Raw genomic sequence first — 115343 nt, forward strand, 5'->3', positions numbered from 1 at the left:
TTGTCGTCCTGATAAGCTTCCGCGAGCGCCGCCTTGGAGAGATCGGGCTTGCCCTGGTCGTCCTTGGTGATGACGACGATCTTGCGGCCGTCGAGCGTCATGGTGCCCTTGGTGGCGTATTCAAAGCCCATCTGCAGGCCGGTCTCGGTCTGCTTGGCGTAGGCTTCGAGCGGGCCGGTCTTGCCGTAGATCAGCGCGATCTTGAGATCGTCGGCCTGTGCGCAGGTGCTCGCGGCGAAGGCGAGAATGGCTGTTGTTATGATGAGTGAACGACGCACGATGGTCCCTCCTGATTTAACGTTTCTCGGCCATAGCGATTTGCACAACAGTGCGAATATTGCAATTACACCTTACGGCCGCCTTGCGCGGGAGCGCGTGTGACACTGTGTTGATGCGTGCGTGGCGGCTTGCCTCTGCCGAAGAAATCGGCAGCGCCGGACCTTCCGGTGCGCTGATGTCACCTCGGATCGGGCTGAGCATGCTTTGCAAAGCAAGGGTGTGGACGGCGGAGCGGTTACCGCCGATAGCCGCTCGCGCGCGAATAGCCTTGGCGGTTCTGCTGCGTCGGCCGGCTTGCGACGTTCGCCCGGGCCTCGCTGGAGACGGGCGTTGCGAGCTTCAGCTCCTCCAGGAAGATCGGCCGGGCGAAATAATAGCCCTGCGCGTAGCGGATCTTGGTTGCAGCCTGGAGATAGGCGAGCTCCTCGTAGGATTCGATGCCTTCGGCGATCACGGTCATCCCGAGCGCTTCGCTCAAGGATTCGATCGCACGCAGGATGCCCTGGTTGCGCGGGCGCTTGTGAATGTCGGTGATGAAAGAACGGTCGATCTTGATCTCGTCGGCGGTGATGTCGGCGAGCGCAGAGAGCGAGGAATAGCCGGTGCCGAAATCGTCGATCGAGATGCCGACACCGAGCTTGCGGAACATCGGCAGGATTTCGGCCTGGAAATGATTCTTGGCGACGAAGGCGTCTTCCGTCACCTCGATCATGAAACGCTGCGGAAAGCCGGTGTCGTCGAGCGCCTGCGCAAAGCTGCGCATGAATTCGGGGTTGCCGGCCTGCTTGGCCGCGACGTTGATGCTGATGGTCGCTTCCGCGCCAAACGTCTCGTTGATCAGGTCGATCGATTTGACGATTTCGGCGAGCACGAGATGGGTCAGCTCGTCGATCAGCCCGAGTTCGCCGGCAAGATTGATGAACGAGCCGGGTGCCTGGATCACACCTTCGTCGTCGCGCAGCCGCACCAGGGCCTCGATGCCCTTCACGTCCTGCGTGCGGATGTCGACCTTGGACTGGAAGGCGCAGCAGAAGCGCTTCTCCAGGATGGCCTGCCGCAGCGACTGCTCGATCTTCATCCGCGCCAGCGCCTCGCGCTCCATGCTGGAGTCGAAGAAGGCCGCCGATCCCTTGCCGTCATTCTTGATGCGGTACATCGCGATGTCGGCGTTCTGACGCAGCGTCTCGAAGCTGCTTCCGTGATCGGGATAGAGGCTGATGCCGACGGAGGTGGAGGCGAAGACTTCCGAATTGTCGATGAAGAACGGCGCCGTCAGCCGCTCCAGCGTCGACTGCATGAATTCGGCGACTTCCTCCTGGCTCTGGATCGGCGACAGCAGCAGCAGGAATTCGTCGCCGGAGATGCGCGACAGCATGTCCGAATCGCGCAAGTCGCGCCCGAGCCGCTTCGACAGCTCGGCCAGCAGGGCATCGCCGACGGCGTGGCCGTAATAATCGTTGATGTGCTTGAAATTGTCGACGTCGAGAAAGGCGAGCGCAAAGCGCTCGCCGGCGCGACCCTGCGCGAGCAGGCTGGTGGCGCGATGTTCGATCACGCGCCGCGAAGGCAGGCCGGTCAGCTCGTCGAAATACGCCGAGCGGAACAGCTGGTCCTCGAAATTCTTCTGCTCGGTGATGTCGGAGGAGGCCGAGATCAGCAGTTCGCGTCCGTCGAGGCGGATCGGACGATGGGTGGTCAGCAGCACCTGGCGTGTGGCTCCGTCGTGGAGCGCTTCCTCGGCGACGACCAGCTGGCCGGAGCTCAGGGCCCGCTGGCAAGCTTCCCGGCGCGGCGTGAGATTGGGTGAGGGACGGCTGCCGTCCATGCCGAGCTGGGCGGCCGCGACATCGTTGACCAGGAGAAATTCGCCTTGCGCGTCCTGCACGGTCAGGCCGGCAGGCAGCATTCTAACGATTTCCTTGAGGAATCCGAGTTCGGCTTCACTCGCGCCGGAATATTTGTTGTCGTTCATAGAAGTCATGAATCTTGTTGTTTCAGCGCGCATTTGCAATGGCGCGATCTTGCGCAGTTCCCTCTTAAGTTTGGTTAAGGGGTCCGGAGAAATACGGGGGTGTTTTGCGGCGATGCGACGCGCGCAGCCCATCGTCATTAACAGCGGGTCAACGCGCCCAGCGAAACCGCGCGCGATCGGCTTTCGTTTGCGCTGTGTCTAACCGCTTTTGGGGATGCGGCATTGCATGGTGCAATGAAGTCCGGTCCTGAGATAGAAGACCTCGGACTTGCCGTCGAAGGCCGACAGTGCCGACTTCAACAGCTTGGTGCCGAAACCGGGCTCGGAGACCTTGTCCACGCTCGGGCCCTCCGTTTCATCCCAGGTGACGGTCAGACGGTCGTCGCTGACTGTCCATGACACCTGCAGCAATCCGCGCGGCGCGGAGAACGCGCCATATTTGCCTGCGTTGGTGGCGAGCTCGTGAAACATCAATGACAGGGTGACCGCGAGCTTCGGCGGCAGGAACAGCCGGTCGCCGTTGAGGGAGAAGCGGACATGGCCGTAAGGGCCGAGCTCGGAGATCAGGAGGTCGCGAATGTCGCAGCCGGCCTTGTCGATCCGCGAGATCAAATCATCGGTCGCGGCAAGCGACCGCAGCCGCGGATCAATCCGGGCCCAGATTTGCGGCTGATCATGCAGCACCTGATGCAGCACGGCATGCACCGTCGACAGCTTGTTCTTCAGCCGGTGCTGGAGCTCGTCGACCAGCAGCTTGCGGTAGTCTTCTTCCTCGATCAGGCGTCTGGAAATCCGACGCTGCTCGACGAGGAGCGAGCGATAGTGCTCGACGCCCCAGATGGTCAGCGCGCAGACCGCCCAATAGAGCGCCAGCAGGGCAAATCGCGAGGGATCGGCCAAGGCATCGCCGAAATTCACGACCACGCCGAGCACGCCGCCGACCAGCGCCGTGATGACGCCGATGCGGAAGCCGCCGAACGCGGCCGCAAAGAACACGGCCGGGAAATACGGCGTGAAATAGACGTCGGGCCGCATATGGGCGAGAGCCCAGCGCGCCAGGGTCGCAACCAGCAGGCAGGTGACCGCAAACGCAAGGCTCAAGCCGAGCGACGGCGGTGCCGCGCCCCGCCAGCCCTTGCGGAATTCGTCGATCAGCTTCCCCATGCGCAGTCCGGTTGCGATATGCGTGCGACAATCGAGCGGTAGCCGGGAATGTTACGCATGCCGCCGGCGCAAGCAAAGCTTGCCTTGTCGGAAGCCGGCAGGAATAGTGCCTGCTGCGGCGCCGAGTGTCGCGGCGCCGGGATCGATCGGTGTCCGCCATTTGGCTTCAAGAGGTTCGAAAACAGGGACATTCCATGGGCAGGCTGGATGGCAAGGTCGCGGTGATCACGGGCGCGACGAGCGGGATCGGGTTGCGGACTGCGGAAGTCTTCGTTGCCGAAGGTGCCAAAATTGTGATCGCGGGCCGGCGTATACCGGAAGGCGAGGCGCTGGCGAAGCAGCTCGGGGCGGCTTGCGTCTTCCGCCAGACGGATGTGACGGTCGAAGCGCAGATGCAGGCGCTGATCGGGCTCGCGGTGGACAAATTCGGCCGCATCGACTGCCTGTTCAACAATGCTGGCGGCCCGGCGCAGACCGGTGGCGTCGAAGCCCTCGAGGTCGAGCGCTTCGACGCGGCGATGGCGACCTTGGTGCGCAGCGTCATGCTCGGCATGAAGCACGCCGCGCCCCAGATGAAGAAGCAGGGTTTTGGCAGCATCATCAACAACGGCAGCATCGCTGGCCGTCTCGCCGGTTTCTCGTCCTCGATGGTCTATGGTGCGGCCAAAGCGGCGGTGATCCATCTCACCAAATGCGTGGCGATGGAACTCGGCGAGTCCAACGTGCGCGTCAACTCAATCTCGCCCGGCGCCATCGCGACCGGCATTTTCGGCAAGGCGCTCGGGCTTTCGACCGATGCGGCGGAGAAGACGCCGGCGGTAATGCGCGAAGTCTACAAGACCGCGCAGCCGATCCCGCGCGCCGGCCTTCCTGATGACATCGCCCATGCCGCGGTGTTCCTGGCCAGCGACGAATCCAGCTTCATCAACGGACATGACCTCGTCATTGACGGCGCGATGACCGGCGGCCGCAACTGGACTCAGCAGCAGCAGGGCTACGTGGCCCTGCGCAAGGCGTTCGATCAGGGGGCGTAGGCGCTCTCGTGCCCCGGACGCGGTGCGGCGCGAAGTGCCGCACCGCAGAGCCGGGGCCCATCTCTCAGAGCTGAATGTGCCTCAAGATTCTGGGTCCCGGCTCGCGCTTCGCGCGTCCGGGACACGAGAGGCGAGCACTAAACCGCCTTCACCCTTACCCGCAACCCATCCCGCGGCTTCGGGATCGGCCATATCTGCCAGTCCGGCTTGTAGCCTGGCTCCAGCGACACCTCGATGTTCTGCAAGAAGTGCCGCGCGAAGCATTTCGCCTGCATGTAGGCGAAGTGCAGGCCGAGACACATATGCGCGCCGCCCCCGAACGGCACCCAGGCGAAGCGGTGACGGTTGCGTTGCGCCTCCTCGGTGAAGCGAGAAGGATCGAAGCGATCCGGCTCCGGCCAGATGTCCTTCATGTGGTGGGTGTAAAGCGGGTTAACGCCGATCGCTGTACCGGCCGGAATCGTAAAGCCCTTGAAGGTGAAATCGCGCATCGCGCGGCGCGGCATCGAGGGCACCGGCGGCTTGATCCGCAGCGCTTCCTTGAAGGCCATCTCCGACAGCGGCATCTTTTCGAGATCGTCGAAGCTGCTTGGCGCATCGGGGGCGAGCCCCAGCGCCATAATTTCCGCGCGCAGTTTGTCCTGCCAGTCGGGGTTTGCCGCGAGCTCGCCGACGAACGACGTCAGCGACGATGTCAGCGTGTCGTGCGCCGCCATCATCAGGAAGCTCATGTGGTCGATGATGTCCTGTTCCGAGAGCAGCGCGCCGTCCTCGTGGGTTGCGCGGCAGAGCTGCGAGAACAGATCATCGCCGCCGTGGTTGCCGCGTCGCAGCGGAATCTGCTCGCGGAAATAGCCGACGATGCGCTTGCGGCCCCTGACGCCGGCCGCCATCTGCGTGCCGGGCAGTGGCCGGCGGATCGGAGCGACGGCGGCGGCGACCATGTCGACGAAGGCGCGGTTGACCTCGTCGACCTCCGGCCCGATATCGGCGCCGAGAAAGGACGCCGCGGCGAGATCGAGCGTGAGCTGCTTCATCGCCGGATAAAGCTGCATCTCGCCGGGCTTGGCCTTCCACTGCGCGACGCGCGCGGCGATGCCGCGGTCGAGATCGCTCAGATACGACTTCATCGGCCCGGACTTGAACGCGACCGACAGCGCCTTGCGGTGCAGCCGGTGCTCGTCGAAATCCAACAGCATCAGGCCGCGCGGAAATAGCAGGCCAAGCACCTTGTTCCAGCCGTGGGTGGACGAGAACAGCTTTTGCTGGTCGAACAGCACGAGTTCGTTGGCCTCGGGGCCAAGCAGCACGACATTGGTCTCGCCGAAAAAATGTGTGCGATAGACCGGGCCGTATTTGGCGCCGTTCGCCTCAATATGCCCCTTGGGGTCGGCGAGCACCTGAAAGGTCTTGCCGATGATCGGCCAGCCTTCGTCGCCGGGGATGTGTGTCAGCTCGTTGCGCTTGGGCGGAGTGAAGCCGAGCGCAGGGGCGGCCACATTCTGCATCGACATGACGATTGCTCCGGTTGGCTAGACCCGGCCAGCATAGCACAATCCGGCTAGGATGACTCTGCGCTTACCGCTTTGCCGCTTCCTTCTGCAAATCCGGCGCGTTGACGGCCGGAATCGCAACGCGGCCGGCGCCGGTCACCTTCAACGCTTCGGCGGCCTTCTCATTCTGCATGATCTTGGCCATCACGGCCTGTCCCGCTCGTTCGAAGATCGCGCGGTTCTCGATCACGAATTTTTGCGACTTACGCAAGCCGTCGATATAGCCGTTGATCTCCGGCACCACGTAGCGCGCGACAAGGTCCCAGCTCCGGCGCGTGTTCTCCGGATTGGCCCAGTCGTGCACGAAGCCGATGACGGCGCCGACACCGCCGGACACCTGCATCACATTCTTGATCATCTTGACGAGATCGTCGGGCGTGCCGATGACGGAGGCAGCGCCCTCGACGAAGGCGGTCTTGTCCACGGCCTCGTCGGGTGAGGCGAACGCGGTCAGGCCCGGCCGCTGCAGCGTGCCGACGTTATATTCATTGTGCCAGCGCATCAGGCCGGGGCCGGCCTCGCGGCGAGCCTGCTCGCGCGTCTCGGCGACGTGCCAGGTCAGCAACACGCGCCAGTTCGCGCGATCGACTGTGGTGCCGTGCTTCTGGGCGGCATCCTCGGCGAACTGCCATTGCTGCTGCAGCGACATCAAACCCTGCGTCGTCATCGAACCCAGCGAGATGATGCCGATGCCGTATTTGCCGGCGAGCGTCATGCCGGAAGGCGAGATCTGCGAGGCCACCACGAACGGCATCTCCTCCTGCAGCGGCAGGAGCTGCAGCGCGGCGTCGTTCATGGTGAACCAGTCGCTCTTGGCGGTGACACGCTCGCCGTTGAAGAGGCGGCGGATCACCCCTATCGCCTCGTCCTGACGGTCGCGCTGCGTCATCGGATCGATGCCGAGCGTATGTGCGTCGGAGGCGAGCGCGCCGGGCCCGGAGCCGAAAATGGCGCGGCCGCCGGTCATGTGGTCGAGCTGCACCATGCGCTGCGCGACGTTGTAGGGATGGTGATAGGGCAGCGACACCACGCCGGTGCCGAGCTTGATCCGCTTGGTGCGCTCGCCGGCCGCGGCCAAAAACATCTCGGGCGAGGCGATCATTTCCCAGCCGGAAGAGTGATGCTCGCCGCACCAGAACTCGTCATAGCCGAGGCTGTCCAACTGCTCGACCAGGTCGAGATCGCGCCGGAACTGGAGCATCGGATGCTCACCGATCGGGTGATGCGGGGCAAGGAAGGCTCCGAACTTCAGGCGCGCCATGGCGTTCTCTCCGGCTTTGATTTTTTGTTTGTTTGTGGCGCGAAGCTACGTGCTGGAGACAGCGAAGGCAATCGTGCGATGTCCCGCGCGACGGAATGCAGGCATGCGATGGAGCTGCCCCTTCTCCTCTCTCCGGGGAAGAAGTGAGACCTCGCGATTCCTACCTCGGAGGTAATCGCGCGGATGACGCCGATCTGGGAGCATCGACGCGCTGAAATCCGAAGGGCTCGCGCGTCGATGCATCAAACCGTCACAAAGCAGATCGATTCGTCACGCCGCTGGTGGGCGCTGGCGATCGTCGTGGCCGCTCAGTTCATGTTCGGCGTCGATGCCTTCATCGTGAACGTTGCCATCCCCACGATAGCTGTCGATCTGCACGCAACGCCGGCGCAGATCGAATCCGTCGTCGCGATTTACCTGATCGCTTATGCCACGCTGGTCGTCACCGGCGGCCGGCTCGGCGACATCCACGGCACCAAAAACGTCTTTCTGGCCGGCCTGCTCGGCTTCACCCTGACGTCGCTGTGGTGCGGCCTCGCGCTGTCAGGCGCTGAGCTGATCATCGCCCGGCTGGCGCAGGGTGCGACCGCCGCGCTAATGGTGCCGCAGGTGCTGGCGACGCTGCATCTCCTGTTCGCGGATGAACAGCGCAACCGCGCCTTCGCCATCTACGGCATCGTGCTCGGGCTCGCGGGCGCCGCCGGCTTCCTGCTCGGCGGGCTCCTGGTCACGATCGATCTCGCCGGCACCGGCTGGCGCTCGGTGTTCTTCGTCAATGTGCCCTGCGGTCTCGTCATCGCGGCTGCGGCGTGGCGCATCATGCCCTCGGTGCCGCGTCGCGCCGGCACGCGGCTCGATATCACGGGCAGTATCGTTCTGTTCGCTGGATTGCTGTGCCTGATCGGACCGCTGCTGTTCGGCCACGATGTCGGCTGGGCGCCGTGGTTGTGGGCGGTGATGGCGATCGGCGCCGTGATTCTCCTCGCCTTCCCGAAACTGGAGCATGCCGTGGCACGCGCCGGTGGCATGCCGCTGATTGATCTGACCTTGCTGGCGGACGCCGCCTTCCTGCGCGGCCTCGGCGCGGCGTTCTTTTTCTTCTTTGCAAATCTCTCGTTCTACCTGGTCATGACGCTGTTCATGCAGCGGGGACTGAAAATCCCCCCACTCGCGGCCGGCACGGCCTTCATTCCGCTCGCGCTCGCTTTCGTCGTGGCCTCGCGCCACAGCAGCGCACGCGCGCGGCATCGCTACACCAAAGCCTTGATCGAGGGATGCGCGCTTCAGATCGCGGGCCTCGTCGCGCTTGCGCTTGTCGTGCTTTATGACGACACGCCGTCGGCGCTCCTGCTCGCGCTCACCATGATCATCTTCGGCTACGGCCAGGGATTGGTGATGGCGCCGCTCTCGGGCGCGGTGCTTTCGACAGTCAAACCGGTTGCGGCAGGCTCGGCGTCTGGCGTGTACGGCACGACGGCGCAGATCGGAAATGCGGCCGGAGTGGCCGCAATCGGTGCGGTGTTCTTCGCCGTCGAAGCGCTGCAATCAGCGCGCGCAGGATTTCTCGTCTCGCTCGCGCTGTTGGTGACGTTAATCATGATCTGTGCCGCATTCCTGGCGTGGATGCGCCGCGTCTCTGCACGAAGTTGAGGCATTGCGGTTAATACGAGCGGATTTCCGCAGGTTCTCCCGCGATTTAGGAGGTCATCGACAGCACACGGTCTTTTTATTTTGCACTGCAGCAACTATTTGGTTTGGGTGGACGTTGAACGTCGCCTGTCAGGAGCTGCCGTGTCGTTAACCAGAAATATCGATCTCTTGAGACGTCTGCCAAAGCTGGACGGATTGCGCTTCGCCGAGTTCGGCCGGAGCGCCGATACGTCCAGTCCGTTGCAAGAGGTGACGAGCTTCGGCGACAATCCCGGCAATCTGCGCATGTTCTCGTTCGTGCCGGCGCAGTTGCAGAAGCCGCGCGCGCTCGTCGTCGTGCTGCACGGCTGCGGCCAGACGGCGGCAAGCTACGACCTCGGTGCCGGCTGGTCGACGCTCGCCGAGCACTACGGCTTTGCACTGCTGATGCCCGAGCAGCAGCGCGCCAACAACGGCAACACCTGCTTCAACTGGTTCAGTCCGGAGGATACCGCGCGCGATAGCGGCGAGGCGCGTTCGGTTCGCGAGATGATCGCGCACATGACCGAAACGCATCGCCTCGATCCCCGACGCATCTTCATCACGGGCCTGTCCGCCGGCGGCGGCATGACGTCGGTGATGCTCGCGACCTATCCGGAAGTTTTCGCGGCCGGTGCGGTCATCGCGGGACTTCCCTACGGCATCGCGACGAACCTGCGCGAGGCGCTGGACGGCATGTTTCATTCCCCGGCGCGGCCCGCGCGCGAGCTCGGCGATCTGGTCCGGCGGGCCTCCAATCATCGCGGTCCGTGGCCGAAGATGTCGGTTTGGCACGGCAGCGCCGACCGCACCGTCAATCCCGGCAATGCCAACGAGATCGTCAAGCAATGGCTCGACCTGCACGATCTGCCTGAATTGCCGATGGCGGAGACTAATGTCGACGGTTACCCGCGCCAGGCCTGGTGGAACAAGGACGGCGAGACGCTCGTCGAGTCCTACGCTATCACCGAGATGGCGCACGGCACGCCGCTCGGCATCGCCGACAACGATCACCGCTACGGTGTGGAAGGCGCGTTCCTGATCGAGGCCGGCATCTCCTCATCCTACCACATCGCAAAATTCTTCGGCCTGACCGGCTGGATTGCGGATGCCGCGAAGACGGCGGAGGCGAAGCCCGCCGCCCCGTCGAAGCCGCCGCTGACATCCGCGCCGCATCTGGCCCGTTCGATCCGCGCTGCGGTCGCCGAAGAGCCGGCCGAGCCGAAGCGCGAGGAGGTCCGCGGCCTCGATCTCGGCCAGATCATCACGCGCGCGCTCACGGCTGCGGGATTGATGAAATAACTCAGGCGGTCGCGCCGATCCATTCGATCGGCGTCACCGTCACCTCGCCGCCGGCGACCTTGCGCGTCATCTCCTGATAGGCCTTGAAGAAGTCGCGCGATTGCAGCGTTTTTTGCGCGGCATCATCCGCGACGCTGGCGAGATGAAAATAGCTGCCGTCGTCGCGATTTTTGAGGACACGATAGCCGATCCGTCCTTTCAACTCCGGATCGCCGTCGATCGCCTTGATGAAGCGGCCGACCTCCTGGTGCCAGGCCTCCGTCGTGCCGTTCTTGAATTCGTACTGGATCATGAAGTGCTTCATGTGACGCTCCCTGTTCGTCTTGTGCGTCATCATCTGCGCGCTGGTAGCGATCCTGCAAGTATGGACAAAATTGATAGTATGGACTTTTTCGGCGCTGCTCCTATCGTCTTCCCGAAGATGGAGGAGACGACATGGCCAAGGAAAGTGCAAAGCCGAACCCGGCGCGGGCCTGTCCGGTCGCGGCCTTTCAGAAAATGATCAGCGGCAAGTACAAGCTGCGCATCGTCTGGGACCTCAAGGACGGCCCGCGCCGCTATGGCGAGATCAGGAGCGGATTGCTGCGCGGCACGGAAGGCAGCGCCGAGATCACGCCGCGCGTGCTCAGCCGCGAGTTGAAGGCGCTGACCGAAAGCGGCCTGATCGACCGCAAGGATTTTGGCGAGGTGCCGCCGAAGGTCGAGTATCGCCTGACCCGCAAGGGCAAGAGTTTTGTGCCGGTGGTCGCCGCGATCCGCGATTGGGGCGATCGTAACCTCAGTGAGCTCGCAGCGCTGGCAGACGCCGCAGAATAGGCCCTTACATCTCGCCGGTGATGAACGGATTGGTCATCCGCTCCTGGCCGATGCTCGAGCCGGCGCCGTGGCCGCAGATGAAGCCGACATCGTCGCCCAGCGGCAGCAGCTTGGTCTTGATCGAGCCGATCAACGTCGCGTGACTGCCGCCGGGCAAATCGGTGCGTCCGACCGAGCCCGCGAACAGGACGTCGCCGACGTGGGCGAAGCGCATGTCCTTGTTGAAGAACACCACGCTGCCGGGCGAGTGACCGGGGCAATGATAGATGTCGAACTGGAGATCCCCGATCGCCACGCTGTCGCCCTCGTCGAGCCAGCGGTCCGGCTCGAAATTGCGCACCCCGGTCATGCCGAAGCGCGCGCCGCTCTCGACCACGTTGTCGAGCAGGAATTTGTCCGCGACATGCGGGCCCTCGATCGGTACCTTCAGCGCATCGCGCAATTCGGCCGCGCCGCCGACATGGTCGATATGGCCGTGGGTCAGCCAGATCTTCTCCACGGTGACGCCGGTCTGCTTGATGGCGTCCAGGATCTTCGGCACGTCGCCGCCGGGATCGATCACCACGGCCTTCTTGGAAGGCTCGTCCCAGATGATGGTGCAATTCTGCTCGAACAGCGTCACGGGAACGATGATCGCGCCGGCCTTGGCTTGTGTCTCATGTTGCTCGCTCATGGGGCTCACAATGCCGATTTTTGCCATGCCGCCAAGCAAAAGATTCGTGCCCTGGCCGGGGAACAGGGGCAGCTGCCGTCACACGGCGGTCCCAATTCGCCTGCTGTTTTGAACCGGGGCGCTGCTCTCGCGTTCTCCTGCGCGAGACTCAAGATTTCAGGTGGTTTCCCGCATGGCTCAGGGTGGCAGCAATTGGTGGCGCGACGGCATCTTCTATCAGATCTACCCGCGCTCGTTTCAGGACTCCGACGGCGACGGTGTCGGCGATCTCGCCGGAATCCTCCGGCGGCTGCCTTATGTGAAATCGCTCGGCGTCGACGCGATCTGGCTGTCGCCGATCTTCCCCTCGCCGATGGCCGATTTCGGCTACGACATCTGCGACTATACCGGCATCGAGCCGCTGTTCGGCACGATGGAGGACTTTGATGCGGTACTCGCGGCCGCGCATGACAACGGCCTCAAGCTGATCCTCGACCTCGTGCCGAACCACACCTCGGACCAGCATCCCTGGTTCGTCGAGAGCCGGTCCTCGCGCGATAATCCCAAACGCGACTGGTACATCTGGCGTGACCCGGCAGGCGATGGCGGGATGCCGAACAATTGGCTGTCCGAGTTCGGCGGCAGTGCGTGGCAGTTCGACGAGACGACGGGACAATACTATTACCACGCCTTCCTCGCCCAGCAGCCCGACCTCAACTGGCGCAATCCTGACGTCCGCGCGGCGATCTACGAGGTGATGCGGTTCTGGCTCGAGAAGGGCGTCGACGGCTTTCGGGTCGACGTGATCTGGCACCTGATCAAGGACGCCGATTTCCGCGACAATCCGCAGAACCCGCATTATGTCGAAGGCCGGCCGCCGAACGAAAGGATCCTCACGCAATATTCCACCGACCAGCCGGAGGTGCACGACGTCATCGCAGAGATGCGGCGTGTCACCGATGCGCATGATGCGCGCGTGCTGATCGGTGAGATCTATCTGCCGCTGCACCGGCTGATGGCCTATTACGGCAACGACCTCACCGGCGCGCAGATGCCGTTCAATTTCGCGCTGCTCTCGACGTTCTGGAGCGCGCGCTCGATCGAGAAGATCGTCGGGGATTACGAGAAGGCGCTGCCGAAGGGCGCCTGGCCGAACTGGGTGCTCGGCAATCACGATCGCCCGCGCGTCGCAAGCCGCATCGGCGAGGTGCAGGCCCGCGTCGCCGCCATGCTGCTGCTGACCCTGCGCGGCACACCGACGCTCTATTACGGCGACGAGATCGGCATGCATCAGCTCGCGATCGCCCCCGAGGATGTGCGCGACCCCTTCGAGAAGAACGTGCCCGGTATCGGTGTCGGCCGCGACGGCTGCCGCACACCGATGCAGTGGGATTCATCCGGTTTCGCCGGCTTCTCCGACGTCAGGCCGTGGCTGCCGTTGCCGGAGGATCACATCCACGAAAACGTCGTCAATCTCGAAGCCGATTCGCGTTCGATCCTCGCGCTCTACAAGCGCCTGATCGCGTTACGGAAGGCATCTCCGCCGCTGATCGCTGGCGACTATCATCCGATCGCGGCGCAAGGCGATCTGCTGGTCTATCGCCGCGAAGCCGAGGGCAGGGCGGTCATAGTCGTGCTCAATCTCGGCCCTGAGCCGATTGCCGTGACTACCAGCGCGCTAAAGTTTGACAGTGAGATTCTGCTGTCGACGTTTCTGGATCGCGAGGGGGAGAAGCTGGAGGGCGTGCTGGATCTGCGGGGCAATGAGGGTGTGATCATCGCACCGTCCTAACTGTGCGGCGCCCATCTACCCCGGATGTTTAATTCCCCGCGCCGTGTCGTCGATATCGCTCCGCTTCAACAGATAATCCAACCCGCCGACGCGGTACCAGCGATATCCATACGGCTCCAGCACGATGCGGTGCTGGCCGCGTTTGTCGGCGTGGCTGTGGTCTTCCGCAAGCAGATTGATCAGGTGTTCGCCGGCATCATCAGGAAGCGCCACGGAAAATGCGATCTCGCGCGGCTTCTCGTCGAGATTGTGCACGAACAGCACGGAATTGTTGCGCCAGTCATAGCGCATGATGAACACGGCGGGATCGCGCGTCGCAATGATCGCGAAATCGCCCCAGCCGATCTCCGGCACCTCCTTGCGCATGCGGACGATGCGCTCGGTCCAGTTCAGCATCGAGTTGGGATCTCGTCGCTGTTTCGCGACGTTGACATGCGGGTAGCCGTAGGGGCCCTTGTCGATGACGGGGCATGCCGGCTTCTCGCTCTCGGTGAAGCCGCCCTGGGGCTCGGTCGACCATTGCATCGGCGTGCGCGCGCAATTGCGCTCCGGCAATGAAAGATCGTCGCCCATCGCAATCTCGTCGCCATAACGGATCACGGGCGTCCCCGGCAGCGTGCACATCAGGCTGTAGGCGAGCTCGAGCCGCCTGCGGTCGCCGCCGAGCATCGGCGCGAGACGGCGGCGAATGCCGCGGTCGTAGAGCTGCATGTCCTTGTCGGGACCGAAGCGCTTGAACACGATGTCGCGCTGCGCCTTGGTCAGCCGCCCCAAATCGAGCTCGTCGTGATTGCGCAGGAACAGGCCCCATTGCGCCGAGGCCGGCCGCGGCTTGGTTGCCTTCAGCGCCTTCGCCAGCGAACGGGAATCGCCGGAGGCCAGCGCATAGAACAGATGCTGGTTGACGTGGAAGTTGAACATCATGTGCATACGATCGCCATCGCGGCCGAAATATTCCATGTCGGTTTTCGGCAGCACATTGGCTTCGGCGAGGATGATGGCGTCGCCCTGGCGCCATTGCAGGAACTCGCGGAATGCGCGCAGCATGTCGTATTGCTCGACCGGCTTCCTCACCTTTGCGCCCTTGGTCGCGATCACGAAGGGCACCGCGTCCATGCGGAAGCCTGAGACGCCGAGTTGGATCCAGAAGCCCATGATCTTGAGGATCTCGGCCTGCACGTGCGGGTTCGAGGTGTTGAGATCGGGCTGGAAGTCGTAGAAGCGATGAAAGTAATACGCGCCGGCTTCCTTGTCGCGCGTCCATGTCGATTTCTGCACGCCGGGAAACACCATGCCCGTGTTGGCATTTGCGGGCTTCTTGTCGGACCACACGTACCAGTCGCGATAGGGCGAATTCTTGTCGCGCCGGGCTTCCTTGAACCAGTGATGCTGGTCCGAGGTGTGGTTGACCACGAGGTCGATGATGATGCGGATGCCGCGCTGCTTGCAGCCATGGGTGAATTCGACGAAATCGCCCAGCGTGCCGTAACGGGAGTCGACGCTGTAAAAGTCGGCGATGTCGTAGCCGTCGTCGCGGCCAGGCGAGGTCTGGAACGGCATCAGCCAGATCGTGGTGATGCCGAGCCCGTGCAGATAATCGAGCCGACGCAGCAGTCCCTTGAAATCGCCGATGCCGTCGCCGTTGGCATCCATATAGGTGCCGACGGACAGGCAATAGAACACGCCGTTCTTGTACCAGAGATCGTCGATCATGCGCCGCAGCCTCGATGTTCCGCCGAGGTGCGGCGGCTGCGTGATAAGTGTTAAGACGAGGTCAGGTTCCGCCTTTCGCCGGGAACGACATGGGAGGTGGAATCGGCTATCCTTCTCCATGGACCACACCGCCCGCATTGCCCTCGTGCCGCCGCCGGACCGCCGTCAGTCCGAGACGGCGCTGGCGATCGCGCGCGGTACCGCACGGTTGCTGCGCTCGCTCGGCTTCACCTGCATCAGCGAATTGCCGCTGCCGTCGGGCCGGCGCGCCGATCTCGTCGCGCTGAACGAACGCGGCGAGGTCTGGATCGTCGAGATCAAATCGTCAGTGGAGGATCTGCGCGCCGATCAGAAATGGCACGAATACCGCGCCCATTGCGACCGGCTGTTCTTCGCCTTCACGCAGGATTTGCCTTGCGGGATCTTTCCGCAAGACACCGGCCTGATCATCGCTGATGCCTATGGCGCGCACATGCAGTGCGAGGCGCCCGAGCACAAGCTCGCTGCGGCCACGCGCAAGCAGATGACGGTGCGATTTGGCATGGCGGCGGCCTTGCGGATCAACCGGCTGGTCGATCCGCAGGGGCATGCGGATTTTTGGGAGTAGCGGGCTCTCGTGTCCCGGACGCGCTGCAACGCGTTGGCGTTGCTGCGCAGCGCCGGGACCCAGAAGGCAGGCGGGGCTTCTAGCTCTCTAAAAAGAATGAGGCCCCGGCTCAACAGCGCATCACTTCGTGCTGCGCTGCGTCCGGGGCACGGTAGCCGTGAGTATTATCGCGGCGCGCGCTTCGCTAGAATCCGCTGCAACGTGCGCCGGTGCATGTTCAGCCGCCGTGCCGTTTCCGAGACGTTGCGGTTGCACATCTCGTAGATGCGCTGGATGTGTTCCCAGCGCACGCGGTCGGCGGACATCGGGTTCGCCGGCAATTCGGATTTGTCCGAGCCGGTCGACAGCAGCGCGGCGACGACGTCGTCGGCATCCGCGGGCTTGGAGAGATAATCGATCGCGCCCATCTTCACCGCGGTCACGGCGGTGGCGATGTTGCCATAGCCGGTCAGCACGATTGCACGGGCGTCGGGGCGCTTCTTCTTGAGCGCCGAAACCACGTCAAGACCGTTGCCGTCGCCGAGCCGCAGATCCACCACGGCGAATGCGGGAGCCGCCTTGCCGATCTGCGCCAGACCGTCCGAGACAGTGTCGCATGACGTCACCGCAAACCCACGCGTTTCCATGGCGCGCGACAGCCGCTCCAAAAACGGCTTGTCGTCCTCCACGATGAGAAGCGAGCGGTCGGTCTGTTCGTTCAATTCGGCGATGGCGTTCAAGGTTTTGTCCTCTCTCCAGCGCGTCTACATATGGCGTCGCAATCGGGCGGTGCCAAGGCCGCCAATAGTCGATCGGCCGTGCTGTGCGACGCAAGGTCGCGGGCTATCCTATTGTTTCTTCGAAGGTCTCGATAGCCTCAAAACGCTCTCGCGGCCACGTGATCTGGACCACTGCGCCATGGTCCGGAAAGGTTCGGTTGGTAAACGAGACCTTGGCGCCGGTGCGTTCGAGCAAGGTGCGTGCGATGAACACGCCCAATCCCAGCCCGCCGCCTTCATCCCGGGTGCGTCGCCGCGACAAATAAGGCTCGCCGATCCGTTTCAGGATGTCGGGCGGAATACCGGGGCCGTCGTCGGAGATCACGATCTCGATCATGTCGTTGTTCCACCACGCGTTGACCTCGACCGTGGTGCGGGCGAAATCGACCGCGTTCTCGACGATGTTGCCGACGCCGTAGAGGATCGCCGGATTGCGCGAACCGACCGGCTCGGCCACGATGGCGACCGCGATACGCACCTTGATATCGACGCCGAAATCGCGGTGCGGCGCCACCACCTCCTCGATCAGCTCCGACAGCTTCATGCGGTCGAACGGCGCGCCTTCGGCGGAGAGCTGGGTGATCTTGCTCAATATGTCGCGGCAACGCTGCGTCTGCTCGCGCAGTGTCTTCAGGTCGGCGGCAAAATTCGCATCCTTCACCGTCTTCTCCAGCTCGCGCGAGATCAGGAAGATCGTCGCGAGTGGCGTGCCGAGTTCGTGCGCTGCGGCCGCCGCCAGGCCGTCGAGCTGGGTCAGATGCTGCTCGCGCGTCAACACCAGTTCGGTGGCGGCCAGCGCGTCCGCAAGTTTCCGAGCCTCTTCGGTGACCTGGAACGAGTAGAGGCTGGTGACGCCGATCGCGAGCACGATCGAGAGCCAGACGCCGACGAGATAGATCGGCGGCAGCACCAGCGGATCATCGGAATCCCAGGGCAGCGGCAGATGGAAGAAGACCAGGACCGAGGCGCAGGCGACAGCCAGTACGCCGAGGCCGAAGGTGAAGCGGGCCGGCAGCGCGGTGGCCGAGATCAGCACGGGCGCGAGGAACAGGAACGAGAACGGGTTCTGGAGTCCGCCGGTGAAGAATAACAGACCCGCCAGCTCCACGATGTTGAGCGCGAGCAGTCCGGCCGCCTGCATCGGCTCCAGCCGCTGCAGCGGATTGGACACGGTCTGGAGCGCCAGATTGAGCGCCGCCGACAGGGCGATGATACTGACGCAGGGGACGATCTCGACGTCGAATTCCAGCCCTTGCGCCACGATGAAGATCGCAGCGAGCTGGCCGAGCACCGCGAGCCAGCGCAGCCGCAGGATCGTGTCCAGGCGGATATGCCGCTGCGAGGGGCGGAAGTCGGAAGCGGCAATTTCAGTCATGTCGGCCAATTTTGCGGTGCCTTCTCGATCACAAACGCAGAGCTCGCGGAACCACCCGGATTACAAGCCTTGCGCTCTCCGCAGCAATAGCAGAAGAACGCCCAGCATGACCGAGAATGACAAGGCTTCAAGTCGGCCGACTGTCGCGGATCGCAGCTCATCCGCGGCCATCGCGGTCGATCACCTCGTCAAGGTCTACAAGCAGACCCGTGCCGTCGACGATATTTCGTTTTCGCTTCCGCGCGGCAGCATCACCGGCCTTCTGGGCGGCAACGGTGCCGGCAAGACCACGACCATCGCGACGATCATGGGCCTCGTGCTGCCGACCTCCGGCCGTGTGCAGGTGCTCGGGCATCGGATGCCGGAGGAGAGCGCTTCCGTGCTGGGGCGGATGAATTTCGAGAGCCCCTATGTCGACATGCCGATGCGGCTCACGGTGCGTCAGAACCTCACCGTGTTCGGCAGGCTCTATGCGGTGGAGAACCTGGCCGGTCGCATCACTGAGCTCGCCGACGATCTCGATCTCACCGATTTCATCGACCGCGCCAACGGCAAGCTCTCCGCCGGGCAAAAGACCCGCGTCGCGCTCGCCAAGGCGCTGATCAACCATCCCGAGCTGCTGTTGCTGGACGAGCCAACCGCCTCGCTCGATCCTGACACGGCCGATTGGGTCCGGGGTCATCTGGAGCGCTATCGCAAGGCGAACAACGCCACCATCCTCCTGGCCTCACACAACATGCTCGAGGTCGAGCGGCTCTGCGACCGTGTCATCATCATGAAGCGCGGCCGTATCGAGGACGATGATACGCCCGAAGCCATCATGGCCCGCTACAACCGCACCACGCTGGAAGAGGTGTTTCTGGACGTCGCGCGTGGCCGGGTGAACGGCGCGAAGGAGGCGGCGCGATGAGCGAGATTTCCCTCCATCGCGGCATCTCCATGCACCGCATCGGCGCGATGATCCTGCGCTATTGGTATCTCTTGATGTCGTCCTGGCCGCGGCTGCTCGAGCTGCTCTACTGGCCGGCGCTACAAGTGATCACCTGGGGCTTCCTCCAGCTCTACATCGCCCAGAATGCCAATTTCTTCGCGCGTGCCGGCGGCACGCTGATCGGCGCCGTCATCCTCTGGGACATCCTGTTTCGCGGGCAGCTCGGCTTTTCCATCTCGTTCCTGGAAGAGATGTGGGCCCGCAACCTCGGCAATCTCATGATGAGCCCGCTGAAGCCGATCGAGTTTCTGCTGTCGCTGATGATCATGAGCCTGATCCGGCTCGCGATCGGCGTCATCCCGATGACGCTGCTCGCGCTGTTCCTGTTTCACTTCAACGTTTATGCGCTCGGCGTGCCGCTGATCGCGTTCTTCTGCAACCTGATCTTCACGAGCTGGTCGGTTGGCATCTTCGTCTCCGGCCTGGTGCTGCGAAACGGCCTTGGCGCCGAGAGCATCGTCTGGACCTTGATGTTCGCGATCATGCCGCTCGCCTGCGTCTACTATCCCGTCAGCGTGCTGCCGGTCTGGCTGCAATATGTCGCCTGGGCGTTGCCGCCGACCTACGTGTTCGAAGGAATGCGCGCGCTGCTGATCGAAAACACCTTCAGGACCGATCTGATGTTGAGTGCGTTAGCCATCAACGTGGTGCTGCTGGTTGCATCTTTTGGGGCATTCCTTGCCCTTTTGCGCAGCGCCCGAAAGCAGGGTTCGCTGCTGTCGGGCGGCGAGTGACGTCACTTTATCGGTGGATTCAGCATGGTTTGGGCGCGTCGGCCACGTAGATGTACGGAACCATGCATTGACGCAATATTACGCATTCGGCAGTATGCTGCGATGCGAAGAGGAATATAGCGATGCCTATTGGTGAGTTTGGCGGCGCGCCGCCCTTGGCGGCCGAAGGCAGTCCGGTCCTGACGACGCCGATGTACTGGATGTACGAGATGGCGCAGGCCTCTCTCAATCCGGCGCGTGCGGTCACCGACGCGACCAAGCTGCTGTTTCAGAATCCCCTCAATCCATGGGCGCGCACCGAGGTCGGCAAGTCGGTTGCCGCGGCCTGCGAATTGTTCGAACGCACCACGCGCCGCTACGGCAAGCCGGAATGGGGTCTCGACGACACCGAGGTCAACGGCATCCGCGTCCCGGTCGAGGTCCGCCCGGTCTGGGAAAAGCCGTTCTGCCGCCTGCTCTACTTCGATCGCAAGTTCGCGCGTCCCTTGCGCAGCCCGCAGCCGCGCGTGCTGATCGTAGCGCCGATGTCCGGCCACTATGCGACGCTCTTGCGCGGGACGGTCGAGGCGTTCCTGCCGGCGCATGAGGTCTACATCACCGACTGGGCCGACGCCCGCATGGTGCCGCTCAGCGACGGCCGCTTCGATCTTGACGACTACATCGATTACGTCATCGAGATGCTGCATGTCCTCGGCGGCAACACGCATGTGCTGGCCGTGTGCCAGCCTTCCGTTCCCGTCGTCGCCGCCGTCTCGATCATGGAAGCGCGGCGCGATCCTTTCGTGCCGACGTCGATGACGCTGATGGGCGGCCCGATCGACACCCGCCGCAATCCGACCGGCGTGAACAATCTCGCCCAGGAGCGCGGCATCGACTGGTTCCGCAACACCGTCATTACCAAGGTGCCGTTCCCGCATCCGGGCATGATGCGCGACGTCTATCCGGGCTTCCTGCAGCTCAACGGCTTCATCAGCATGAATCTCGACCGGCACATGGACGCCCACAAGCGCCTGTTCGCTAACCTGGTGAAGGGCGACGGCGACCTCGTCGACAAGCATCGCGATTTCTACGACGAATATCTCGCGGTGATGGACCTCTCCGCCGAGTATTACCTGCAGACCGTCGATACCGTGTTCGTGAAGCACTCGCTGCCGAAAGGCGAGATGACCCATCGTGGAACACGCGTCGATCCCTCCAAGGTCACGCGCGTCGCGTTGATGACGGTCGAAGGCGAGAACGACGACATCTCCGGGATCGGTCAGACCGAAGCAACGCACACATTGTGCAGCTCGATCCCCGATGATCGCCGCGTTCATTACGTCCAGAAGGGCGTCGGACATTACGGCGTGTTCAACGGCTCGCGCTTCAAGTCGGAAATCGTGCCGCGCATCCATGACTTCATGGTGTCGGCGGCGAATCCGAGCTCGTTGCAGGCTCTCGCGGCCGAATAAACGCGTTTTTCGGCTTTCCCGTCGAAAATTCAGGCCCTGTCGGAGGTTCCGACGGGGGCACGCAGCCTCCAGATTCGCGGTATTCAGGTAGCTTTCTAGGAGTGAGTCCAACCTCACCTCTTGGGGGTGCCGCATGCGTCCAGCGAGCGCGAAAAAAGCCGGTTCCAACCCCAGTCTGTAGGGTCTCCCGGGCGCCAGACCGCTGTATATTGGGCAAATGATTTGTTTTTGCGCCGAGCGCTTTCCCTGGCGACGGTTATGGCAGAATCCGGGCGCCCTCCTGCCCCCCGGACTGACAGACATGGCCACTCGCGCACTCCTCTATCGGCGGCCCCACGAACCGAAGACTCTCCTGATCACCCATGGGTCGCAATTTTTTGCGATTCGGCTGCGACGACACCGCCGCGCGCGCCGTTACACGCTCAGAATTCATCCGAGCGATCGCGAAGCCATCCTCACCATGCCGCCGCGCGGCACGCTCGCCGAAGCGAAAGACTTTGCGCAGCGGCACGGCGCGTGGATCGCGGCACGCCTCGGCCGTTTGCCGAAGGCCGCGCCGTTCCAGCCTGGCACAGTGATACCGCTTCGGGGCGTGCCCCACCGCATCGTTCATCGCGCCGGCACGCGCGGTACGGTGTGGGCAGAAGTGCGCGACAGCGGTGAACGCATTCTCTGCGTCGCCGGCGGCGCCGAGCATGCCGATCGCCGCGTCAGCGACTTCCTCAAGCGGGAGGCGCGCCGCGATCTTCAGCGCTCGTCGGAAGCCTATGCCGTCGAGCTCGGCGTCAAGGTGAAGCGGCTCTCGATCCGCGATCAATCGAGTCGCTGGGGTTCCTGCACCTCGGCCGGCTCGCTGTCGTTCTCCTGGCGCCTGATCCTGGCGCCGCCCTACGTGCTCGACTATCTCGCCGCGCACGAGGTCGCCCATCTCGTCGAGATGAACCACTCGGCGCGATTCTGGCGCGTGTGCGGAAAGGCTTGCCCGTCGATGGAGCGCGCCAAGAAGTGGCTCGACACGTACGGCAATGATCTGCACCGGTATGGGGTCGAGGATTAGGGCTCGCTGTCAGCGATACGGAAGCTGTCATCGCCCGGCCTCGACCGGGCGATCCAGTATTCCGAGGCAGTTGTTATTGAATCGAGAAGCCGCGGCGTACTGGATTCCCCGCCTGCCGCCTACGCTAAAAGCTTCGGCGCCCCTGGACCTCACCTCGGCGAAGCCTTGGCGTAGCCGGGTCGCGGGGAATGACAGTTGAGAATGCGATGATCTCAGCGCGTTTTAAGCGACTCTCGCCCCACGCAGCGACGGCGCGCGCCGCGCGCTCGATTTTCCCCGCCGCATCAAAGCCTTCGCATCATCCACCGCGCATCGCGCCGGACATGGCCGGCTACTGTGCATGGGGTTGTTTTCGCAGTTTTTGTTTTGAGGTGACAAGGACCTCAGGCCGAGGCTACCGATTGCCGCCGAACAGTCGGTCCATCAGCCAGCCGTCGAGCCCTGCGGCTGCTTCCGGCCGCGCATTGGCGCGCGTGGGGGGCGGGCGATAGCTGCCGTTGCTGGCCGGTGCGGGCGCTGCCGCTGTTGGCGGCGACACCTGCGACGTCGCCTGCGCGAGGTTCGACAAGCCCCAGGTCGCTTGCGAATTCGGCAAGGCTGCCACCGGCACGCCCTCATGCGCCGTCTTCATGAAGCGCGACCAGACTTCCACCGGCAGGCCGCCGCCGGTCGCCTTCTTGGTCGGCGAGTTGTCGTCATTGCCCAGCCATACGCCGGTGACGAGGTTGGCGGTGTAGCCGATGAACCAGGCGTCGCGGTAATCCTGGCTGGTGCCGGTCTTGCCTGCTGCCGGCCAGCCCGGGATTTCTGCTTTCTTGGCGGTGCCGCTGATCAGCGTTTCCCGCATCATCGAGTTCATCATGCCGACATAGCGGGGGTCGATGACCTGACTACGCTCGTCCGTCTGGCGCATGTAGAGCAGCTTGCCACCGAGCGTCCTGATCCGCGTGACGACATGCGGCGTCACCGCCAGGCCGCCATTGGCGAATGGCGCATAGGCGCCGACCAGCTCGACCACCGAGACCTCGGAGGTGCCGAGTGCGATCGAGGCGTTGGGCTCAAGTTTCGAGGAGATGCCGAGCCGGTGCGCGGTGCGCACTACGTTCTTCGGCCCGACCTCGAGGCCGAGGCGGATGGCGACCGTGTTGAGTGACATCGCGAGCGCCTGCGTCAGCGTCACCGCGCCGAAATATTCATGCGTGTAGTTCTCAGGTCTCCAGCCCTTGACCTCGATCGGTGCGTCCTGGCGGACCGTGTCGGGCGTCAGCCCCTGCTCGAGCGCGGTGAGGTACACGAACGGCTTGAACGAGGAGCCCGGCTGCCGCTTGGCGGTGACCGCGCGGTTGTACTGGCTCTCGGAATAGTTCCGCCCGCCAACCATGGCGCGCACGGCGCCGTCAGGCGTCATCGCCACCAGCGCGCCCTGGCTGACATTGAACTTCACGCTCTTGGCCGCGAGCTCGTCGATGATGGCGGCTTCGGCCACGCTCTGAAGCTTTGGGTCGATCGTGGTCTCGACCTTGATGCTCTCGTCGATCTGGCCGACCAGATCGTCCAGCACCTCGCCGATCCAGTCGGCGACGTAATTGACCGTGCCGGCGCCGACCGGCTTCACATTGTAGGAGGGATGGCCGATCGAAGCCTGCGCCTGCGCATCGGTGATGAATTTGGCATCCGCCATCGCCGTGAGCACGATTTTCGCGCGCGCTTCCGCGCCCTCGGGGTTGCGGTTCGGCGCGAGCCGCGATGGCGATTTGACGAGGCCTGCCAGCATCGCGGCTTCCGCGACGGTGACGTTCTTGGCCGACTTGCCGAAATACCGCTGCGCGGCGGCCTCGACGCCATAGGCGCCGGAGCCGAAATAGACGCGGTTGAGATAGAGCTCCAAGATCTCGTTCTTGGAATGCTTGCGCTCCAGCCAGATCGCGAGCTCCGCTTCCTGCAGTTTGCGCTGCATGGTGCGCTCCTGGGTCAGGAACAGGTTTTTCGCCAGTTGCTGCGTCAGCGTCGAGCCGCCCTGCGACACGCCGCGATGCATGACGTTGGTGACGAGCGCGCGCAGGATGCCTACGGGATCAATGCCGAAATGCGAATAGAAGCGGCGGTCCTCGATGGCGATGAACGCCTTGGGCAGATATTGCGGCAGATCCTTCAGCGAGACGTTGGCGCCGGCCATCTCGCCGCGCTGCGCCAGCATGCTGCCGTCGATGCCGACGATCTGGATCGTCGGCGGCCGCTTGGGGATTTCCAGCGACTGGATCGGCGGCAGATGGGCGCCGACATAGATCACGACGCCGACCACGGCGATCGCGCCCCACAGGCCCAGCACCGCGCCCCAATAGACCAGGCGGCCGAGACCAGCGCCGATGCGCGACTTCGATCGCCGCTTGGCACTGCCGCGGCCGGCCGGGGCCTTCCGCTCGCGCGGCGACTCGTCGCCGGTATCGTCGCTCTTGCGCTTGGCGGATGATTTCGTTGATTTCTTCGGCTTGTCATCGCCGCCGGGGACGCGGTCCGCTGCGGTCAGGCGCAGGTCGGCGAGCGCCGCGGGCAAGCCGAACAACGGCTCCTTCCGCCCACCCTTTTTCTTTCCCAACCCCATACGCAAAACGCCCGGTCAGCCCGCCCCGCCGCACGCTAGCGGCCGCTGTTTAAGGCCCGGTTACCCGGACGTTAACGCGCGATTAGGAGGTGCGGCATTCGCCGGCCGCAGTTCCGTTGGTCGGACGGCAGAGCTAGGATCGCCGGCCTGAAACAAGAGGGAGCTCAGATGGGCCACATCGATCCGACCAAGGAGATTTTCGCGCAATTCCGGGACAATGACCGCCCCGGCCCGATCCACATGCTGAACCTGGTGCGCTTGCGCAAAGAGGCGGCCTATCCGGATGGCCGCAAGGCGAGCGGCGCGGAAGCCTATGCGGCCTACGGCCGCGAAAGCGGCCCGGTGTTCGAGCGCCTCGGTGGCCGCATTATCTGGCAAGGCAAATTCGAACTGATGCTGATCGGCCCCGAGGCCGAGCGCTGGGACCATTGCTTCATCGCGGAGTATCCGAGCGTCTCAGCCTTCGTCGAGATGATCCGCGATCCCGTCTACCGCGAAGCGGTGAAGCACAGGCAGGCCGCGGTGGAGGATTCACGGCTCATTCGGCACGCGGTGCTGCCCGTGGGAAAGAATTTTGGCGAGATGCCGACCTGAGTGGCGTGGGCGGACTCCCTTCCCCAGCGTCGTGGCCGGGCTTGGCCCGACCACGACGCCTTACCTGCGTGCTCCAAGAAGGTGGATGGCCGGGAGGTTGAAGCAATTCCAGCCGAGAACTAACCCGCCGGACCCGCATCCTCCAGGATCGGTCCGAACAGTTCCCAGCGCTCGCCGTTGAACTTCATCATCTGAAGCTGCTTGTTGACGCGGTAGTCGGTGGCCGAGGTGTTGGCCTTGATGCCCGGCAGCGCGATGTCGCTGGCGACGTCCTTCAGTGAAGCGGCCTGCTTCATGACGTTCTCGCGCGTCAGATCGTCACCGCACTGCTTCAGCACATGGACCAACAGCTGAGCGGTGCCGTAGCCGTAGGTGTTGAAGTTCGAGTCCTTGTCGCCGTCCGGATAGTACTTGGCCATGAAGTCGAAATACTTCTTCATGCCGGAATCGTCCTTCCATTTCGGGTCGAGCGGTTCCTTGCCGTAGTTGACGCTGATCAGGCCCTTGGCGGCATCGAGGCCGGCCGGCTTCAGCACCGCGCCGACCGAAGTGGCGTTGATGTCGACGATCTGCACCGGATGCCAGCCCATCTCGGCGATCTTCTTGATCGCCTGCGCCGCCTGCTTCGGCGTGGTGGCGCTGAAGAACAGGTCGGCGCCGGCGTCCTTGATCTTGAGGACCTGCGAGTCGACCGTGGGATCGGAAACTTCGTAGGACGCTTCGGTCACGATCATCTTGGCGGCCTTGTCGCCTAGACCGGCCTTGATGCCGTTCAGATAGTCCTTGCCGAGGTCGTCGTTTTGATAGAGCACGCCGATCTTGGCGTTCGGATATTCCTTCAGGATGTACTGTCCGTAAATGCGGCCTTCGACGAAGTAGTTTGGATTGTAGCCCATCGTCCAGGGAAAGTTCTTCGGATCGGTGAACCGCGAGGCGCCGGTCGCCGCGAACAGCTGCGGCACCTTCTTGGAATTGAGATATTTCTGCACGGCTGCGTTCACGGGCGTGCCGATGATCTGGAAGGTCAGGAGCACCTCGTCGCTTTCGACGAGCTTGCGAATCTGCTCCACGGCTTTCGGCGGCGAATAGGCGTCGTCATACTGGATCAGATTGATCTTGCGGCCGTTGATGCCGCCCTGGTCGTTGATCATCTTGAAATAGGCAGCCTGGGTCTTGCCGATCGACGAATAGGCCGACGCCGGTCCCGAAAACGGCATCGTCTGGCCGACCTTGATCTCGGTGTCACTGGCGCCCGGATCATATTTTTTCTGGGCATTGGCCGCAGAGACCGACAGCGCCAAAGTCAGCGCCGTTGCCGTGGCCAGATGCAGAATTCCGTTCCTCATTCGCAATTTCCTCGGTTTGTTATTGCAGGTGATCGATCCTGCTGGATGTCACCGCTGAGGGCGAGTGTGGATGAGGCGTTGCTGCAACGCAAGGTGGGCCGCGCCAGCAGTTCGTAGGGGCGCTAAAGTATGCGCACCACTTTATCTGCGCACTCCGCCCTCCCCCCTTGCGGGGCGCCGCAAGGGGGGAGGGAGCGAGAGAGCGCGTGCTGTCGCCTGAGCGACGAGTCGATCTAACCCGCCGTGCCGTTGTCCTCGATGATCGGTCCGAACAGCTCCCAGCGTTCGCCGTTGAACTTCATCATCTGCATCTGCTTGTTGACGCGGTAGTCGTTCGGCCCGGTGTTGATCTTGATGCCGGGCAGCGCGAAGCTGGGCGTGAAGTCCTTGATGTTGGCGACCTGCCTCATGACGTTCTCGCGTGACAGGTCGTCGCCGCACTGCTTCAGCACTTGCGTCAGTAGTTCGGCCACCGAGTAGGCGTAGGTGTTGACGGTGTTGAGCTTGTCGCCTTCAGGGAAATACTTGTCCATGAAGGCGAAGAATGCCTTCACGCCCGGATCGTCCTTCCACTGCGGATCGCTGGGCTCCTTGCCGTATTGGGTCGAGATGATGCCCTTGGAGATATCGAGGCCGGCCGGCTTCAGCGTCGCCGAGATCGGGCTCGCATTGATGTCGAGAATGTGCACCGGCGTCCAGCCGAGCTCCGCGACCTTCTTGATGGCCTGCGCCGCGAACTTCGGAGTCGAGGCATCGTACAAGAGATCGGCGCCGAGCGATTTCAGCTTGACCACTTGGGAGTCCACGGTCGGGTCGGTCACCTCGTAGGACACCTCGCCGATGATCATGCCGGCGGCCTTGTCACCGAGCCCGCTCTTCAGGCCCGCAAGATAGTCGCGGCCCATGTCGTCGTTCTGGTAGAGCACGCCGATCTTGGCATTCGGATGTTCCTTGAGAATGTACTTTGCGTAGATGCGTCCCTCGGACACGTAGTTGGGATTGTAGGCGATGGTCCAGGGATAGTTCTGGGGATCGTTGAAGCGCGCGGCGCCGGTGGAGGCCAGCAGCTGCGGGATCTTCTTGCCGTTGAGATATTTTTGCACGGCGGCGTTCGCCGCGGTGCCGATGATCTGGAAGGTGAAGAGCACCTCGTCGCCTTCGACGAGCTTGCGCACCTGCTCGACGGTCTTCGGCGGCGAATAGGCGTCGTCATACTGGATCAGATTGATCTTGCGGCCGTTGATGCCGCCCTGATCGTTGATCATCTTGAAATAGGCGGCCTGGGTCTTGCCGATATTGGCGTAGACGGAATAGGCGCCGGAGAACGGCACGGTCTGGCCGATCTTGATTTCGGTATCGGTCGCGCCCGTGTCGTATTTCTTCTGGGCGTGGGCCTGATTTACGAAGGCCTGGCTGACGGAGAACGCGAAGGCGAGCGCGGCCGTGGTCGTTATGAGGGCTCTGCGATTGGTCATATCGGGTCGTTCCTCCTGACGGAATTTTCGGCCGATGGTCTTTTTCCGTTGATTGCAACGGTCGCCATCGCTGCCGAAGATTGTGGAGGAACGTTCGCCGCCGCGCAAGGATCGCGGCGCTGTGCCGAAGCGTCTCAGGCCAGCGGGCTTTAGGCGAGGAACAGCGCCACCAGCGCGATCGCGGCCGGCAGCGCCTGCACCATGAGGATGCGCGTGCTGACGGTCGCCGCGCCATAAGCGCCGGCCAGGATCACGCAGAGCAGGAAGAACGCCTTGATCTGGAACGCGAAAGCCGAATTGCCGTGCACCAGACCCCAGACCAGGCCGGCGGCCAGGAAACCGTTATAGAGCCCCTGGTTCGCAGCCAGCACCTTTGTGATCGCTGCCTTCTCCGGCGTGTTGCGGAAGACCTTCAAGCCTAGCGGCTTGTCCCAGAGAAACATCTCCAAAATCAGGAAGTAAGCGTGCAGTGCGGCAACCAGCGCCACCAGAATATTCGCGATCAGGATCAAGTTGAGCTCCCCCAAGCGTCAGCTTTCGGGTGGACGTTAGCACGGCCGGCGTGGCAAGTGCGATGGCGTGTTTCGATGCAATGGTGCCGCAAATGCCCGCGCGACCGACCACACTGTCTGTAAGCTTCGGCCTCGATCGTCTGGCGACGCCGATCGGGATCGCCCTGCTGGTCACCGACGCCGCGGGCGCCTTGCGCGCGCTCGACTGGGAAGACTACGAGCACCGCATGCGCGACCTGTTGCGCCTGCATTACGGTGCGGTGGAGCTGAGTGACCAGCCTGCGCCGCCGGAGATGCGGACTGCACTGACGGGCTATTTCGAAGGCGATTTCGGCCAGCTCTCAGGCATCGCATGGCGCGTCGCCGGCACGCCGTTCCAGCAGAAGGTCTGGAACGCGCTTGCGAACATTCCTGCCGGCACCACGATGAGTTACGGCGCGCTCGCCGCCGGGATCGACATGCCCAAAGCCATTCGCGCCGTCGGCCATGCCAACGGCTCCAACCCGATCAGCGTTGTGCTGCCGTGTCATCGCCTGATCGGCGCAAATGGTTCGCTGGTGAAGTATGGCGGCGGCCTCGAGCGCAAGCGCTGGCTGCTGCGGCACGAGGGGGTGGAGGTCTGAGAGTGCAACCAAATCCATCAGATTTTCGACGTCATCACTTTCTGCGCGATTTTCCAGGTGCCGTTCACCTTTAAGCATGACAACAGGTCCGTGAAGGAACGCGGCGGAATCTGAAATTTCACCTTCAAGAGCGCGAGCTCCCTTTCAACATCGATTGACAGGATCTGATCATCTCGCTCGAAGCCCTGTTGCTTCGGAGCTTTCATGTTGCGAACCGCTGCCAGCCAGGTCGCAATCGGCGTCACGCCCACGTTGCCGTCCTCGGCGACCTTCGTCACTGAACTCGAGGGGTGAAATATGGATGCAAATTTCTCGGCATCCATTTCATAGGCAGCATCGAAATAGGTCTGCGCAAGGGAGCGCAGGGCGGGAATGTCCATATCCATTTGTCATCCTCAAGGCTTTTACACCGAACTCATTCGTGCGGATCGGCCAACTGCGCCGAGCGTCAACCAACCCTCATGTGCGGAAAAGTACTGCAGTTCGTCTTCTTGCTCGCTCAAGCTACGGCAGGGTAGCTTATGAGACTAGACGTATTGTACGGCATGGGCTTGTGAGCGATATTCATAAATGATGACCAACGAAATGAACGAACTCGCTGCGTTTGCAATCGTGGCCGGTGAACGAAGCTTCACACGCGCTGCGATAAAGCTAGGTGTGTCTCAGTCTGCCTTGAGCCACACAATAAGGAGGCTTGAGCAGCGGCTTGAGCTGCAGCTGCTCGCTCGAACAACCAAGAGCGTTGCGCCGACCGCTGCGGGGGCGGCTCTTCTGGAAGACTTGTCTCCGGCACTTGAGCAAATTCGTCATGCCCTCGACAAAGCCCGAAGCGTTCGACGCCGACCCGAAGGTCGGCTTCGAATCGTAATGTCACGATCAGCTGCCGTGATGGTATTGTTACCGCGGCTCCGAGCTTTCGCTGAGGCCTACCCTGACATCGTTCTGGACGTTGTCACCGTCACTGGCCCCGTGGACCTTGTTGCAGGCGAGTTCGATGCCGGTATTCAGCTTGGCGAGTACATTCAAAAGGACATGATCGCGGTTCGTGTCACGCCCGAATTGCGATTGGCGGTAGTCGGGTCGCCAAGCTATTTCGCTTCACGACACATCCCCAAAAAGCCAAAGGATCTCAACGATCATCGGTGCATTACCCTGCGTCTTGCGGGCGGTCCATATCGATGGGAGTTTGAGCAGGGACGAAAGTCGGTCACGATCAACGTCAGCGGCCCGCTCATCATTGACGATACTCATCTGGTGATTCAGGCGGCGCTCGCTGGAGTTGGTGTCGGGCTCGCCTATGAAGATCAGGTCGCCGAGTATGTTGCGAAGCGCCGCCTTGTTCGCGTGCTGGAGGATTGGACGCCGCCAATTCCCGGCTTCTTCATGTATTACCCCAGTCGTCAGCATCAACCAGTCGCGCTGTCTGCACTGGTGAACGCGCTACGACTCTCTGGACAAAACGCGGCGCGATGATGGAAAGGCTCAGAGTCCGTTTGGGAAAGTCAAGCCGCGGGCTGAGCCGCCTTGTCGCCGGCCATCACGTGGATCAGCGCGCTCTTGATCGCGGCCTGGCGTGTCGGCGCGCTGATCTGCGCGCCCAGGAGGTCGGTGACGTAGAACACGTCGCGGGCACGCTCGCCGAAGGTCGCGACATGGGCAGACGCAATGTTGAGATTGAGCTTCGAGATCGCGGTGGTCAGCTCATAGAGCAGGCCGGGACGGTCGAGGCCTGACATCTCGATCACCGTGTAGCGGTCGGACCATTGGTTGTTGATGGTCACTTCCGGCTCGACCACGAACGGGCGCGCCTTGCTGCGCACGGTGCGCCGCGCCACCACTTCCGGCAGGCGCAGCTTGCCTTCCAGCACGTCCTCGATCATCTCGCCGATGCGGGTCGCGCGGCGTCCCTCGTCCTCGTCACGGTCGTATTCCCGCGAGATCGAGATGGTATCGAGCGCGCGTCCGTCGGTCGTGGTGTAGATCTGGGCATCGACGATGTTGGCGCCGGCCGAGGCGCAGGCGCCGGCGATGATCGAGAGCAGCCAGGGATGGTCGGCGGCGAAGATCGTCAGCTCTGTGACGCCGCGCACCTCGTCGAAGCCGACATTGATCGCGAGCTTGTGGCCGGCCTGCTCGCTGGAGCGGACGAAGCGGGCGTGGCGGATTTTTCGCGGCAGCTCGACCTTGAGCCAATAGGCTGGATAGTGCCGGCCGATATAGGCATCGAGCTCCTCCGCCGGCCACTCGGCAAAGGCCATGCGGAATTCGGCGTAGGCGGCCGAGAGGCGTTTTCCCCGGTCGACTTCCGAGAAGCCGCCCGTCAGCACCGGCTCGGTCTCGTAGTATAGCGAGCGCAGCAGCTGCGCCTTCCAGCCGTTCCACACGCCCGGACCGACGCCGCGGATATCGGCGGTGGTCAGGATCGTCAGCAGCTTCATCTGCTCGACCGACTGCACCACGGCGGCGAAATTCTCGATGGTCTTGCGGTCGGAGAGGTCGCGCGACTGCGCGACCGTCGACATCGTCAGATGCTCCTCGATCAGCCAGGCCACGAGCTCGGTGTCGGCCGCGCTGAAGCCGAGCCGCGGGCACAGCCGTCGCGCCACCTTGGCGCCGGCGATCGAGTGATCCTCGGGCCGACCCTTGGCGATGTCGTGCAGCAGCGTCACGATATAGATCACGGCCCGGTGCTCAGGCCGGATCTTGCGCATCAGGTCGCTTGCAAGCGTGAATTCGTCGAGGCCGCCGCGCTCGATGTCCTGGAGGAAGCCGACGCAGCGGATCAGATGTTCGTCGACGGTGTAGTGATGATACATGTTGAACTGCATCATCGAGACGATCTTGCCGAAGGCGCGGATGAAATGACCGAGCACGCCGGTCTCGTTCATCCGCCGCAGCACGATCTCCGCGTTGTCGGACGTCAGGATCTCCATGAACAGCCGGTTGGCTTCGGGATTCTCGCGCATCTGCGCGTTGATCAGGCCGAGCGAGCGCGTCACGTCGCGCATCGCGTCCGGGTGGAAGGCGAGGTTGTTCTTCTGCGCAAGGCGGAAGATGCGGATCAAATTGACCGGATCGTGCTTGAACACGTCGGGCGCGGCAACGTTGATGCGGTTGTTGTCGACGATGAAGTCGTCGCTGTCAGGCACGCGCCGCTTCACCGGAGTGGGGCGCAGCCGCGCCATCATCCGGCTCAGCACCGGCGCGGGCTTGGCCTGCTGGTCCTCAAGCTTGGCGCAGAGGATGGCGGTGAGGTTGCCGACTTCCTTGGCGACCAGGAAGTAGTGCTTCATGAAGCGTTCGACATCCTGCATGCCGGGATGCGAGGTATAGCCGAGCCGGACCGCGATCTCGCGCTGGAGATCGAACGACAGCCGCTCCTCTGGCCGTCCCGAATAGAAATGCAGGTTGCAGCGTACCGACCAGAGGAAGTCGGCGCAGCGGCGGAAGGTGCGGTATTCCTGCGCGTCGAATACGCCGCGCTCGACCAGCTCGTTGGTGTCGCGCACGCGGTAGACGTATTTGGCGATCCAGAACAGCGTGTGCAGGTCGCGGAGTGCGCCCTTGCCGTCCTTGACGTTGGGCTCGACCAGATAGCGCGACTGGCCGCCGCGGCGATGCCGCTCCTCGCGCTCGGCGAGCTTTGCGGTGACGAATTCGGACGCGGTGCCTTGAACGACTTCCTTGTCGAAGCGGGCGACCAGTTCTTCATAGAGCGGCTTGTCGCCGGTCAGGAAGCGCGTCTCCAGGATCGCGGTGCGGATGGTCATGTCGCCACGCGCCTGCCGGATCGACTCGTCGACCGAGCGCGTGGCGTGACCGACCTTCAGCCCCATGTCCCACAGGCAGTAGAGGATGGCTTCGGCGACCTGCTCGCCCCAGGCTGTCTGCTTGTAGGGCAGGATGAACAAGAGATCGATGTCGGACTCGGGGGCCATCAGGCCGCGGCCATAGCCCCCGGTCGCCACCACTGCCATGCGCTCGGCGCCGCTTGGGATCGGCGAGCGGTAGAGGTGGCGGGTCGCGGCCGAATACAGGATGCGGATGATCTCGTCCTGCACGTGGCACAGCCGCTCGGCGCAGCGCCGGCCGTGCCGGTCCTTCAGCAAGATCGTTTGTGCCGCGGCGCGCGCCGAGATCAGCTCGGCCTTGAGCAGTTGCGCCATGGCCGTGCGGAATGCGTCCTCACGTCCCTGGTGTCTCTCGGCGAGCGCATCGACCGCGGCGGTGATCCGCGCGGTGTCGAAGCGATCGTCCACCTCGGCCTTGTGCTCAGTTGCGACGCTGTCCATGTCTCACCGGATATAAGAGGCCGCAGGCGCTGTCACCCGCCATTCTCTGGCAATAGTCGTTCCATGCTGGAAAGGTACGATTTTGGGCAAAACTGTTCTCGGCCGGCGCACTTTCAAGGGGCGGATTTTCTCGTTGACCTCTAGATATAACTCATTGAAAAACAATGAAGTTTTGGAGGAGGCTGGGCATGACTGGGATTACACGACGCATACTGTTGGCCGGAGCGGTGGCTCTTGCTGTGAGCCCCGCGGCGCGGGCGGCGGATCCGCTCAAGGAAATCCGTATCGACTGGGCGACCTATAATCCCGTGTCGATGGTCCTGAAGCAGAAGGGCCTCCTGGAGAAGGAGTTCGCCAAGGACGGCATCACCGTCACCTGGGTGCAGTCGGCGGGTTCGAACAAGGCGCTCGAATTCCTCAATGCCGGCTCGATCGATTTCGGCTCGACCGCCGGCTCGGCGGCGCTGGTCGCCCGCATCAACGGCAACCCGATCAAATCGATCTACGTCTATTCGCGTCCCGAATGGACGGCGCTGGTGACATCAAAGGATTCCAAGATAGCAACCGTTACGGACCTCAAGGGCAAACGTGTCGCGGTGACGCGCGGTACAGATCCGCACATCTTCCTGGTGCGCGCGCTGCTTGGCGCAGGCCTCACCGAAAAAGACATCACGCCGGTGCTGCTCCAGCATGCTGACGGCAAGACCGCGCTGATCCGCGGCGACGTCGATGCGTGGGCCGGGCTCGATCCGATGATGGCGCAGGCCGAAGTCGAGGAGGGCGCAAAACTGTTCTACCGCAACGCCGACGCCAATACCTGGGGCATCCTCAATGTGCGCGAGCAGTTCTTGAAGGACTATCCGGATGCCGCCCGCCGCGTGCTCGCGGTGTACGAAGAGGCGCGCAAATATTCGCTGGCCAATTACGACGAGCTGAAGAAGACCTTCATCGCCGTGACCAAGCTGCCGGAGCCTGTCGTCGACAAGCAGCTCAAGGAGCGCACCGAGCTCACCCACAGCCGCATCGGCGCGCCGCAGCGCGAGTCGATCCTCGCCGCGGGCCTCGCCCTGCAACAGGCCGGCGTCGTCGACTCCAAGGTCGACGTGAAGGCGACGCTGGACGCGCTGATCGACGACCAGATCCCGCTGCCGACGAATTGAGATGCTCTTTCCCTCCCCCTTGTGGGGAGGGTGCCTCGCGAAGCGAGGCGGGTGAGGGTATCTTTCCTCACGATCGGTATTGCGAGCGGAGAGAACCGCTCATCCGGCACTTCGCGCCACCTTCTCCGGCAAGGAGAGAAGGGAAAAGCAGCGGAGGGCGCGGCAATAGTAGTGTTGCTTTCCCCGACCAGACGCGCTTCCTACGGCCATGATCTCCGACGCGCCAGCCCTGCAACAAACCTCGGAACCGGCCGAGAGCGCCGCCGCGCCGTCGCGCATCTTGCGTTATGCACGGCCGATGCTGGGTGTGTTGTTGCCGCTGATCCTCGCGCTCGGCTGGGAACTTGTGGTCTGGTTTGGCTGGTCCAACGGCCGGCTGGTGCCGCCCCCCTCGCGCGTCTTTGCCACCATCGCTGATCTCGCCCGCTCCGGCGAGCTGATCCGTCACATCGCCGCGACGCTGTGGCGCGTCGGTCTTGGCTTTGCGTTCGGCGTGGTCGCGGGCACGCTGCTCGGGGCTATCTCCGGGTATTGGTCGCTGGCGCGCCGGCTGCTCGATCCGACCGTTCAGGCGCTGCGCGCGATCCCCTCGCTGGCCTGGGTGCCGCTGTTCATCCTTTGGCTCGGCATCTTCGAGACTTCGAAGATCGTGCTGATCGCGGTCGGCGTGTTCTTCCCGGTCTATCTCGGCGTGATGGGCGCGATCCTCATCGTCGATCGAAAAATCGTCGAGGTCGGCCGCACCTTCCGTCTCTCCGGCCCCGCCATGATCCGCCGCATTCTGCTGCCCGCGGTGCTGCCGGCCTATATCGTGTCCTTGCGCGTCGGTCTCGGCCTGGGCTGGATGTTCGTGGTGGCGGCCGAGTTGATCGGCGCCTCCGAAGGCCTCGGCTATCTCCTGCTCGACGGCCAGCAGCTTGGCAAGCCCGCGCAGATCCTCGCCGCCATCGTGATCTTCGCGATCCTCGGCAAGCTCACGGATTGGCTGATCGAGGTCGCGGCCGCGCCCTTCCTGCGCTGGCAGGATGCCTTCGGCCGCACGAAGGGAGCGTAACGCGATGCTGGCGCTCGAACGGGTCAGCAAGACCTATCCCAACGGCGTGCAGGCGCTGGCGCGCTTTTCGGCGGAAATCAAGCAAGGCGAGATCGTCGCCATCATCGGCGGCTCGGGTTGCGGCAAGTCCACGCTGCTGCGCGCCATCGCCGGCCTCGACCGCACGAGTTCCGGTACCGTGACGCTCGACAGCGAGGCGATCGCCTCGCCGCATGCCAAGATCGGCATCATCTTCCAGGAGCCGCGGCTGCTGCCCTGGCTCAGTGTCGCCGACAATATCGGCTTTGGTCTTGCCGATGCGCCCGCGACTGAGCGGCGTGAAAAGGTGGCGCGCGCGCTCGAGCGTGTCGGGCTCGCCGACAAGGCGCAGGCCTGGCCGCGCGAGCTTTCGGGCGGGCAGGCACAGCGTGTCGCGATCGCACGCGCGCTGGTGCCTCAGCCCGAGGTGCTCTTGCTCGACGAGCCGTTCTCGGCGCTCGACGCCTTCACCCGCAGGGATCTCCAGGATCATCTGCTCGATCTTTGGGCCGATACGCGGCCGACGCTCATCCTCGTCACGCATGACGTCGACGAGGCCGTGGTGCTGGCTGACCGCGTGCTGGTGATGCGGCCGCGGCCGGGCCGGCTGTTCGACCAGATCGAGATCAATCTGGGCCGGCCGCGCGACCGCAATTCGCCGCTGTTCGAGAATTTCAAGCGAAGTGTGCTGACGTCACTCGACCGTTCGCTCGACCGGAGTGTGCCCGACCGTGACGCAATGCAGGGTCCCGGTCAGGCCATGTGGTGGTGACAATTCGCCTCCGAGCCGGTACATCGGCAGGCGTATTTTCCGGGAGAGAACAAGATGGACGCCGCAGAACTGCGCCAGATGCAGGCCCCGATCAAGGAACGCTACAAGACCGATCCCAAGACCGCGATGATCACGCTGAAGGCCAAGGGCTCGACGGATGGCGATGGCATCGCCTGCAAGGTCGAGACCGGCCGCGCCATCGCAATGGCCGGCCTGCATCCCGCGACCGGCGGTTCCGGCCTGGAGCTCTGCTCCGGCGACATGCTGCTCGAGGCGCTGGTCGCCTGCGCCGGCGTCACGCTGAAATCGGTCGCGACCGCGGTCGAGATCCCGCTGAAGACCGGCAACGTTTACGCCGAGGGCGATCTCGATTTCCGCGGGACGCTCGGCGTCGACAAGGAGACCCCGGTCGGCTTCGCCGAGATCCGCCTGCGCTTCGAGGTCGACACCGATGCGCCGCAGGACAAGCTCGACCTGCTGCTCAAGCTCACCGAGCGCTATTGCGTGGTCTATCAGACCATCAAGAACGGCCCGAAAGTCTCGGTGTCGATGCAGCGAATGTAATCAACAAGTGTCGTCCTGGCCTTGTGCGCAATTGCGCACAAGGACGGAATGACAGAAAAAAATGTCCCTCGACCTCCACTTCATTCTCTTCCTTCTCCTGCGCATGGCGATCGCGGCGGCGTTCGTCGTGACGGCCTCCGTTATCACCGAGCGCTCGGGCCCGGTGATCGGAGCGCTGGTGGCGACCCTGCCGATCTCGGCCGGTCCCTCCTACGTCTACCTCGCGCTCGACCACGATGCCGCTTTCATCGCGCAGGGCGCGCTGTCGAGCCTGCCGGTCAATGCTGCCACGATCTTCATGTGCCTCATTTATGTCGTGCTGTCGCAACGGCACAGTCTTCTGGTGAGTTGCGGAAGCGCTGTCGCGGTCTGGATCGTGCTGGCCTCGATCATCCGCCAGTTCGACTGGCCGCTCGCCGCCGGGCTCGTCGCCAATCTGATCGCGTTCAGCATCTGCATTCCGCTACTCGCGGGCTATCGCCATGTGAAAATGCCGCTGGTGACGCGCCGCTGGTATGACGTGCCGATGCGCGCTTTGCTGGTTGCGACCCTCGTCGCCATCGTGGTCTCGACGTCGGGCTGGGTCGGCCCCAGGATCAGCGGCATCATCGCGCTGTACCCGGTCGTGTTCTCCAGCATCATGGTGATCCTGCATCCGCGCATCGGGGGGCCGCCGACCGCCGCCGTGCTCGCCAATTCCGCCTGGGGCTTGCTCGGATTCGGCATGGCGATCGCCGTGCTGCACGTCGGCGCCGCCAATTTCGGCTCCGCGATCGGCCTCAGCATGGGGCTCGCCACCTGCGTGGTTTGGAATCTGACGCTGTGGTGGACCGGGCGAAGGAAGCGATTGGCGCACTAGCCTCGTCATTGCGAGGAGCGAAGCGACGAAGCAATCCAGACTGCCGCCACAGAGGGATGCTGGATTGCTCCGCTCCGCTCGCAATGAAGGTTGCGGAAGGACCGTTCGCTACTTCGGCAGTTTCGCTTTCAACGCATACAGCGCATCGAGCGCTTCGCGCGGCGACATCTCGTCCGGGTGCAGGGCCTTCACGGCCTCCATCAGCAGGTCGGCTTCGCTCGGCGGCGCAGCTTCCGCCGCGGCGCGCGAGGGCACCGCGAACAGCGGCAAATCGTCGGCGAGCGCGCGCGCGGTCTGGCCGCGGTCCTGGGCTTCCAGCTTTGCGAGTACCGATTTCGCGCGCGTGATCACGGCGGGCGGCAGGCCAGCCAGCTTCGCCACCTGGATGCCGTAGGAGCGATCGGCCGAGCCCGGCAGCACCTCGTGCAGGAACACGACATTGCCCTGCCACTCCTTCACGCGCACGGTGGCGTTGAACATGCGCGGCAGTCTTGCCGATAGCGCGGTCAGCTCGTGATAATGCGTGGCGAACAGCGTGCGGCAGCGGTTGCTCTCGTGCAGATGCTCGATCGCGGCCCAGGCGATCGAGAGACCGTCGAAGGTCGCTGTACCGCGGCCGATCTCGTCGAGGATCACGAGCGCGCGCTCGCCGGCCTGGTTCAGGATCGCAGCGGTCTCGACCATCTCCACCATGAAGGTGGAACGGCCGCGGGCGAGATCGTCGGCGGCGCCGACGCGGGAGAACAGGCGGTCGATAATGCCGATCCGCGCGCGCGTCGCCGGCACGAAACTTCCGATTTGAGCAAGAAGAGCAATCAACGCGTTCTGGCGCAGGAAGGTCGACTTGCCGGCCATGTTGGGACCGGTGAGCAACCAGAGCTGGCCGGACTTTTGCGCAGGTCCCGGCGACAGGTCGCAGGCATTTGCGATGAACGGCTCGCCATTACGCTTCAGGGCCTGCTCGACCACGGGGTGACGGCCGGCCTCGATCGCAAAGCCGAGAGACGAGTCCACCTCGGGCCGCACATAGTTCTCGTCGATCGCCAGCTTGGCCAGCGACGTCGCGACGTCGAGCAGCGCAAAGGCGTGAGCGGCGGCACGCAGATCCTCGCTGATGTCGAGCGCCTTGGCGCAGAGCTGTTCGAAAATCTCGAGCTCGAGGCCGAGCGCACGATCGCCGGCATTGGCGATCTTGGCTTCGATCTCCCCCAATTCAGAGGTGGTGAAGCGCACCTGGCCCGCCAGTGTCTGGCGGTGGATGAAGGTCGCGTTCAGCGGCGGCGACATCAGCTTGTCGCCGTGCTGCGCGGTCACCTCGACGAAATAGCCGAGCACATTGTTGTGCCGGATCTTCAGGCCCTTGACGCCCGTGCTGTCGGCGTAGCGCGCCTGCATCGAAGCCACCACCAGGCGCGAGGCGTCGCGCAGGTTTCGTGTTTCGTCCAGCGCAGGCTCGTAGCCCTGGCGAACGAAGCCGCCGTCGCGCTTGATCAGCGGCAGTTGATCGTCGAGCGCCTTGGCGAATTCCGCCGCGAGCTCGCGCGATGGCCTTTGCAGCGCCGCCATCACCGCGGCGATCTCCGGCGGCGGCTGATCGAGCTCGCCGAGCCGCGTCAGCACCTGGTCGGCGGCGATGATGCCGTCGCGCAGGCCGGCGAGATCGCGCGGGCCGCCGCGGCCAACCGACAGACGGGCCAGCGCCCGCGACATGTCGGGCGCACCGCGCAGAATGCTGCGGATGTCCTCGCGCGCGGCAGAGTCGGCAACGAAGCTGCCGACCGCATCGAGCCGCCGCGCGATCGCCGCCGCATCGGTCAGCGGCGCGGCCAGCCGCTGCGCCAACAGTCGCGACCCCGCCGAGGTCACCGTGCAGTCGATCGCGTCGAGCAGCGAGCCGCGGCGTTCGCCCGCCAGCGTCCGCGTCAGTTCGAGATTGGCGCGCGTCGCCGGATCGATCGCCATCGTCGCACCCGAGGCCTCGCGCGCGGGCGGCGACAGCGGGGGGTGCTTGCCGACCTGGGTGCGGTCGACATAGGTGACGGCCGCGGCCGCGGCGGTGGCTTCGAGACGCGAGAGCTGCGCCAGTCCGTCCATGGTCGCGACGGCAAAATAATCGCACAGCCGTTTCTCGGCGGTGGCGCCGTCGAAGACGTCACGGGTCAGCGGCGTCACCGCCGGCAGCTCGCGCAGGGTCTGTCCGAGCTCGCTGTCGTTGTAGAGCGCGTCGGTGACGATCACCTCGTTCGGATTGATGCGCGCCAGTGTCGCGGTGAGCTCTCCGCCCGAACACTCCGTCACCATGAATTCGGCGGTCGAGATGTCGATCCAGGCGAGGCCAAAGCGGTCACCGCCCGCCGATGAGCGGGCGCGCGCGAGCGCAATCAGATAGTTATTGGCGCGCGCGTCGAGCAGCGTGTCCTCGGTCAGCGTGCCCGGCGTGACCAGGCGCACCACGCCGCGGCGCACGACGCTCTTGTTGCCGCGCGCCTTGGCGGCGGCGGGATCCTCGGTCTGTTCGCACACCGCCACCCGGTGCCCCGCGATGATCAGCCGGTGCAGATAATCCTCGGAGCGCTCGACCGGCACGCCGCACATCGGGATATCGGCGCCCTGATGCTTGCCGCGCTTGGTCAGCACGATGCCGAGTGTCCTGGAGGCGATCTCGGCGTCCTCGAAGAACAGCTCGTAAAAGTCGCCCATCCGGTAGAACAGCAGCAAGCCCTGATGGGCCGCCTTGATTTCAAGGTATTGTTCCATCATCGGCGTGACGCGCGCGGCAGCTTCCGCCTGCGGCGCGGGCGCTTCGTCGGGGGGCGGTACAGGGATCGGTTGTTGCATTGTCATGGGCGGCGCAACCTACAAAATTTCGCCACGCGCTCCTATCGCTTTGGCCGGCGCGGGGAGGTTTTCCACGTTGTCCGCACCGCGGCATGCGCTGCTGGCGTACGCACCCCTCGGAACACGCGCGTATCAGTCAATTGACCTGCCGCGGGCGCCCTCCTAAAACTCCGTCGACATTGAAGAATTTAGGCCCGATCGCGGCATTCAGGGAGAACAACGATGCGTGACGTCTTTATCTGCGATGCCGTGCGGACCCCGATCGGCCGTTTCGGCGGCTCCCTCGCCAAAGTGCGTGCCGACGACCTTGCGGCTGCCCCGATCAAGGCGCTGATGGCCAAGCACCCCAATCTCGACTGGGCACAGGTTGACGAGGTCTTCTTCGGCTGCGCCAACCAGGCCGGCGAGGACAACCGCAACGTTGCACGCATGGCGCTCCTGCTTGCGGGCCTGCCGGATTCAGTTCCCGGCCAAACCCTGAACCGGCTCTGTGCCTCCGGCCTCGATGCGGTCGGTGCCGCCGGCCGCGCCATCCGTTCCGGCGAGATCGAGCTCGCGATTGCCGGCGGCGTCGAATCCATGACGCGCGCGCCCTTCGTGATGGGCAAAGCGCAGGAAGCCTTCTCGCGCTCTGCCGATATCTTCGACACCACGATCGGTTGGCGCTTCATCAATCCGCTGCTGAAGGCGCAGTATGGCGTCGATGCCATGCCGGAGACCGGCGAGAACGTTGCGGAAGAATTCCAGGTGTCGCGCGCCGATCAGGATGCTTTCGCGATCCGCTCGCAGCAGCGCGCCGGTGCGGCGATTGCCGCCGGCTATTTCGCCGAAGAAATCACCCCGATCACCATTCCCGGCGGCAAGGCCGGCCCCGTTACCGTCGACAAGGACGAGCATCCGCGCCCCGAGACTACGCTCGAAGCCCTCGCCAAGCTGAGGCCGATCGTACGCAATCCCGGCACGGTGACCGCGGGCAATGCCTCCGGCGTCAATGACGGCGCCGCCGCGATGATCTTGGCATCCGAAGCCGCCGTGAAAAAGCATGGCCTGACGCCGCGTGCCCGCATCCTCGGGCTTGCGTCGGCCGGCGTGCCGCCGCGCATCATGGGCATCGGCCCTGTGCCCGCGACCCGCAAGCTGATGGAGCGCCTCGGCAAGAAGATCAGTGATTTCGACCTGATCGAGCTCAACGAAGCCTTCGCCTCGCAGGGCATCGCCTGCATGCGCCAGCTCGGCGTTGCCGACGACGCCGATTTCGTCAATCCGCATGGCGGCGCGATCGCGCTCGGTCATCCCCTCGGCATGAGCGGCGCGCGCCTTGCGCTCACCGCCGTGCACGGCATGGAAAAGCGCGGCGGCAAGCTCGCGCTTGCCACCATGTGCGTCGGCGTCGGCCAGGGTGTGGCTGTCGCGATCGAGAAGTTGAACTAAGCTCTCTTCTCTCTCCCCGCTTTCGGGAGAGAGAAATTTTAGGGATCCGCTTCCATGATCATTGCGGGTGAGCAGGACGTCACGGCCGCGTCCCTGGCGGTGATGGAGCGGACGTCCGATCCGCGGCTGCGCCAGATCATGGTCTCCCTGGTCAAGCATCTGCACGGCTTCGTCCGCGACGTTCGTCTGACCGAGAAGGAATTCCGTGACGCCACGGCTGTTATCGCCGAGCTCGGCAAGCTCTCGACCGACACGCATAATGAGGTCGTGCTGATGGCGGGCTCGCTCGGCGTCTCGCCGCTGGTGTGCCTGCTGAACAATGGCGATCAGGGCAACACGGAAACCGACCAGTCGCTGCTCGGACCGTTCTGGCGGTTGAACTCGCCGCGGATGGAGAATGGCGGATCGATCGTCCGCTCCGAGACGCCGGGCGCGCCGCTGTTCGTCAACGGCCGCGTCGTGGACAAGGACGGCCGTCCCGTCGCCGGCGCCGAGGTCGACGTCTGGCACGCGTCGCCCGTTGGGCTCTATGAAAACCAGGACCCCGAGCAGGCCGACATGAATCTGCGCAAGTTTACGACCGACCAGGACGGAGGCTTCTCTTTCCGCTCCGTGATGATGGTCGGCTATCCCATTCCGACCGATGGCGTGGTCGGCCGTCTCCTGGAGGCGCAGAGCCGGCATCCCTATCGTCCCGCGCACCTGCATGCCCTGGTCTTCAAGCCCGGCTTCGAGGTGCTGATCTCGCAGGTCTACGATCCCGCCGATCCGCATATCGACAGCGACGTGCAGTTCGGCGTGACGAAGGCGCTGATAGGCAAGTTCCTGCGTCATGACGCGCCACACCCGACAGAGCGCGATGTCGCGACGCCCTGGTATTCGCTCGATCATGTCTACCGGCTCGAAGCCGGCGAGGCAGTGCTGCCGCGTCCGCCGATCAAATAGGGCTCAAAGCCGCTTCCCCCAATTAGTTATATCCTATAATGATTGGCGGAAGCGTTGACCGGTCGGACCGAAAAAGGGCCGGGGAGGAGTTTGCCAATGACATTCATCTATCCCGTCGACAGCAACCAGGCGCATCCGCTGCCGCTGTCGCCCGAATACAAGAGCTCGATCAAGCGCGCGCCGAACAAGCCCTTGATCCCGATGCGCCATACGCTGTCGGAGCTGACCGGCCCGGTCTACGGCCATGAGACTGTGCGCGAGGGAGACAGCGACCTCACCACCCAGCACACCGGCGAGCCGCTCGGAGAGCGCATCATCGTGCACGGCCATGTGCGCGACGAGGACGGCCGCGGCGTTCCGAACTCACTGGTCGAGATCTGGCAGGCCAATTCCTGCGGCCGCTACGTTCACGTCCGCGACCAGCATCCGGCCCCGCTCGATCCGAATTTTACGGGCGCCGGCCGCACCGTGAGCGATGCCTCCGGTTATTATCGTTTTGTCACGATCAAGCCTGGCGCGTATCCCTGGGGCAACCACCACAACGCCTGGCGTCCCGCGCACATCCATCTCTCGGTGTTCGGCCATTCCTTCGTCACGCGTCTGGTGACGCAGATGTACTTCCCTGCCGATCCGCTGTTCCCGTTCGATCCGATCTTCAATTCGGTGCCGGACGAGAAGGCGCGGGCGCGGATGGTGTCGTCGTTCGACTTAGAGAATACCCAGCCCGAATGGGCGCTGTGCTACCGCTTTGACATCGTGCTGCGCGGCAAGAACGCCACGCCTATGGAGAACCATTAAGTGCAGGATAATGGGATCACGCCATCGCAGACGGTCGGCCCGTTCTTCAAATATGGCCTGACGCCAAACGGCGACTACGCCTGGAACGATGCGTTCACGAACTCGACGCTGACTCCCGACGTCACCGGCGATCGCGTCCGCATCGAGGGCCGTGTGTTCGACGGCGACGGAGTCGTTGTGCCTGATGCCATGCTGGAGATCTGGCAGGCCGATGCGCAGGGGCGCTTTGCCGATCCGCAGGACAAGCGCGCGCTGCCAAATGCGAGCTTCCGCGGCTTTGCCCGCTGCGGCACCGACAAGGATGGCAACTACGCCTTCGAAACCATCAAGCCAGGCGCGGTGCCCGATCCCGACGGCAAGCCGCAGGCGCCGCATATCCTGCTTGCGGTGTTTGGCCGCGGCATGCTGCGGCATCTCTATACCCGCATCTATTTCGGCGACGAGGCCGGCAACGCCGCCGACCCCGTGCTGGCGCTGGTGCCGGCCGACCGCCGCGCCACGTTGACCGCCGTACGCGAGGCCGGCAAGCCAGTGTACCGGCTCGACCTGCGATTGCAGGGCGACAACGAAACTGTGTTTTTCGACGTGTGACTGAGGTGGCGTCCCGGATCTGCGCTTGCGCCTATCCGGGACGATGGCGGAGGACCGGGCCCAACTTTCGCTGCCCGAAACCGCTCGCTGACGCCGTTTTCCCGTAGTTCTCCGGAGTCCGCGCGATTCAAATTCCGCGCGAAGCAATCCCGTGTTTACCGTAATCCTCTAGGATCCGTTGGATTTGGCGCGGCCCATCGGATTGTTTCATGAAAATTCGCCTTTCGCTTTCTTCCGCAATCATTGCTTTCGGCATCGTCCTCGCCATCGGCTTTACCGCCGTTGTCTCCACCAGCCTCTACGCCCTGCACGAGCTCAAGGTCGGCGGCCCGCTCTATACCGACATCAAGCTCGGCAATGACCTCATCGCGGACATCCTGCCCCCGCCGGAATATGTGATCGAGGCCTATCTCGAGGCTACCCTCGTCATGCGCGAGCCGGACCGGCTGGCGGCGCACGGCGACCGCCTGGTCCAGCTCCGCAAGGATTACGACGAGCGCAAGGCTTTCTGGGTTACCTCCGGCCTCTCGGCCGACCTGAAGACCGCGCTGGTGTCGAAATCCGACGCCGAGGTGCAGAAGTTCTGGAAGCTGTTGTCCGACCAGCTCCTGCCGGCCCTCAAGGCCAAGGACACGGCCGCCTCCGAGCGCGCCTACGCGCAGCTCAAGGATGCCTACACCGCGCATCGCGCCGTCATCGACAGCATTGTCGAGAGTGCCAACAAGCAGAATGCCGAAATGGAGAAGCTGGCCGCGGACCGCGACAGCTCCATGCTTTATATCCTCATGGGCGTTTCCGCCGCCGTTCTGGCATTCATTGCCGCGGGCCTGCTCGGCGTCGCGCTCGGCGTGGTGCGCCCGATCGTGCGCATGACAGGCACGATGCAAAAGCTCGCGACCGGCGATCTCGCCGCCGACATCCCCTTCGCACACCGTCAGGACGAGGTCGGGTCGATGGCGGGCGCCCTGTTGGTGTTCAAGCAGGCGGCAGTCGACAATGCCCGGCTGCGCGAAGAACAGCTGCTGCAGGAGCAGGAGGCGGCGCTGGCCAAGCGTGGTGCCCTGCAACAGATGGCCGATACGGTCGAGCGGGAAACCGGCCGCTCGGTCGATACCGCAAGCGCTGCGACCCAAGGCGTAGAACGGGCGGCCTCCAGCCTGTCCGAGATCGCGCGGTCGTTGTCCACGGAGTCGCAGGCGGTTGCCTCGGCGTCCACCCAGGCCCTGAGCAGCTCGCAAACCGTTTCAGCCGCGGCGGAAGAACTGAGTGCTTCGATCCGTGAGATCGCGACCCAGGTCGCGCGGACCAGCACGGTCACAAAATCGGCGGTCGCCGGTCGTGAACAGGCGCGTTCGACCATCCAGGCGCTGGCCGGTTCGGTCAAGAAAATCGCCGAGGTCTCCGATCTCATCGGCGGCATCGCCGGTCAGACCAACCTCCTGGCACTCAACGCCACGATCGAGGCCGCGCGTGCCGGCGAAGCCGGCCGCGGTTTCGCGGTGGTCGCCGCCGAAGTGAAATCCCTGTCCGACCAGACCGCCAAATCCACCGAGGAGATCACGCGGCTGATTGCCGAGATCCAGGCCTCGACGCAGGCCGCGGTCGATGCCGTCGAAACCATGGGGGGCCACATCCTCGAAATCGACGGAGTTGCCACCTCCGTTGCCGCCGCGATGGAAGAGCAGGACGCCGCGACGCGTGAGATCACGCGCTCGATCTCCGAATCGGCTTCCGCGGCGAAGGAGGTCTCGGCCAAGATCGGCGACGTCAGCCGTGACGCCGCCTCCGTGAACGAGCGCGCCGCCGAGGTCAGACAGGCGATCGCCGGCATGGCGGCCAATCTCGAACAGCTCCGGTCGGTCGTGGTCAGGACCGTGCGCGCCTCGACCGCTGCGGCTTAGGCCGGCATCGGGTTGGCCGCTGGTGCGTGGGGCGTGATCGTGCAGTATGACGCGGGACAGGGGCATCGTGGCTATGACACCTCCACAATTGCCGGCGGTCGTTGAGCCCGCCCGACTGACGGCAGCGCTCCGCAGGAGTGGCGTGCTGGACGCCGGCGCAGTCCGCGAGGTGAAAGTGCTGCATCAGCGCGACACCGTCGTGTCGCACATTATCCGCCTTGGCCTGCGCTATGTGGGGGAATCCGCCGGCGCCCCGCGATCGCTGATCCTGAAGACCGCGCATTCCGACTTCGCAAAGACGCTTGCAAATGGCGGCCGGCACGAAGTGGCCTTCTATACGCAACTCGCGCCAACAGTGCCGGCGGGGCTTGTGCCGCGCTGCTTCGACGGGCATTTCGACGAGGAGAGCGAGACCTGGCATCTCCTGCTCGAAGACCTCACCGACAGCCATGAGATTGCGACGCAATGGCCGCTGCCACCGTCGCGCGATCAGGCGATGGCGATCGTCACGACGCTCGCGCGATGGCACGCGGCCTGGTGGGACCATCCCGGTCTCGGCGAGACCGTCGGCACCTGGGCGAGCGAGGAGGACAGCGCAACTCACATGGAGACCTTCGCCGGCCATTACGATCGCTTCGCGGACCTGCTCGGCGATCGCCTCAGCGAAGAGCGCCGCATCCTCTACCGCCGGCTGATCGATCAGTCGGCCCGGCTATCCCTGCGCTATCATTTGCGACGTCATGTCAGCATCACTCATGGCGATGCCCATATCTGGAATTTCCTGCTGCCGCGCGCCGGCGTCGCCGATACCGTGCGGATCTTCGACTTCGACCTGTGGAACATCAACGTGCCGACCAACGACCTCGCCTACATGATGGCGATGCAATGGTATCCGGAACGCCGGCAGACGCTCGAGCGGGCGCTGCTCAACCGTTACTACGAGACGCTGATCGCGCGCGGCGCCAGCGGCTATACGCGCGGCGCGCTCGATCAGGATTACCGTTGGTCGGTGCTCTGGCACATCACCACGCCGGTCTGGCAATGGAGCATCAACATCCCGCCGGTGATCTGGTGGAACAATCTGGAGCGGGTGATGCTGGCGGTCGAGGATTTAGGGTGCGAGGAGTTTTTGGGGTAGTTGGCGCTGCACGCTCGCCGTCGTCCAAGTTGTGACGCACCCTACTCCATCACCGCATGTTCCGGCCCGGCCGACTGCTTGCGCAGCGTGGCCTTGGACGAGCCGATCATCAGGGCGAGTGGGATGGTGCAGAGGATGAAGATCATCACCAACATGTAGTCGTGCGCGAAGGCGATGATCTGCGCCTGCACGCTGACCATCCTGTCGGCCATGGCGCGGCCGGCGTCGGTGGAGAGATTGATCATGCCGCTGACGTTGGGCATCTGGAGCGCGTGGTTGAACGGGTTGATGTTCTCGGACAGGATCGCATAGGTCTTGCGCGTGCCCTGCGTCAGCTCGGCGACGACGATGGAGATGCCGACCGAGCTCGCGACGTTGCGCAGCAGCGTCAGCATCGAGGTGCCGTCGGTGCGCAAGTGGTTCGGCAGCGTCAGGAACGCCACCGTCGAGAGCGGCACGAAGACGAGGCCGAAGCCAAAGCCCTGGATCACGCTGACGACCACGATTTCCGGCACCTGGGTCTGGTCGGTCCAGCCCGTCATCTGGAACAGCGAGGCCGCCGTCAGCGTCAGGCCGCAGATGATCAGCGTGCGCGCCTCGATCCAGCGCATGATGCGGCCGACCATCATCATGGCGAAGAAAGTGCCGAAGCCGCGGCTTGCGAGCAGGCCGCCCGCGGTCATGATGGGATAACCGATCACGTTCTGCAGGTAGGGCGAAGCCAGCGCCATGGTCGAGTACAGCACGAGGCCCATCACCGTCATGAAGATGCAGCCGGTGAGGAAGTTGCGATCCCTGAACAGCGCGAACTGAATGAAGGGACGCGAGGTCGTGAAGGAGTGGGCGAAGAAGTAATAGAAGGCGACGCCGGAGACGGCGAACTCGGTCACGATCTCGACCGACTCGAACCAGTCGAGCTGCTCGCCGCGATCGAGCGCGAGCTGGAGTGCGCCGATCCCGATCGCCAGCGCGGCAAAGCCGAACCAGTCGAACTTCAGGCTGAGATTCTTATCGGTCTCGTCCATGAAGACGGCGAGCCCGAGCACGGTGATCGCGCCGAACGGCAGGTTGACGAAGAACACCCAGTGCCAGGAATAGCTCTCGGTGAGCCAGGCGCCCAGCGACGGGCCCATGATCGGGCCCATCATCACGCCCATGCCCCAGATCGACATCGCCGTGGCGCGTTCCTGAAGCGTGTAATAGTCGAGCATCACTGACTGCGACAGCGGCACCAGCGCTGCGCCGAATACGCCCTGCAGCAGGCGGAACAGCACCATCTGGTTGATGTCCTGCGCGAGGCCGCACAGCACGGAGGCGAAGGTGAAGCCGGCCGCGCAGGCGATGAAGATGCGCTTGCGGCCAAAGCGGTTGGAGATCCAGCCCACCGGCGCCGTCATGATCGCAGCGGCGACGATGTAGGACGTCAGCACCCAGTTGATCTGGTCCTGCGAGGCCGACAGCGTGCCCTGCATGTAGGGCAGGGCGACATTGGCGATGGTGGTGTCCAGCGCCTGCATGATGGTCGCCGTCATGGCGCAGATCGTCACCATGTTCCGGCGCATGCCGGGGACCATCAGGCTCGCATGGGGGCCGGACATCGGATCGGTCCTTGTCTCAGTCGTTTTCGTGGCCTGCGGTCGCCGCCAGGCCGAGCAGGCCGGCGAGCGAGCGCTGATGGCCGGTGTCGATGGTGGCGTAGACGCTCATGCCCGCCTTCAGCTTCCGCACGTATTTGTCGGTCTCGTCGAAATAGACGCGGATCGGCACGCGTTGCACGACCTTGACGAAATTGCCGGTGGCGTTTTGCGGCGGCAGGATCGCGAACTGCGCGCCGGTGCCGGGCGAGAGCGAGCCGATCTTGCCCTTGAAGACATGGTTCGGGAACGCGTCGACCTCGAGCGTGACCGGTTGCCCTTCGGTGACGTAGGTGAGGTCGCTTTCTTTCGGATTGGCGTCGACCCAGGGGTGGGCGACGTCGATGATAGAGAACACCGGCGTGCCGGCGGTGACGTAGCGGCCGAGCTGGATCTGCTCGACCTGCGTCGCAACGCCGCTCATCGGGGCCCGCACGACGGCGTGGTCGAGATTGCGCTGGGCGTCGTCGAGCTTGGCCTTGGCCTGGGCGTAGGGCGGGAATTGCTCGAGCGGCAGGTCGGGATTGCCGAGCAGCTGGGTCTTCGCATTGGACAACTGCTGCTTGACGAACTGCGTCTGGGCGCCAGCGGTGACCAGCGCATTGGCAGCGTTGTCCAGGTCGAGCTGCGAGCCGAAATTGCTCTTTACCAGTGACTGCTTGCGCTCGACGTCGCGCTGCTTCAGGTCGACGCCCCGCTGCGCCAAATCGAGCATCTGTGCGTATATCTTGATGTTCGCGATGAGATTGTCATAGGTCGTGCGAGACTGGTCGAGCGCGGCCTTTGCCTGATCGACCGCGAGGCGGAACGGCACGGGGTCGATCTCGAACAGCTCGTCGCCCTGCTTGACGACTTGGCCCTCTTTCACGATGACCTTCTCGATCTTGCCGGAAATGTCGGGCGTCACCAGCACCTTCTGGGCACCGACATAGGCGTCGTCGGTGCCGACATAGCGGCCGCCATTGAGATAGAAGGTCAGGCCGGCAATGGCGACGACGGCCGGCAGCACGACCAGAAGCAGGACGCGGCGATAACGGCGCAGGCCGGCGATCAGGCGGCGACGCGGATTGGTGCCGGCTTTCTTGGTGGGCTTGCCGCTGTCGATTTTCTGCTCGGGTTGGAATTTGAGAACCTGATCAGCCATAGCGCTGCTCCTTACGCGCTTGTTCCGCTACCGATGTCTGGATCGCGGTACGCACGTTTTCCTTGATTGTTTCGAGCTGGGTGAGGAGGCGATGGGCGTCCGCCGGAGTGATGCCCTCGAGCGCGTTGGCCGTGAGCTCGGACTTCAGCCCGCTCATCCGTCCGAGCAATTGCCGCCCCGCCTTCTTCAGGTGCAGCCGCTTGACGCGGCGGTCCGAAGGATCGTTGCGGCGTTCGATCCAGTCACTGTCGCAGAGCTTGTCGATCAGGCGTGTCAGCGTGATCGGCTGCACCTCGAGAAGCTCCGCGAGTTCCGACTGCTTCATGCCTTCGCTGCGCTCGACCTTGGCCAGCACCGCCCATTGCGCGCGGGTGATGCCGAAGCGCGAGGCTTCCTTGTCGGCATAGACGCGGAGCAGGCGATAGAGCTCGGCAAGCGTAAACAGGAAGTTCTGGTCCACGGGCCCGCGGCTCATGAGCTTGGTCTCCAATAAGCTTGGAATATAATAAGCAAGCTTATGATTATTTCATGGCGGGATAGCGGGATGCTGTCCCGCAGCAAGAGCATGGCTGATCGCCGCACCGCCGGTCCTGCTTTGGGTTCCCCCTTCGAAATGCTAGAATGCCGGTCCCATGACCCTCGCAAAGCCGGTTTTTCCCGCGCCCGATCACGATCACGGCCGTTGCACCGCGGATGCGCTGGCGCATGCCGAAGCCGTCTGCGAGCAGCGCACGCAGAAATTCACGCCGATCCGCCGCCATGTGCTGGGGGCGCTGCTCTCGAGCCACCGGCCGCTGGGAGCCTATGAAGTGATCGACGAGCTGGCGAAATCGATGCCGCGGCCGGCGCCGATCACGGTCTATCGTGCTCTCGATTTCTTGATGACGAACGGCCTCGTGCACCGCATCGAAAGCCGCAACGCCTATCTCGCCTGCGCCGCCCACGACCATGACGCGACCTCGGCGGTGACGTTCCTGATCTGCGAGCGCTGTGGTCTGGTCGGTGAGATTCCGTCGGCGTCGTTCGCCAAGGACCTCACCGCCGCCGCGCGCAGTTCAGGCTTCGCTCCCAAACTGTCCGTGGTGGAAATCACGGGCGTCTGTGCGCATTGTCAGAAAGCTGCATAAAGCAACAACGGCGCAACGCCGGTTTTTCAGGAAGACATGTCCTCACCACAAGCCCTATCGTCCGCCGGTCGTCCCCTCAGTGCCGGCGCCATCGCTCTGATGCTCATGCTGTGCCTGACCTGGGGGTTCAACCAGATCGCGGTGAAGCTGGTGCTGCCGGACATCCCGCCGATGCTTCAGGCCACGTTCCGCTCGATGGGCGCGCTGCCGGTGCTGTTCATCATCGGCAGCTTGCGCGGCGTTAAATTCTTCGAACGCGACGGCACCTGGAAGCCCGGCGTGATTGCCGGACTGATGTTCGGCATCGAGTTCGTTCTGATCTTTCAGGGCCTGCGCTTCACACCGGCGTCGCGGGCGGTCGTGTTCCTCTACACCGCGCCGTTCTTCGTCGCGCTCGGCTCCTACCAGGTGCTTGGCGAGCGACTTGGCGGTACGCAATGGCTGGGGCTGGCCGTCAGCTTTGCCGGTGTCGCACTCGCGATCGGGGTACCGCAGCCCAACGTCGATTCGCATGTTCTGCTCGGCGACCTCATGATCGTCGGCGGCGCCGCGCTGTGGGCGGCGACCACGCTGGTTGCCAAGGGCACCCGGCTGCGTTTCGCGGCGCCTGAAAAGGCACTCGGCTATCAGGTCGCGACCTCGATCCCGATCCTCGGCACGGCCGCCTGGCTGTTTGAGGAGACCATCCCCCACACCCCGTCGACGCTGTCGCTGGGCCTGATGGCCTTCCAGGCGATCTGGGTGGTGGGAACCACGTTCACGCTTTGGTTCGCGCTGGTGAAGACCTATTCGGCCAGCAAATTGTCGGCTTTTACCTTCATCACCCCTTTGTTTGGCGTGGTGGGTAGCTATTTCATCATGCACGACACCCTGAACCTGACATTCGGGGTGGCAGCGGTCCTTGTAATTGCTGGGCTTTTTCTGGTTAACCGTCCCAGCCAATCCGCTGCGGCGCCGCGCGATGCATTGCTGAACGTCACCAAAACCTGATATTTGGACCCCATGAACAAGCTCGAAACCACCATCGATTCCGACATCGCGGGGCCTGCGCCGCGCCATCACACCACCCAGGTCAAGGTCGGCGACGTTGCCGTCGGCGGCGGTGCGCCGATCGTCGTGCAGTCGATGACCAACACCGACACCGCCGATATCGACGGCACCATCGCCCAGGTCGCAGCGCTCGCGCGCGCGGGCTCCGAAATGGTCCGCATCACCGTGGACCGCGAGGAAGCCGCTGCCGCCGTCCCGCATATCCGCGACGGCCTGCTCAAGCGCGGCATCACCACGCCCTTGATCGGCGACTTTCATTATATCGGCCACAAGCTACTCGCGGCCTATCCGGCCTGCGCCGAGGCGCTCGCCAAATATCGCATCAATCCCGGCAATGTCGGCTTCAAGGACAAGCGCGACACGCAGTTCGCCGACATCATCGAGATCGCCAACAAGAACAGCAAGCCGGTCCGCATCGGCGCCAATTGGGGCTCGCTCGACCAGGAGCTTCTGACCAGGCTGATGGACGAGAACACCGCCTCGGCCAATCCGCGCGATGCGCGCGCGGTGATGCGCGAAGCCATGGTGCAGTCGGCACTGCTCTCGGCGGCGCGCGCCGAAGAGCTTGGCATGCCCAAGGACCGCATCATCCTGTCGGCCAAGGTGTCGGCGGTGCAGGATCTGATCGCGGTCTACGAGGTTCTCGCCAGCCGCTCCGATTACGCCATCCATCTCGGCCTGACCGAAGCCGGCATGGGCACCAAGGGCATTGTCGCCTCATCCGCCGCGCTCGGCATCCTGCTTCAGCAGGGCATCGGCGACACCATCCGCATCTCGCTGACACCGGAGCCCGGCGGCGACCGCACCCGTGAGGTGCAGGTCGGCCAGGAGCTGTTGCAGACCATGGGCTTCCGCACCTTCGTGCCGCTGGTTGCGGCATGTCCCGGCTGCGGCCGCACCACCTCGACCACGTTCCAGGAACTGGCCAGCTCGATCCAGGGTTTCATCCGCGACGAGATGCCGACCTGGAAAACCAAATATCCCGGCGTGGAAGAACTCAACGTCGCGGTGATGGGCTGCATCGTCAACGGCCCCGGCGAATCCAAGCACGCCAATATCGGCATCTCGCTGCCGGGCACGGGCGAAGCGCCGGCTGCCCCCGTGTTCGTCGACGGCAAGAAGTTCCGGACCCTGCGCGGCCCGACCATCTCCACCGACTTCAAGGCGCTCGTGATCGACTACATCGAGCAGCGCTATGGTCAGGGCGCCAAGGTGCCGGTGACCGCGGCGGAGTAGGCGTCTTTCCAAAGTTGGAATCGTAGGGCGGGTTAGCAATGCGTAACCCGCCTTATTTTTTGTGGGTGCGAATTGGCGGGTTACGCTTCGCTAACCCGCCCTACATTGCTACGATGTTCCCAATCAAGAATGATCGGGAGGCACACCATGAGCTCACTCGCCGGCAAGCAGGGCCCGCGCTATCGCCACACGGCCGAGGACGGCGCGCCGTACGAAACCATCGCGGTCGAAAAGCTCACCCCGATCATCGGTGCGGAAATATCCGGCGTCGACATCGGCAAGCTGGTCTCGGACGATGCCCGCTCCAACCGGCAGATGGACGAGATTCAGCGCGCGCTCGCCGAAAACCTCGTCATCTTCTTCCGCGACCAGCGCATCACGCCGCAGCAGCATCTCGCCTTCGGCCGCAAGTTCGGCGAACTGCATTTCCATCCTGCCGCGCCGCATGAGGATGAAGACCCGGCGCTGATGAAGATCTACGCGGATGCGAACTCGCCGCGCGCCAACGGCGAAGGCTGGCATTCCGACGTGTCCTGCGACCTCGAACCGCCGATGGGCTCGATCCTCTACATCAAGCAGTGCCCGCCGCGCGGCGGCGACACGCTGTTCGCGAACATGTACGCTGCGTACGAGGCGCTGTCGGACCGCATGAAGGCCTATCTCGACGGCCTGACCGCGCTGCACGACGGCGAGCCGATCTATCGTGGGCTCTATGCCAATTACGGCGTGGCTGACCGTCCGTCCTATCCGAACGCCGAGCACCCTGTGTTGCGCACGCATCCGGTCACGGGCAGGAAGGCGCTCTACGTCAATCGCGGCTTCACCCGCCACATCAACGGCATCCCGCGCGACGAGAGCGACGCGATGCTCGCCTATCTCTACCAGCACGCCGAGAACCCGCTGTTCCAGTGCCGCTTCCGCTGGACCGAGAACGCCATCGCGTTCTGGGACAACCGCTGCGCCCAGCACCGCGCGATGTGGGACTACTGGCCGCACACGCGCTCCGGCACGCGCGTGACGGTGAAGGGCGAGCGGCCGGTTTAATCCGCCTACGCACTGCGTTCCGCGTTGACGTCTTCCCGCGTCCGCGCCAATCTTGCCAAAACAAAGACGTCGGGAGGATCAGCCATGCTCCGCGCCGAGGACAACAAATTCCTGACCGAGTCGGGCCCCGGCACGGGAATGGGCGAGCTGTTGCGGCGGTTCTGGATTCCCGTGGCTCTCTCCGAAGAACTTTCCGAGCCGGACGGCGAGCCGAAGAAGATCATCGTGCTCGGCGAAGAGTTGCTCGCGTTCCGTGACTCGCGCGGCGTTGTCGGAATCATCGACCAGTACTGTCCGCATCGCGGCGCCAATCTCTGGCTTGGGCGCAATGAGGAATGCGGCATTCGCTGCGTCTATCACGGCTGGAAGTTCGACACCGACGGCCGATGCGTCGACATGCCGACCTCCTATCCCGACATCAACGCCAAAGACCTCATCCGGATCAAATCCTATCCGGTGCGCGAATGGGGCGAGATGATCTGGGCCTATATGGGCCCGGCCGAGGTCATGCCCGAATTGCCAGATCTCGAAATGGCGCTGCTGCCGGCCTCGCACCGCTATGTCAGCAAGAAATGGCAGGACTGCAACTGGGTGCAAGCGCTGGAAGGCTCGATCGACACCGCGCATTTCACTTTCGCCCATCTCTCCTTCGACAAGGAGGTGAACGAGATTCTGGACATCAAGAAGCATTTTGTGAATCCGATCGCGCGGATGTCGAGCGACCACATGCGTTGGATCGCAGAGGATCCGCGCCCTGTGATCAAGATCCAGCCGCACGACGCGGGATTGACGATTGCCGGTGGGCGTCTCACCGGCGGCGACAGCATCTACTGGCGCATCGCGCAATTCCTGATGCCGTTCCACGCCTATGCGCCGAGCGCGATGCCGGGCGAGAACATTTTTGGCCAGACCTTCGTGCCCGTCACCGACACCAATTGCTGGATCTACACCTATGCCTGGAATCCGGAGCGGCCGCTGGCGCAAGCCGAGCGTGATGCCTTCGACCGCGGCAATGGCGTGATCGCGGAGGTCGACGACAATTACGTGCCGTTGCGCCACAAGGGCAACGACTATTTGATCGACCGCAAACTCCAGAAGACCAGGAGCTACACCGGCATCAAGGGCGTCTCCGAACAGGACGCCGCCGTGCAGGACAGCCAGGGCCCGATCGCCGGCCGCACCCGCGAGCATCTCGGCCCGACCGATCTCGGTATCATGCATTTCCGGAAAGTCGTGATGGAGCTGGCGCGGGCGCTTCAGCAGGGCGAGCCGCCATCGCAGGCTGCGCATCAGGATCGCTACGCCGTGCGCTCGGGCGCCTGCGTCACCAGCAGGGCCAAGGACTTGCCCGCCGTGATGATGGAACGCTTTGGTGACGTCGCGGGATTCGTCGGCCGTCCCAGGATTGCGGCTGCGGAGTAAGGCTTGAGGCATTCGCGCAGCATCATCGCACGCCTCGTCTTGCCGCTCGTCGCGTCGATCTTGCTATCGTTGGCGCCTGCTGACGCCGGTCATGCTGCTATCACGAGAAAAAATGCGAAGCCCAAGCCGCCGCAATCACCGGCCAAATGCGAGGTGCCGAAATTCAGGATCGTCGTGGATGTCGGGCACACGCCGGACTCCTACGGCGCGTTGAGCGCGCGCAATGATCCGGAGTTCGGCTTCAACTTCCGGCTTGCGAGGCTCATCACGGCGAAGCTCAAGTCTGGAGGCTTCGCCGCAGCCCGCCTGCTCGTCACGGATGGCAAGGCACGGCCGAGCCTGTTCAAGCGGGTCAGTGCCGCGAATGACGGTCGGGCCGATCTCTTCCTGTCGATCCACCATGATTCGGTGCCGGACAAGCTGCTCGAGAGCTGGGAGTTCGACGGCGCGCACAGCTATTTCAGCGATCGTTTTTCGGGCCACTCTCTATTCGTGTCGCAGCGGAACCCGCACTTCGCCGCCAGCCTGATGCTGGCCCGGATGATCGGCAGGCAGCTGAAAGAGCAGGATCTGCACTATGCCAGCCAATACACTCTGCCGGTGATGGGCCGCTACCGGCGCCAATTGCTCGACAAGGATGTCGGCGTCTACCGCTATGACGGGCTCGTCGTGCTCTCGCAAACCCGCAGCGCCGCCGTGCTGCTCGAGGCTGGCTCGATCATCAACCGCGACGAGGAAATGGCGATGAATTCGCCGGGGCGGCAGGAGATGATTGCGGGCGCCGTGGCGGTGGCGATCAGGGAGTTCTGCGAGAGGCGGTGATTGCTCGCGCAATGACGAGAATCTATAGCGGCCCTCCCCGATACTCCCGGTTCGCCAAACTCGCCTCCTCCAGATCCAGATCCCGCTCGATCCGCCGGCGCGTCTCGTCGGTGATCTGGCCGTCGCGCAGCAGGTCGTGGATGAATTTCCGCTCGGCCTCGATCAGGTCACGCGTCAGGGCGGTGCCGGCGGCCGAAACGTCGTGGTGGGTGGGATCGAGCGAGTCCGGTAGCTGGTTGACGCGAATCTCGTGGCGTGCGCGCAGCAGCCGCATCACCTCGTCCGTGACTTCCTTCTCCTCGGTCAGCACGTCGAGCGACTTCAGGGCGGCATCGAGAGCCTGGCGGCGTGCCGCGATCTCGGCCTCGTGCTCGGCGACATGCTCGTTGCGACCGGCTTCCGCGACGCCGAGCCAGCGCACCACCGGTGGCAGTGTGAGGCCGACTCCGATCAGCGTGACGAAAATGACGGCGAAGGCGACGAACAGGATCAGGTCGCGATACGGAAAGGCCTCGCCGCCCGGCAACGTGAAAGGCAGCGCCAGCGCAGCCGCCAGCGACACGGCGCCGCGCACGCCGGTGAACGCGAGCACGAACGGCCATTGCCATGGCGGTGAGGGATCGCGGGCGCGCAGCGACTTGCTGAACATCCGCGGCAGATAGGTCGCGGGATAGAGCCAGGCGAAGCGCGCGCCCACGACGACCACCAGGACCACGGCGGTTGCGATCATGATGTCGTCGAGCGGAAACGCCTTCGATTTCTCATAGAGCGCGCGCATCTGGAATCCGGTGAGCAGGAACAGCAAGCCCTCGATCAAATAGATCACGAGGTCCCAGAAGAAGATGCCTTGCAGACGCGTCGATGCCGAGATCAGCAGCGGCCCGTTCCAGCTCACATGGAGGCCGCAGGCGACGGTGGCGATCACGCCGGAGCCGCCGACGTGCTCGGGCAGCCAATAGGAGACGAAGGGCGTGATCAGCGACAGCGTCAGCTCGACCTGCGGATCCCTGGACCATTTGCGCAAGCGCAGGGACAGCCAGCCGACGCCGATGCCGAAGGCGATCTCGCTGGCGACGATGAGCAAGAACTCACCGGCTGCCAGAGGCAGCGAGAAATGCCCGACCATGATCGCGGCGAGCGCGAAACGATAGAGGGTCAGCGCGGTAGCGTCGTTGGCGAGCCCTTCGCCTTCGAGGATGACCAGGAGCCGGCGCGGCATGTGCAGCCGGCGCGCGATCGCGAGCGGTGCCACCACGTCGGGCGGCGCGACAATGGCGCCGAGCAGGAAGCCGATGGCCCAGGGCAGGCCAATCACATAATGCGTGGCGGCCGCCACCAGCGCCGCGGTGAAGATCACCGCACCGACCGCGAGCAGCACGATCGGGCGTAAATTGTTCCTGAACTCGCGCCAGCTCATGGCGACGCTGGCCGAGTAGATCAGCGGCGGCAGCACCATCAGCAGTACCAGTTCCGGCGGCAGTTCGACCGGCGGCATGCCCGGCACGAAGGCGAGACCGATACCGGAGAGCATCAGCAGAATGGCAGGCGCGATGTTGAAGCGGCGCGCGACAAGCGCAGTGCCCGCCAACACGGCAAGCAGGATGAGAAAGGTCTGAAATTTCGCTTCGATCATGGCCTGTCTTGGCCGGAAGCAACCGCAAGGTCAATGCGGCGCGGCTCAGGCCAGCCGCTCAGCCACCATGCGGCCGATGCGCGCGAACACGGCTTCGAACTGCGCAGCGTTGGGCGTGCCGCCCTGGGTGTAGGCCGCGATCAGGATCGGTGCATCGGGCTTCGTATCGGGCTTGGGCCAGACCACCGCGATATCGCCAGAGGCGTCCTTGCCGTTGTTGCCGGTCTTGTCGCCGATCTTCCAGTTTGCGGGGAGCCCGCCACGCAGCCGGTTCGCGCCGGTCTTGCAGCCCACCATCCATTCCATGAGTTGAGCACGCGAGGCCGGCGACAGCGCCGCGCCCGTCACCAGCCGCCGCAGATTGCCCGCCATCGCCGCCGGGGTCGTGGTGTCGCGGGGATCGCCGGGCGGTGAGCGGTTGAGCTCGGGCTCATTGTGGTCCAGTCGCGAGGTGTTATCGCCGAGCGACCGCCAGAAGGCGGTGAGCGCGGCGGGACCGCCGATCCGCGCGAGCAGCAAATTGGCGCAGGTGTTGTCGCTGAGCTCGACGATCGCCTTGCACATCTCGGTGACCGACATTGCGCCGGCGGCAAGATTTTGCCTGGCGACCGGTGCGTACTCCAGCAGGTCGGCCTTGCCGTACGGAATCATGGCCGCGAGCTGATCCTCGCCACGATCGACCCGCGCCAGTACGCAAGCCGCGAGTGAAGCCTTGAATGTCGAGCACATGACGAACCGTACGTCGGCGCGCCATGCGAGCTTTGCGCCGGTCGCGAGGTTCTCCGCATAGACCCCGATCCGGCCGCCACTCTCGCGCTCATACGTTTCGAGCTCAGGCTGCGCGTCCGCGGCGAGCGCGGGAGAGGTGGCCATCCAGCACAGCGAGGCGAGCAGCGAACGGCGGTCGAGAAGCATCGGGGACTTTCAGGCGAGACGGAGGAGGCAGCGGCGAGCCGGAGGGAAGCCCCTCACTCCCGCAGGTCATACCGATACGACTTCGACACGATCTGCCAGCCGTCGGCGAGCTTCATCGCCACCAGATAGTCGGTGAAAAAACGCGGCGGCAACTGGCACCGGACCTTGATGAAGGCGGTCTTGTCGTCCGAACGGTCGATGGTGATGATGAAATCCTCGCGCGGCTTGCCTTCGGCCTTGCCGGAGGGGCGCTTGCGCACGCGGTCGAGCCAGTCCGGCACGGTCAGCACCTGCAGCTCGCCCTTCTCGACCCAGCGCAAATCGGCGGAGGGGTGGAAGATGGCGCCGAGTTTTTCGGCATCGCCCTCGTAAAGTCCATCGAAATAGGATTGCACGACGGCTTCGACGCTCGCGCGGTTCTGGCTCATGGGTCATCCCTTTGAATGATGGCTCGGGGCGAACTTAGTCGTACTCATCAAAATGCGCTATGGGAGTGCGTACCATTTGCGCGAGGACACTGTGATGACCGGATCAGAGAATTCGAACGCTCGTATCCTGATCGGCGAATGCTACTGCCGCGCCGTGCGCTATGAGGTGGCGGACGCATTCTCCTATGCGATGAACTGCCACTGCTCGAATTGCCGCCGCACCACCGGCGCCGCCTTCAAGCCGTTTGCCGGAATAACCCAGGACAAGCTGCGCATCGCCCATGGTGAAGATCAGCGCCTCATATTCGGCGACGAGACCACCCATGACGCCCACTGCGCCCGCTGTGGCTCGCTGCTTTATTCCCGGGTGCGCGAGGGAAAATGGGTCCATGTCGCCATGGGAACCCTGATCGATGCCCCCTCGATCCGACCGAGCGTCCACATTTTCGTGGGCTCGAAGGCGCCCTGGCACGAGATTACGGACAATCTGCCGCAATATCAGGGCCACGTGGGGGATGCCTGAGGGAACCTGCTGCGCGCCTATTTCTCGGCGAACCGCGACCGGACTGGCGCGACAAAATGGGGTCTTTCGGCCTGCCGCCGGCGCCACCTCCATCACAAGCGCCCGCGGCGGACCCTGCTAAAGCCATCCCAAAGGGGCTCGAACTGCCCTGAACCCGGAAGTCGTGTCATGCGCAAATCGCTCAGACTTTGCCCACTTCTCCTCGCGGTCGCGCTGCTATTTGGCGCCGGGCCCGCTTTGGCCGGGAAGCGCGTCGCGCTGGTGATCGCCAACTCGGCCTATCAGCACGCGCCGTCGCTTACGAACCCTGTCAATGACGGTTCGGTGATGGTCAGGACACTGAAAGAGGCCGGCTTCGACATCGTCGATTCCCGGCACGATCTGACGGCGCTGGACACCCGGCGCGTGCTTCGCGAATTCGCCGACCGGACCCGCGATGCCGACATCGCCGTGGTCTGCTATGCCGGCCACGGCATCGAAGTCGAAGGCTCGAACTATCTGATCCCTGTCGATGCCAAGCTGGAGCGTGACACCGACATCTTTGACGAGGCGCTCTCCCTCGACCGCGTCCTGGTCGCGGTCGAACCGGCCAAGCAGCTTCGACTGGTGATCCTGGACGCCTGCCGTGACAATCCGTTCGGCAAGACCATGAAGCGCACGGTCGCCTCGCGCGGCATCGGCCGCGGCCTCGCCCAGGTCGAGCCGACCAGCCCCAACACGCTGATCGCCTATTCGGCCAAGGCCGGCTTCACGGCTCAGGACGGCGATGGCGCCAACAGCCCCTTTACCATGGCGCTGTCGAAGCATCTGACGACACGGGGCCTCGACATTCGCCGCGCCTTCGGCTTCGTGCGTGACGACGTGCTCAAGTCGACCGGCAACAAGCAAGAGCCGTTCGTCTATGGCTCGCTCGGCGGCGAGGACGTGCCGCTGGTGCCGGTCAAGGTCGCCGCTGCGGCTCCGGCAGCGCCTGCGCTGAATCCGCAGGCCGACATCCGCCGCGATTACGAGCTCGCGCTGCAGGTCGGCAACAGGCCGGCGTGGGATGCCTTCCTCGCCCAGCATCCCGATGGTTTCTATTCGAGCCTCGCCAAGCTTCAGCTCGAAAAAATCGGCGCCGAGCAGGCTCATGCGGCGGCCACCGAGAAGGCGAAGCAGGCCGAGGCCGAGCGCGATCGCCTTGCTGCTGTCGGTGCGCAGAAGGATGCGCAGGCCAAGGCAGCCGCCGACGCGAAGGCCGCGGAGCAAGTGCAGCTTTCCGCGCAGAAGGTCAAGGAGCAGGCGCAGCAGCAGGCGGCCGCTGCCGAGCAGCAACGCGTCAATCTCGCCGCCACGGCGCCAAGTGCTGCGCCCGCCAGCACGGCGAGCCCTGCCGGCACCAACGTCGCGTCGCTGACGCCGGCCACTGCGCCGGCCGATCTCAGCCGCTCGGTGCAGACCGAGCTCGGCCGCGTCGGCTGCTTCTCCGGTGCTGCCGACGGCAACTGGACGACGTCCGCGCAGCGGTCGTTGTCGCAGTTCAACCGCTATGCCGGCACCAAGCTCGACGTGAAGGTGGCGAGCATCGATGCACTCGACACGGTCAAGTCAAAACAGTCGCGCGTCTGTCCGCGGGTTTGCGAGCACGGCTTCAAGGCCGACGGCGACAAGTGCACCAGGATCGTCTGCCGTGACGGCTATGCGCTGAACGACGACAATGAATGCGAGAAGAAGCGTGCCGCAAAGCCCACGGCTTCCAAGCCCGCGACCTCGCGACGCGACGACGGCGAAGACCGTCCGGTGCGGCAGCGTCGTCAGGCAGGCGGCGCAGGTGCCGGTGCGGCGGGCGGCTTTGGTGGCGCTGCCGGCATTGCGTCTGCGGCCGGCGCCGGCCGCGCCGCAGGTGGCGGACAGCTATTCTGCAATAACGGCGGCTGTCGTGCGGTCAACCGCGGCTGCCATCTCGAATATCGCGGCGGCGGCGGCCCCGGCAACGATGCAAATGTCGAGGTGTGTAACTGACACTACCGGGTCGTCCGGGCTTTCGCCGGGACGACGGGATCAAGTCGCGATTGCACTCGCCGCGATGTTCACCGTCAGCGCCAGCAAGGCCGTGTTGTAGATGAATGACACGATGCCATGCGCGGTGGCGGTGCGGCGGATGGTCTTGTCGGTGATGCCGACGTCGGAGACCTGCGCGGTCATGCCGATCACGAACGAGAAATAGACGAAGTCCCAATAGTCAGCATGGTCTTCCTTGTCGCCGCTTGGAAACTGAAGGCCGCCCGGCGTGGCGTGACGATAATAGTCGTGCGCGTAATGCAGCGCGAAAGTCGTGTGCACGGCGGCCCAGGACAGCGCGATGGTGGTGATCGCGATGGTCAGCTCCGCGGCGCCCCGGTGGACGCCGAGTTCGGCGACAATGGCTGCGATGCTGGCGAAGGCACCGGTCGCCGTTACCAGCAGGATCACGAAGCGGCCGTCGTCCTGCATCGCAGCGGCGCGGCGGATGTGCTGGTGGTCGTTGCACAGCATCATCGCGTAGACCAGCACCAGATAGATTGCGATCAGCGCATCCCAGCCAAGCACAAGCCGCGTCGTCAGCCGGTACGAACCCGGTATGAGCAGGCAGACGAGGATACCGACGGCAAGCGATATGAACGTTCGCGGCCGCGCATACACCAGGCGCACCGGCCTCGACATTTTGCGGAAGCGAGCGAGGGCAAGATCTTCCTTGCTGCCGCTCGCCATAGCGCTATCAGCTCTTCCGTTCGGCGACGAACCGCGCAGCCGCTTGCAGCACGGCGGCCCGATCGCCGAAGATCGACACGGCGCTGTCGGCCCGCGCGAGCAGGTCGCGGACGCGCTGCTTGGCGCCTTCGAGGCCGAGTTGCGTGACGAAGGTGGTCTTGCCCATCGCTGCGTCCTGGCCCGAGGGCTTGCCGAGCGCAGCCGCGTCGCCTTCGACGTCGAGCAGGTCGTCGGCGATCTGGAAAGCCTCGCCGAGTGCGCGACCGTAATCGTCGAGCGCCTGGTATTCCTTTTGCGAGGCCTGGCCGAGGATCGCCCCGGCGATGCAGCCGTAACGCAGCAGCGCACCGGTCTTCATCTGCTGAAGACGCGCCACGTCTACCGGCTCGCGGTCGCCAAAGCGGCCTTCGCCGGCGAGATCGAGGATCTGGCCGCCGACCATGCCGCCGATGCCGGCGCAGCGCGCCAGCGCGCGCGTCAGCAGGAGCCGCACATTGGCATCCCGATGAATCTCGTCGCGGGTGATGATGTCGAAGGCGAGCGTCAGGAGGCCGTCGCCGGCGAGGATCGCGGTGGCGTCGTCGGTCTTCTTGTGCAGGGTCGGGCGGCCGCGGCGCAGGTCCGAATTGTCCATCGCCGGAAGATCGTCATGGATCAGCGAATAGCAGTGGATGCATTCAAGCGCCGCACCAGCGAGCAGCGCGGCTTCGCGGGGCACGCCGAACACGGCGGCGCTCTCGACCACCAGGAACGGCCGCAGGCGCTTGCCGCCGTTGAGGCTCGAATAGCGCATTGCGTCCATCAGTCGCTTGGGCCGGGCGATCTCATCGGGCAGGATATCGTCCGCCAACAGGCGCCCGAGCAGCGCCTCGGTGTCATCAGCGGTCTTGTCCAGACGTTTGGCGAAATCGGACGGGGACGTGCCGGTCATCAAGAAGGGCTCCAGAACTAAAATTCGGCGGGACAATCCTTTATGCGCCCGCCTCAGTCAATCGTTTGGAAGGCCTAAAAAGTGCTGGAAAACGCCCGAATTATCACAGACTTAATGCCGGGCCCGTGGCCGCGTTACGTTCTGCGCCGGAAAGGTTGATTTGCGCGTCGTCAAAACCGTTCTCCTGGTGCTCGTGGTCGCGGCTCTCGCGCCCTATGTGATCGCGTCGTTCTACCGCATTGGCCATCCCGTTTCGACGCTGATGGCATGGCGCTCGCTCCGGGCCGCGCCGATGCAGCGGGAGTGGATCGATCTGGCGGCGATGTCGCCCTCACTGCCGCGCTCGGTGGTGGCGGCCGAGGACGCCCATTTCTGCAAGCATCACGGCATCGACTGGGGCGCGCTGCGTGAGGCCATCGACGACGCGCAGGAGGACGGCACCCCGTTCCGGGGCGCTTCCACCATCACCCAGCAGGTGGCGAAAAACCTGTTCCTCTGGCAGGGGCGCGATTTTGTCCGCAAGGCGCTGGAATTCCCGCTGGCGCTGTGGATCGACTTGGTCCTGCCCAAGGCGCGGATCCTGGAGATCTACCTCAACATCGCCGAACTGGGACCGCGGGGCCAGTTTGGGGTGGAGGCGGCCAGCGCCTATGCCTTCGGCAAGTCAGCCGCCAGTCTTTCCCCCAGGGAGGCCGCCCTTTTGGCCTCAACCCTGCCGAATCCGGTCAAACGCAGCGCCAGGACGCCGGGACCGGGCGTCCGGCGGCTGGCCGGGACCTATGTTGCGCGGGCGCAGGCCAGCTCGCTTTCGACCTGCTGGCGGGAAAATCGCTGATTTCGGGTCCTTTTCGGGCGCATTTTCCGTCCCAGAACCCTAGATTTAAGCCCGGCCTTCCTCTATAAGCCCGGCCTTGACCGGCATTCAGCTCGCCTCGGTTTGCGGGTGCTGAGCCGTCCCCTCGCGGACGATGCCCCGAAACACCAATCCCTAGAGGATATTGAAATGGCCGTTCCGAGAAGAAAAACCTCGCCGTCGCGTCGTGGCATGCGCCGCTCGGCAGACGCCATCAAAAAGCCGACCTATGTGGAAGACAAGGACTCCGGCGAGCTCCGTCGTCCGCATCATCTCGACCTCAAGACCGGCATGTACAAGGGCCGTCAGGTCCTGAAGAAGAAAGAGTCCTGAATTCAGGACCTTTCCCCAGGCAGGATGATTTCGCCTGCCTGATTTCGGCCAACCCATGAGATATGACAGTGACGGCGGCGGAGCGAATGCTTCGCCGCCGCATTGTCCTGTCTGGATATCTTGATCGAGAAGGCATTCGCCGATGGTCGGTTTCCCGCTGCTTCTGATCCCGCTCGCGGTCTACAACATCATCGCCTTCCTGATGCCGAGCGTGTCCTTTACGGACGTGCTGTTCAAGGTTCCGATGATCACGGGCGAGGCCTGGCCGGTCACACTCGCCGACGTGATGCTCGCGCTTGGCGTCGTGCTGTTGCTGCTCGAGGTGGTCAAGGGCGCGCGGCCCGGCTCGAAATTCCTGATGGATCATTTGCTGTCGCTGATCGTGTTCGGCGCGGCTGCGGCCGAATTCGTGATGTGGCCGAAATTCGGCAACTCCACCTATTTCCTTTTGGTGCTGCTCGCGATGGCCGACTTCCTCGGCGGCATCGCCCAGCGCACGCGCCGCCGCGGCGCCTATGTCGCCGAGACTGTGCCGGCATCGCGCAAGGCCAGGCGCCAGGCTGAAGTGGCAGCCGATGAAGCGGTGGTCGAGTCCAAGTTCGAGCCCGTCTCTGCGCCGGCGGTGCCGCCCGCATCCGCACCCTCCGCGCAGTCGGTCGCCGAATCCGTGCTGATCGATCACCCCGCGCCGAAGCCGGTTCAGAGCACGTCCTCGCCGGAAATCCCCTCGCCGGATCTTCAGCCCGGCAACGGCACGCCATCGTCTCCCGACGCGCCGCGCTGATCTACTTCAAGCCACCTGCCGCGTGCGCGCGGTGACGCTCGGAAGCGGATGCTTGCTGCCATAGGCTACCTGCGCATCCTCGGAAGACGCACGGCGGAGCCGGCTCGTCTGGGGCAGGTTCTCGGCATTGGCGATGAGCTGGGTGACGAAGCTGGGATCGGGGCGCGGCAGCGGCGCCTTGTGGACCCACTGCAAAATCGGCAGCTGCGGCACCAGGGCCGTGCCCGTGCCGTTGTCCGCCTGGTCCGATCGGTTCGTACTCAACATCGCTATCACCGTTGATCCGGCAAGCCTGTCGCGTTTCGGGACGCTGGCGCCGGTGCGTGTCATGTACTCGCAAGGCCTATGCCGGACGGGCCGGTTTGGTTCCTGCGGCGTGAGGAAACGTGGTTTCCAAATTGTTTATCAACTTTGCCTAGGGTCAATGGCGAATCTGGCTTTATCCTGTGCCGACTCAGGACTCCCCGCTGTCCCGAAACGAGGCGATTTTGACCCCCGCATTGCCGCAAGCCTCCGACATCCTGGCCGCCCTTGGCCAAGCCGTGTTCGCCTGGGACATCGCCAGCGATGCCATGGTCTGGGGTGAGCAGGTCAGCGCCATCTTCCCCGGAATTCCCGCCGAGCGGCTGGCCACCGGCACCGAATTCGCCAAGCTGATCGAGCCCGCTCAATCGCTGCGGATCGCTGCGCTGGCGCAGACCTCCGCCGTGCACGGCGCCGACGGCACGCCCTACCGGGTCGAGTACGGTGTGCGCATGAGCGCTGCCGATCCCGTGGTCTGGATCGAAGAGACCGGCCGCTGGTTCTCGGGACCCGATGGTCGGCCGGTGCGCGCGATCGGCTCCGTCCGCATCAACAATGAGCGCCACGCCCGCGACGAGGAACTGACGAAGCTGGCCCGGCTCGATCCGCTGACCGGCGAGCTCAATCGCTCGCATCTGATCGCGGCGCTGGCCGAGGCGATCGAGGAGACAACCCGTTTCCGGTCGACCGCGGCCTTCATGCTGGTCGGCATCGATCATCTCGCGCGCGTCAACGATGCCTTCGGTTTCGACGTTGCCGATGCCGTGATCCTCGACGTCGCCAAGCGCATCCGTGCGCGCTTGCGCGGGGGCGATGTGCTCGGCCGCTTCTCCGGCAACAAGTTCGGCCTGATCCTGAAGAACTGCACCGTCGACGACATGAACGTCGCCGCCGAGCGCTTCCTCGCCGGCATCCGCGACGAGGTGGTGCCGACCAAATCCGGCCCGGTGTCGGTCACCGCCTCGATCGGCGCGGTCAGCGTGCCGCGCTATGCCCGCAACACCGACGAGGCCGTCAATCGCGCCCATGAGACGCTGGACGCCGCAAAACAACGCCGTGTGGGTTCGTTCGCGACCTGGCGTCCCGATGCCGCGCGCGACGCGCAGCGCCGCGTCAACATCCGCGTTACCGACGAGATCGTCACCGCGCTGAACGAGCGCCGTATCAAGCTCGCCTATGAGCCGGTGGTCTCGGCCGCCTCGCGCGAGCGCGCGTTCCACGAATGCCTGGTGCGGATGGACCAGGGCGGCGGCCAGGTGCTGCTCGCGCCCGACATCGTGCCGGTCGCCGAACGGCTCGGCCTGATCCGCCTGGTCGATCACCGCGTGCTTGAGCTCGTGGTCGCCGAGCTCGCCGCCGCGCCCGACATCTGCCTCAGCCTCAACATCTCGCCAGACACGACGATGGATCCGGACTGGTGGGCCAGCATCGAATCGCTGATGCGCGCGCATCCCGGTGTTGCCGAGCGTCTGATCGTCGAGATCACCGAGACGGTCGCGATCCAGGACATCGACGACGTACGCGGCTTCGTCACGCGGCTGAAGAATTTCGGCAGCCGCATCGCCATCGACGATTTCGGCGCCGGCTACACCTCGTTCCGCAATCTGCGCAAGCTCGGCGTGGATATCGTGAAGATCGACGGCGCCTTCGTGCAGAACATCACCCATTCCGCCGACGACCGCGCCTTCGTGCAGACCCTGATCGACCTCGCCCGCCGCCTCGACATCAAGACGGTGGCCGAATGGGTGCAGGACGAAGAGGCCGCAAACATGCTGCGCGACTGGGGCTGCGACTACATCCAGGGCCGTTTGATCGGGCTCGCGTCGGCCGACCGTCCGTGGAGCGCGTCGCCGGATAACGTGCTGCCTGCGGCAGGCTGAGACAAAACCCTCACGCCCCTTCATCCAGCGCCACCAGCTCGCGCTTTTTGCGCAGCGCCGGCAACAGCGGCGCGACCAGCAGCACCAGCGCCAGTACGAGACACGCCGCCGAGATCGGACGCTGCACAAAGGTCCAGAGGTCGCCCTGCGACAGGATCAGCGACTTGCGCAGATTGTTCTCCAGCATCGGTCCGAGCACGAAGGCGAGCACCAGCGGGGCCGGCTCGTAGCCGAGCTTGCGCATGAAATAGCCGATGATACCGAACGCGATCATCACATAGACGTCGAACACGTTGTTGCTCGAGCAGTACACGCCGATGATCGTGAACAGGATGATCAGGGGGAAGAGAATGTTGTAGGGCAGCTTGAGCAGCTGCACCCACATGCCGATCATCGGCAGATTGAGGATCAGCAACATGACGTTGCCGATATACATGCTGGCGACGATGCCCCAGAACAGGCCGGGATTTTGCGTGATCAGCAGCGGTCCCGGCTGAAGGCCGTGGATGACGAAAGCGCCGAGCAGTAGCGCCATCACCACGTTTGGCGGGATGCCCAGCGTCATCAGTGGGATGAACGCGCCGCCGGCTGCCGCGTTGTTGGCGGATTCGGGGCCTGCGACGCCTTCGATCGCGCCATGGCCAAAACGCTCCGGCGTTTTCGACAGCCGCTTCTCCAGCGCATAGGACGCGAACGAAGCCACCACCGCGCCACCGCCCGGCAGGATGCCGAGCAGGAAGCCGAGCAAGGTGCCGCGCGCGACCGGGCCGGCGCTCGCCTGCCAATCGGCCTTGGTGGGCAGGAGCTGCGTAATCCTGGCGTTGATGATGTCGCGCTTGATCGCCTGCTCGATGTTGAGCAGCACCTCGGCGACCCCGAACAGGCCCATCACGACGGGGACGAGTCCGATACCGTCGATCAGCTCCATGCGGCCGAATGTCAGCCGCGGCTGCGCCGTGATGCTGTCGAGCCCGATCAGTCCGAGCACGACACCGGTGCATGCCATCAACAGCGCCTTCGGCATCGAGCCCTGGGTGAGGAAGGTGAGCACGACGAGGCCCAGCACCATCAGGCTGAAATACTCGGCCGGGCCAAACGCGATCGCAATGCTCGCAAGCCGAGGCGCCACCAGCATCAGCGCGACCAGCGAAAACGTGCCGGCGATGAAGGAACCGAAGGCAGAGATGCCCAGCGCAGGGCCAGCTCGGCCCTGCTTCGTCATCTGGTGGCCGTCGATACAGGTGACGACGGAAGCGGCTTCGCCGGGGATGTTGACCAGGATCGAGGTGGTCGAGCCGCCATACATCGAGCCGTAATAGATGCCCGCCATCATGATGATGCCGGACTCCGGCGTTCCCGACAGCGTCACCGGAAGCAACAGCGACATCGCCGAGATCGGTCCGATGCCCGGCAGTACGCCGACCAGCGTGCCGATGAAGACGCCAATGAAGCAATAGAGCAGGTTGATCGGTAGCAGCGCGACGCCAAACCCGTGCGCGACGTTGACGAGCGTGTCCATGCGGCTAACCCATCCCGAACAGGCCCGAGGGCAACTGGATCAGCAGCACCCGCTCGAGCACCCACCACATCCCGAGCGGCACCAGCACCGCGACCGGGATCGCCAGTGTCCAGCGCACGGGATCGATCAACCGTAACAAGAGCAGCATCAACGGGATCGACGATAACAGGAATCCCAGCGGCTCCAGGGCAAAGGAGAATGCGGTGAGGCAGGCGATGACGAGGAGTGGTTTGCCCCAGCTCACATTATCCCAGCGTGAGGCCAGCGTCGGGCCGCCCTCCGTGATGGCCGAAATGATAATGCTGACCGCGAACACGCACATCAAGATGCCCGTGTAGAACAGCACGTAGCCGGAGCCGGGGTCGTTGATCGTGCCGAGCTTGAGCTTAACGCCCTGCCAGATCACGAAGCCGCCCAGCGCGAGCCCGATCAACCCGCCCCAGAGTTCGGAGTTGTTGAGGCGGAGTTTGACGTTGGTTTTGTCGTTCATAGACGCCCTCTCGGCCGTTCCCCGGACGCTGCGCAGCGCCATAAGTGCGTTCACGCACGTCTTCGACATGCTATGGCGGTGCGCTGCAGATCCGGGGTCCATAGATGCGTGGCAAATGTAGATGCCGGACGCGACGCAGCGCTGGAGAAGCGCTGCACCGCGTCCGGGACATAAAAGTGGCTCAATCCTACTTCTTCGCAAGCCCGAGCGTGTCGATCACCTTGCGCTCTGACTCCGTGACCTCGACGACGAACTTCCTGTAGTCCTCGGTATTCTTGTAGCTCGGCACCATGTCGTATTTGGCGAGCGTGGCGACCACCGCGGGGTCCTCGACCGCCTTCTTGAAGGCGTCGTGCAGCTTGGCGACGATCTTGGGATCCATGCCCTTGGGTCCTGCGATGCCGAACGGGGAATCAAAGACCATGGGATAGCCGAGCTCCTTCAGCGTCGGCACGTCAGGATAGTTCGGCGACCGCGCCCCGGTCCACACCATGAGAAGCTTCAGCTTGCCGGCGTCAACCAAGGGCCGCCAACCGGTGGAGTCGGCTTGCAGCATGGTGTGTTGGCCGAGTACCGCGGCGTTGGTCTCTGCCCCGCCCTTGAACGGTACCTGCGTGAGCTTGATGCCGGACATCGCGGCGATCTGCTCCATGCCGATATGAAGCGAGGTGCCGGTGCCCGGCGTCGCGTAGGTCACCTTGCCCGGATTTGCCTTCGCGAACGCAACCACGTCTTTCCAGGACTTGAACTGCGACTCCGCGCTGGTGGTTACGCCGAAGGTGTAGCCGGTGAGATGAATGATGTAGGTAAAATCTTTTGCCGGATCCCACGACACCTCCTGCATCAGGGGCAGGCGGAAGACGGTGATCGGAAGCTGTGAGATGGTGTAGCCGTCCGGCTTCGCGGCCGCGGCCATGGTGGCAGGTCCGACCGTGCCGCCGCCGCCCGCCTTGTTGTCGATCACGATCGGCTGCCCCAGGACCTTGGAGGCGCTGTCGGCGATCGCGCGCATCGAGATGTCGGTCGATCCGCCGGCCGGCCACGGCACGATCAGCGTCACCGGTTTGGTGGGATAGTCCTGCGCACCGGCGGCGGTTGCGAGCAACGCGCTCACGATGGTATGCATGGCGGCAAACGCGATTGTCTTCAGCCCGTATCGCGACATCGAAATTCCTCCCTCGCAGTGGCCTCGTTCGGGCCGCCGTTTCTCATTGTTATGACGGGATTGTCCCCGAAATCATGGAAGAAGAAAAGCGCATTGCGCGGCGGCACCGCGGGGGCGAGACGGTGATTCCGGCGAAAAACGCACGTGCGACAATTGGTCGTTTGGAAGCGTGCCGAGATACGGAATTTGCCGTCGGCGGAGCCTTTACGCCACGCGGCGGACTGCGTTCAGCGTCTCGATCATGCGCTCGACTTCGGCGGCCGGGCAGGGCTTGCCGAAATAATATCCCTGCACGTCGGTGCAGCCGCATTCGCGCACGAAATCGAGTTGCTCCGCCGTCTCCACACCTTCCGCCGTGGTCTCGACGCCGAGCACCGAGCCAAGGCTGGCGATGGTGCGGACGATCGCCACGCTCTCCGGGCTTTCGCCGAGGGTGCCGACGAAGGAGCGGTCGATCTTGATGCGGTCGAACGGGAATTTGCGTAGATAGCTCAGCGAGGAATAGCCGACGCCGAAATCGTCGAGACTGACACGCACCCCTAACGCGCGGAGCTGGTGCAGGATCTCGATCGTCGCCTCGCTGTCGTCGAGCAGCGCCGTCTCGGTGACCTCGAGCTCGAGCCGGTGCGGCGGCAGGCCGGCCTCCGCAAGCGCGCTCGTGACCATCGCCACCAGCCCGCGCGCGCGGAACTGCACCGGCGACAGGTTCACCGCGACGGTGAGATCGGGCCAGGACACGGCAGTCGCGCACGCCGTGCGCAGCACCCATTCGCCGATCGGAACGATCAACCCGTTCTCTTCCGCGATCGGGATGAATTCGGCCGGCGAGACGACGCCCCGCGACGGATGTTTCCAGCGCAGCAGCGCTTCGAAGCCGGTGAGCTCGGTCGAGTCGAGCCGCACCTGCGGCTGGAACACCAGATGGAATTCCCGTGCCTCCAGCGCGCCGTGCAGGTCGTGCTCCAGCGCGTGCCGGCTCCGGGCCTCTTCCTCCATCTCGGGCTCGAACAGTTGATAGGCGCCGCGCCCCTTGGCCTTGGCCTGGTACAGCGCGAGGTCGGCGCATTTCATCAGCTCGTCGGCATCGAGCCCGTGCTCGGGCGCGATCGCGATGCCGACGGAGACGCCGACATGGATCGACTGGTTCTCCAACGGCGGCGGGTGACCGATGACCTCAACCAGGCGGCGTGCGAGCTTTTCCGCCGATTGCGGCTGCGGTCCGCGCTGGAGAACGGCGAATTCGTCGCCGCCGAGCCGCGCGACGGTGTCGTGCTCGCCGACATTCTCTTTCAGCCGCGCCGCGACCCAGCGCAACAGCCGGTCGCCGGCCGCGTGGCCGAGGCGGTCGTTGACGGTCTTGAAATTGTCGAGGTCGAAGCACAGCACCGCCATCGCGCCGCCGGCGATCGCGACCTGGTTCAACCCCTCGCCCATCTTGTCGCGGAACAGCGTGCGGTTGGGCAGGTCAGTGAGCGAATCGTGCCGGGCCATGTGCGCCACGCGGGCCTGCGCCTTGTGGCGCTCGGTGACGTCCTCATAGGTGACGACCCAGCCGCCGTGCTCCATTCGATTGTGATTGAGCTTGATGATGCGGCCGTCGCTCAGATGGTGGTGCAGCGTGTGCTCGCCCTCGCGCAGCCTCTCGACATAGTCGGCATAGAGCCGCGCGGCGGTGGTATTCGGATGGATGCCGAGGTCGCAGCTGTGCTCCATGATCTCGCGCATCGAGACGCCCGGCTTCACCAATTCGGGCGACAGTCCGTACATCTCGATATAGCGGCGGTTGCAGACGATCACGCGCAGGCTCGGATCGAGCATGCACAGACCCTGGCTCATGTTGTTCAGGGCCGCGTCGAAGCGCCGATACTGCTCGCTCAACTCCTCGACCGCGTGCTCGCGCTCGGTGATGTCCTCATAGGTGGCAACGAAGCCGCCCTCGGCCAGCGCGCAATAGCGCACCGAGATCATGGTGTCGTTCGACATGCGCCGGCGCCTCGGCGAGGAGTCACGGTCGGCGATCCTCGCGCTGGCGGCTTCCAGGAGCTGCTGCGGACTATATTCGGATGAGAACGCGCCGTTCGTCATCGAGCGCTCGATCAGCTCGCCGAGATGCTTACCGGGTTTGGTCTCCTCCGGCGACAGCCGATAGATCTTCCGGTAGGTGGTATTGCAGACGCGCAGGCGCATGTCGCTGTCGTAGAAGGCGAGCCCGTGCGCCATGTTCTCCAGCGCGGCATCGAGGATGAAGTTCTGCTGCCTCAGCGTCTCCTCGTATTGCAGCCGCTCGGTGACGTCTTCGTGCACCGTCACCCAGCCGCCGTCGGGCAGGAAACGGGAGACCGCCTGCACCATCCGTCCGTCGTAGCGCATCACCAGCAGGGTTTTTGCCTTCCTGGCGCACACGTCCTTCAGCCTGGTGTCGTGGAATTCCTCGGCAGACATCCCTGGCAGGTTGCCGCGCGAAAGCCAGTGATCGATGGCCTTGCGGTGCGTGACGCCCGGCTTCACGATTTCCGGGTCGAGATTGTAGAGGTTCAGGAAACGTTCGTTGCAGACGACGACGCGGCTGTCGGAATCATACATGATGAGCCCGTGCGACATGTTCGCGAGTGCGTGCTGGCTGCGCTCGGTCTGCACGTGCAGCTCCGCCTCGAGCCGGGCGAGGCGGCTGACGTCGTCGCAGATCGTCATCCAGCCGCCGCCGGGGAGCGGCTTCAGCTCGAGTGCCATGACGAGGCCGCTTGCCAGATGCTGCTCCGTCCGGAACGGTTGACCGTCCGCGATCTGCTTCATGCGCCTGGCATAGAGCGCATCGAGGTCGTTCGCCGGGAAGTTGCCGAGCTCAGCGCTATGAGCGAGCACGTCGCGATAGCTCGTGCCGACCCGCACGATCTCGGCCGACATGTTGAACAGCGTGAGGTAGCGCTGATTGACCAGCACGATCCGGTTGGCGACGTCGTAGACGCAGACGCCTTGCTCCATGTGGTCGAGCGCAAGCTGGCTCAGTCCGACGAGGGCCTCCGGGCCCTCTTCGCGGCGTGCATCAAGCTCGTTGGCGCGGATCGACGTCATGGGGCGGCGGGGCCTCGGCGGGCAATAGACTTAACGCAGCGTAATTCAGTCGCTGAGGGTAGCGAAGAGGCGGGAAAATTCCCTTAAGCGCCGTAGTTTACGGAGGATGACCGGCGGTGCAGAGAGGCGTGTATGCCGACATCTGAATGGTGAGGTCTTACCACCAGCCCGGACCTTATCACCGTCATCCTGAGGTGCCGGAGCGAAGCGGAGGCCTCGAAGGGCGACGGCCCGGCTGCATCCCGGCCGTCCATCCTTCGAGGTTCGCCGCGCTGCGCACGGCGAGCACCTCAGGATGACGGGGCCAGAGCGCAGTCTCCGTACCGCTCTACGGCCCGTACAGGACGAGCTCCGTATCAGTGAGGTCGGCGAGCTGCGGCCGGTGCGGGCCCTTGAAATATTTGCGGCCACGCCGCTCGGTGTAGATGCCGACGAGGCCGGGAACCGGGCCATTGGAATCGATGGCAACCGAGATCTTGCCGAGCCGCAGCAGCAGCCGGCCGATGCGGCCTGCGCATTCGGTGTATTCGGCGGCGTTGCGACAGTAGATCAGCTTCATCGCGGGAGGCGCAATGAAGCCGCGGCGGATGCGCACCGGTTGCAGGATGAAAGGGAACGTTCCCTTCGGCGTGCGGCACACGAAGCTGAGGCAATTGTAGCGCGCGTGCCGCGTCAAGAGTTCGGTCTCGGGTTCGGAAAGTCCATCGATCGTCTTGGCGTGCTGCGAGATGACCTCGATCTTGCTCCAGCGGGGCGCGCGCGCCAACGCAGGTACCGAGAAGAATATGCCGCGGCAATAGGCGCGAAAGCCCTGCGTCTCGATGATCGGCCAGGTCCACCGCGCCGGGCTGATGTTGAGATAGGTAACGTCCTTGTGCCGCTGCGCGATCTTGGTCAGGAGCGGGGCGTAGTTGCGGTAGGCCGGATCGACGTACCAGCTCGACAAATTGCACTGTACGGCGGTCTCGCCGCCGTCCTTCCGCGCCGTGTAGATCAGCAGCAGCACGCCGACCGGCGTGCCGTCATTGTCGAGCATGTAGCCGAAGCGCGGGTAACCTTCCGGCACGGGCCGGAAGGCCTGCCGGCGCAGGCCCTGGATCCAGTAGTTGCGCGAGCGGCCCACGAAGCCGCGCGTCAGCAAGTCCGCGACTGCCTCGACGTCGGACTCGGTGATCTCGCGGCATCGGACCTTGGTGTGGATCACGCTGGTTTTTCCCGTGGAAATGACCGGCCTCGTTCCGTTAGCGCCAGCCTTCGCCATGGGCATCGGCTGCGGCCCGCGACTGCAGGCTCATGATCTCCCGCACCTTAGCGGGCCAGGCGGAAAGGTCGGTGCCGTGGGTGTGGAACATGGCGACGGCCAGGCGGTCCATGCCGAAGGCGACGCAGCCCGTGTGGGCCGGCTGGCCATTGGCGTCCTGGATGTCCCAGGTCGTGCCGAAATGCTCGCGGTGATAGTTGAAGCTCATGCAGGCGGTCGGCTGCTCTTCCGAGCGCAGCGGGATCAGCAGCTCGAACTTGAGCTGCTGCTGCTTCTGGCTCACCGCCTTCATCTGGCCGACGCGACCAAAGAAGGGGTCGCTGGCATAGTCGACGCGGAAGGTGAGACCGAGATCGGTCGCGATCGCCTGCGCGCGCATCATCCAGCGCTCGCGGAAATCGGCGACGTCATCGGGGCTGCCGATGCAGACATATTCCCGCATCCGGAACGATTGCAGCCGGTCGAGATGCTTCGACGGTTCACGGCGGAAGCAGTCGGCGGCGACGTCGAAACGCAGGCCACCCTTCGGCAGCGGGCCGCGGCTCGCCGCGATCGGATAGACGGGATAGCAGGCCGCCGGCGACAGCACGAGGTCTGCCGGCGAGAGCGAACTGGTCCAGTCGCCGCCGGCATCGAAGCGGCTTACCGCGGCGTTGATCTCGCGCTCGGTGCCGTGCAGGCCACATACGCAGCCGAGCAGGTTCGGAAAGCTCTTGAGATAGCCGGACTTCTCGAGCTGTGAACGGCTCATCACCGGCGGGAAGCGCATCACCTCGGTGCCGGCCTCGCGATGGCTCGTGATCAGTGCGGCGAGCCGCTCGACGATTCCCTCATAGAGCGCGGTGCGGGCGTAGACGCCGTCCGAGCCCATGGAGTGGAACAGCTTGTCGGCGAGATGATCGAGCGGATCGGCCATTTGCGGCGCGGTCTCGGGCGAATTGGGGAGGACGGCAATGTTCATGGTTCGATGTCCTGCTATCTCAAAATTGTTCTTGTTGGTTTAGTCGGCAAGGTACGTCAGTCACGCCAAGGCACGTCAGTCACGAAGAGGCACGTCAGTCATGAAGGCTGGTCGGCACGCCGCTCATCAGGGTCGATGTCGCGGCATTGGCCAAAATGCGGTCATTGTTGATCATAATTGGCGACGACAGCACGTCGCGCAGGTGACGGCCCATGGTGAACTCACCGTCGTTGCGGTAACCGGAAAGGCCTGCGGTGCGCATCGCATGCATCACGGTCTCGACCGCGAGCTCCGAGGCCTGCACCTTCAGAAGCGTGATCGAAGACTGGAAGTCGAGCGAGCCGAGCGCGCGTTCGTCGTGTTCGGCACGGGCGAAGGTGTCGATATTGGCTGATATCAGTGCACGCAGCTTGGCGAGCGACATCTTGGCGGCGGTGAAATGCGCGGCCGCCGGCGGCATCTGACCACCCGAGGTGCGGGCCGCCTTGCGGACGAAGGCCTGCGCACGGGTAACTGCGGCTGCAGCGATACCAGCCCAAGCCGAGGACCAGCACAGATGCGCGAACGGCGTCATGGTCTGGGCGTGGATCTTGTCATAGGATTCAGGGAAGACGCGGTCGGCGGGGCAGTCGACCTTCAACTCGAAACCGGTCGAACAGGTGCCGCGCATGCCCAGCGTTTCCCAGCCCAGCGTCCGCTTCAGCAAATAATCGTCCCGGGCGAGCGCCAGCAGCACCTGGTCGGACGCAGAAGCATTGGTGGCGCGGCGGGCGATGGTGACGAGGCCGTCGGCCTCGGCGCCGTAGGAGATCACGGTCGCGTCTCGCACGAGCGAGACAGTATCGCCGGCGTGGTCGACCGCAGCCGCGCTGGCGCGGATGTTGCCGCCGTTCTGCCCTTCGGTGGTGGAGGAGGCCAACAGCCACTGGTCGCGCGCGACCCGGCGCATCATGGTTTCCATCCAGGGAATGCCGTGACCGTGCCTGACGACGCAGGCGACCTTTGTCGTGTGCATCGCGTAGACCATCGCCGTGGAGGCGCAGGCGCGTCCGAGCGCGTAGCAGATATCGGTGACGTCGTGGATCGAGGCGCCGAAGCCGCCGAACTCGACCGGGATCATGGCGCCGAGTAGCTTCTGCTCGCGCGCGACCTCGAAAGCCTTGTGAGGGAAGCGGGCGTCGCGATCGACCCCGTCTGCGTCGGCTGCCGCCGCGGTGGCGGTCCGGGCGGCGCGCTCGACGAGGGAAGGACCCTGCTCGAGATAGCTCGTCTGCGTCTCGTCGACAGTGAGGACTGCTTCACGCACGTTCATACTCGTCCGCCTCCGGTTTGCCGTTCGGGATTGCCGGCATCATTCGCGATGCCGCTTGAGCGATCCTCCGACCATCTTTGCTTATGAGATGAGGCTACGGATTTAATTCAAATTCGTCGATGAAATAGAGGGTAAACAAAGTCGAATTCCGAACAAGCAGTTAAGGTCGGGTTGTTTGCACCGCCCGGATTTCCGCGATCGCGTTAGGGATCTGTAAGAGGACAGAATTCCAGACAATCTGAGTCATCGTTTACTAAGAAACGCGAAGTAATGGTGGCGTCCATTGCGGGATCGGCCCGCCGTGCCCATCGTAGCCGGCAACCGGTCCGACCTTTAACAGACAGATGGGAATTTGCCGATGCAGGGCTTCGATACCGAATTGCGCAATCGCGTCATCAAGCTGGTGAAGGGCATTCTCGCACAGAATTCGCTTGCGGCTGACGTCACGCCGCAGGCCAAGCTCGTCGACGTCGGCCTGACCTCGATGGACATGGTCAATCTGATGCTCGGCGTCGAAGCCGAGTTCGACTTCACGATTCCCCAGTCCGAGATCACACCGGAGAACTTCCAGTCCATCGAGACGCTGGAGCGCATGGTGGCGACCCAGCTGCAGCCGGCGACCGCGGCCTAGCCAGCTCCTCCGGGAGGGCACGGAATATGCGGCGTCGCTCCTCACAGCATCGGCATCCCGCCCACCACCCCCCGTTCCAAAAGCGTCGCAAAACTGGCATAGCTTCTCCACGGGATCGCGATGGCGCGAACGGGGTGGAGCAGGCATGACGCAGGCGGTACTGGGCATCATAGGAGGCTCCGGCATCTACGATCTGCCGGGACTCGAGGACGCTCGCGAAGAGGTGATCAAGAGCCCCTGGGGTGAGCCGTCGGCGTCCTTGCGGCGCGGCTCCATGGCCGGCCTGCCGATCGTGTTCCTGCCGCGCCATGACAAAGGCCACCGGCTGTCGCCTTCCGACATCAACTATCGCGCCAATATCGACGTCCTGAAGCGCGCCGGCGTCACCGACCTGATCTCGCTGTCGGCCTGCGGCTCATTCAGGGAGGAACTGCCGCCCGGCACCTTTGTTCTCGTCGACCAGTTCGTTGATCGCACCCACAAGCGCGAGAGCTCGTTCTTCGGCCGGGGCTGCGTCGCGCATGTGTCGATGGCGCACCCGGTCTCGCCGCGCTTGCGTATTCATCTTGCCGTGGCCGCTGAAGCCGAGGGCATCGCGTTTGCGCGCGGCGGCACCTATGTCTGCATGGAGGGACCGCAATTCTCCACCTATGCGGAAAGCATGACCTACAAGACACTGGGCTATTCCGTGATCGGCATGACCAATATGCCAGAAGCGAAACTCGCGCGAGAGGCCGAGCTTTGCTACGCCACCGTCGCGATGGTGACGGATTTCGACTGCTGGCATCCCGATCATGACGCCGTCACCGTGCAGGACATCATCCGCGTGCTCAGCTCGAACGCCGACAAGGCGAAGGCGCTGGTGGCGCGGCTGGCCAAGGATTTCCCGCGCGAGCATGAGCCGTGTCCGATCGGTTCGGACCGTGCGCTCGACGCCGCGCTCATCACCGCGCCCGAGGCGCGCGATCCCGAACTTTTGAAGAAGCTCGATGCGGTGGCCGGCCGCATCCTGCGGGCGTGATACGAAAGGCAGAATGCCATGAAGGTCGACGGCAAGCATTTCCGCAGCATCTGGCGTGAGCGCGACGGCTGGTCGGTCGGCGCGATAGACCAGCGCCGGCTGCCACATGAGTTCATCGTTGCAAAGCTGGTCTCATGCGAGGACGCAGCCCTCGCCATCCGCGACATGCTGGTGCGCGGTGCGCCGCTGATCGGCGCGACCGCAGCTTACGGCATGGCGCTCGCGATGCGCGAGGATGCCTCGGACGCCGGTCTTAGGCGCGCTTACGATACGCTCGTGGTGGCACGGCCGACAGCGATTAATCTGAAATGGGCGCTGGACGAGATGCGCGCGACGCTCGCGCCGGTCGATCCGCTCGAACGCGCGGAAACCGCCTATGCGCGCGCCGACGAGATCGTCGAGCAGGACGTCGAGATCAACCGTGGCATCGCCCTCAATGGCCTGAAACTCATCGAGGCGATCGTCGCAAGGAAGAAGCCGGGGGAGACCGTCAATTTGCTGACGCATTGCAATGCCGGCTGGCTTGCGACCGTCGACTGGGGCACGGCAACAGCGCCGATCTATCTGGCGCATGAGCGCGGCATCAAGGTCCATGTCTGGGTCGACGAGACGCGCCCGCGCAACCAGGGTGCCTCGCTCACGGCCTGGGAGCTCGGCCATCACGGCGTGCCGCATACGGTGATTGCCGACAACACCGGCGGGCATCTGATGCAGCATGGCATGGTCGATCTCGCCATCGTGGGCACCGATCGCGTTGCCGCCAATGGCGATGTCTGCAACAAGATCGGCACTTATCTGAAGGCGCTCGCCGCGCACGACAATAACGTGCCGTTCTATGTCGCGCTGCCGTCGCCGACGATCGATTTCGCCGTTGATGACGGCATCCGCGACATCCCGATCGAGCAGCGCAGCGGCACAGAAGTCACCGACATGACCGGCCGCACCGCGGATGGACGGCTGGAGACGGTGCGGATCGTGCCGGAGGGCTCGCCGGTCGCGAACTACGCGTTCGACGTGACCCCGGCGCGGCTCGTCACCGGCCTCATCACCGAGCGGGGCGTGCTGAAGCCGGATCGTGCGTCACTCGCCGCGGCGTTTCCGGAGCGGATCGCTACGGCGGCGGCGGCTGATTAGGATGTGTAATCCCTCACCCTGAGGAGCCGCGCTTGCGTGGCGTCTCGAAGGGCGAGGGGCACGAGCGGAGCCTTCATCCTTCGAGACGCGGGCAAGGGCGCGCTCCTCAGGATGAGGGTTTGTAAGCGTCGCTAGCTCAGCCTTAATCCCGTCGCGGCTTCCAGTTCGGCGATCGCCTGGGCGCCGCTGGTGACCTTGATCGTGGTCATGCCCATCTCGCGTGCGGGCTTTAAGTTGACGCCCAAGTCGTCGAGATAGACGCAGTTGTTCGGATCAATCTTCAGCGTCTCGACCATCAGCTGATAAATGCGCGGGTCGGGCTTGCGCAGGCCGATCTTCGCAGACTCGATGACATGGTCGAACAGCACCATCACCTCGGCGACATAGAGTGAGCGCCCGGTCATGCTGCCGATCGCATTGGCCGGCAGATTGTTGGTAATGCAGCCGGTCTTGAATTGCGCCTTGATGCGCTTCAGCGCCTCGACCATCTCGGGGCGCAGATCGCCCTGCAGCAGCGGCAGCACGTCACGCCCGCGCACTTCCGCGCCGAGCGCCAGTGACTCCGTCGCGAACAGCTTGTCGAATGTGTCGATATCGACCTCGGCGCGCTCGAACTTGGCCCAGGCGTTTTCCAGATGATTGGCGGCGTTGGTATGCCGGATGATGTCGATGGGCAGGCCGCGTTCCGCCTCGTACCGCGCGAACGCTTCGAATGGCGAACTCGTCAGCACGCCGCCAAAATCAAAGATCACAGCCTCGATCGTCACTGTCCTGCCCCCGTCAGTTCCTTTCCAAGAGCGCTAGCATGCGCTATCGGCAAGGACCAGTCCGAAGCGATCCTCCGCATTCACCGACGCCAAAGCGTGCTCCCATGAAGAAGCTTGCAACCCTCATCACAGCCGCTCTGCTGCTCGCCACGCCCGCTTATGCCATCGTGGGTGGCGGCACACCGCAGACCGATGGTGCCGCGCGCGCAGTCGTCACCATCGTCGGCTCGCGCGGTAATTTCTGCACGGGCAGCCTGATCGGGCCAAAGCTAGTGCTGACGGTCGCCCACTGCGTGCAGCCCGGCGCGGACTACAAGATTGTCGATCGCGGTGCCGACGGTCAGCCGCAATTACTGAATGTGCGCACCGTTGCGATCCATCCGAACTTCAACATGCAGGCGATGCAGGCGCACCGCGCCACCGCGGACGTGGCATTGCTGCAACTGGAAATTCCACTCAAGGGAAAATCGACGGTGCCGGTCGGCGCGCCGACTATTCCGATCCAGGCCGGCAGCCGCTTCGTCGTCGCCGGCATCGGCGTCACCGTGCGCGGCGATGGCAAGAGTGGCGGTGTGACGCGTGTCGCCGGTCTCGTTGCCACAGGGCAGCCCGGCACCCTCCAGATCCGGCTGGTCGATCCGGTAACTAACGGTGTTCGCGACGGAATTGGCGCCTGCACCGGCGATTCCGGCGGCCCAGTGTTCGAGGACAAGCCGAACGGGCCTGTGCTTGTCGGCGTCATCAGTTGGTCCACCGGGCCGAACGGCGCCGCCGGCTGCGGCGGATTGACCGGGGTCACGCCGCTCACGCTCTATCGCGACTGGATATTGCAGACCGCGCGGGGCTGGGGTGCGGCGCTGTGATTTGACCGCGATTTGATCTATGTCATTTTAAAGCGGAAGCGCGATGGGCGACCACGCCCGTCGCGGAGGAAACGCGCCGTCTGGTCAAGGGCGGCCACAAAAACAAGCAAGGCAAGTAGCAACAATGAATGTCGCTGTTCGCAGTCACGCCACGACCAAACAAGCTTCTGAACATTTCGATGTGCTGATCGTCGGCGCCGGCATCTCTGGCATCGGCAGCGCCTATCACATGACAAAGCAGCTTCCGGGCGCGAGCTTCGTCATCCTGGAAACGCAGGCGACGTTCGGAGGCACCTGGACCACGCATCGCTATCCCGGAATTCGTTCGGACAGCGACCTCCACACCTTCGGCTATAGCTTCAAGCCCTGGGTCGGGCCGCCGATCGCGACCGCCGAGGAAATCCTCACCTACATGAACGAGGTGATCGACGACAACGATATCGCCCGCCACATCCGCTATAAGCACAAGATCATTTCGGCGAGCTGGTCGAGCGAGCAGAATCTCTGGACCATCGAGGCGGTGACGACCGACACCGGCGAATCGAAAACTTTCACGGCGAACTTCCTGTGGATGTGCCAGGGCTATTACCGCCATTCGGAAGGCTACACGCCGGAATGGAAGGGCACGGACCGCTTCAAAGGCCGCATCGTTCATCCGCAGACCTGGCCTGAAGATATCGACCTCACGAACAAGAAGGTCGTCGTGATCGGCTCGGGCGCGACGGCCGCAACGCTGGTCCCGAATATTGCGGACAAATGCGCGCATGTCACCATGCTGCAGCGGTCGCCGACCTATTTTCGCCTCGGCCGCAACGCAATCGAGATTGCGGAGGAGCTGCGCAGGCTTCAGGTCGACGAGGAATGGATCCACGAGATCGTCCGGCGCAAAATCCTGTTCGAGCAGGACGCGTTCACCAAGCTTTGCCTGTCAAAGCCCGAGCAGGTGAAGCAGGAGCTGATCGGCCAGATCAGCGCGGTGCTCGGTCCGGACTACGATGTCGACACACATTTCACACCGAGCTACCGGCCGTGGCGGCAGCGCATCGCCTTCGTGCCCGATGCCGATCTGTTCAAGGGAATTGCCAGCGGCAAGGCGTCCGTCGTCACCGACGAGATCGAGTGCTTCGTCGAGAACGGCATCCAGCTCAAATCGGGCAAAGTGCTGGAAGCGGACATCATCGTCACCGCGACCGGCTTCCATCTCGCAGCTCTCGGCGATATCGCCTTCGAGATCGACGGTAAGCCGCTGGCCTTCGGCGACACCGTGACCTATCGCGGCATGATGTTTACGGGCGTGCCGAACCTGGTCTGGGTGTTCGGCTATTTCCGCGCCAGCTGGACGCTGCGCGTTGATCTCGTCGCCGACTTCGTCTGTCGCCTGATCGGACACATGAAGGGGAAGGGCGCGAAGAAGGTCGAGGTGAGCTTGCGCCCTGAGGACCACAACATGCCGATCCTGCCCTGGATCGATCCGGAAAACTTCAACCCGGGCTACATGATGCGCAACATGGACCTGCTGCCGAAGCGCGGCGACAAGCCGGAATGGCAGCACAGCCAGGACTACTGGACCGAGAAGGACGAAATCCCGAAGACGGATCTGGATGACGCGGCGTTTGTGTATGGGTGAGGATAGCTTGTGCTAGCGGCGGACGACGCCATTTATTCGACTGGCAACGTCTCACCTCATTCGCAGCAAGACTACGAATTCCGCCGCGTCGCATTGGTCGCAATCGCCGCCGCGGCGGTGCGGTTCTCCACGCCGAGCTTGGCGTAGATCTGCTCCAGATGCTTGTCGACCGTGCGCGGGCTCAAGCCCAGAATCTGCGCGATGTCGCGGTTGGTCTTGCCTTTGCTGAGCCAGGCCAGCACCTCGCCTTCGCGGGTGGTGAGGCCGAGCTCGCTGGTGCCGGCAAGCAGCACTATCTCGACGTCACCATTGGCGCCACAGGCCATCGCGCGCATGAAACAGCGCGTGCGCGAGCTGACCCGGCGCAGTGCCGGACAAAGCCTCGCGCAGGTGTGCAAACCGCGCTGCCGAACAACCACTTCAAACAGCTGGGAGTCCCCAAACTTGCCAGTTGACCTCAACCCATCGAACCGCCCGGCGCGGACCCGCATGCCGGGTGGTGTGGCAGGGGACGCGGAGATACCATCTCCGCGCCCCTATGCCGATTGAAGTTGAAGACGCCATGGCTGGCGACGAACATCGCTCTGGGCTGCCAACCATCAATGTGAACGGCCGTACACGCGCGTAGACATTCTGACGCAGGACCACGCGTGTGGAATGCGAATTTATGGTGCAAAACCGTAGCGCGGTTGCAACATGAGCTGTTGAATCTGCCTAAGTTGCAGCCTCATTGGCGGATTCTCGCCTTGCCCTAGTTCTGCTGGTCGCCCCCATGCCCTAAGTTCCGCGCGGCGCCGCTGAGAGCGCCGTTGGTAAGGGGCTGAGCGTGGGGGCTGGATTGCCGTCGAGCGGGCAGGGGTGCTCGCGCCGGAGTGCTACCGCGGTTCGCACGGCACTCTGGCTTGGCCTTTTGAGTGCGGTCGCTGTGACGAGTCCCGCAGCAGCGCAGCAGATATTCAACGGATCGCAGACCACGCCGAACGGCGCCGTCAACGGCGGCGGCGGCGTCTGGAACAACACCACGACCAACTGGACGGACTTCGGCGGTTCGGTCAGCACCGCCTACGATCCCTTGTCAGCGGGCACGGTGTTCGGCAGCAGCGGGCCGTCCACGCCGGCAACGGGTGGCACGGTGACGGTCACACCGGGCGGCGTGCAGCTCGGTAGTCTCTTGGGCTTCGACATTACCGCGGATAATTCGGTCTACACCATCCAGGGTGGCGACCTGAGGCTCGCCTCGGGTGGGACGACGTTCTACACCGCCGATGTCACCGGCACCACGGATCCGTCCGCCGTCATCGCATCCCGCATCGTCGGCAGTGGCGGAATCTCCGTGCAGGCGCCGGGTATATTGGCGCTGCTTGGCGCCAACACCTATACCGGCGACACCTTCATTTGCTCCTGCGCGTCATTGCAGCTCGGCGACGCGACGCATACTGCGAGCATCCTCGGCGCCGTTACCAACGAAGGTACGTTCAATATCGTCAATGCCAACACCACTGGTATTACGTCGATCCTGAACGACGGAATTGGTGCTATCACGACGTTCCTGAATGCGACCAGCGCCAGTTCGATCGCGATTGCCAACAATGGCGGCCAGATTTATTTCGGTTCGTTCGGTGGGATCGACACGGCGACCGCGGGCGACGCGACCATCCTCAACGATGCCGGTGTGACTATCTTCTTCGCCAAGACCACGGCTGGTTCGGCCACGATCACCAATGATAACGGTGGGACGCTCTTCCTGGACCAGTCCTCGGCCGGCTCTGCGACCATCATCAACCAAAACTTCGGCTTCACCTGGTTCGGTCAATCCCCGACCGATACGGTGAGCGCCGGGAATGCTACAATCATCAATAACGCCGACGGTTTGACTGAGTTCAACGGCTATTCCACCGCAGGCAACGCCACTATCGTCACCAAAAGCGGCGGCGAGACAGATTTCTTTGACAACGCGACCGGCGGGAACGCGCGTTTCATCACGAACGGTACCGGCATCGTCGATTTCAGTGGCAGCTTCGGTCCAAATGGCGACGGTCGCATCACCGCGGGCTCCATCGAAGGTTCGGGCAACTATTACATCGGTGCCGGCAACACGCTCGTCGTCGGCAGCAACAATCTCTCAACGGAAGTTAGTGGCGTTATCGCCGACTCCTGCGGCTGCGGTCCCGGCTCTGGCTCCTTGGAAAAAGTAGGCAGCGGAACGCTGATCCTCTCCGGCACCAATACCTACACCGGTACCACGACGGTGAATGGCGGCATCCTGCGAGTCGATGGTGACATCTCCCAATCGAGCCTGACCACCGTGAAGGCGGGCGGCGCACTGTTCGGCGCCGGGATCGTCGGTAACACCACCATTGCTGCCGGCGGCATCTATGCGCCCGGCGACGGCGGGCCGGGCTCGAGCATGGCGGTTCTCGGTGACCTCGCGTTCCAGTCTGGCGCGCTCTACCTCGTGCAGGTCGGTAGCGGAACCACCGCCAGCTTTGCCAATGTTTTCGGCAACGCCGGCCTGAATGGCACCGTCGGCGTCTCGCTGTACGCTGGCAGCACCATCTTGCCGCAATACAAGATCATGCAGTTTTCCGGCGCTGCCACCGATAACTTTGCCGGTGTCGCCGCTCCCGGCGGCCTGATTGGTACGACGACCGTAGATCCTGCCGGCACTGTCTATCTCAATTTCACACTGGACTATGGCGCGAAATACGCCCTCAACGTCAATCAGAAGAACGTCGCCACCACGCTTCAGAATTTCTTCAACGCGAACGGCTTTCTGCAAGCGGAATTCGCGGGCCTCGGCCCGGCCGGCCTGACACAGGCCTCCGGCGAGCCGGCGACGGGTTCGCAGCAGGCGACCTTCAGCGCGATGAACCTGTTCCTCGGCCTGCTCACCGACGTGTTTGGCTCGGGGCGTAGCGGGACGCCGGGTGCGACGCCCTTCGCCGACGAGACGAGCGCGAACGCGTATGCCGCGACCGGCAAGAGCGCACGCGACGCCCTTGCCTCGATCTATCGCAAGGCGCCGCCGGCGAATTTCGAACAACGTTGGGACGTGTGGGCTGCCGGCTATGGTGGCTCGCAGACCAGCGACGGCAATGCCGGCCTCGGCTCAAACAACACCAGCAGCAGCGTCTACGGGACCGCCGTCGGCCTCGACTACCGCTTCTCGCCGTCGACGATCGCCGGCTTTGCGCTTGCGGGCGGGGCGACCGGCTTCAACGTCAACGGGCTCGGCTGGGGCCGCTCCGATCTGTTCCAGGCCGGCGTCTTCGTGCGTCATACCGCCGGACCAGCCTATATCACGGCCGCGCTGGCCTATGGCTGGCAGGACGTCACGACCAACCGCATCGTCACCGCCGCGGGTGTCGATCAGTTGCGTGCGCAGTTCAACGCCAACGCGCTCTCGGGCCGTATCGAGGGCGGCTATCGCCATGCCTCGCAGTGGATCGGCCTCACGCCCTATGCGGCGCTCCAGGCCACCGTGTTCAGCCTTCCGAGCTATTCAGAGTTCGCGGTGGTCGGCAGCAACGTCTTCGCGCTGAATTATGCCGCCAAGGACGTGACCAGCACCCGCACCGAGCTCGGCCTGCGCGCGGACAAGTCATTCGCCGCGGCCGGCGGCCTGATGACTCTGCGCGGCCGCGTCGCCTGGGCGCATGACTACAATCCGGATCGCACCGTCGGTGCGGTCTTCCAGACGTTGCCGGGATCGGCATTCGTGGTGAACGGCGCCGCTCAGGCGCACGATTCCGCGCTGACCACAGCGGCGGTGCAGATGAGCTGGATGAACGGCTGGTCTGCGTCGGCGACCTTCGAGGGCGAGTTCTCGAACGTCACCCGCTCCTACGCCGGCAAAGGTGTCGTTCGCTACGCCTGGTAGGCTTTACCGCTTCTGCTGCGTAGGCTTGCGCGGCGGGCGCGGGGCGGCGGCGGGGGCGGACGTCCCGCTCATCTTGTTGGCGGCCTCGCTGACGTCGAGCAGCGAGCGACGGATGTCCTCGAGGAAATTCGCCGATTTCTTTCTCATGGTGTCGGCGAGCTCGTGCAATCCCTGTATCTTTTCGAACAGCTCATCCGCCTTGCCATCGGCGAAGCCGGGCACTACGCCCTCGATCTTTGTGACCGCCTTGTCGAAGCCCGCGAAAGCGCTGTCGACCTTGGCCATGACGGAATCGATTTCGCCGCCCTTGCTCCTGAGATCGGCGGTGTAGTTCTCGAACGTGCGCAGGCCCTCCTTGATCGCCGGGGCGTTGCTGACGATGGTGCGATCGACACTATGCAGGGTGTCGACGATGGATTCGGCGTCGCTGAGATCGGCGGTCAGCACGGGGATGCCGTCGGCGTCGAGCGGCACCGGCGGAGCGGAGGGGGCGCCGCCGATCAGCGACACCGCGGCGACGCCGGTAAGGCCTTGGAACTCGATGCCGGCCACAGTGTCCTTGCGGATCGGCGCTGCATTATCGAGCGACACGAGCGCCACGACCTTGCGGGGATTGTCGAGCTTGATCGACAGGATCTGGCCGGCGGGAACACCGTCGAAATTGACCGGCCCGCCGCGGCGCAGTCCGCTGGCCGAACCGCCCTCGAACACCACGCGCAACTGGCTGCGGCTCTGGGCGGTGCGCCATTTCTGCACGCCAAGCAGGCCGCCGAACGCCACGGCGATCACCGCCAGCGTCGCCGTTCCGATCACCAGATTGCTCGCGCGTGCCATGCTGGGTGATTTTACGGCCAAAGCGGGGAAGTTGGAAGGATGATGCTGTGGCCGCAATCCTAAGTGGGACGGGTTAGGGAAGCGTAACCCGCCACTTCCTCTCGCGTTTGTCGCAAGGATTGGCGGATTACGCTGCGCTAATCCGCCCTACGCGACATCAATGCCCGGCGGCGCGTTTGGCCGCAGCATTGTTCAGCACGATCAGGGCATCGACGGCGACGCCTGTTTTGGCATTGATCAGGAACGGATTGACGTCGATCGAGGCGATCCGGTCGCCGGCGTCCGCGATCAGATTGGACAGGCCGACCAGCGCTTTCACCGCGGAGGCCTCGTGCAAGGCCGGCTTGCCGCGATACCCACGCATCTTGATGCCGGCCTTGGTGCGGCCGATCAGAAGCCGCGCCTCGGCCTCGTCCAGTGGCGCACCGGCGAGCGCCACGTCCTTCATCAGCTCGATGTCGATGCCGCCGGTGCCGAACAGCACGACCGGACCCATTTCGGCATCGAGCGAGGCCCCGACCACGAGCTCGAGATCGGCCTTGACCTGTTGCGCGATCAGGATGCCGTCAAGCTTCGGTTTGCCCTTCAGCTTGTTCACCCGCGCGGTGATGTCGGCGAACGCCTTTTTGACCTCGGCCGCGTTGTTGAGATTCAGCACCACGCCGCCGATGTCTGATTTGTGCAAAATCTCGGCGCTGACGAGTTTGGCCACGACGGGGAAGCCGATCTGCTTGGCGATCTTCACGGCCTCGGCTGCTGTCTGTGCGATTGCCTCCTTCGAGATCGGGATGCCATAGGCCTTCAGGAGCTTCTTGGAGGCGACCTCGTCGAGCGCGGCGCCGGTTGCCGATTTCAGCGCCTTTTCCAGCACGACACGCGCGGCAGGCTTCGAGCTCGAGACGATATCGGGCACTTCCTTGCGCAGTTTGGCGTAGTCGAGCAGCGACTTGATCGCGGTCACCGCGCGATCCATGCCCTGCATGACAGCGAGATGCGGCAGCGATTTGCGCAAGGTCTTGGTGAACTCGGTGAAGCCGATCGACATCGCGCTGATATAGATCACCGGCTTGCCGGCCCGGCTCGCCATTTCGTTGACGATGCGCAGGTTGCGCTCGCGCAGCTCGTGCGGCGCCTTTGGCAGCTCCGCATCGACGATGACGATATCGATATCGGGGTCTTCGATCATCAGCTCGATCGATTTCATGTAGACGGAGGGATCGACCACCGCCGCAAAGCCGGCGTCGAGCGGATTGCCGACGATCGAGCCTGGGCCGAGCATTTTTGCCAGCTCGGAGCCGACGTGCGGACTTAGCGGCGCAAAATTCAGGCCTGCGGCATAGAAGGCGTCGAGCAGCATGCCGCGCTTGCCGCCGGATAGCGTCACCGCGGCAAGCCGGTCGCCTTCGGGCACCACGGCGTGGACGAAGCATTCGGTGGCTTCGATCAGCTCGTCGAGCCCGCCGACCCTGATGACTCCTTCGCGCGTTGCGATGGCGTCGAACGTCTCGATCGAGCCCGCGAGCGCGCCGGTGTGCGCCATCGCCGCCGCGCGGCCGCCCTCGGAGGCCCCGAGCTTGAGCGCGATCACCGGTTTGCTCGCGGCGCGCGCCGCCTTGCAGGCGTCCCGGAACGCCTTGGTGTTGCGCACGCCTTCGAGGTAGACCACGATCACCTTGATGCTCGGATCCTCGGCGAAATAGCGCATCAGGTCCGGCGTCTCGAGCCCGGCCTCGTTGCCGGTCGTCACCATGTAGCCGACCCCGACGCCGCGATCTTCCAGTGCCTGGCGGATCGCCATGACGATGGCGCCCGATTGTCCGGCAATCGCCACCGCGCCCTGTTCCATGGTGACGATACGGTCGTCGATATTGGTGAAGAGCTTTTCGCCGGCGCTCAAATTGCCGAGGCAGTTCGGGCCAGTGACCGCCAATCCCGTCTCGCGCACGGCCGCTTGCAGTTCAGCGGCGAGCTTCTGGCTCTCCTCATCCTGCAACTCGCTGAAACCCGAGGTGACGATGGTGGCCGAGCGCGCGCCGGCCGCGGCGGCGTCGCGGATCACCTGCACGGCAAAGCGCGCCGGGACCAGCACCAGCACGTGATCGGGCTTTTCCGGGAGGCTGGTAAAGTCCTTGTAGCAGGGGACGCCCCAGATGCTGTCGCGTTTGGTGTTGACCGGATAGAGCCCACCCTCGTAGCCGTATTTGACCAGATTGTTCCAGATGCGCTCGGCATAGTTGCCGGGCTTGTCGGTCGCGCCCACCAGCACGATGTTGTGCGGGTGCAGCATGGCGTGGATGCGCTTGACGATATCGTTCGCATCGGGCGGTGGAGACCACGGGCGCGGAGAAACGGACGCAGCAGACACCGGGGCTTCCATGGCGTGACCTCACCTGTTGTTGTTCTTGGCGGCGCGTCACGCTGTTCTATGGGGAGTTGTTGGGAGTGGCAACCGTAAGCGTGTTAATGCCGCGCGATGGAATGAGCGATGCATCCTGCACCAGAACATCGTCTCGTGCGGAATGTAGTCGGCATATCGCAACGCCTCGCCGTCATGGGGCGGTAGCACGGCGCGGCCCACTTCGAGTCCCTCGCGATCGACGAAGACGCGGTGGCCGTAGACAAGGTCGATATGCGGATGGGCCATGAAGTAGTTCGCGACACAGGCAAGTGTCCCGGGCAGCAGCATGTCGTCGCTGTTGAGATAGGCCATGATCTCGCTATCGCTGCCGGCGAAGCCGAGATTGATGGCGCTGGACTGCCCCTCGTCTGGTTCGCTCTTCCAACTCAGGCTTTCGCCGCGGCTCTTCAGGAGATCGAGCGTGCCGTCGATCGAGGCGCCGTCCTGCACGTGATAATTCAGGTTCGGATAGGTCTACCGGCGAGGACGCCAGTTCAGCGCTTCCATGAGCGGGAACGTCCGGTGGATCGGGTACGGATTGAGGGGGCGATTACTCCCGGACGGGCCGATTGCAAACTGCTATTCATAGGCTGCCATCAAGGTGGCATGCAGCACGTAGCGCTCCGGACCGGACGTGACGGCGTCGAACGGCCAACAGGTGGCGAGCACGAGTTCGGCATCCCGTGCCGCAGGATCGATGCCCGAGGCATCGAAGCGAACCACAGCGGAGGAATCCGCGCGATAGCGAAAGCGTTTACCGTCACTGCGTGTGACATCGATCACATCACCAATGGTGACATTCCGCAGGAAACGGAAATGAGTGTCGCGGTGCGCTGCATATACGGCAACACCACGCTCGCCCGCGTCAGCCGTTTGGCGGATATGGCCGGGTCCAAAAGCAAGCGCCTGGCCGTTGGTACCTTCCAGCACAATCGCGCTGGCGCCGATCCGCCTCACCTCGATCCGCGCGACCGGCCAGGTATCGGCCCATGACCATGGCTTGACCACCTCGCCGGTCGCAACGCTCCGGTCGAACGCGTGCTCCAGCAGCACCTGCGCGAGCCACGCTTTGGCATGGATATAGGCGCCGTCGCCGAACAGGATGACGCCGATCAGCGCGAGAACCAGGGGAGAGATGAAGCGAGGCATGGCAAATTTTCCCGTCATTGCGATGAGTGAAGCGACGAAGCAATCCGGACTGCGTCCCTGGAGGGATTTCTGGATTGCTTCGCTTCGCTCGCAATGACGAATTCGGTTGAGGCGGCGTGTTCAAAAAAGGCGCGCGCGGCCGTTGGTGTGGGACGGGCAGCCGCGCGCGCTAACAGAGGAGATCGGGGGGCTCCTCTCTCAAGCGACGTCAGTGAGCAAGGTCTGACGTCGGTTGAACACGAACAAGATCAGGGCGAGCACGACCAGCATCAGGCCTGCGATCATCTTCAACTCGGCCGAGGTTGCGGTCTTGGGCAGGCGGATCGCATCCGGTGCGGAGGGCGTCGGCCGCCTCGTGGCCGGCTGGTTGCGCGCATCGGCGTGACGTTCGCGGAGCTGCGCCGGGACCTGCTGTCGTTCGCCAAAGACCTTCGCGAAATCCCAGCCGGCCGGCAGGTTGATCGGCAATTCGCTGAGCTTGAGCGGCTCGCCTTCAGGACGGTTCGGCGTTTTGTCCACCGCGACGAGGCTGGTGAGCCGCGTGACGATCTGATGGTCGAGCGCCAGCGCCAGGATCGCCTTGTCGGAGTCTTCGGGAGTCATCTCGCGCAGGGTGCGTGCCACTTCGGCGTCGTCGATCTTGCGCTTGGCCCAGAGCTTCGACAGGCCTTTGCCTTCGGCTGCATTTTGCAGCGGCAGCGTCACCGACCATGGGCGGTCGCCGACGCGGCCCCTAATCTCGACCGAGCCCGCGAGCTTGTCGAGCTTTGCCGCCAGCACCAGCGGCTCGTCGCGATAGATGTCGGGAATGATCGCCGGTGTGACGTCGGCCTTTGCTTCGGAGAACTTTGCGCTGAGGCCGGTCACGGCCGGATTCTCGAGCTTGGCGAACAGGCCGCGCATGCGCTCCTCGACCTGCTCGACGGAGCCGATATGAGTGAAGGCACCGCGACCGAGCTCGGCGGCGCGCGTCATCAGATAGGTGTTGGGCGTGGACCCGATGCCGACCATGAACACGCGCGAGCGGCCGCGCATCGCCGTAATCGTTTCGAACAATTGCTGCTCGTTGCCGATCGCGCCGTCGGTCAAGAACACGATTTGGCGAACCATGCCGGTATCGCCGAGCTTGTCGGTCAGTGCGGCCCGCATCGCCGGCACCATCTCGGTGCCGCCACGCGCCTGCAGCGCGCTGACGAACGAGGTGGCTTCACCGACGCGCGCGGCATCCGCCGGCACGGAGGCCGGAAACAGCACGTCCATGGTGTCGTCGAAACGGATGACGTTGAAACGGTCGGTCGGCTGGAGACGGGAGAGCGCGTAGGTGAGGCTCGCCTTGGCCTGGACGATCGACGTGCCGCCCATCGAGCCGGAATTGTCGATCACGAACACCACTTCGCGCGGCAGTGGCTTCTGCGTTGCCTGCTCGGCGGTGGGCGGAGTGACGAAGGCGAGTAAATAATCGGCGTCGCCGACGCGTTCGCGGAACAGACCGACCGACGGCGCCTTTACAGCGGCCGGCTTCCAGGTCAGTTCGAAATCGCGGTCGGCAGGCACGGCACCGTCGGCAAGCGTAACGATTCGCGTCGTGTCGTCCGGGCTCGCGACCTTGACGTTATGGTGCGGGCTCTTGACCTCGCCGAGCGCCAAGCCGGCATTCAGGCGCACCCTGATGCTGGTCGGATTGACCGGCGCATTCCTGGCGGGATCCAGCACGGGCGGGGAGATACGGTCGCGGTCCGGCACCGGGTCCGAATTCGTCGCGCCCCAACCGGAGCCGTCGTTGCGGAAGTCGACGCTCTGCACGATCGGCGTCGGATTGTAGCGTGGTCCGACCACCAGCGGCAGGCGCAGCGAATATTCGTTGCCGGATTGGTGCACCGGCTCCTGATATTCGATCTGCACCAGCACGGTTTCGCCGGGGCCGATATTAGCGACCGAGTTGGTGAAGATGTTCGGCCGCTCCTGTTCGGTGAGCGCGGCCTTCTGGCCGGCGCGGCGCGCCTCTTCATAGATCACGCGCGCCTGCTGCCGCTCCTTGATGTCGCCGACGATGATGCGGTCGCCGACCACCATCTTCAGCGTATCGACGGCGCCGCCGGTGGGGAGCGGATAGACATAGGTCGCCTCGACCCAGTCCTTGGTCGGGTTGCGGAAAACCTGGGTGACGCGAGCGCGCAGCGTCGGGCCCGACACCGTGATGTCGACGTCGGTGCCGAGGCGGATGGCTTCGGTGTAGGCGCCGTCCTCCTTCAGGAGGAGAGATCCGGATTTGGCGTCGCCGGGCTGGAGCAGGCTGGCCTGCTCCAGCGTCGCCGACCAGCCCGGCTCGAAGCTCACCAGCAGCGCCACGAATGCGACCAGCGCCACCGCGATGCCCTGCACCAGAAGAAACAATCCGACCTTGATCAGCCGCCCCAGCATGGGGTGCTCGTCGATCTCCATCGTGTCGTAGGTGTCCATTTGGTCTGCTCCCACAGCATGTTTGCTGGTTCTCAGCATCCGCCGGGACGGCCCGATTTCGCGAGCAGAATGATCGGCAATGTTCCGCCGCGGCTGGCCCGCGTTGGCCGCCTCTGCGGCAGCCAAGTGTGGTTTTGTGCTGGTTTGTCCGCCCTGCTAGAATGGCCGTCCTGGAGCGGGGCCACGATGCAGACGCAAGACAAATTCGCCGACAAGCAGCTTTCGGACGAGCAGAGCCGCGAGATTGCGGAGACCATTCGCGAGGAGCTCGCCAGACGCCGGATCTCGCGGCAGTCGCTGGCCGAGCAGGCCAAGCTCAGCCTGTCGACGCTGGAGAAGGTGCTCGGCGGCCGGCGGCCGTTCACGCTGGCGACCACGGTGCGGCTGGAGCAGGCGCTGGGCGTCTCCTTGCGCAAGAGTCCCGTCGCGGTGACGCCTCCGACCGCAAGCGATGTCGCGCCTGACAGCCTCGGTTCCTACGCCCATCGCGCGGTGACCTGGATCGAGGACGTCTACATCACGCTGCGCCCGTCGTTCGGCGACAAGGACGCAATCTTCGCCTACCGCACCGAGATCGTCTGGGAGCCAAAGGTCTCTTCACTGGTATTCCGCGAGGGTGAGCGGACCGATGCCGCCTATGAGCACACCGGCGAGGTCGCGGTGCCGCATCAGTCCGGCTTCATCTATCTCGTCATCATCAAGCACGGCCAGCATCGCGTGATCACAGTGTCGCGGCCGACGGTTGCGGGCGAGATGTACGGAATCATATCGACGCTCCGCGCCGGCCCCGGCTCGCAGCTGACGCCGATCGCAGCGCCGATCGCCTACGTGCCGCTCCGGAACTTCCCGAAGCCCTCGCTGGGACGGGTCGCGCCCGGCGACGCCAATCATGAATTGTACCAAAAGCATCTGCGTCGCACGGTCGACGAATCGTTCGCGCTGTTTCTGTCGGCATAGTCCGCGAGCACTATCCGGAATGGCATCGCAAACGTCTATGAAAGAAGGCATGCAGGACGTGCCCGCACCCTGCGGCGGTGAATCGCCGCTGTTCTCCGTCATCATTCCCCTCGAACATCATCGCGGGCAGCGGGAGCTGTCCTGGCGTGGCAGAGGCCGCCATGTACCAGGCCGACATCGAGTTCGGCATGAAGCAACATCCCTGGCGCAAGGTGCTGGATCAGTGCTTCTCGGCGCGCGCACAGCAGCGCATCTCGCGGCCGCACACGCGCGCGCTGTCTTGACGGCGCTGAAGCGCGTCGGGTCAAGTCACACGTTCCGCTGGAGCGAGCCGCAGGCTGCCGTGCGGGTCAAGGGAGAGCCGGGCCACAACACCGTCCGCCTTCCGAGCCCTGCGCTTCGCGCGCCACTTGACAGGATCGGAACGCATTTCTACCTCGACGGCGCGCCGATCGATCCCGAAGCGATCGTGACCGGTTGCGACAGCTACACGCTGAGTGTCGATTTTCCGCCAACCGGCATCGCCACTCTTGCGTGGTCATGCCCCGTGCTCAGGGGTCTCGGAGATTCGCGTTCGCCTCGGCCTGTCCCATCGTGGCGATCGACGTCGGCCAGGACATCCCGCAGGCTGAATGCGCCGCAAGAGAATAGCGGCCCTTCGGCCGCTATTCTGCATCTGCATGTATTTTCAGTCGAACTAGCCGCCTGTCTCGGCGCTGATGATATCGCCGAACAGCTCCCACTGGCCCTTCTTGAACCGCCACATCTTGAGCTGCTCGATCGGCGCGAAGTCCGTGGACGAGGTGTTGATCTTGACGCCCGGGATCAGCGTGTCGGGGACGAAGTCCTTGAGGCTCGCGGCCTGCTTCATCACGTTCTCACGGGTCAGATTGTCGCCCGACTGCTTCAGCACCTGCACCATGGTCTGGGCCGCGGCATAGGCGTACACCAGATTGGCGTCCGAAATGTTTGCACCGGGCATGTATTTGTCGACGAAGACCATGAATTTCTTCATGCCCTCATCGTGCTTCCACTGCGGATCCGACGCGTCCTTCAGGTAGCCGGCCGACAGCACACCTTCGGATGCCTCGAGGCCGGCCGGCTTCATCACCGCGCCGATCGACACCGAGACGTCGGTCATCAGGTGCATCGGCTTCCACTCCAGTTCCGCAATCTTCTTGATCGCCTGTGCCGCAAACTTCGGGGTCGCGATGTTGACGAAGACGTCGGCGCCGGTGCCCTTGAGCTTGACGATATGGGCATCGATCGAAGGCTCCGATGTCTCGTAGCTCTCTTCCGCCACGATCATTTTCGATGCCTTGTCGCCGAACACGTCCTTGATGCCGGCGAGGTAGTCTTTGCCGAAATCGTCATTGGCATAGAAGATCGCGACCTTCGCGTCCGGCTTCTCCTTCAAAATATACTTGGCGAAGATCTGTGCCTCGACGCGGTAGCTGGGCTGGAAGCCCATGGTCCAGGGAAAGTTCTTCGGATCGTTCCACTTGCTGGCACCTGTGGCGAGAAACAGTTGCGGCACTTTCTTGGAATTGTGATATTTCTGCACGGCGGTCTGGGTCGGCGTGCCCAGCGCGTTGAACACCAGGAAGACCTCGTCGCTCTCGATCAGCTTGCGGATCTGCTCAACGGTCTTCGGCGGCGAGTAGCCGTCATCGTAGGAGATCCAGTTGATCTTGCGGCCATTGATGCCGCCCTGATCGTTGATCATCTTGAAATAGGCTTCCTCAGTCTTGCCGATGACGCCGTAGGCGGAAGCCGGGCCGGAATAGGCCTCGACATTGCCGATCTTGATCTCGGTGTCTGTGACACCGGTGTCGTACGCTTTTTGCGCATACGCGGTTTGGGTTGTGAGCAGCGCCAACGCTGTTGTTGCGGCAAGCAGGGAGTGTTTCTTGTTCATGAAAATTCCTTGAAATTCCTTGGGGTTCTTCCGGGTTGGAGCAGGCACGTCGAAAAAAGAAAAGCGCCCGCGAGTGGGGCGCTTTGATCAGGCGTTGGCGGCTTTCTTGTCGACTTCCGAGGCCACCGAAAACTCCTTGCGCAACGTCGGCTTGTGGATTTTTCCGGTGGCGTTGCGAGGCAGCGCGTCGACGAAGTGAACCCGTCGCGGGCATTTGAATCGCGCCAGCTTCGCCGCACAATGCGCGAACACATCGGCTTCGGTCAGCTTTTGGCCCGGCTTGACCGCGACGATGGCGAGGCCGGCCTCGCCCCATTGCGCATCGGTCACGCCGATCACGGCGGCTTCCGCGATGGCGTTGAGTTGGTGTAGGACGTTCTCGACCTCGGCCGGATAGACGTTCTCGCCGCCGGAGATGTACATGTCCTTCCAGCGGTCGACGATATAGTAGAAGCCTTCGTCGTCGACGCGTGTCGCGTCGCCGGTGTGCAGCCATCCGTCGGTGAACGACGTTTTGTTCGCCTCGGGCTTGTTCCAGTAGCCGGGCGTGATGTTCGGTCCCTTGACCCAGAGTTCACCGAGCTCGCCGACATCGGCGTCGCTGCCATCGGGACGCACGATGCGCACTTCCGTGTGCAGCACCGGCTTGCCGGCGGAGCCGGCCTTCCGTGCCGCATCCTCGCGGTCGAGCACTAGCACGGCCGGCGAGGTCTCGGTCATGCCGTAACCCTGCTGGAGCGCTACGCCGCGCGCCTCCCACACCTTGAGCAGAGGTACCGGCATCGGAGCGCCGCCGACACCGCCGACGATCAGCCGGCCGAGATCGGTGGTCGCGAACGCCGGATGCTGCGCCATGAACTGGTAGATCGCGGGCACGCCGAAGAACACGTTGATGCCCTGCGCGGGATCGTTGATCAGGCCGAGCGCCGTGCCGGGATCGAAGGCGCGCATGATCATCACGGCACCGCCGGCGTGCAGCACCGGATTGGTGTAGCAATTCAGCCCGCCGGTGTGGAACAGCGGCAGCACGGTGAGCAGCACCGAGGACGGTCCGATGCAGGCAGGGCCGCCGAGATTGACGCAATTCCAGAAAGTCATGCCATGGGTGATCGTCGCGCCCTTGGGATGTCCCGTGGTGCCCGACGTGTACATGATGGTCGAAACATCATCGAGCGTGACCTCCTCGATTGCCTCGATCGGCTTTGCCGCCGCGATGCCGGCCTCGTAAGAGCCGCCGGGCCCGAGCAGCAGGCTGCTGGTGACGCCGCACAGTCTCGCCACTGCGAGCGCCGTCTCGGCCAGATCGGTATCGTGGATCATCACCTTCGGCGCACAGTCGCCGGTAATGAACTGAAGCTCGGGAACGGTGAGGCGGGTGTTCAGGGGCACGAAGATCGCGCCGAGCCGGCCGCAGGCAAACTGCACCTCCAGCGTATCGGTCGTGTTCAGCGCCAGCACCGCGACGCGCTCGCCGCGTGAGACTTTCAGCGTATGACGCAGAAATGAAGCGAGACGAGAAATACGCGCATCCAGCTGCGCATAGGTGAAGCGCCGCTCGCTCGCGAGATCAATCACCGCAACCTTGTTCGGCGTGCGGCGGCCATGATGGACGATCCAGTCGTAGTAACGAACGGCCAAAATTCCTCCCTCGGCGGTCTGGTGCCGCCTGCGTCCCTATTGCTCTGCACCATGCCCGGCGTGGCCCTGGGGCCAGCCGGAGTTTGTGCATCATGCTTTTTTTGATCAGGAGTTGGCGCGCGAGCGGTGAAAATCGTCTTGCGTTGAGTTGCTAGGCCGGTCCTGCTCGGAGGGGGCCCGGCCAGCCACTCCGCGCAAGTGAGCCGCCAGGGTTCCGGCCATGGTGGACGAGACGAATCCGCCAGCAAGGCGAGAGTGCGATGAAAAGCCCGTTCTATACTGCCGAGCATGACGCCTTTCGCGACGTGATGCGCCGTTTCGTCGACAAAGAGATTGCGCCGTTCGCCCATGAGTGGGACGAGGCCGGCGAATTCCCCCGCGCGCTCTATCGCAAGGCGGCCGGGATCGGCCTGCTGGGGCTTGGATTCCCCGAGGAATATGGCGGGATCGCCGCCGACCAGTTCATGAAGATCGTCGCCAGCCAGGAGCTGGCGCGGGCTGGCGCCGGTGGGATCAGCGCCAGCCTGATGAGCCACACCATCGGCGCGCCGCCGATCGCGCGGGCGGCGCGCCCCGAGGTCAGGGCGCGTGTGCTGCCTCAGGTGCTCGCGGGCGAGAAGATCTCCGCGCTCGCGATCACCGAGCCGGGCGGTGGCTCTGACGTCGCGGGCCTCCGAACCAAGGCGCGACGCGACGGCGATCACTACGTCGTGAGCGGCGAGAAGACCTTCATCACCTCCGGGATGCGCGCCGACTATCTGACCGTTGCTGTGCGCACCGGCGGCGAGGGCGCCGGCGGCGTCAGCCTGCTCCTGATCGAGGGGGATACGCCCGGCCTGTCGCGGACGAAGCTGAAGAAGATGGGCTGGTGGGCTTCGGACACCGCGACTCTGCATTTCGACGCGTGCCGCGTACCGGCCGAAAACCTGATCGGCGAAGAAGGCCAGGGCTTCAAGATCATCATGCGGAATTTCAACAGCGAGCGCATGGGCATGGCGGCGGGCTGCACCGCGTTCGCGCGCGTCTGCCTCGACGAAGCGATTGCCTACGCCAAGGAGCGCAAGACCTTTGGCAAGCCGCTCGCGCAGCACCAGGTGATCCGCCACAAGATCGTCGACATGGCGCAGAAGGTCGCCGCATCGCAAGCGATGCTGGAGACGCTGGCCTGGCGGCTGGAGCAGGGGGAAAGCCCCGTCGCCGAAATCTGCATGATGAAGAACCAGGCGACCCAGACCATGGCGTTCTGCGCCTCTGAAGCCGTGCAGATCTTCGGCGGCGCAGGATTCATGCGCGGCATCAAGGCCGAGCGCATCTACCGCGAGGTCAAGGTCAACGCCATCGGCGGCGGCACCGAGGAGATCATGAAGGATCTCGCGTCGCGGCAGATGGGGTTGTGACGACGAGAGGAAGAAATGCTGTTTACCGCCGACCACGTCGAGATTCGTCGCTCCTTGCAAAAATTCATCGCCAATGAGATCAACCCTCACGTCGATGACTGGGAGAAGGCCGAGATCTTCCCGGCGCACGAGCTGTTCAAGAAGATGGGCAGCCTCGGCTTCCTGGGGCTAAACAAGCCGGTCGAATTCGGCGGCTCCGGCCTCGACTATTCCTACGCGCTGATGATGGCGGAGGAACTCGGCGCCATCACCTGTGGCGGCGTGCCAATGGCGATCGGCGTGCAGACCGACATGGCGACGCCGGCGCTGGCGCGGTTCGGCTCGGACGAGGTGCGGCGCGAATTCCTGGTACCCTCGATCTCCGGTGATTATGTCGCCTGCATCGGCGTCTCCGAGCCCGGCGCGGGCTCGGACGTGGCCTCGATCAAGACCAATGCGCGCACCGACGGCGACGACTACGTCATCGACGGCGGCAAGATGTGGATCACAAATGGCACCCAGGCCGATTGGATCTGCCTGCTCGCCAACACCGGCGACGGGCCCGTCCACCGCAACAAGTCGCTGATCTGCGTGCCCATGAAGACCAAGGGCGTCACTGTCGCGCGAAAACTCGACAAGATGGGCATGCGCTCCTCCGACACCGCGCAAATCTTCTTCGACAATGTCCGCGTGCCCAGGCGCAACCGGATCGGCGAGGAGGGCAAGGGCTTCACCTACCAGATGATCCAGTTCCAGGAGGAGCGCCTCTGGGGTGCGGCGGCCTGCCTGAAGGCGCACGAATACATCATCAACGAGACCATCGAATACACCCGCAACCGAAAAGCCTTCGGCAAGTCGATCCTCGACAACCAGGTCGTTCACTTCAAGCTGGCGGAGATGCAGACCGAGGTCGAGCTGCTGCGCGCGCTGATCTACCGCGCCGCCGAGGCGCTGGTGGCGGGCGAGGATGTCACAAAACTTGCGACCATGGCCAAGCTGAAGGCTGGTCGGATCGGCCGCGAGCTTACCGACGCCTGCTTGCAATATTGGGGCGGAATGGGCTTTACCAACGAGACGCCGGTCCGCCGTGCCTATCGCGACAGCCGCCTGACTTCGATCGGCGGCGGCGCGGACGAGGTCATGCTGATGGTCCTGTGCAAGATGATGGGCACGCTGCCCGGCAGCAAAGGAAGCTCTTGATGATCACGCTCTATCACTGCGACGCAGCGCGCTCTTTCCGTCCACTCTGGATGCTGGAGGAGATGGGACTTCCCTACGAACTGAAGATGCTGCCGTTCCCGCCGCGGGTCTTCGCCAAGGAATACCTCGCGCTCAATCCGCTGGGCACGATTCCCTTTTTGGTCGACGGCGAGACCAAGATGACGGAATCGTCCGGCATCTGCCACTATCTCGGCATCAGGCACGGGCCGACGCCGCTGATGGTGGGACCTGAGGATCCCGCCCATGGCGCGTTCCTGAACTGGATGTATTTCAGCGACGCCACGTTAACGTTCCCGCAGACGCTGGTGCTCCGATACACCCAGCTCGAGCCGGAAGAGCGCCGCAATCCGCAGGTCGCTACCGACTATGCAAAGTGGTTCCTGGGCCGGCTGCGCGCCGTCGAGGCCGCGACCGCCAATGCCGAAACATTGTGCGCGGGTCGCTTCACCGCCGCTGACATTGTCATTGGTTATGCGCTCCGCCTCGCCAGCAACATCGGGCTCGCCAAGGACTTTGGGCCAAATGTCGCAGCTTATTGGGCATGCTTGCAGCAGCGCGATGGATTCAAACGTGCGGTTGCTGCGGAGCAGAAGGCTGGAGTCGAACAGAACATCGCGGCGCGTGTGAGGGCGTAGCTCCGTCGCCTGGACGAAATTGTTGCTTGCCGGTTCCGGCTTCCTCCTCTGGACGTCCGGGAACGCCGATGTTTTACGCTCCATGACAGCGCTACCGCGCCGTGACAGCGCCCAAATTTCCGCTAAGGTGACCTCCGTCCGCAGCGGCCAAAGAGCCGCGCGAGGAGGATCCCAATGGAAGATAACGGTCGCGAATCCGACCATTTGATGCTGATCACGCCGGAGCGGGTATTCTATGCCGGCCTGCTCGGCCGCCCCCGCAAGCGGACGCCCGGCTGCTGCCACGTCTATGTCGCGGTCAAGGGTAGCCTGCATCTGACGCTCGACGAAGTCCTCGCCACCGGCGAGCTGTTCGTCACCCTGCCGAACCAGCGGCATTCCATTGCCAGCGACTACCGCACGGCGATCAGCGTGACGCTGGAGCCGGAGAGTATGCCTGATGGCGTGATCGAGGCCTTGGCCGCGCGGCTCACCGGACCCGACCAGGCCGTCTATGCCCGCAAGATCCTCGCCGCCTACACGCTGTTGCGCCAGCGCCGCTACGGCGACATCACCACCGCCGAATTCGACGAGATGTGTTTTGGCGAAGCGCTGCCGCGGCGCGTGCTCGACCCGCGCGTGACGCGTGCGGTGGCGCGCATCGGCCGCTTCACGGGCGAGCCCGTGACGGCGGACACATGTGCGGCGGACGCCGGACTTTCCGCTTCGCGTTTCCTGCATCTGTTCAAGGAAGAGACCGGCATCTCGTTTCGCTCCTTCCGCGCCTGGAAGCGCGCGCGGCATCTGCTGCACTTCGCCAACCAGGACCTCAACCTCGCCCATCTCGCGCAGGATATCGGCTATCCCGACAGCACCCATTTCAGCCATTCGATCCGCCGCTTCTACGGCCTGAAGCCGCGCGCGATCTTCGTCGGCTCGCGGGATCTAGCGATCTATCGCAGCAGCGAGACAGTGAGGCTGGCGGAGGCGAGCTAGCATCGCTCTCGTAGTGGTGGGTTAGCTCGCGGCTGTGCGAAGCGCAGTCCGACAGCGTAACCCACCCTGCGATTTCTCGCTTTTTTCCAGCTTCTCCGCGCAAGAAGCCGCGTGCCGCCCATCACATGATCGCAAGCGTTGAATTATCAACGTGCGAGACATTCAAGGCATGAGCGACAAGGCCGTCATCACCTGCGCGCTGAACGGCGTGCTCACTGACCCAAAGCTGCACAACGTGCCTGTGACGCCTGAGCAGATGGCGCGCGAGGCCAAGGCTGCGTTCGATGCCGGCGCGTCGATCATGCACATCCATCTGCGCCAGCAGGCGCCGGACAAAGGGCATCTGCCGTCCTGGGAGGTCAGCGTCAGCAAGGAAATCCAGCAGGCCATCCGCGAAGCCTGCCCGGGTGTCATCATCAATCACACCTCGGGCGTCTCCGGGCCGAACTACTCAGGCGCGCTCGATTGCATCCGCGAGACCAGGCCGGAGATCGCGGCCTGCAACGCGGGCTCGCTGAATTACCTGAAGGTGAAGGCCGACAACAGCTGGGCCTGGCCGCCGATGATGTTCGACAATGCGGTCGAGAAGGTGAAGGACTATCTCGACGTCATGAATGCGGTCGGAACCATCCCCGAATTCGAATGTTTCGACGTCGGCATTGTTCGTTGCGTCGGCATGTACCGCCAGGTCGGCATGTACAAGGGTCCGCTCGAGTATAATTTTGTCATGGGCATCGCCTCCGGCATGCCGTCCGATCCCGATCTGCTGCCGATCCTGATCAAGCTGAAGCGTCCCGAGGCGCATTTTCAGGTCACGGCGATCGGCCGCGAAGAAATCTGGCCGCTGCATCAGCGCTGCGCTGAGCTCGGCGGCCATCTGCGCACTGGTCTCGAAGATGCCTTCTATCTCGCCGACGGCAAGAAGGTGACGTCCAACGGCCAGCTGATCGAGGCCATCGCCGCCTGCGCCCGGCGCGCGGGCCGCGAGATCGCGAGCCCGGCGGAAGCGCGGAAGATTTTCGGTACGAATAGGTAGGTATCGCCTCACCCGTCATTGCGAGCGCAACGAAGCAATCCAGAATCTTTCTGCTGAGGCGGTCTGGATTGCTTCGTCGCTCCGCTCCTCGCAATGACGAGCAGGATGAATTTATGTCCATTCTCGAAAACACAGTTTCCCCCGGCAGCGCCGCCTATCACGCCAACCGCGACGGCATGCTCGGCCTGATCGACCGCATGCGGGCGCTGGAAGAGCGCACGCGTGCCGCGTCTGCCGTGGCGAAAGATCGCTTTCACAAGCGCGGCCAGCTGCTGCCGCGCGAGCGCGTCGCATTGGTGCTCGATCCCGGCGCGCCCTTCATCGAGCTGTCCACGCTGGCCGGCTACATGTTCGACGTGCCGGATCCAAGCAAGAGCGTGCCCGGCGGCGGCGTCATTGCCGGCATCGGCTTCGTCTCGGGCATCCGCTGCATGATCAGCGCCAACGATTCCGGCATCGATGCCGGCGCGCTTCAACCTTACGGCCTGGACAAGACGATACGCGTGCAGGAGCTCGCGCTGGAGAACAAGCTGCCTTATCTCCAGCTGGTCGAAAGCGCCGGTGCCAATCTCCTGCGCTACCGCGTCGAAGACTTTGTCCGTGGTGGCAACATCTTTCGCAATCTCGCGCGGCTCTCGGCTGCCGGGCTGCCCGTCGTCACCGTGACGCATGGCTCCTCGACCGCCGGTGGCGCCTATCAGACCGGCCTGTCCGATTACATCGTCATGGTCCGTGGCCGCACTCGCGCCTTCCTCGCGGGTCCGCCGCTGCTGAAGGCTGCAACTGGCGAGATCGCGACCGAGGAGGAACTCGGCGGCGCCGAGATGCACACGCAGGTTTCCGGTCTCGGCGACTATCTCGCGGAGGATGACCGCGACGCCCTGCGCATCGCGCGCGAGATCATGGCGGCGCTGGAGTGGGAGCGGCCGGGCAAGGCGGCAGCACAGTTCAAGCCGCCGCGCTACCACCAGGAGGAGCTGCTCGGCATCATGCCGATGGACCACAAGCGCTCCGTGGACATGAAGCAAGTGATCGCGCGCATCGTCGACGATTCCGATTTCACCGAGATGGCGCCGAACTACGGCCCGGCCACCGTCTGCGGCCATGCCCGCATCGAGGGCCAGGCGATCGGTATCATCACCAACAACGGCCCACTCGATCCCGCCGGCGCCAACAAGGCGACGCATTTCATCCAGACTTGCTGCCAGACCCGCACGCCATTGCTGTATCTGAACAACACCACCGGCTACATGGTCGGCAAATCCTACGAAGAAGCCGGCATGATCAAGCACGGCTCCAAGATGATCCAGGCGGTGACGTCGGCGACGGTGCCGCAGATCACCATCTATTGCGGCGCCTCGTTCGGCGCCGGCAATTACGGCATGTGCGGGCGCGGCTTCCATCCGCGCTTCTGCCTCTCCTGGCCCAACGCCAAGACTGCCGTGATGGGCGGCGAGCAGGCCGCCGAGACCATGGCGATCGTCACCGAAGCCGCCGCAGCTCGCCGCGGCAAGCCGGTCGAGAAAGAAAAGCTCGATGCCATGAAGGCGCAGATCATCGGCGTGTTCGACGGCCAGATGGACGTGTTCTCGACCAGCGCGCGCGTGCTCGACGACGGCGTGATCGATCCGCGCGACACTCGGGCGGCCCTGTCTGAGGTGCTCGCGATCTGCCGCGAGGGCGATGCGCGCACGCCCCAGCGCATGCAATTCTCGGTGGCCCGCCCATGAGGAACGGATCAGTGCAGCACCGGCCGTTCTCTCGGGTTCTGGTCGCCAATCGCGGCGAGATCGCGCTGCGGGTGATGCGAAGCGCGCGGAAGCTCGGCCTCGGCGTCGTCGCGGTCTATTCGGATGCGGATCGCGATGCGCTCCATGTGCGGCAGGCGGACCAGGCCGTGCACATCGGCGAAGCCCTGCCGGCGCAGTCCTATCTCAACATCCCCGCGATCATTGCGGCCGCAAAAGCCAGCGGCGCGGATGCAGTGCATCCCGGCTATGGCTTCCTCGCCGAAAACGAGGATTTTGCGCAGGCCTGCAAGGATGCCGGCCTGGTCTTCATCGGCCCCTCGCCGCAGGCGATCGAGTCGATGGGTAACAAGGCCGGCGCCAAAGAGATCATGAACAAGGCCGGCGTGCCCTGCGTGCCCGGCTATCAGGGCGCCGACCAAGGCGACGAGGTCATGCTGGCGGAAGCCAAAAAGATCGGCTTCCCCGTGATGATCAAGGCGGTCGCCGGCGGTGGCGGCCGCGGCATGCGGCTCGTCACCGACGCTGCATCCTTCGGCGATGCCCTGCGCAGTGCACGGTCCGAGGCAAAGGCGGCGTTCGGCGATCCCTCCGTCATTCTCGAACGCGCCATCCAGAATCCCCGTCATATCGAGATCCAGGTGTTCGGCGACAGCCACGGCAATGCCATTCATCTCGGCGAGCGCGATTGCTCGGTACAGCGGCGGCACCAGAAGCTGATCGAGGAGGCGCCGTCGCCCGCGGTCACGCCCGAGTTGCATGGAAAGATGGGCGAGGTCGCGGTCGCCGCGGTGAAGGCGTTGCGTTACGAGGGCGCCGGGACGCTGGAGTTCCTGCTCGATACGAGTGGCGCGTTCTACTTCATGGAAATGAACACGCGCCTCCAGGTCGAGCATCCCGTGACCGAGGCGATCACCGGGCTCGATCTCGTCGAACTGCAGCTGCGCGTCGCGCGCGGCGAGCAATTGCCGGTGAAGCAGCAGGACATTCGCTTCACAGGCCACGCGATCGAGGTGCGGCTGTGCTCGGAGGACGCCGCGCATGATTTCATGCCGCAGTCCGGGCGCATGGCGCGCTGGCAGGTGCCGGATGGCATTCGCGTCGAGCATGCGCTGCAATCGGGCTCTGAGATTCCGCCGTTCTACGATTCCATGATCGCCAAGGTGATCAGCCATGGGGCGACACGCGAGGAGGCGAGGGGGCGGCTGATCGTCGGCCTGGAGCAACTGACCGGATTCGGTGTGACCACCAATCAGGCGTTCCTGATGTCATGCCTGCGCCATCCCGGCTTTGCCAAGGGCGAAGCGACCACGGCGTTCATTGGTGCGCATCGCGACGAATTGCTGGGGCCGGTTGCGAGTAGCACATTCAGCGCCGCGCTTGCGGGCCTTCTGCTCTACGTCACGAGCCCGCAGGCACCGTCGTGGCGCAGTGGGCGAAGCCTCGCGGCAACGTTTCCGCTACCGGCAAAGATCGATATCGCCGGCCAGACGCATGAGCTCGAAGTCACCCGGGAGCGCGATGGCAGCTACACCGTTGCCATCGACGGCCGGCAGGACAAGTTCGAGGTCGATCAGCTCGACCTCGACGTGATCCGCTTTCGCCATGACGGCGTGATGGACAGCGCAAAATTCCTGCGCGACGGCGACCGGCTCTACCTCCAGTACCGCGGCATCCCGCTCGCGGCGACCGATCTCACCTTCGCCGCGCCGAAGGCCGCTGCAACAAATGGTGGCGACGGAAAAGTCCGTGCCGCCATGAACGGCCGTGTCGTTGCCGTGCTGGTCAAGCCGGGCGAGCGCGTCACCGCCGGTCAGCCGGTGATGACACTGGAAGCGATGAAGATGGAGCACGTCCACAAGGCCGGCATCGACGGGATGGTCGCGGCGATCGACGTCGCCGAGGGCGAGCAGGTCACGACGGGGAAAATCGTGGCTGAGATCGGGGCTGGGTAGAGCGGCAGCTCGTCATTGCGAGGAGCGAAGCGACGAAGCAATCCAGACTGCATCCGGGGAAAGATTCTGGATTGCTTCGCTGCGCTCGCAATGACGATGGGGAGATAGTGCCGTCTCGCACTTCGTCCCGGCAAGGCGTGCGCCTAATCAAGAGCCCCGCCCCGTCCCGTCATTGAGCAAGCACGCCACCTGGTGTCCGTCGCCCGCGCCCACCAGCGCCGGCCGCTCCGTCTTGCACCGCTCCATCGCAAACCGGCAGCGGGTGTGAAACGCGCAGCCCGACGGCGGATTGACCGGGCTTGGCACGTCGCCGTCGACCAGCGGCGTGAGCTTTTTGGCGAGTGGGTTGGCGATCGGCACGGAGGCGAGCAAGGCCTGCGTATAGGGATGGCGCGGGTTCCTGAACAGCTCGTCCTTGTCGGCAATCTCGACGATGCGGCCGAGATACATCACGGCGACGCGGTGACTGATATGGGCGACCACGGCGAGGTCATGCGCGATGAAGAGATAGGAGAAGCCGTGCTCGCGTTGCAGATCGATCAACAGGTTGATCACCTGCGCCTGGATCGAGACGTCGAGCGCGGAGACCGGCTCGTCGCAGACGATCAGCCGCGGCTCCAGCGCGAGCGCCCGCGCGATGCAGATGCGCTGGCGCTGGCCGCCGGAGAATTGGTGCGGAAAATTGCGCATCTGGTCGGGCCGCAAGCCAACCTGCTCGAACAGCTTTGCGGTACGCGCCTCCAGTGCCTTGCCGGTCGCGAGTCCGTGCACGAGCAGCGGCTCGCCGACGATGTCGCCTGCGGTCATGCGCGGATTGAGCGACGCGAACGGATCCTGGAACACGATCTGCATCGAACGACGGTGCGGCCGCAGCGCAGCCTTGGAGAGGCGAGTGATGTCCTCGCCGTCGAGGCGGATCTGGCCGGAGGTCGGCTCGACCAGCCGCAGCACACTGCGTGCCACCGTCGACTTGCCGCAGCCGGATTCGCCGACAAGGCCGAGCGTCTCACCGGTGCCAACCGAAAATGAGACGCCGTCGACCGCATGCACTGTGCCGATTTGTCGGCGCAACACGCCGGCGCGCACCGGATAGTGTTTCTTGAGGTCAGTGACTTCGAGCAGCGCCTCGGTCATGCCACCTCCGCCACTTCGGCCGCGCGCCAGCAGGCCGCGAGATGGCCGCCGCCCCAATCGATCAGCGGCGGATATTCGGCCTCGCAGCGCTTGATCGCGAGCGTGCAGCGCGGCGCGAAGGCGCAACCCTTTGGCAGTCGCACCAGCGACGGAACCGTGCCGGGAATTTCGTTCAGCCGTGCCTGCGCGGCGACGCCCGGCGCCGGCACCGCCGGGATCGATGCCATCAATCCGCGCGTGTAGGGATGCTTTGGCGCCGCGAACAGCGCCTCGACGCTGGCTTCCTCGACCTTCCGTCCCGCATACATCACGATGACGCGCTGCGCGGACTGCGCCACGACGCCGAGATCATGCGTGATCAGCACGAGCCCGGTGCCGAGCTCCTTCTGAAGGTCCAGGATCAGCGCCAGAATCTGCGCCTGGATGGTGACGTCGAGCGCGGTGGTGGGCTCGTCCGCGATCAGCAACGCCGGCCGGCACGCCAGCGCCATCGCGATCATGGCGCGCTGGCGCATGCCGCCGGAGAGCTGATGCGGATATTCCCGGGCGCGCCGAGCCGGCTCGGGGATGCGCACCAGGCGCAGCATCTCGATCGCGATGTCGCGGGCCTCTTTGCTCGACATGTTCCGGTGCAGTCGCACCGCCTCGACGATCTGGTCGCCGATCCGCATCACCGGATTGAGCGAGGTCATGGGCTCCTGGAAGATCATGGAGATGCGATTTCCGCGGATCGCGCGCATCTCAGCTTCGTCCAGCGCCAGAAGATCAGTGCCTTCGAGCGTGACGGAGCCGCCGACGATGCGGCCGGGCGGATCCGGCACCAGCCGCATCAGGGAGAGGGCCGTGACGCTCTTGCCGCAGCCGGATTCGCCGACGATCGCGAGCGTCTCGCCGCGCTTCACCGTGAAGGAAACGTCATCGACGGCCTTGAAGAGACCGGAGTTGGTGAAAAACACCGTCTTCAGGTTCTTCACATCGAGCACGAGATCGGATTTGTCCGCCATCAGCCGCGCTGCCGGGGATCGAGGATGTCGCGCAAGGCGTCACCGAACAGATTGGCGCCGAACACCGCGAGGCTGATCGCGATGCCCGGGAAGATCACCAGCCATGGCGCGGTGCGGACATATTCGGCGGCGGATTCAGAGAGCATGCGGCCCCATGATGGATAAGGCTCGGGAATGCCGAGACCGAGGAAGGACAGCGAGGCTTCAGTGAGGATGGTCGAGCCGAGCTGGGCGGTCGCGAGCACGATCAGCGGCGCCAGCGTGTTCGGCAGCACATGACGCAGCGCGATCCGCACCTCGCTCATGCCGATCGACTTGGCGGCCTCGATGAATGGCAGCTCGCGCAGCGCCAGCGTGTTGGCACGGATGACGCGCGACACGGTCGGGATCAGCGGAATGGCGATCGCAATGATGACGTTCGGCAAGGAGGGACCGAGCGCGGCGGTCATGATCAGGGCCAGGACCAGCAGCGGCAACGCCTGGAGAACGTCGGAGACGCGCTGGAATACGAGATCGACCCAGCCGGAGAGATAGCCGGAGGTCAGCCCGACGATTACGCCGATGGTGCCGCCGAGCGCAGTCGAGCCGATCCCGACCGCCAGCGAGATCCGCGCGCCATGGATGATGCGGCTGAAGACGTCGCGGCCGAAGGAATCCGTCCCCATCCAGTGCGACAGGCTTGGGCGACCCAGCGCCCGAGCGGCGTCGATCGTCAGGGGATCATAACGCGCGATGAAGTCGGCGAAGACCGCGGTGAACACGAACAGGGTCATGATCACGAGCCCAGCCGCGCCCAGCACGTGCCGCTGCGCCAGGAACAGCACGCGGCGCCACCCGCCGGGCGCGTAGGCGCCGGCGCGCCTCAGTTCAATCTCATAGTCGATCGCGGTCAAACTGATCTCCTAATCCGTGAATCGGATGCGCGGGTCGAACACCGCGTAGAGCATGTCGACAATGAAATTCGCGCTCACGACGACGATGGCGATCAGCATCACGAGGTTCTGCACGATCGGATAATCGCGCCAGCGGATCGCCTCGACCAGGAAGCGCGCGACGCCGGGGATGTTGAACACGGTCTCGGTGACAATGAGGCCGCCGATCAGGAACGCCGCCTCGATGCCGATCACGGTGATGACGGGCAAAATCGCATTCTTGAGCGCATGCTGATAGTTCACGGCGGCATCCGATGCGCCCTTGGCGCGGGCGGTGCGGATATAGTCCTGCCGCAGCACCTCCAGCATCGAGGAGCGGGTGATGCGCATGGTCAGTGCCGCGCTGCGGAAGCCGACGGCGGCGGCGGGCACGGCATAGGTTGCGAAGGCTTCCAGCCATGTCGCCGGATTTGGGTTGAAGATCGGCATCTGGCCAAACATCGCCACCGACGCGGTGAGGATCAAGAGGCCGAGCCAGAACGAAGGCAGCGACAATCCGCTGAGGCTCACCACACGCAACGCGTAATCGAGCCTCGTTCCCTGCTTCACCGCGCTGATGACGCCCAAGGGAATGCCGATCGACGCCGAGAACAACAACGCCAGCCCGGCGAGCCGTGCGGTGATCGGAATCCGTGGCAGGATCTCCTGAAGCGCCGGTTTCTCGGAAACATAGGAATAGCCAAAGTCGCCGCGCAGAAAACCGCTGATCCAGTGCCAATATTGCACCACCAGCGGCTGGTCGATGCCGAGCTCCTTCTCCAGACTGGCCTTGTCGGCGGGATCGACATAGCCGGCCGCGGCAAACAGGATGTCGACGATGTTGCCGGGGACGATGCGCAGCAGGAAGAAGATGACGACCGAGATCCCGAACAGGGTCACGAGCATCAGGAACAGGCGCCGCACCAGATAGGCAAACATGCATCGCCTCCCGTCGAACCCGTCAGCGGCTAGCGCTACTTGTCCATCCAGACATCCTCGTACCGATATCCATTATACGAGCTGTTCGACATCACCGTCACGCCCTTGACATAAGGCTGCCAGCAGCTGCCGGTCCGTGCATGGAAGATGATCGGGCGGGCGACGTCCTCCTGCAACTTCTTGTCGATATCCCACACAAGCTTCTTGCGCTTGTTGAGGTCGGTCTCCTGCGACTGCACGTCGAACAGCTTCTCGATCTCCTTGTTGCAGTAATTGGTGTAGTTGCGCTCGGAGCCGCAGGAATAGTTCTCGTAGAACGACTGGTCGGGATCGTCGACGGCATTGCCGGTCAAATTGAGCCCGAGCATGTAATCCTTGCGCGCGATCTTCGGGAACCAGTTTGCGGTCTCGACCACGTCGAGCTCGCCGTCGATATAGATGTTCTTGAGCTGGTCGATCAGGATCACCGCGGGATCGCGGTAGACCGGGATGTTGCGGGTCGAGACCTTGACGGCGAGGTGCTTGTCGGGGCCGTAGCCGGCCTTCTGCATCAGCTTCTTGGCTTGTTCGCGGTTGGCGGTGATGTCGGGGCCGTAGCCCGGAATGCTCTCGAGCATCTCCTTCGGCATGGCCCAGAGGCCGGCCGGCGCGGGCTCCATGGTGCCCCCGACGTCGCCCTGGCCCTCGAATATGATCGAGATGAACGCCTTGCGGTCCAGCGACAGCGCCATGGCGCGACGGATGTCGATGTTGTCGAACGGCGGCGCGGACGAATTGACGATGATGTTGGTCGCAACGTTGTTGGGCTCGACCACGCAGACCGCGTTCGGCGCCTGCGATTTGACGTCCTTCAACAGCGGAATGCTGACCTCGGTCGGGAAGGTCATGTCGAACTTGCCCGCGACGAAGGCGAGGATGGCGGTCGAGCGATTCGGGATGATGGTGAACTCGATGCCGTCGAGATAGGGCCGCCCCTTGCGCCAATAGTCGGGATTACGGGTCAGCTTGATCGATTCATTGGCCTTGAACTCGACGAACTTGAACGGCCCCGTGCCGATCGGATGGGTGCGCATGTCGCCGGGCGAGACATGGCAGGGATAGACCGGCGTGTAGCCCGAGGCGAGCAGGGCCAGCAGCGAAGGCTGCGGCCGCTTCAGGTTGAAGGAGACTTCGAGATCGCCGTTGGTGGAGACGTCGTTGACCTGTTCATACCAGCTCTTGCGCGGATTCTGCCGGAACTTCTGCTGTGACTTGCCCATCAGCATGTCGAAGGTGCATTTGACGTCCGCCGAGGTGAACGGCTTGCCGTCGTGCCACTTCACGCCCGCGCGCAGCTTGAACGTCAATGTTTTGTTGTCGTTGACCCAGGCCCAGCTCTCGGCGAGTTCGGGCACGATGGTGTCCATGCTGTTCTGCGCCACGTCCTGCTTGTAGATGACGAGGTTGTTGAACACCGGCATGAAGGGAACATTGAGCGAGTAGGTCGCGCCTTCGTGGATCGAGGCATTGCCGGGACTGTCGCGGTGGTACATCCGCAAAATCCCGCCCTGCTTGGGCTCGCCGGCCAATGTAATCGTCGAAAACGCCAGCAAAGATAGCGCCGCCGTTGCGGCGAGCGCTCGTACGCTCCGCATCCTCGTCCTCCCTGGACCTCGGCCTTTCGCGGCCTGTTTGAATGGACGATAGCGACGCTGGCGGAGGGAGGCAACCGGCAAGGCCGCCCACGCTCTCGACAATTCGGATGACGGAAGGCCGCAGGCGATTTCCTCTCGCGATGTGAGAGAAGTTCCTCCGGCATCGTTGGCGAACGCCGGGACGACATCGGGGCTCACACGATCCTCGATGCCTTGTTCCCCCAATACCGGTCCCTTAGCAGGCGCTTGTACAGCTTCCCTGTCGGCAGCCGCGGCAATTCCTTCTCGAAATCGACCGAGCGCGGCACCTTTTGCCGCGACAGCGACGCCCCGCAGAAGGCGATCAGCTCTTCGGCGAGTGCCGGGTCCGGCACGACGCCGGGCATCGGCTGCACCACCGCCTTGACCTCCTCGCCGAGATCGGGATTGGGCACGCCGAACACCGCGGCGTCCGCGACCTTCGGATGGGTGATCAGCAGATTCTCGCATTCCTGCGGATAGATGTTCACCCCGCCGGAGATGATCATGAAGGTGGCGCGGTCCGTTAGATAAAGGAATCTGTCCTTGTCGACATAGCCGACGTCACCCACCGTGCTCATACTGCCATCGGCCGAGCGCGCCTCTTTCGTCTTCTCGGGGTCGTTGAAATACTCGAATGGCGTGGCCGTCTTGAACCAGACCTGTCCCGGAGTGCCGGTGGGGCATGGCTTCATGTTCTCGTCGAGAATATGCAGGTCGCCGAGCAGCACCTTGCCGACGGTGCCGCGATGGGCGAGCCATTCCGCGCTGTCGCAGGCGGTGAAGCCGAGGCCTTCGGTCGCGCCGTAATATTCGTGGATGATCGGTCCCCACCATTTGATGATGTCGTCCTTGACCAAGGCCGGGCAGGGCGCGGCGGCGTGGATCGCGATCTCGATCGAGGAGAGATCGTAGCGCTTTCGCACCCCCTCCGGCAGCTTCAGCATGCGCGAGAACATCGTCGGCACCAGCTGGGTGTGGGTGATGCCCCATTGCTCGACGAGCTGGAGGTAACGCTCGGGATCGAACGTCTCCATGATGATCACGGTCCCGCTCATGCGGATCGTGAGGTTCACGGCGGCCTGCGGCGCCGAATGATAGAGCGGCGCCGGCGAGAGGTAGACCATGCCCTCGCGGTATTGCCAGAGCTTCGTCAGGAAATCGAACAGCGGCAGATTGTGCTTCGGCGGCTCCTCCGGCAGTGGCCGAATAATGC

Annotated in this window: 97 protein-coding genes and 2 pseudogenes (2 of these 99 only partly in view); 51 read left to right on the forward strand and 48 right to left on the reverse strand. The window is 64.0% G+C overall.

Going from position 1 to position 115343, the window contains the following annotated elements; translation table 11 throughout:
- The 3 genes from IVB27_RS05710 to IVB27_RS05720 form a co-directional block, all read right to left on the reverse strand.
- Window positions 1–278, reverse strand: partial view of a substrate-binding domain-containing protein gene (locus tag IVB27_RS05710; RefSeq protein WP_247351613.1) — the beginning only. The gene continues 907 nt to the left of window position 1, outside the view; the window shows 278 of its 1185 coding nt (coding positions 1–278); its start codon is at window positions 276–278; the stop codon falls past the left edge of the window.
- 236 nt (window positions 279–514) lie between these two features.
- Window positions 515–2251: a putative bifunctional diguanylate cyclase/phosphodiesterase gene (locus IVB27_RS05715; protein ID WP_247442050.1), complete on the reverse strand. Its 1737-nt coding sequence runs from the start codon at window positions 2249–2251 to the stop codon at window positions 515–517.
- A 198-nt stretch (window positions 2252–2449) separates the two neighbouring features.
- Window positions 2450–3415 carry a sensor histidine kinase gene (locus IVB27_RS05720; RefSeq protein WP_247442051.1) on the reverse strand — a complete coding sequence of 322 codons (966 nt, stop codon included), beginning with the start codon at window positions 3413–3415 and terminating at the stop codon, window positions 2450–2452.
- A 194-nt stretch (window positions 3416–3609) separates the two neighbouring features.
- Between IVB27_RS05720 and IVB27_RS05725 the strand changes: the two genes are divergently transcribed.
- Window positions 3610–4449, forward strand: coding sequence for an SDR family NAD(P)-dependent oxidoreductase (locus tag IVB27_RS05725; RefSeq protein WP_247351619.1), 840 nt, complete (start codon window positions 3610–3612; stop codon window positions 4447–4449).
- Between the two features lie 137 nt (window positions 4450–4586).
- On the opposite strand, the gene IVB27_RS05730 is transcribed toward IVB27_RS05725, so the two are convergent.
- Together IVB27_RS05730 and IVB27_RS05735 are read right to left on the reverse strand one after the other, a co-directional pair.
- The gene (locus tag IVB27_RS05730) at window positions 4587–5963 is read right to left on the reverse strand and encodes a cytochrome P450 (RefSeq protein WP_247442053.1); all 1377 of its coding nucleotides are present in this window, start codon (window positions 5961–5963) and stop codon (window positions 4587–4589) included.
- A 64-nt stretch (window positions 5964–6027) separates the two neighbouring features.
- Window positions 6028–7263: an LLM class flavin-dependent oxidoreductase gene (locus IVB27_RS05735; RefSeq protein ID WP_247351623.1), complete on the reverse strand. Its 1236-nt coding sequence runs from the start codon at window positions 7261–7263 to the stop codon at window positions 6028–6030.
- Between the two features lie 237 nt (window positions 7264–7500).
- On the opposite strand from IVB27_RS05735, the gene IVB27_RS05740 reads away from it, so the two are divergent.
- Both IVB27_RS05740 and IVB27_RS05745 read left to right on the forward strand, forming a co-directional pair.
- Window positions 7501–8913, forward strand: coding sequence for an MFS transporter (locus tag IVB27_RS05740; RefSeq protein WP_247442054.1), 1413 nt, complete (start codon window positions 7501–7503; stop codon window positions 8911–8913).
- A 141-nt stretch (window positions 8914–9054) separates the two neighbouring features.
- Window positions 9055–10233: an extracellular catalytic domain type 1 short-chain-length polyhydroxyalkanoate depolymerase gene (locus tag IVB27_RS05745; protein ID WP_247442056.1), complete on the forward strand. Its 1179-nt coding sequence runs from the start codon at window positions 9055–9057 to the stop codon at window positions 10231–10233.
- A 1-nt stretch (window position 10234) separates the two neighbouring features.
- On the opposite strand, the gene IVB27_RS05750 is transcribed toward IVB27_RS05745, so the two are convergent.
- Window positions 10235–10537, reverse strand: a complete 303-nt coding sequence (locus IVB27_RS05750) for a hypothetical protein (protein WP_247442057.1) — start codon at window positions 10535–10537, stop codon at window positions 10235–10237.
- A gap of 131 nt (window positions 10538–10668) precedes the next feature.
- Between IVB27_RS05750 and IVB27_RS05755 the strand changes: the two genes are divergently transcribed.
- On the forward strand, window positions 10669–11049 hold the full coding sequence (locus IVB27_RS05755; RefSeq protein ID WP_247442059.1) for a winged helix-turn-helix transcriptional regulator: 381 nt from the start codon (window positions 10669–10671) through the stop codon (window positions 11047–11049).
- Window positions 11050–11053: 4 nt separating this feature from the next.
- Here the strand turns inward: IVB27_RS05755 and IVB27_RS05760 are convergent, their stop codons facing one another.
- On the reverse strand, window positions 11054–11722 hold the full coding sequence (locus IVB27_RS05760) for an MBL fold metallo-hydrolase (protein WP_247442061.1): 669 nt from the start codon (window positions 11720–11722) through the stop codon (window positions 11054–11056).
- 172 nt (window positions 11723–11894) lie between these two features.
- Here IVB27_RS05760 and IVB27_RS05765 point away from each other — a divergent pair, with 172 nt between their 5' ends.
- Complete coding sequence (locus IVB27_RS05765) at window positions 11895–13493, forward strand: alpha-amylase family glycosyl hydrolase (RefSeq protein ID WP_247442063.1); 1599 nt, start codon at window positions 11895–11897, stop codon at window positions 13491–13493.
- A gap of 15 nt (window positions 13494–13508) precedes the next feature.
- Here IVB27_RS05765 and IVB27_RS05770 read toward each other — a convergent pair whose 3' ends face one another.
- On the reverse strand, window positions 13509–15206 hold the full coding sequence (locus IVB27_RS05770) for an alpha-amylase family protein (protein ID WP_247442065.1): 1698 nt from the start codon (window positions 15204–15206) through the stop codon (window positions 13509–13511).
- Window positions 15207–15324: 118 nt separating this feature from the next.
- Between IVB27_RS05770 and IVB27_RS05775 the strand changes: the two genes are divergently transcribed.
- Complete coding sequence (locus tag IVB27_RS05775) at window positions 15325–15813, forward strand: MmcB family DNA repair protein (RefSeq protein WP_247442067.1); 489 nt, start codon at window positions 15325–15327, stop codon at window positions 15811–15813.
- Window positions 15814–15977: 164 nt separating this feature from the next.
- Here the strand turns inward: IVB27_RS05775 and IVB27_RS05780 are convergent, their stop codons facing one another.
- Window positions 15978–16532, reverse strand: coding sequence for an ActR/PrrA/RegA family redox response regulator transcription factor (locus tag IVB27_RS05780; RefSeq protein WP_211395226.1), 555 nt, complete (start codon window positions 16530–16532; stop codon window positions 15978–15980).
- Window positions 16533–16635: 103 nt separating this feature from the next.
- Window positions 16636–17946 carry an ActS/PrrB/RegB family redox-sensitive histidine kinase gene (locus tag IVB27_RS05785; RefSeq protein ID WP_247442070.1) on the reverse strand — a complete coding sequence of 437 codons (1311 nt, stop codon included), beginning with the start codon at window positions 17944–17946 and terminating at the stop codon, window positions 16636–16638.
- A gap of 106 nt (window positions 17947–18052) precedes the next feature.
- Here IVB27_RS05785 and IVB27_RS05790 point away from each other — a divergent pair, with 106 nt between their 5' ends.
- From IVB27_RS05790 to IVB27_RS05805, 4 genes are all read left to right on the forward strand, one after another.
- Window positions 18053–18856: an ABC transporter ATP-binding protein gene (locus IVB27_RS05790; protein WP_247442071.1), complete on the forward strand. Its 804-nt coding sequence runs from the start codon at window positions 18053–18055 to the stop codon at window positions 18854–18856.
- Window positions 18853–19671, forward strand: a complete 819-nt coding sequence (locus IVB27_RS05795; protein WP_247351643.1) for an ABC transporter permease — start codon at window positions 18853–18855, stop codon at window positions 19669–19671. The genes IVB27_RS05790 and IVB27_RS05795 overlap by 4 nt, the downstream gene beginning before the upstream one ends.
- Window positions 19672–19793: 122 nt before the next feature.
- Window positions 19794–21122 (forward strand): polyhydroxyalkanoate depolymerase, encoded by a 1329-nt coding sequence (locus tag IVB27_RS05800; RefSeq protein ID WP_247351646.1) that lies wholly within the window; start codon window positions 19794–19796, stop codon window positions 21120–21122.
- A gap of 217 nt (window positions 21123–21339) precedes the next feature.
- On the forward strand, window positions 21340–22179 hold the full coding sequence (locus IVB27_RS05805; RefSeq protein WP_247442073.1) for a M48 family metallopeptidase: 840 nt from the start codon (window positions 21340–21342) through the stop codon (window positions 22177–22179).
- A 394-nt stretch (window positions 22180–22573) separates the two neighbouring features.
- Here IVB27_RS05805 and IVB27_RS05810 read toward each other — a convergent pair whose 3' ends face one another.
- Window positions 22574–24781, reverse strand: coding sequence for a transglycosylase domain-containing protein (locus IVB27_RS05810; RefSeq protein WP_247442075.1), 2208 nt, complete (start codon window positions 24779–24781; stop codon window positions 22574–22576).
- A 168-nt stretch (window positions 24782–24949) separates the two neighbouring features.
- Between IVB27_RS05810 and IVB27_RS05815 the strand changes: the two genes are divergently transcribed.
- Window positions 24950–25375 carry a DUF1330 domain-containing protein gene (locus IVB27_RS05815; RefSeq protein WP_247442077.1) on the forward strand — a complete coding sequence of 142 codons (426 nt, stop codon included), beginning with the start codon at window positions 24950–24952 and terminating at the stop codon, window positions 25373–25375.
- Window positions 25376–25494: 119 nt separating this feature from the next.
- On the opposite strand, the gene IVB27_RS05820 is transcribed toward IVB27_RS05815, so the two are convergent.
- The 3 genes from IVB27_RS05820 to IVB27_RS05830 form a co-directional block, all read right to left on the reverse strand.
- Complete coding sequence (locus IVB27_RS05820) at window positions 25495–26721, reverse strand: ABC transporter substrate-binding protein (protein ID WP_247442079.1); 1227 nt, start codon at window positions 26719–26721, stop codon at window positions 25495–25497.
- 233 nt (window positions 26722–26954) lie between these two features.
- The gene (locus IVB27_RS05825) at window positions 26955–28196 is read right to left on the reverse strand and encodes an ABC transporter substrate-binding protein (protein ID WP_247442081.1); all 1242 of its coding nucleotides are present in this window, start codon (window positions 28194–28196) and stop codon (window positions 26955–26957) included.
- Window positions 28197–28345: 149 nt separating this feature from the next.
- Complete coding sequence (locus IVB27_RS05830) at window positions 28346–28708, reverse strand: DUF1304 domain-containing protein (RefSeq protein ID WP_247442083.1); 363 nt, start codon at window positions 28706–28708, stop codon at window positions 28346–28348.
- 92 nt (window positions 28709–28800) lie between these two features.
- On the opposite strand from IVB27_RS05830, the gene IVB27_RS05835 reads away from it, so the two are divergent.
- A complete protein-coding gene (locus IVB27_RS05835) occupies window positions 28801–29331 on the forward strand; it encodes a methylated-DNA--[protein]-cysteine S-methyltransferase (protein ID WP_247351658.1) in 531 nt (176 codons plus the stop codon).
- 17 nt (window positions 29332–29348) lie between these two features.
- Here the strand turns inward: IVB27_RS05835 and IVB27_RS05840 are convergent, their stop codons facing one another.
- The gene (locus tag IVB27_RS05840) at window positions 29349–29717 is read right to left on the reverse strand and encodes a nuclear transport factor 2 family protein (protein WP_247442084.1); all 369 of its coding nucleotides are present in this window, start codon (window positions 29715–29717) and stop codon (window positions 29349–29351) included.
- A 184-nt stretch (window positions 29718–29901) separates the two neighbouring features.
- Between IVB27_RS05840 and IVB27_RS05845 the strand changes: the two genes are divergently transcribed.
- Entirely contained in the window at window positions 29902–30804 is a 903-nt protein-coding gene (locus IVB27_RS05845) for a LysR substrate-binding domain-containing protein (protein WP_247442086.1), read from the forward strand.
- Window positions 30805–30833: 29 nt separating this feature from the next.
- Here IVB27_RS05845 and IVB27_RS05850 read toward each other — a convergent pair whose 3' ends face one another.
- Window positions 30834–33623: a [protein-PII] uridylyltransferase gene (locus tag IVB27_RS05850; RefSeq protein ID WP_247351662.1), complete on the reverse strand. Its 2790-nt coding sequence runs from the start codon at window positions 33621–33623 to the stop codon at window positions 30834–30836.
- 188 nt (window positions 33624–33811) lie between these two features.
- Here IVB27_RS05850 and IVB27_RS05855 point away from each other — a divergent pair, with 188 nt between their 5' ends.
- From IVB27_RS05855 to IVB27_RS05875, 5 genes are all read left to right on the forward strand, one after another.
- The gene (locus IVB27_RS05855; protein WP_247442088.1) at window positions 33812–34783 is read left to right on the forward strand and encodes an aliphatic sulfonate ABC transporter substrate-binding protein; all 972 of its coding nucleotides are present in this window, start codon (window positions 33812–33814) and stop codon (window positions 34781–34783) included.
- 208 nt (window positions 34784–34991) lie between these two features.
- Window positions 34992–35837, forward strand: coding sequence for an ABC transporter permease (locus tag IVB27_RS05860; RefSeq protein ID WP_247351664.1), 846 nt, complete (start codon window positions 34992–34994; stop codon window positions 35835–35837).
- Window positions 35838–35841: 4 nt separating this feature from the next.
- On the forward strand, window positions 35842–36627 hold the full coding sequence (locus IVB27_RS05865) for an ABC transporter ATP-binding protein (RefSeq protein ID WP_247351665.1): 786 nt from the start codon (window positions 35842–35844) through the stop codon (window positions 36625–36627).
- Between the two features lie 54 nt (window positions 36628–36681).
- A complete protein-coding gene (locus tag IVB27_RS05870) occupies window positions 36682–37191 on the forward strand; it encodes an OsmC family protein (protein WP_247442090.1) in 510 nt (169 codons plus the stop codon).
- 61 nt (window positions 37192–37252) lie between these two features.
- Complete coding sequence (locus IVB27_RS05875) at window positions 37253–38050, forward strand: hypothetical protein (RefSeq protein WP_247442092.1); 798 nt, start codon at window positions 37253–37255, stop codon at window positions 38048–38050.
- 108 nt (window positions 38051–38158) lie between these two features.
- Here IVB27_RS05875 and mutS read toward each other — a convergent pair whose 3' ends face one another.
- A complete protein-coding gene (mutS, locus tag IVB27_RS05880; RefSeq protein ID WP_247442094.1) occupies window positions 38159–40894 on the reverse strand; it encodes a DNA mismatch repair protein MutS in 2736 nt (911 codons plus the stop codon).
- A 216-nt stretch (window positions 40895–41110) separates the two neighbouring features.
- Here mutS and pcaF point away from each other — a divergent pair, with 216 nt between their 5' ends.
- The 6 genes from pcaF (at window position 41111) to IVB27_RS05910 (ending at window position 47692) form a co-directional block, all read left to right on the forward strand.
- On the forward strand, window positions 41111–42319 hold the full coding sequence (gene pcaF / locus IVB27_RS05885) for a 3-oxoadipyl-CoA thiolase (RefSeq protein ID WP_247442096.1): 1209 nt from the start codon (window positions 41111–41113) through the stop codon (window positions 42317–42319).
- 54 nt (window positions 42320–42373) lie between these two features.
- The gene (locus tag IVB27_RS05890; RefSeq protein ID WP_247442098.1) at window positions 42374–43264 is read left to right on the forward strand and encodes a dioxygenase family protein; all 891 of its coding nucleotides are present in this window, start codon (window positions 42374–42376) and stop codon (window positions 43262–43264) included.
- Window positions 43265–43360: 96 nt separating this feature from the next.
- A complete protein-coding gene (gene pcaH, locus IVB27_RS05895; RefSeq protein ID WP_247442101.1) occupies window positions 43361–44062 on the forward strand; it encodes a protocatechuate 3,4-dioxygenase subunit beta in 702 nt (233 codons plus the stop codon).
- On the forward strand, window positions 44063–44653 hold the full coding sequence (gene pcaG, locus IVB27_RS05900) for a protocatechuate 3,4-dioxygenase subunit alpha (RefSeq protein WP_247442103.1): 591 nt from the start codon (window positions 44063–44065) through the stop codon (window positions 44651–44653).
- Window positions 44654–44862: 209 nt separating this feature from the next.
- Window positions 44863–46554, forward strand: a complete 1692-nt coding sequence (locus tag IVB27_RS05905) for a methyl-accepting chemotaxis protein (protein ID WP_247442105.1) — start codon at window positions 44863–44865, stop codon at window positions 46552–46554.
- A 46-nt stretch (window positions 46555–46600) separates the two neighbouring features.
- A complete protein-coding gene (locus tag IVB27_RS05910) occupies window positions 46601–47692 on the forward strand; it encodes a phosphotransferase (RefSeq protein WP_247442106.1) in 1092 nt (363 codons plus the stop codon).
- A gap of 41 nt (window positions 47693–47733) precedes the next feature.
- On the opposite strand, the gene IVB27_RS05915 is transcribed toward IVB27_RS05910, so the two are convergent.
- From IVB27_RS05915 to IVB27_RS05925, 3 genes are read right to left on the reverse strand one after another with little or no spacing between them, the layout of a single operon-like run.
- Window positions 47734–49290 (reverse strand): MDR family MFS transporter, encoded by a 1557-nt coding sequence (locus IVB27_RS05915; RefSeq protein WP_247351683.1) that lies wholly within the window; start codon window positions 49288–49290, stop codon window positions 47734–47736.
- Between the two features lie 16 nt (window positions 49291–49306).
- Window positions 49307–50470 (reverse strand): HlyD family secretion protein, encoded by a 1164-nt coding sequence (locus IVB27_RS05920; RefSeq protein ID WP_247351685.1) that lies wholly within the window; start codon window positions 50468–50470, stop codon window positions 49307–49309.
- On the reverse strand, window positions 50463–50945 hold the full coding sequence (locus IVB27_RS05925; protein WP_247351687.1) for a MarR family winged helix-turn-helix transcriptional regulator: 483 nt from the start codon (window positions 50943–50945) through the stop codon (window positions 50463–50465). The genes IVB27_RS05920 and IVB27_RS05925 overlap by 8 nt, the downstream gene beginning before the upstream one ends.
- A 157-nt stretch (window positions 50946–51102) precedes the next feature.
- On the opposite strand from IVB27_RS05925, the gene IVB27_RS05930 reads away from it, so the two are divergent.
- The 6 genes from IVB27_RS05930 to IVB27_RS05955 all read left to right on the forward strand — a co-directional run bounded on the left by IVB27_RS05930 (window position 51103) and on the right by IVB27_RS05955 (window position 57171).
- Complete coding sequence (locus IVB27_RS05930; protein WP_247442107.1) at window positions 51103–51597, forward strand: Fur family transcriptional regulator; 495 nt, start codon at window positions 51103–51105, stop codon at window positions 51595–51597.
- Between the two features lie 36 nt (window positions 51598–51633).
- Complete coding sequence (locus IVB27_RS05935) at window positions 51634–52587, forward strand: DMT family transporter (protein ID WP_247442109.1); 954 nt, start codon at window positions 51634–51636, stop codon at window positions 52585–52587.
- A gap of 12 nt (window positions 52588–52599) precedes the next feature.
- On the forward strand, window positions 52600–53883 hold the full coding sequence (ispG, locus tag IVB27_RS05940) for a flavodoxin-dependent (E)-4-hydroxy-3-methylbut-2-enyl-diphosphate synthase (protein WP_247351692.1): 1284 nt from the start codon (window positions 52600–52602) through the stop codon (window positions 53881–53883).
- Window positions 53884–54030: 147 nt separating this feature from the next.
- Window positions 54031–54927: a TauD/TfdA dioxygenase family protein gene (locus IVB27_RS05945; protein WP_247442111.1), complete on the forward strand. Its 897-nt coding sequence runs from the start codon at window positions 54031–54033 to the stop codon at window positions 54925–54927.
- Between the two features lie 84 nt (window positions 54928–55011).
- Window positions 55012–56349: a Rieske 2Fe-2S domain-containing protein gene (locus IVB27_RS05950; protein WP_247442113.1), complete on the forward strand. Its 1338-nt coding sequence runs from the start codon at window positions 55012–55014 to the stop codon at window positions 56347–56349.
- Between the two features lie 3 nt (window positions 56350–56352).
- Entirely contained in the window at window positions 56353–57171 is an 819-nt protein-coding gene (locus IVB27_RS05955; protein WP_247442115.1) for an N-acetylmuramoyl-L-alanine amidase, read from the forward strand.
- 22 nt (window positions 57172–57193) lie between these two features.
- Here IVB27_RS05955 and IVB27_RS05960 read toward each other — a convergent pair whose 3' ends face one another.
- The 3 genes from IVB27_RS05960 to IVB27_RS05970 are packed head-to-tail and all read right to left on the reverse strand — an operon-like array spanning window position 57194 to window position 60147.
- Window positions 57194–58804 (reverse strand): Na+/H+ antiporter, encoded by a 1611-nt coding sequence (locus IVB27_RS05960; protein ID WP_247442117.1) that lies wholly within the window; start codon window positions 58802–58804, stop codon window positions 57194–57196.
- A gap of 45 nt (window positions 58805–58849) precedes the next feature.
- Window positions 58850–59719 carry a class A beta-lactamase gene (gene bla, locus IVB27_RS05965; RefSeq protein WP_247442118.1) on the reverse strand — a complete coding sequence of 290 codons (870 nt, stop codon included), beginning with the start codon at window positions 59717–59719 and terminating at the stop codon, window positions 58850–58852.
- 53 nt (window positions 59720–59772) lie between these two features.
- On the reverse strand, window positions 59773–60147 hold the full coding sequence (locus tag IVB27_RS05970) for a nuclear transport factor 2 family protein (RefSeq protein ID WP_247442120.1): 375 nt from the start codon (window positions 60145–60147) through the stop codon (window positions 59773–59775).
- Window positions 60148–60241: 94 nt separating this feature from the next.
- On the opposite strand from IVB27_RS05970, the gene IVB27_RS05975 reads away from it, so the two are divergent.
- The gene (locus IVB27_RS05975; protein WP_247442122.1) at window positions 60242–60670 is read left to right on the forward strand and encodes a GFA family protein; all 429 of its coding nucleotides are present in this window, start codon (window positions 60242–60244) and stop codon (window positions 60668–60670) included.
- A 168-nt stretch (window positions 60671–60838) separates the two neighbouring features.
- A complete protein-coding gene (locus tag IVB27_RS05980) occupies window positions 60839–62671 on the forward strand; it encodes a caspase family protein (RefSeq protein WP_247442123.1) in 1833 nt (610 codons plus the stop codon).
- A gap of 39 nt (window positions 62672–62710) precedes the next feature.
- On the opposite strand, the gene IVB27_RS05985 is transcribed toward IVB27_RS05980, so the two are convergent.
- Window positions 62711–63400: a DUF1345 domain-containing protein gene (locus IVB27_RS05985; RefSeq protein WP_247351708.1), complete on the reverse strand. Its 690-nt coding sequence runs from the start codon at window positions 63398–63400 to the stop codon at window positions 62711–62713.
- 7 nt (window positions 63401–63407) lie between these two features.
- A complete protein-coding gene (locus tag IVB27_RS05990) occupies window positions 63408–64331 on the reverse strand; it encodes a polyprenyl synthetase family protein (protein WP_247351710.1) in 924 nt (307 codons plus the stop codon).
- Window positions 64332–64491: 160 nt separating this feature from the next.
- Here IVB27_RS05990 and mtgA point away from each other — a divergent pair, with 160 nt between their 5' ends.
- The 3 genes from mtgA (at window position 64492) to IVB27_RS06005 (ending at window position 66301) form a co-directional block, all read left to right on the forward strand.
- Window positions 64492–65166 (forward strand): monofunctional biosynthetic peptidoglycan transglycosylase, encoded by a 675-nt coding sequence (mtgA, locus tag IVB27_RS05995; protein ID WP_247442125.1) that lies wholly within the window; start codon window positions 64492–64494, stop codon window positions 65164–65166.
- Between the two features lie 168 nt (window positions 65167–65334).
- A complete protein-coding gene (rpmF, locus tag IVB27_RS06000; RefSeq protein ID WP_007598106.1) occupies window positions 65335–65517 on the forward strand; it encodes a 50S ribosomal protein L32 in 183 nt (60 codons plus the stop codon).
- A gap of 142 nt (window positions 65518–65659) precedes the next feature.
- A complete protein-coding gene (locus tag IVB27_RS06005; protein ID WP_247442126.1) occupies window positions 65660–66301 on the forward strand; it encodes a hypothetical protein in 642 nt (213 codons plus the stop codon).
- Window positions 66302–66307: 6 nt separating this feature from the next.
- Here the strand turns inward: IVB27_RS06005 and IVB27_RS06010 are convergent, their stop codons facing one another.
- Window positions 66308–66568, reverse strand: coding sequence for a hypothetical protein (locus IVB27_RS06010; protein ID WP_247351715.1), 261 nt, complete (start codon window positions 66566–66568; stop codon window positions 66308–66310).
- A 221-nt stretch (window positions 66569–66789) separates the two neighbouring features.
- Here IVB27_RS06010 and IVB27_RS06015 point away from each other — a divergent pair, with 221 nt between their 5' ends.
- Complete coding sequence (locus tag IVB27_RS06015; RefSeq protein ID WP_247442127.1) at window positions 66790–68484, forward strand: putative bifunctional diguanylate cyclase/phosphodiesterase; 1695 nt, start codon at window positions 66790–66792, stop codon at window positions 68482–68484.
- Between the two features lie 10 nt (window positions 68485–68494).
- Here IVB27_RS06015 and IVB27_RS06020 read toward each other — a convergent pair whose 3' ends face one another.
- The 7 genes from IVB27_RS06020 to IVB27_RS06050 form a co-directional block, all read right to left on the reverse strand.
- On the reverse strand, window positions 68495–70003 hold the full coding sequence (locus IVB27_RS06020; RefSeq protein ID WP_247442128.1) for a tripartite tricarboxylate transporter permease: 1509 nt from the start codon (window positions 70001–70003) through the stop codon (window positions 68495–68497).
- 4 nt (window positions 70004–70007) lie between these two features.
- Entirely contained in the window at window positions 70008–70493 is a 486-nt protein-coding gene (locus tag IVB27_RS06025) for a tripartite tricarboxylate transporter TctB family protein (RefSeq protein ID WP_247351720.1), read from the reverse strand.
- Window positions 70494–70680: 187 nt separating this feature from the next.
- The gene (locus IVB27_RS06030) at window positions 70681–71658 is read right to left on the reverse strand and encodes a tripartite tricarboxylate transporter substrate binding protein (RefSeq protein WP_247442130.1); all 978 of its coding nucleotides are present in this window, start codon (window positions 71656–71658) and stop codon (window positions 70681–70683) included.
- 204 nt (window positions 71659–71862) lie between these two features.
- Window positions 71863–74730: a PAS-domain containing protein gene (locus IVB27_RS06035; protein ID WP_247442132.1), complete on the reverse strand. Its 2868-nt coding sequence runs from the start codon at window positions 74728–74730 to the stop codon at window positions 71863–71865.
- A 328-nt stretch (window positions 74731–75058) separates the two neighbouring features.
- Window positions 75059–75934 (reverse strand): acyl-CoA acyltransferase, encoded by an 876-nt coding sequence (locus IVB27_RS06040; protein ID WP_247442134.1) that lies wholly within the window; start codon window positions 75932–75934, stop codon window positions 75059–75061.
- Window positions 75935–75971: 37 nt separating this feature from the next.
- Entirely contained in the window at window positions 75972–76952 is a 981-nt protein-coding gene (locus IVB27_RS06045; RefSeq protein WP_247442135.1) for an amino acid--[acyl-carrier-protein] ligase, read from the reverse strand.
- Between the two features lie 94 nt (window positions 76953–77046).
- Window positions 77047–78264 (reverse strand): acyl-CoA dehydrogenase family protein, encoded by a 1218-nt coding sequence (locus IVB27_RS06050; RefSeq protein WP_247442137.1) that lies wholly within the window; start codon window positions 78262–78264, stop codon window positions 77047–77049.
- A 358-nt stretch (window positions 78265–78622) separates the two neighbouring features.
- Here IVB27_RS06050 and IVB27_RS06055 point away from each other — a divergent pair, with 358 nt between their 5' ends.
- From IVB27_RS06055 to mtnA, 3 genes are all read left to right on the forward strand, one after another.
- The gene (locus IVB27_RS06055; protein ID WP_247351734.1) at window positions 78623–78895 is read left to right on the forward strand and encodes a phosphopantetheine-binding protein; all 273 of its coding nucleotides are present in this window, start codon (window positions 78623–78625) and stop codon (window positions 78893–78895) included.
- Window positions 78896–79040: 145 nt separating this feature from the next.
- Complete coding sequence (locus IVB27_RS06060) at window positions 79041–79916, forward strand: S-methyl-5'-thioadenosine phosphorylase (RefSeq protein ID WP_247442138.1); 876 nt, start codon at window positions 79041–79043, stop codon at window positions 79914–79916.
- Between the two features lie 18 nt (window positions 79917–79934).
- The gene (mtnA, locus tag IVB27_RS06065; RefSeq protein ID WP_247442139.1) at window positions 79935–81050 is read left to right on the forward strand and encodes an S-methyl-5-thioribose-1-phosphate isomerase; all 1116 of its coding nucleotides are present in this window, start codon (window positions 79935–79937) and stop codon (window positions 81048–81050) included.
- 131 nt (window positions 81051–81181) lie between these two features.
- Here the strand turns inward: mtnA and IVB27_RS06070 are convergent, their stop codons facing one another.
- Window positions 81182–81817 (reverse strand): HAD-IA family hydrolase, encoded by a 636-nt coding sequence (locus tag IVB27_RS06070; protein ID WP_247442141.1) that lies wholly within the window; start codon window positions 81815–81817, stop codon window positions 81182–81184.
- 104 nt (window positions 81818–81921) lie between these two features.
- Between IVB27_RS06070 and IVB27_RS06075 the strand changes: the two genes are divergently transcribed.
- Together IVB27_RS06075 and IVB27_RS06080 are read left to right on the forward strand one after the other, a co-directional pair.
- Complete coding sequence (locus tag IVB27_RS06075) at window positions 81922–82680, forward strand: S1 family peptidase (protein WP_247442142.1); 759 nt, start codon at window positions 81922–81924, stop codon at window positions 82678–82680.
- Window positions 82681–82804: 124 nt separating this feature from the next.
- Complete coding sequence (locus IVB27_RS06080) at window positions 82805–84307, forward strand: flavin-containing monooxygenase (RefSeq protein ID WP_247351744.1); 1503 nt, start codon at window positions 82805–82807, stop codon at window positions 84305–84307.
- 71 nt (window positions 84308–84378) lie between these two features.
- On the opposite strand, the pseudogene IVB27_RS06085 reads toward IVB27_RS06080, so the two are convergent.
- Window positions 84379–84585 (reverse strand): annotated as a pseudogene (locus tag IVB27_RS06085) (response regulator transcription factor); the annotation flags it as partial.
- A 647-nt stretch (window positions 84586–85232) separates the two neighbouring features.
- On the opposite strand from IVB27_RS06085, the gene IVB27_RS06090 reads away from it, so the two are divergent.
- Window positions 85233–88187, forward strand: coding sequence for an autotransporter outer membrane beta-barrel domain-containing protein (locus IVB27_RS06090; protein ID WP_247442143.1), 2955 nt, complete (start codon window positions 85233–85235; stop codon window positions 88185–88187).
- A 3-nt stretch (window positions 88188–88190) separates the two neighbouring features.
- Here the strand turns inward: IVB27_RS06090 and IVB27_RS06095 are convergent, their stop codons facing one another.
- The 5 genes and pseudogenes from IVB27_RS06095 to IVB27_RS06115 all read right to left on the reverse strand — a co-directional run bounded on the left by IVB27_RS06095 (window position 88191) and on the right by IVB27_RS06115 (window position 95028).
- Window positions 88191–89021 carry an MlaD family protein gene (locus tag IVB27_RS06095; RefSeq protein ID WP_247442144.1) on the reverse strand — a complete coding sequence of 277 codons (831 nt, stop codon included), beginning with the start codon at window positions 89019–89021 and terminating at the stop codon, window positions 88191–88193.
- A gap of 157 nt (window positions 89022–89178) precedes the next feature.
- Window positions 89179–91398, reverse strand: coding sequence for an acetate--CoA ligase family protein (locus IVB27_RS06100; RefSeq protein WP_247442145.1), 2220 nt, complete (start codon window positions 91396–91398; stop codon window positions 89179–89181).
- 120 nt (window positions 91399–91518) lie between these two features.
- Window positions 91519–91890, reverse strand: a pseudogene (locus tag IVB27_RS06105) (glycosyltransferase); the annotation flags it as partial.
- A 108-nt stretch (window positions 91891–91998) separates the two neighbouring features.
- Complete coding sequence (locus tag IVB27_RS06110; RefSeq protein ID WP_247442147.1) at window positions 91999–92568, reverse strand: class GN sortase; 570 nt, start codon at window positions 92566–92568, stop codon at window positions 91999–92001.
- A 198-nt stretch (window positions 92569–92766) separates the two neighbouring features.
- Window positions 92767–95028: a marine proteobacterial sortase target protein gene (locus IVB27_RS06115; protein ID WP_247442148.1), complete on the reverse strand. Its 2262-nt coding sequence runs from the start codon at window positions 95026–95028 to the stop codon at window positions 92767–92769.
- A 186-nt stretch (window positions 95029–95214) separates the two neighbouring features.
- Between IVB27_RS06115 and IVB27_RS06120 the strand changes: the two genes are divergently transcribed.
- Window positions 95215–95985: a helix-turn-helix domain-containing protein gene (locus tag IVB27_RS06120; RefSeq protein ID WP_247442149.1), complete on the forward strand. Its 771-nt coding sequence runs from the start codon at window positions 95215–95217 to the stop codon at window positions 95983–95985.
- A gap of 146 nt (window positions 95986–96131) precedes the next feature.
- Entirely contained in the window at window positions 96132–96269 is a 138-nt protein-coding gene (locus IVB27_RS06125; RefSeq protein ID WP_247442150.1) for a hypothetical protein, read from the forward strand.
- Between the two features lie 413 nt (window positions 96270–96682).
- Here IVB27_RS06125 and IVB27_RS06130 read toward each other — a convergent pair whose 3' ends face one another.
- Together IVB27_RS06130 and IVB27_RS06135 are read right to left on the reverse strand one after the other, a co-directional pair.
- Window positions 96683–97903: an ABC transporter substrate-binding protein gene (locus IVB27_RS06130; RefSeq protein WP_247442151.1), complete on the reverse strand. Its 1221-nt coding sequence runs from the start codon at window positions 97901–97903 to the stop codon at window positions 96683–96685.
- Window positions 97904–97990: 87 nt separating this feature from the next.
- Window positions 97991–99541 (reverse strand): acyl-CoA synthetase, encoded by a 1551-nt coding sequence (locus IVB27_RS06135; protein ID WP_247442152.1) that lies wholly within the window; start codon window positions 99539–99541, stop codon window positions 97991–97993.
- Window positions 99542–99801: 260 nt separating this feature from the next.
- On the opposite strand from IVB27_RS06135, the gene IVB27_RS06140 reads away from it, so the two are divergent.
- From IVB27_RS06140 to IVB27_RS06170, 7 genes are all read left to right on the forward strand, one after another.
- Window positions 99802–100938 carry an acyl-CoA dehydrogenase family protein gene (locus IVB27_RS06140; RefSeq protein ID WP_247442153.1) on the forward strand — a complete coding sequence of 379 codons (1137 nt, stop codon included), beginning with the start codon at window positions 99802–99804 and terminating at the stop codon, window positions 100936–100938.
- Between the two features lie 15 nt (window positions 100939–100953).
- On the forward strand, window positions 100954–102117 hold the full coding sequence (locus IVB27_RS06145; protein ID WP_247442154.1) for an acyl-CoA dehydrogenase family protein: 1164 nt from the start codon (window positions 100954–100956) through the stop codon (window positions 102115–102117).
- Complete coding sequence (locus tag IVB27_RS06150) at window positions 102117–102773, forward strand: glutathione S-transferase family protein (RefSeq protein WP_247442155.1); 657 nt, start codon at window positions 102117–102119, stop codon at window positions 102771–102773. The genes IVB27_RS06145 and IVB27_RS06150 overlap by 1 nt, the downstream gene beginning before the upstream one ends.
- Window positions 102774–102947: 174 nt before the next feature.
- Window positions 102948–103748 carry a helix-turn-helix domain-containing protein gene (locus tag IVB27_RS06155; RefSeq protein WP_247351770.1) on the forward strand — a complete coding sequence of 267 codons (801 nt, stop codon included), beginning with the start codon at window positions 102948–102950 and terminating at the stop codon, window positions 103746–103748.
- Window positions 103749–103917: 169 nt separating this feature from the next.
- On the forward strand, window positions 103918–104784 hold the full coding sequence (locus tag IVB27_RS06160; protein WP_247442156.1) for a beta-keto acid cleavage family enzyme: 867 nt from the start codon (window positions 103918–103920) through the stop codon (window positions 104782–104784).
- Window positions 104785–104897: 113 nt separating this feature from the next.
- The gene (locus tag IVB27_RS06165; protein WP_247442157.1) at window positions 104898–106514 is read left to right on the forward strand and encodes an acyl-CoA carboxylase subunit beta; all 1617 of its coding nucleotides are present in this window, start codon (window positions 104898–104900) and stop codon (window positions 106512–106514) included.
- Window positions 106511–108487, forward strand: coding sequence for an acetyl-CoA carboxylase biotin carboxylase subunit (locus IVB27_RS06170; RefSeq protein WP_247442158.1), 1977 nt, complete (start codon window positions 106511–106513; stop codon window positions 108485–108487). Before IVB27_RS06165 ends, IVB27_RS06170 begins: the two co-directional genes overlap by 4 nt.
- A 147-nt stretch (window positions 108488–108634) precedes the next feature.
- Here the strand turns inward: IVB27_RS06170 and IVB27_RS06175 are convergent, their stop codons facing one another.
- The 6 genes from IVB27_RS06175 to IVB27_RS06200 all read right to left on the reverse strand — a co-directional run.
- Entirely contained in the window at window positions 108635–109621 is a 987-nt protein-coding gene (locus IVB27_RS06175; protein ID WP_247351777.1) for an ABC transporter ATP-binding protein, read from the reverse strand.
- Entirely contained in the window at window positions 109618–110625 is a 1008-nt protein-coding gene (locus tag IVB27_RS06180) for an ABC transporter ATP-binding protein (protein ID WP_247442159.1), read from the reverse strand. Before IVB27_RS06180 ends, IVB27_RS06175 begins: the two co-directional genes overlap by 4 nt.
- A complete protein-coding gene (locus tag IVB27_RS06185; RefSeq protein WP_247442160.1) occupies window positions 110625–111518 on the reverse strand; it encodes an ABC transporter permease in 894 nt (297 codons plus the stop codon). The genes IVB27_RS06180 and IVB27_RS06185 overlap by 1 nt, the downstream gene beginning before the upstream one ends.
- Before the next feature lie 9 nt (window positions 111519–111527).
- Window positions 111528–112475 carry an ABC transporter permease gene (locus tag IVB27_RS06190; protein WP_247351782.1) on the reverse strand — a complete coding sequence of 316 codons (948 nt, stop codon included), beginning with the start codon at window positions 112473–112475 and terminating at the stop codon, window positions 111528–111530.
- 35 nt (window positions 112476–112510) lie between these two features.
- Window positions 112511–114109: an ABC transporter substrate-binding protein gene (locus IVB27_RS06195; protein ID WP_247442161.1), complete on the reverse strand. Its 1599-nt coding sequence runs from the start codon at window positions 114107–114109 to the stop codon at window positions 112511–112513.
- A 194-nt stretch (window positions 114110–114303) separates the two neighbouring features.
- Window positions 114304–115343, reverse strand: partial view of an AMP-binding protein gene (locus tag IVB27_RS06200; RefSeq protein ID WP_247442162.1) — the 3' portion only. Its footprint extends 511 nt past the window's final position; 1040 of the gene's 1551 nt are visible here — the last part of the coding sequence; its start codon lies off the right edge, out of view; it ends in the stop codon at window positions 114304–114306.

It is taken from the genome of Bradyrhizobium sp. 197, assembly GCF_023073375.1.
In the GTDB taxonomy this organism is placed as follows: Bacteria; Pseudomonadota; Alphaproteobacteria; order Rhizobiales; family Xanthobacteraceae; genus Bradyrhizobium.

Coding starts and splice junctions, on each gene's coding strand:
- IVB27_RS05715 (WP_247442050.1), bottom strand. CDS start 2,251: ATGAACGACAACAAATATTCCGGCGCGAGTGAAGCCGAACTCGGATTC.
- IVB27_RS05720 (WP_247442051.1), bottom strand. CDS start 3,415: ATGGGGAAGCTGATCGACGAATTCCGCAAGGGCTGGCGGGGCGCGGCA.
- IVB27_RS05725 (WP_247351619.1), top strand. CDS start 3,610: ATGGGCAGGCTGGATGGCAAGGTCGCGGTGATCACGGGCGCGACGAGC.
- IVB27_RS05730 (WP_247442053.1), bottom strand. CDS start 5,963: ATGTCGATGCAGAATGTGGCCGCCCCTGCGCTCGGCTTCACTCCGCCC.
- IVB27_RS05735 (WP_247351623.1), bottom strand. CDS start 7,263: ATGGCGCGCCTGAAGTTCGGAGCCTTCCTTGCCCCGCATCACCCGATC.
- IVB27_RS05740 (WP_247442054.1), top strand. CDS start 7,501: ATGCATCAAACCGTCACAAAGCAGATCGATTCGTCACGCCGCTGGTGG.
- IVB27_RS05750 (WP_247442057.1), bottom strand. CDS start 10,537: ATGAAGCACTTCATGATCCAGTACGAATTCAAGAACGGCACGACGGAG.
- IVB27_RS05755 (WP_247442059.1), top strand. CDS start 10,669: ATGGCCAAGGAAAGTGCAAAGCCGAACCCGGCGCGGGCCTGTCCGGTC.
- IVB27_RS05760 (WP_247442061.1), bottom strand. CDS start 11,722: ATGAGCGAGCAACATGAGACACAAGCCAAGGCCGGCGCGATCATCGTT.
- IVB27_RS05765 (WP_247442063.1), top strand. CDS start 11,895: ATGGCTCAGGGTGGCAGCAATTGGTGGCGCGACGGCATCTTCTATCAG.
- IVB27_RS05770 (WP_247442065.1), bottom strand. CDS start 15,206: ATGATCGACGATCTCTGGTACAAGAACGGCGTGTTCTATTGCCTGTCC.
- IVB27_RS05775 (WP_247442067.1), top strand. CDS start 15,325: ATGGACCACACCGCCCGCATTGCCCTCGTGCCGCCGCCGGACCGCCGT.
- IVB27_RS05785 (WP_247442070.1), bottom strand. CDS start 17,946: ATGACTGAAATTGCCGCTTCCGACTTCCGCCCCTCGCAGCGGCATATC.
- IVB27_RS05790 (WP_247442071.1), top strand. CDS start 18,053: ATGACCGAGAATGACAAGGCTTCAAGTCGGCCGACTGTCGCGGATCGC.
- IVB27_RS05795 (WP_247351643.1), top strand. CDS start 18,853: ATGAGCGAGATTTCCCTCCATCGCGGCATCTCCATGCACCGCATCGGC.
- IVB27_RS05800 (WP_247351646.1), top strand. CDS start 19,794: ATGCCTATTGGTGAGTTTGGCGGCGCGCCGCCCTTGGCGGCCGAAGGC.
- IVB27_RS05805 (WP_247442073.1), top strand. CDS start 21,340: ATGATTTGTTTTTGCGCCGAGCGCTTTCCCTGGCGACGGTTATGGCAG.
- IVB27_RS05810 (WP_247442075.1), bottom strand. CDS start 24,781: ATGGGGTTGGGAAAGAAAAAGGGTGGGCGGAAGGAGCCGTTGTTCGGC.
- IVB27_RS05815 (WP_247442077.1), top strand. CDS start 24,950: ATGGGCCACATCGATCCGACCAAGGAGATTTTCGCGCAATTCCGGGAC.
- IVB27_RS05820 (WP_247442079.1), bottom strand. CDS start 26,721: ATGAGGAACGGAATTCTGCATCTGGCCACGGCAACGGCGCTGACTTTG.
- IVB27_RS05825 (WP_247442081.1), bottom strand. CDS start 28,196: ATGACCAATCGCAGAGCCCTCATAACGACCACGGCCGCGCTCGCCTTC.
- IVB27_RS05835 (WP_247351658.1), top strand. CDS start 28,801: ATGCCCGCGCGACCGACCACACTGTCTGTAAGCTTCGGCCTCGATCGT.
- IVB27_RS05840 (WP_247442084.1), bottom strand. CDS start 29,717: ATGGATATGGACATTCCCGCCCTGCGCTCCCTTGCGCAGACCTATTTC.
- IVB27_RS05845 (WP_247442086.1), top strand. CDS start 29,902: ATGATGACCAACGAAATGAACGAACTCGCTGCGTTTGCAATCGTGGCC.
- IVB27_RS05850 (WP_247351662.1), bottom strand. CDS start 33,623: ATGGACAGCGTCGCAACTGAGCACAAGGCCGAGGTGGACGATCGCTTC.
- IVB27_RS05855 (WP_247442088.1), top strand. CDS start 33,812: ATGACTGGGATTACACGACGCATACTGTTGGCCGGAGCGGTGGCTCTT.
- IVB27_RS05860 (WP_247351664.1), top strand. CDS start 34,992: ATGATCTCCGACGCGCCAGCCCTGCAACAAACCTCGGAACCGGCCGAG.
- IVB27_RS05865 (WP_247351665.1), top strand. CDS start 35,842: ATGCTGGCGCTCGAACGGGTCAGCAAGACCTATCCCAACGGCGTGCAG.
- IVB27_RS05870 (WP_247442090.1), top strand. CDS start 36,682: ATGGACGCCGCAGAACTGCGCCAGATGCAGGCCCCGATCAAGGAACGC.
- IVB27_RS05875 (WP_247442092.1), top strand. CDS start 37,253: ATGTCCCTCGACCTCCACTTCATTCTCTTCCTTCTCCTGCGCATGGCG.
- mutS (WP_247442094.1), bottom strand. CDS start 40,894: ATGACAATGCAACAACCGATCCCTGTACCGCCCCCCGACGAAGCGCCC.
- pcaF (WP_247442096.1), top strand. CDS start 41,111: ATGCGTGACGTCTTTATCTGCGATGCCGTGCGGACCCCGATCGGCCGT.
- IVB27_RS05890 (WP_247442098.1), top strand. CDS start 42,374: ATGATCATTGCGGGTGAGCAGGACGTCACGGCCGCGTCCCTGGCGGTG.
- pcaH (WP_247442101.1), top strand. CDS start 43,361: ATGACATTCATCTATCCCGTCGACAGCAACCAGGCGCATCCGCTGCCG.
- IVB27_RS05905 (WP_247442105.1), top strand. CDS start 44,863: ATGAAAATTCGCCTTTCGCTTTCTTCCGCAATCATTGCTTTCGGCATC.
- IVB27_RS05910 (WP_247442106.1), top strand. CDS start 46,601: ATGACGCGGGACAGGGGCATCGTGGCTATGACACCTCCACAATTGCCG.
- IVB27_RS05915 (WP_247351683.1), bottom strand. CDS start 49,290: ATGTCCGGCCCCCATGCGAGCCTGATGGTCCCCGGCATGCGCCGGAAC.
- IVB27_RS05920 (WP_247351685.1), bottom strand. CDS start 50,470: ATGGCTGATCAGGTTCTCAAATTCCAACCCGAGCAGAAAATCGACAGC.
- IVB27_RS05925 (WP_247351687.1), bottom strand. CDS start 50,945: ATGAGCCGCGGGCCCGTGGACCAGAACTTCCTGTTTACGCTTGCCGAG.
- IVB27_RS05930 (WP_247442107.1), top strand. CDS start 51,103: ATGACCCTCGCAAAGCCGGTTTTTCCCGCGCCCGATCACGATCACGGC.
- IVB27_RS05935 (WP_247442109.1), top strand. CDS start 51,634: ATGTCCTCACCACAAGCCCTATCGTCCGCCGGTCGTCCCCTCAGTGCC.
- ispG (WP_247351692.1), top strand. CDS start 52,600: ATGAACAAGCTCGAAACCACCATCGATTCCGACATCGCGGGGCCTGCG.
- IVB27_RS05945 (WP_247442111.1), top strand. CDS start 54,031: ATGAGCTCACTCGCCGGCAAGCAGGGCCCGCGCTATCGCCACACGGCC.
- IVB27_RS05950 (WP_247442113.1), top strand. CDS start 55,012: ATGCTCCGCGCCGAGGACAACAAATTCCTGACCGAGTCGGGCCCCGGC.
- IVB27_RS05960 (WP_247442117.1), bottom strand. CDS start 58,804: ATGATCGAAGCGAAATTTCAGACCTTTCTCATCCTGCTTGCCGTGTTG.
- bla (WP_247442118.1), bottom strand. CDS start 59,719: ATGCTTCTCGACCGCCGTTCGCTGCTCGCCTCGCTGTGCTGGATGGCC.
- IVB27_RS05970 (WP_247442120.1), bottom strand. CDS start 60,147: ATGAGCCAGAACCGCGCGAGCGTCGAAGCCGTCGTGCAATCCTATTTC.
- IVB27_RS05975 (WP_247442122.1), top strand. CDS start 60,242: ATGACCGGATCAGAGAATTCGAACGCTCGTATCCTGATCGGCGAATGC.
- IVB27_RS05980 (WP_247442123.1), top strand. CDS start 60,839: ATGCGCAAATCGCTCAGACTTTGCCCACTTCTCCTCGCGGTCGCGCTG.
- IVB27_RS05985 (WP_247351708.1), bottom strand. CDS start 63,400: ATGGCGAGCGGCAGCAAGGAAGATCTTGCCCTCGCTCGCTTCCGCAAA.
- IVB27_RS05990 (WP_247351710.1), bottom strand. CDS start 64,331: ATGACCGGCACGTCCCCGTCCGATTTCGCCAAACGTCTGGACAAGACC.
- rpmF (WP_007598106.1), top strand. CDS start 65,335: ATGGCCGTTCCGAGAAGAAAAACCTCGCCGTCGCGTCGTGGCATGCGC.
- IVB27_RS06005 (WP_247442126.1), top strand. CDS start 65,660: ATGGTCGGTTTCCCGCTGCTTCTGATCCCGCTCGCGGTCTACAACATC.
- IVB27_RS06010 (WP_247351715.1), bottom strand. CDS start 66,568: ATGTTGAGTACGAACCGATCGGACCAGGCGGACAACGGCACGGGCACG.
- IVB27_RS06020 (WP_247442128.1), bottom strand. CDS start 70,003: ATGGACACGCTCGTCAACGTCGCGCACGGGTTTGGCGTCGCGCTGCTA.
- IVB27_RS06025 (WP_247351720.1), bottom strand. CDS start 70,493: ATGAACGACAAAACCAACGTCAAACTCCGCCTCAACAACTCCGAACTC.
- IVB27_RS06030 (WP_247442130.1), bottom strand. CDS start 71,658: ATGTCGCGATACGGGCTGAAGACAATCGCGTTTGCCGCCATGCATACC.
- IVB27_RS06035 (WP_247442132.1), bottom strand. CDS start 74,730: ATGACGTCGATCCGCGCCAACGAGCTTGATGCACGCCGCGAAGAGGGC.
- IVB27_RS06045 (WP_247442135.1), bottom strand. CDS start 76,952: ATGAACATTGCCGTCCTCCCCAATTCGCCCGAGACCGCGCCGCAAATG.
- IVB27_RS06050 (WP_247442137.1), bottom strand. CDS start 78,264: ATGAACGTGCGTGAAGCAGTCCTCACTGTCGACGAGACGCAGACGAGC.
- IVB27_RS06055 (WP_247351734.1), top strand. CDS start 78,623: ATGCAGGGCTTCGATACCGAATTGCGCAATCGCGTCATCAAGCTGGTG.
- IVB27_RS06060 (WP_247442138.1), top strand. CDS start 79,041: ATGACGCAGGCGGTACTGGGCATCATAGGAGGCTCCGGCATCTACGAT.
- mtnA (WP_247442139.1), top strand. CDS start 79,935: ATGAAGGTCGACGGCAAGCATTTCCGCAGCATCTGGCGTGAGCGCGAC.
- IVB27_RS06075 (WP_247442142.1), top strand. CDS start 81,922: ATGAAGAAGCTTGCAACCCTCATCACAGCCGCTCTGCTGCTCGCCACG.
- IVB27_RS06080 (WP_247351744.1), top strand. CDS start 82,805: ATGAATGTCGCTGTTCGCAGTCACGCCACGACCAAACAAGCTTCTGAA.
- IVB27_RS06095 (WP_247442144.1), bottom strand. CDS start 89,021: ATGGCACGCGCGAGCAATCTGGTGATCGGAACGGCGACGCTGGCGGTG.
- IVB27_RS06100 (WP_247442145.1), bottom strand. CDS start 91,398: ATGGAAGCCCCGGTGTCTGCTGCGTCCGTTTCTCCGCGCCCGTGGTCT.
- IVB27_RS06110 (WP_247442147.1), bottom strand. CDS start 92,568: ATGCCTCGCTTCATCTCTCCCCTGGTTCTCGCGCTGATCGGCGTCATC.
- IVB27_RS06115 (WP_247442148.1), bottom strand. CDS start 95,028: ATGGACACCTACGACACGATGGAGATCGACGAGCACCCCATGCTGGGG.
- IVB27_RS06120 (WP_247442149.1), top strand. CDS start 95,215: ATGCAGACGCAAGACAAATTCGCCGACAAGCAGCTTTCGGACGAGCAG.
- IVB27_RS06130 (WP_247442151.1), bottom strand. CDS start 97,903: ATGAACAAGAAACACTCCCTGCTTGCCGCAACAACAGCGTTGGCGCTG.
- IVB27_RS06140 (WP_247442153.1), top strand. CDS start 99,802: ATGAAAAGCCCGTTCTATACTGCCGAGCATGACGCCTTTCGCGACGTG.
- IVB27_RS06145 (WP_247442154.1), top strand. CDS start 100,954: ATGCTGTTTACCGCCGACCACGTCGAGATTCGTCGCTCCTTGCAAAAA.
- IVB27_RS06150 (WP_247442155.1), top strand. CDS start 102,117: ATGATCACGCTCTATCACTGCGACGCAGCGCGCTCTTTCCGTCCACTC.
- IVB27_RS06155 (WP_247351770.1), top strand. CDS start 102,948: ATGGAAGATAACGGTCGCGAATCCGACCATTTGATGCTGATCACGCCG.
- IVB27_RS06160 (WP_247442156.1), top strand. CDS start 103,918: ATGAGCGACAAGGCCGTCATCACCTGCGCGCTGAACGGCGTGCTCACT.
- IVB27_RS06165 (WP_247442157.1), top strand. CDS start 104,898: ATGTCCATTCTCGAAAACACAGTTTCCCCCGGCAGCGCCGCCTATCAC.
- IVB27_RS06170 (WP_247442158.1), top strand. CDS start 106,511: ATGAGGAACGGATCAGTGCAGCACCGGCCGTTCTCTCGGGTTCTGGTC.
- IVB27_RS06175 (WP_247351777.1), bottom strand. CDS start 109,621: ATGACCGAGGCGCTGCTCGAAGTCACTGACCTCAAGAAACACTATCCG.
- IVB27_RS06180 (WP_247442159.1), bottom strand. CDS start 110,625: ATGGCGGACAAATCCGATCTCGTGCTCGATGTGAAGAACCTGAAGACG.
- IVB27_RS06190 (WP_247351782.1), bottom strand. CDS start 112,475: ATGTTTGCCTATCTGGTGCGGCGCCTGTTCCTGATGCTCGTGACCCTG.
- IVB27_RS06195 (WP_247442161.1), bottom strand. CDS start 114,109: ATGCGGAGCGTACGAGCGCTCGCCGCAACGGCGGCGCTATCTTTGCTG.